Below are 115,343 nucleotides of genomic sequence, written 5' to 3'. Positions count from 1 at the left end.
GATCTCGATGTCCGCACCCTGCTCAAGGAGCGCGCGGAAGTAGTTACGACCGATACGGCCAAAGCCGTTGATGCCTACGCGGATCGTCACGAACCGATCTCCTCGTTGGTGTGCCGGTCTGCTCACCGGCGGCTGTATGGGATGTCCCCGACCACCACCGACCCTACCTCCAACCGGAGGGGGACGTGACATTGGCTGCTCTGGCCCGCTTTCTCTTGACGAGGGCACGGACCAGGGCGTATGCACCGGTGAGCGCGGGGCCAATCAGCTGTGCACGGCACGCAGCGCGGCGCGCAGGACATCCGCCCGCTGCCGCGGGTCCCGGATCTGCTCCAGGCCGAAGCCGAACAGCACGGTGTCGGCGGTGGTGATGGCGGCCAAGGAGTGACCCAGCGTCTGGGAACGGGCCCAGTCGCCGGTGTTCCCGGGGCTGCCGGCCGGCGGTCCGGGCACCGTCCAGGCGCCCAGCGAGCTCTCGAAACCCTCGGCCGGCTCGCTGTGGCCACCCGAGGTCACCGCGGCCTCGTCCACAAAGACACCAGGGCCGCCGGTGCCGGGGTCGGTGATGTAGGAGACGGCCACCTCCACCTTCTTCCCGGCATAGGCGCTCAGGTCGAAGGAGACCGGGTGCCAGCCGTTGGAGGTGCCGGTGAACCGGTTCCAGCCGCCCGAGGTTCCCTTGGCCAGACACTTGCCCTCGGTGACGGTGAGGTAGTGGGCCAGGAAGGGGTGCAGCTTGACCAGGGTGCCGTCGCCGCAGCCGGTGGGCGTCTCGGTGGCCGTACCGCCGTTGGCGTCGGGCAGCGTGGTCCAGTCGTCCTGGCCGACGGTGTGCGCCTCGACCACCACATTGTCATAGCCCGGCTCGGTGCCGTAGCTCAGCTTGAAGCCGAGGGCCGGCTTGTCCGCGGCCCGGGCCCCGCTCAGGTCGATGGTGCGGGACAGCCGCATCCAGGCGTTGTCCTGGTGTTTGGCGGCCGCCATCCAGTCGCCCTGGTAGGGCTCGAAGGCGGTGCGCAGCCCGGGGTAGTCGCCGGCGGCCGCGCTGCGGAACTGCGGGAAGTGCTGGGGGTCGAGCAGTTCGGAGGTGGGGGTGAAGGAGCCCGCCAGGTCCAGCGGATTGCCGGGCGCGTCGGCCAGATCGGCCCCGGTTCCGGCCAGTTTGCCGGTGCCCGCGAAGTGCTGGGGCCGCTCCAGCGCGCTGCGCCGGCCGGCGCCCAGATAGAACTGGCTGAAGTCATCGGTGTCGGCCGGCCCGATCTCGGTGCTGCCGCCGGCCTGCTTTCCCGCGGCGATCAGCTTGCCGCCCTCGTTGACGAAGTCCCTTACCGCCAGGAGGGTTTGGCCACCGGGCCGGTTGGCGGCACCGGAGTACCAGACCGCCGTCCGGAAGTGGCCGAGCACCCCGAGCGCGGAGGGCGCGCCCTGTCTGGCGACGTCCCAGACCACCGCCGTGCGGCCGGCCGCCGCCAGCGCCTCGGTGTAGGCGGTGAGTTGCCGGGCCGGGCCCGGGCCGCCCTCGTCCGCGATCACCAGGGTGTCGGCCGGCGGCCGGTGCCACACGGTGTAGGTGAAGGGCTCACTGCTGGTGGACCTGCCCTCGGCGGTACGGCCGGTGAACCACACCCGCACCTTGGACCCCTGGGGGGCACCCCTGACCGAGGCGCGGTACTGGTCGAAGCGGAGGTTGTCCTTTCCGCCGTAGCGCTTGCCGCCCTTCCAGGGCCTGAGCGGGGCGGTGTGCGTACGCCCGCCGTCGATGCGGTAGTTGAGGCGCTTATCGCGCAGGCTCTTGCGGGCGGTGACGGCCACCGGCTGGTCGCCGCCGCGGGCGAAGGAGTCCTTGAAGGTGTCCGGGCTGAAGTCCGGCGCGTCCAGGCCCACCGAGGAGGACGGACGGTCGGCATGCGGCGCGGTCTCGGCGACGGACAGGGCAAAGGGGATGTTCTTGGTGAACTCCGCCTGGATCAGCTTCTCGTCATCGGGGAAGTTGAACACCGAGGGGCAGTCGGCCGGCTTCCAGCGGCCGCTGGTGTCCGTGCCGGATGCCGTCTGGCAGGTCGACATCTCCGGGGTGAACATCAAGGTCCCATTGACATTGGCCGCGTGGCCGTCCGCCTCGCCATTGGTGGTGTAGAGCTCGGAGGACAGTTCCGGGTGGTAGCCGGGAATGGCGGACTTCTGCGGAGTGCCGGCCAGGGCCCGGTAGAGCACATCGTCCGGGGTGGTGGTGCCCACCTGCCAGCCGACGCCGTAGAGCAACAGCTCGGCGGCGGAGTGGTAGTTGACGGCATAGGTGAAGTGGACGCGTTTCTCGAAGGCGTCCATCGCCCGGGTCTCCGGCTCGGAGCCGGGGCTCTTGCCGCGGTAGGTCTCGGAGGACGGGTCCGGGGACGAACCCTCGTTGTCATAGCCCCACTTGTAGGGGAAGTTGCGGTTGAGGTCGACGCCGTCACCGGGGCCGATCTTCCCGTCGCCGTTGTTGTCGCGCAGGTTCTTGCGCCACAGCCGGGTGGCAGGGCTCTGGAAGGTGTAGTCGTAGCCGTCCGGGTTGGCGGAGAGGACGAACCACAGCTCGGTGGAGTCCACGATCCTGGTGATCCGCTGGTCCTTGCCGTACCGGTCCAGGTAGTAGTGCATCAGCCGGCGGGTCATCTCCGGCGTGATCCACTCCCGGGCGTGCTGGTTGGACAGGTAGAGCACCGAGGGCTTGGCGCCGTCATGGCTGTGGCGGGCGTTCTTGGTGAGCTTGAGGGCCAGGATGTCCTGGCCGTTGACGGTCTTGCCGATGCTGACCACCTTGGTCAGCGAGGGATGGGCCCGGCCCGTGTCAACGATCTCCCGCTCGAGCCCGCCGGATCCGCCGTACCTGCGGAAGACTCCGTCCCCCTGGGCCTTGATCCGGGCCAGGGTGCGCTGGGGCGTCTTCTTCTCGGTGAGCTGTACGCCCTCACCGCGCAGCGTCCGCGCTTGCGCCTGGGTGAGATAGAGCTCGACCTCAACGGCCCTTGTGCCCTCGGGTCGTTGGTTCAGCTCCTCGCCGTCCACGCCCGCCTTGAGCAGCAGCGGGATCTGGGCGCGGGTGATCTTCGCATGCCAGACGACGAGGGAACCGCCGTCCTCGGCCGGTTGTGCGTGGGTCGCGGGTGCGGCCGCCAGGCCGCCGACTAACAGCGAAGCGGCCGCCAGGACCGCTCGCGCTCTGCGTCTCATGAGCCCCCCTTGGGCTGGTCTGACACGTCAGGCTTACGACGCCCGCCAGGCTCGCGAGGGGCGTACGGGGTGTCAATAGCGCCATTGGAGCCAGGGCTCCCTCACCGGGCGCGCCCTCAGCGGCGCGGGGAACGGCGCGACCGGCCACGGACGGCCTGCGGCCGGAAACAAAACCGCGTGGAGGCCGGCGCCGGCGGCGTCAGCCCGCCATCCCCTTGACCATCCCGTCGACCATGTCATCCGGCAGATCCGCCAGCTCCGACAGATTGGACTCGGTCCCCGGGATTCCCAGGTCCTGTGCCCTCTTGTCGGCCATGGCCAGCAACCGCCGGATCCGGCCGGCGACCGCGTCCTTGGTCAGCGGCGGGTCGGCCAGCGCGCCCAGCTCCTCCAGCGAGGCCTGCTTGTGCTCCATCCGCAGCCGCCCCGCCGCCGCCAGGTGCTCGGGCACCTCCTCGCCGAGGATCTCCAGCGCGCGCTGCACGCGCGCCCCGGCCGCGACAGCCGCCCGCGCGGACCGGCGCAGATTGGCGTCATCGAAATTGGCGAGCCGGTTGGCCGTGGCCCGTACCTCGCGGCGCATCCGCCGCTCCTCCCAGGCCAGCACGGACTCATGGGCGCCCAGCCGGGTCAGCAGCGCGCCGATGGCATCGCCATCCCGCACCACCACCCGGTCCACGCCGCGCACCTCGCGCGCCTTGGCCGCGATCTGCAGCCGCCGGGCCGCGCCGACCAGGGCCAGCGCCGCCTCCGGGCCGGGGCAGGTGACCTCCAGTGAGGAGGAACGCCCCGGCTCGGTCAGCGAGCCATGGGCCAGGAACGCACCCCGCCAGGCGGCCTCGGCATCACAGGTGGCGCCGGAGACCACCTGCGGCGGCAGCCCGCGGATCGGCCGGCCGCGGCCGTCGACCAGGCCGGTCTGACGGGCCAGCTGGTCACCGCCCGCCACCACCCGCACCACATACCGGCTGCCGCGGCGCAGCCCGCCGGGGGCCATCACCACCAGGTCGGAGGCATGCCCGAAGATCTCCAGGATGTCCTTGCGCAGCCGTCGGGCCGCGATCCCGGTGTCCAGCTCCGCCTCGATCACAATGCGCCCGCTGACCAGGTGCAGCCCGCCCGCGAACCGCAGGATCGCCGAGACCTCCGCTTTCCGGCAGCAGGTCCGGGTGACGGGGAGCCGGGAGATTTCGTCCTTCACCGCTGCCGTCATCGCCATGGGCCGATCCTTCCATGCATCCGAAAAATACGGTCGTACGCGGCGGCCAACAGCTCCGGGTCGTGCGTCGCGGAACTCCCCTGCGCGGCGACCGGCGCCAGCTCGACCGTGCCGCCGAGCCGCTTGGCGGCATCGCACAGGCTTTCCCGGTCGGGCACGGCGGCCTCGTCGGCCAGCACCACGTCCAGGGCGAGTTTAGGGGCGTGTCGGGCCAAAACCTCCAAATGACGCTGCGGGGAGAACCCCTCGGTTTCGCCGGGCTGCGGCGCCAGATTGAGCGAGAGGACCCGGCGTGCCTTGGTGACCTGCAGGGCCTCCAGCAGCTCGGGCACCAGCAGGTGCGGGATTACGGAGGAGAACCAGGAGCCCGGGCCGAGCACCACCCAGTCCGCGTCCAGCACCGCCGCGACCGCCTCCGGGACGGCCGGCGGGTCCTCGGGCACCACATGCACCGACTGCACCTCGCCGGGGGTCAGCGCCACGGTGGCCTGGCCGCGGACCGTGCTCACCTCCTCCGGGCGGGCCGGGTCATGGCCCCGGACCAGGGCCTGGAGCTCCAGCGGCACCGCGGACATGGGCAGCACCCGGCCATGGGCGCCGAGCAGCTTGCCCACCAGGTCCAGGGCCTGGACCGGGTCGCCCAGCTGTTCCCAGAGCGCCACGATCAGCAGGTTGCCGACCGCGTGGCCGTGCATCTCGCCCTCGCTGGTGAAGCGGTGCTGGATGACCCGGGCCCAGGTCTGGCCCCAGTCGTCGTCCCCGCACAGCGCGGCCAGCGCCTTGCGCAGGTCGCCGGGCGGGAGCACGCCCAGCTCGTCGCGCAGCCGGCCGCTGGAGCCGCCGTCGTCGGCGACGGTCACCACGGCGGTGAGGTCGCCGGTGATCCGGCGCAGCGCGGCCAGCGAGGCGGACAGCCCACGGCCGCCGCCCAGGGCGACGACCTTGGGCTGGGCGCCGGTGCGTACCCGCCGCTCGGTACCCCGGGCGCGGCCGGGGACCAAGCGGCGGACGCGGCGCAGCCGGGGCGTGCGGGCGATCACTCGCGCCCCATGTCCCGGTGGACGACGACGGTCTCCACGCCCTCGGAGACCAGACGGTGGGCGAGCTTCTCCGACATGGCCACCGAGCGGTGCTTGCCGCCGGTGCAGCCGACCGCGATGGTCACATAGCGCTTGCCCTCCCGGCGGTATCCGGCGGCGATCAGCTGGAGCAGCTCGGTGTAGCGGTCCAGGAACTCCTTGGCACCGGGCTGGTTGAAGACATAGCCGGAGACCTCCTCGTTGAGGCCGGTGAAGGGCCGCAGCTCCGGGACCCAGTGCGGGTTGGGCAGGAAGCGGCAGTCCACCACCAGGTCGGCGTCCACCGGCAGGCCGTACTTGAAGCCGAAGGACATCACGGTGGCGCGCAGCTCCGGCTCCTCCTCGCCCGCGAACTGGGCGTCCATCTTGGCGCGCAGCTCATGAACATTGAGGCTGGAGGTGTCGATGACCAGGTCGGCGTCGCCGCGCAGCTCGCGCAGCAGGTCGCGTTCGGCGGCGATGCCGTCCACGATGCGGCCGGAGCCCTGGAGCGGGTGCGGGCGGCGCACCGACTCGAAGCGGCGCACCAGGGCGTCGTCGGACGCCTCCAGGAAGATCACCCGGCGCTTGACCTTCTTGGCGGCCAGGTCGGCCAGCGATTCGCGGAGGTTGTCGAAGAAGCGCCGGCCGCGGACGTCCACCACCACGGCGATCCGGGCCACATTGCCCTGGGAGCGGGCGCCCAGGTCGACCATGGTGGGGATCAGGGCGGGCGGCAGGTTGTCCACCACAAACCAGCCGAGGTCCTCCAGGCACTTGGCGGCGGTGCTGCGGCCCGCGCCCGACATCCCGGAGATGATCACCAGCTCGGGGATGCCCGCCGCCTCGCCGGTCGCGTCCGCCGTCGTGCCCGTACTCACCGCTGCTCCATCTCGGTCGTTCTCGTTCATACCGCTCATACCGCTGTGCATCCGTTGTCCCCCGTTTCACGGACCGCGCCGCGGGTGCGATGCGGTCTTTCTCTGGTCATGCCCATCATCCCTCGTCCATGATCTCGCCGGTGGCGGTGTTGACGGCCGGTGCCGGCGGGGCGGTCCGGGCGAGTGTCGCGATGATCGACTCAGCGGTCTTGCGGCCGATGCCGGGGACCTCGCAGATCTGCTCGACGGTGGCCGCCCGCAGCCGCTTGACCGAGCCGAAGTGCTTGATCAAGGTCTGTTTGCGGGCTTCGCCCAGGCCGGGCACCGCGTCCAGCGGGCCGGCCTTGATCGCTTTGGCGCGCTTGCTGCGCTGGTAGGTGATGGCGAAGCGGTGGGCCTCGTCCCGGACGCGCTGGAGCAGATAGAGGCCCTCGCTGGTGCGGGGCAGGACCACCGGGTCGTCCTCGTCCGGCAGCCAGACCTCCTCCAGCCGCTTGGCCAGCCCGCAGACCGCCACATCGGCCACGCCCAGCTCGTCCAGTGCCCGCCGGGCGGCGGCCACCTGCGGTTTGCCGCCGTCGACCACCACCAGCTGCGGCGGGTAGGCGAAGCGCTTGGGGCGGCCGTTGTCGTCGCGGGCCGACTCTTCGGCCGCGTCCGCGGCATCCGGAGCGTCCGCCACCTCCCACTCGCCGGTCTTCTGCTTCTCCTGCAGATAGCGGCGGAAGCGGCGGCCGACCACCTCATGCATGGAGCGGACGTCGTCCTGGCCCTCGAAGCTCTTGATCTGGAAGCGGCGGTACTCGCTCTTGCGGGGCAGGCCGTCCTCGAAGACCACCATCGAGGCGACCACGTCCTGCCCCTGGAGGTGGGAGATGTCGAAGCACTCGACACGCAGCGGTGCCGAGTCCAGGCCCAGGGCCTCGGCGATCTCCTCCAGGGCGCGGGAGCGGGTGGTCAGGTCGGAGGCCCGCTTGGTCTTGTGCAGCGCCAGCGCCTGCTGGGCGTTGCGCTGGACGGTGGCCATCAGGTCCTTCTTGTCGCCGCGCTGCGGGATGCGCAGATCGACCCGGGAGCCACGGCGGGCGGCCAGCCACTCGGCGACCGGGGCCGGCGGATCCGGCAGCGCGGGCACCAGGACCTCCTTGGGCACCGCGTCGCCGGTCTCCTCTCCGTAGAGCTGCTGCAGGGCGTGCTCGACCAGGCCGGCGGTGTCCACCGCCTCCACCCTGTCGGTGACCCAGCCGCGCTGGCCGCGCACCCGGCCGCCGCGCACATGGAAGATCTGCACGGCCGCTTCGAGTTCGTCCTCGGCGACCGCGATCAGGTCGGCGTCGGTGGCGTCCGCCAGCACGACCGCGTTCTTCTCCATGGCATGTCTGAGCGCCGCTATGTCGTCGCGCAGCCGGGCCGCCTTCTCGTACTCCATCTCCTCGGCGGCATCCTGCATGGCACGTTCCAAACGGCGGATGTACGCACCGGTGCGTCCGGCCATGAAGTCGCAGAATTCCTCGGCGAGTTCGCGGTGCTCCCCGGGGCTGACCCGGCCGACGCAGGGGGCGGAGCACTTGCCGATATAGCCCAGCAGGCAGGGGCGGCCGATCTGGTGGGAGCGCTTGAACACCCCGGCGGAGCAGGTGCGTACCGGGAAGACCCGCAGCATCAGATCGACGGTCTCGCGGATGGCCCAGGCATGGGCGTAGGGCCCGAAGTAGCGCACGCCCTTCTTCTTGGCGCCGCGCATCACCTGGACCCGGGGGAACTCCTCGTTCAGGGTGACCGCGAGGTAGGGATAGCTCTTGTCGTCGCGGTACTTGACGTTGAAGCGGGGGTCGAACTCCTTGATCCAGGAGTATTCGAGCTGGAGCGCCTCGACCTCGGTGGCTACCACGGTCCACTCCACGGAGGCGGCCGTGGTGACCATGGTGCGGGTGCGCGGGTGCAGCCCGGCGAGGTCCTGGAAGTACGAGGAGAGCCGCTGGCGCAGACTCTTCGCCTTCCCGACGTAGATCACCCGGCCATGTTCGTCCCGGAACTTGTAGACCCCCGGCGAGTCGGGGATCTGTCCCGGCTTGGGTCGGTAGCTGCTGGGGTCGGCCATGTCTCACACCCTACTTGCGGGCACTGACAACGCCATTGTCCTGCCGCCCCGCACAGCCGGGGGCCCCGGCGGCGGATGCCACCGGGGCCCCGGGTCCCCTCAGGGACGTGGGTGATCAGACGTGGTGATCAGCGGCGCCGGAGCCGGCGCACGCCCACCATGCCCAGGCCCAGGACGGCGATGCCGCCGGCCGTCGCGGCCGCCGGGGCCGTCAGGCTGCTGCCGGAGCCGCCGTTGTCCGAGGCGGTGGGCTCGGCGTAACCGCCGGCCTTGCCCTTCTTGGCGTAGTCGGAGCCGGGCAGCTTGTCGCCGTAGGCCTTGTTGACCCGGTTCTGGTAGGCCTTGACCGTCATGCCCTTGGCGCCGATCGCCTTCTCGGCGTCCTTGTTCAGCGGCTGCACATGGTCGCCACGCAGCACGTACCAGGCGTTGACCTGCGGCTCGTGGAAGACGGTGCCGCCGTTGCCCTCGGCCGCGTAGCGGGTCTCGTCGTCGCCGGAGGCGATGTTGACGACCTCCCACTTGCCGCCGGTGCTCGCGGTCCACACCGAGGCGGCCTGGCCGTCACCGGAGACCGCCTTGGTGGCCACGAAGTCCAGGCCGGCGACCGGGACGTTCTTCTTGCCGGCCACGAAGTCGGGCGACAGCGTGTAGACCGGCACCGAGGCACCCTCGATGTGCGGCTTGCCCGGGGCGGCCGCGCCGCCCTGGCCGTTCTGCTCGGCGGTGTGGGCGAAGAAGTCGGCCAGGTCGCTGATGGTCGACGGCGCGCTGGCCGCGTCATGGGCCGCGGACAGGCCGGTGGCCTTCGGCGGCGCCGGGACCGCGTCGGCGGCGTGCGCCATCGGGGCCACGCCCAGCAGGGCGGCGGTCAGCGCCGAGGCGGCGGCCGCGCGGGAGGCGTTCTTACGGAAGTTGGTCCGCTCGGTCATGACCTCACCTTCCGATCTGGTAGAGCGAGTGGGTCCAGGCGAACTGGCTGTTGTTCACATACCAGTCGTAGTTGGCCCGGTTGTAGCGCCTGCTGGACGGCCACGGGTCACCGAAGTACACCGCGCCCTTGGACCGGTCGTAGCCGTAGATGACGTGCATGTGACCGCCGCCGGACTTCCAGCCGATACGGGCCTCGACCGGGCGGTTGGCGTTGATCTCGTTAATGATCGTCTTGCCGTACAGGTACCCGTAGAACACCGAACCCGGCTTCAGGTGCATCCACTTGAAGGCGTTCTGGTCGTTCTCCAGGGACGCCGGGTTGTTGGGGCAGTTGGTGCCCTGCTTGCGGTGCCAGGCGGCGTTGCAGAACTGGTTCTGGCTGTACTTCTTGTGGAAGTAGGCGGCGATGGTGTTGCCGGAGGCCGCCCAGCACCACTGGTCCTTCTGCTGGGCCTGCATGCTGATCTTGAGCTGCTTGGCCTTGACGGTCCCCGCCTGCGGGGTGGCGGCATTGGCGGTGGCGGCGGGAATCGCCACCAGTGCCGCGGCCGCTACCGCGGCGGCCGACAGGGCTCTGCCACGTATTCGAGACTTCTGTTGCTGTGCCGAGGCACGGGACATTCGCGTCCCTCCCATAAAGGTGGGGGCTTGGATCGATGAGCGCGTCCGGACGCTGGAGAGGAGCATCGGGTGTTGTCGAGAACTGGTCAACTCGGTTCGATGCACAATGGGGCAGCGGTGTGAACGGAACGGACCGGATGTGAACGGCTGGTGCGCGTGCCAGGCGGAATGCCATGCAGCAGCCGGACTTGGTTCCCTCGCACCAAGCGTGAAAATTCACAAGGAGGGGCGAGGGGAATGGCGCAATCCAGCACTACGGGCGTCGAGGCGGAGCTGGCCCGGGCATTGCGCACCGGCCCGTTCCACCTGGCGCTGCGCACCGCGCTCAGCGCGCGCGGGCTGCCGCTGCACCGGGTGCAGCACCGGCTCGCCCAACGCGGCATCAATGTGGGAGTCACCAGCCTGAGTTACTGGCAGCAGGGCGCCCGGCGGCCGCGGCGGCCGGAGTCGCTGCGGGCGGTACGGGTGCTGGAGGAGATCCTCGGCCTGCCGGCGGAGGCCCTGATCCGGCTGCTGGAACCGTCCCTGGGCCCGGACCGGGAACGGCCCCCCGCCCGCCCGCTGCGCTCCCTGGTGGAGGAGTCGCACGCGGTGCACCGGCTGCTGGGCGAACTGGACTCCCCGCCGGACTGCGGGCTGCACACCGTCTGCCACCTGGAGCGGGTCTTCATCGGCCCGGACCAGCGGCTGCGGGAGCGCGACTCACGGCATGTGGTGCGCGCCCACCGGGACGGTGTCGACCGCTATATCGCGATTCATCATGGTGATCCGGGCTGCGATCCGGCGCGGGTGGCGGTCCGGGCCCTGGAGAACTGCCGGGTGGGCAGGGTGCGTTCACACGCCGACTCGGGCGTGGTGGTGGCCGAGCTGCTCTTCGACACCCGGCTGCGGGCCGGCGAGACCTATGTCCTGGGCTATGGCTTCACCGATGGGACCGGTGGCCAAAGCCGCGAGTATGTACGGGGGTTCAACTTCGCGGGCGGCCAGTACGTCCTGGAGATACGTTTCGACGCCGCCGCCCTGCCAGTGCGCTGCCGCCGCTTCACCCGCGCCTCGGCGAACGCGCCGCGCAGCGGGCAACAGGAGCTGACGCTGGCCGGGCGGCACCGCGGGGTGCACCTGGTGGAGCAGGTGGAGCGCCCGGGGATCCTGGGCATCGGCTGGGACTGGTCCTGAGGCGGACGGGCCCTGAGGCGGACGGGCCTGCGCCGGCTGGTGCCCCGCCACGGACGGGGTGAGGTCAGGACTCCGGGCCCGCGATCAGCTTGCCGCCCGTGACCCGGACCGGCACCGAGGGCAGCGGCTCCCCGGCCGGCCCCTGGAGCACCTTGCCGGTGGCGGCATCGAACCGGCTGCCATGGCAGGGGCAGCTGATCTGGCCGTTCTCCACCTTGTCCACCACACAGCCCGCGTGGGTGCACACCGCGCTGAACGCCCGGTACTCCCCCTTGGCGGCCTGGGAGACCACCAGCTTCTGCTCACGGAACAGCCGCGCCCCGCCGACCGGTACCTCGCCCGACGAGCCCAGGTCCACCGGCGCGGTGGGCACGGCGGAGCCCTTGCCCTTGCCGTCACAGGCCACCGCCCCCAGCCCCGCGACACCGGCCAGGGCGGCGCCGCGCAGCACGGTACGGCGGGAAGCGGGCTGCTGGCTGGTCATGAGGGGCTCCAACGGGTGCGATGTACGGTCCGCCCCGACCTTACCGGCATCGATTTCGCCGCCGGTCCCATGGGAGGCTGTCCGCCTGCCCAGCGGAAGGACGCCAGATGATCGTCGTAGCCGGTGAAGCCCTGATCGACCTTGTGCCCGCGCCCCCCTCCCCCATCGGCTCACCGGACGGCGGTCTGTCCCCACTGCTGCCCCGGCGCGGCGGCGGACCGTACAACACCGCCCTGGCGCTGGGCCGGCTGGGGACGCCGGCCGCCTTCTGCTCCCGGGTCTCCACCGACGGCTTCGGCGAGGCGCTGCTGGCCGGGCTGCGCTCCGCGGGCGTGGACCTCTCCCTGGTCGCCCGGGGCCCGGAGCCGACCACCCTGGCGGTGGCCGGCATCGGTGCCGACGGCGGCGCGGGCTACGGCTTCTACGCGGAGGGCACGGCGGACCGGCTCTTCGAACTCCCGCCCGCGCTGCCGGCCGGGACCGACGCCCTGTGCCTGGGCACCTGCTCCCTGGTCCTGGAACCGGGCGCCGATGCCTACGCGGCCCTGCTGCGCCGGGAGGCCGCCCGGGGCGTCTTCACCCTCCTCGACCCCAATATCCGCCCCGGCCTCATCCCCGACGCCGCCGCCTACCGGGCCCGGTTCCGCTCCTGGCTGCCCGATGTCTGCCTGCTCAAGCTCTCCGAGGAGGACGCCCGGTGGCTGGGCGGAACGCCGGAGGAGTGGCTGAAGGAGGGCCCCCAGGCGGTGGTGCTCACCCGGGGCGCGGACGGGCTGACGGTCTACGCACCGGGCGGCGCCACGCACTCCGTGCCCGCCGGGGAGGTGGAAGTGGCCGACACCATCGGGGCCGGGGACACGGTGAACGCGGCATTGCTGCACCGGCTGTCCCAGGCGGACGCGCTCTCCCGCCCCGGGCTGGCGGCCCTGGACGCCCACGACTGGCGCGCCATCCTCACCTTCGCGGCGCGCGCCGCGGCGATCACCTGCTCCCGCACGGGCGCGGAACCGCCACTCGCGACGGAGCTCTAGGCCCGCCCCACAAGGGCACGGGGTTCCGGGCGCCCCGTAAGGGGCGTGGGGAACTGCGCGAACAGCCACGAACGGCCCGCACCCGAAACCCCACGCCCGATACCGAGACGCTGCGGGGCGCCCAGGCTCAGCCCGGGCGCCCCACGCCGCTGGTTCCGCTCGTGCTCAGACCCGGCGGGTCCGCGACGTCGCCTTCTTCGTGGCCGTCTTCTTGGCGGCGGCAGTTGTCTTCTTCGCGGCGGCCCCCGCCTTCACAGCAGCACCCGCCTTCGCGGAGACGACCTTCTTCGCCGTGGCCCGCCCGGCCGCGACCGTCTTCTTCGCCGCCGCCTTCTTCGCCGGCTTCGCCGACTTCGCCGGCGCGGGATCCGCGTCACTCACCCGCTCGCCCAGCAGCTCCCGCAGGAACTTGCCGGTGTGGCTGGCGGGAATGGCCGCCACCTCCTCCGGCGTGCCCTCGGCGACCACCAGGCCACCGCCGCTGCCGCCCTCGGGGCCCATGTCGACAACCCAGTCCGCGGTCTTGATCACATCGAGGTTGTGCTCGATGACGATCACCGTGTTGCCCTTGTCCACCAGCCCGGAGAGCACCGAGATCAGCTTGTTGATGTCCTCGAAGTGCAGACCGGTGGTGGGCTCGTCCAGCACATAGACCGTCCGCCCCGTGGACCGCTTCTGCAGCTCGCTGGCCAGCTTCACCCGCTGTGCCTCACCGCCCGAGAGCGTGGGCGCGGACTGGCCCAGCCGTACGTACCCCAGCCCGACCTCGGTCAGGGTGCGCAGATGACGGGCGATGGTGGGCACCGCCTCGAAGAACTCCAGCGCCTCCTCGATCGGCATGTCCAGCACCTCGGCGATGGACTTGCCCTTGTAGTGCACCTCCAGCGTCTCCCGGTTGTACCGGGCGCCATGGCACACCTCGCACGGAACGTAGACGTCCGGCAGGAAGTTCATCTCGATCTTGATGGTGCCGTCACCGGAGCAGTTCTCGCAGCGACCGCCCTTGACGTTGAAGGAGAAGCGGCCCGGCAGATAGCCGCGCACCTTCGCCTCCATGGTCTCCGCGAACAGCTTGCGGATGTGGTCGAAGACGCCGGTGTAGGTGGCCGGGTTGGAGCGCGGCGTACGGCCGATAGGCGACTGGTCGACATGCACCACCTTGTCCACCAGGTCGTCGCCGTCCACCCGGGTGTGCCGGCCGGGCACCGCCCGGGCACCGTTGAGCTCGCGTGCCAGGTGGGTGTAGAGGATGTCGTTGACCAGCGTGGACTTGCCGGAGCCGGAGACTCCGGTGACCGCGGTGAGCACGCCCAGCGGGAAGGACACATCGATGTCCCGCAGGTTGTTCTCCCGGGCCCCGCGCACCGTCAGCCGCCGCGAGGAGTCCACCGGACGCCGCATCGGCGGGATGGCGATGACCTTCTTCCCGGACAGGTACTGCCCGGTCATGGAGCCCTCGGTGGCCAGCAGGTCGGCCAGCGGACCGCTGTGCACCACCTTGCCGCCGTGCTCTCCGGCGCCCGGGCCGATGTCCACCACCCAGTCGGCCACCTTGATGGTGTCCTCGTCGTGCTCCACCACGATCAGGGTGTTGCCCATATCCCGCAGCCGGACCAGGGTCTCGATCAGCCGGTGGTTGTCGCGCTGGTGCAGGCCGATGGAGGGCTCGTCCAGCACATAGAGCACGCCCACCAGGCCGGAGCCGATCTGGGTGGCCAGCCGGATGCGCTGGGCCTCGCCGCCGGAGAGCGTGCCGGCGGCGCGGTTGAGCGAGAGGTAGTCCAGGCCGACGTCGACCAGGAACTTCAGCCGCTCGTTGACCTCCTTGAGCACCCGCTCGGCGATCTTCTTCTCCCGGCCGGTCAGCGTCATCCCGCGCAGGAAGTCCGCGCACTCGCTGATCGACATCGCGGAGACCTCGGCGATGGACTTCTCCTGCACGGTGACCGCCAGCACGATCGGCTTCAGCCGCGTGCCCTCACAGGTGGGGCAGTGCACCTCGCGCATATAGCCCTCGAAGCGCTCCCGGCTGGAGTCGCTCTCGGCCTCCGAGTGCCGCCGCTTGACGAAGGGCACCGCGCCCTCGAAGGCCGTGGTGTACGCCCGCTCGCGCCCGTAGCGGTTGCGGTATCGCACCTCGATCTGGGTCTTGTGCCCGTTCAGCAAGGCCTTCTTGGCCCGCTGCGGCAGCCCGGCCCAGGGGATGTCGGTACGGAAGCCCAGGGCGTCGGCGAGCGCGCCCACCAGGCGGCCGAAGTAGTCCTTGGTGTGGCCGTGCGACCAGGGGCTGATGGCGCCCTCGTCCAGCGACTTGTCCTCGTCCGGAACGATCAGCTCCGGGTCGACCTCCATCCGGGTACCGATGCCGGTGCACTCCGGACAGGCGCCGAAGGGGGAGTTGAAGGAGAAGGAGCGCGGCTCCAGCTCCTCGAAGGACAGGTCGTCGTACGGGCAGTAGAGGTGCTCGGAGTACATCCGCTCACGCTCGGGGTCGTCCGCGTCCAGATCGACGAAGTCCAGGATCACCATGCCGCCGGACAGACCGAGCGCGGTCTCCACCGAGTCCGTCAGCCGGCGCTTGGCGGTGCTCTTGACGGTGAGGCGGTCCACGACCACCTCAATGGTGTGCTTCTCCTGCTTCTTGAGCTTGGGCGGCTCGGAGAGCTGGATGGTCTCGCCGTCCACCCGGGCCCGGCTGTAGCCCTTGGTCTGCAGGTCGGAGAAGAGGTCGACGAACTCGCCCTTGCGCTCACGCACCAGCGGGGAGAGCACCTGGAAGCGGCTGCCCTCCGGCAGCTCCAGCACCTTGTCCACGATGGCCTGCGGCGACTGGCGGGAGATCGGCCGGGCGCACTCGGGGCAGTGCGGCTTGCCGATGCGGGCGAACAGCAGCCGGAGGTAGTCGTAGACCTCGGTGATGGTGCCGACCGTCGAGCGCGGGTTGCGCGAGGTCGACTTCTGGTCGATGGACACGGCCGGGGACAGGCCCTCTATGAAGTCCACATCGGGCTTGTCCATCTGCCCCAGGAACTGCCGTGCGTAGGAGGAGAGCGACTCGACGTAGCGACGCTGCCCCTCGGCGAAGATCGTGTCGAAGGCGAGCGACGACTTGCCCGATCCCGACAGGCCCGTGAAGACGATGAGCGAGTCACGAGGGAGATCGAGCGAGACGTTCTTGAGATTGTGCTCGCGCGCGCCACGGACGATGAGACGGTCTGCCACGCCGGTCGGCACCTTTCTTGAGAGAGGTGGGGGTGCTGACTGTGCACCTTGCTCCGCTCGGCGGAGCGCTGCCCCCGAGCCGTCCAGGGTACGAGGGCACTGCGGACATCTCCCAAGGATGCCGCACACCGAGCCTATAGCACGCACATTCGATTTACGGCAGGAGTCAGCCTCCTTCACCCGATCGAGTGGCGCCGCTAGGGTCGGCCCATGATTGATCACGCGCATGACCTGGCCCTGCTGCGCCAGGCGGACGAGCGACTGCTGACCGCGCTGGAGAAGCTGGACGACGCCGCCGTCGCCGCCCCCTCGCGGCTGCCCGGCTGGACCCGCGGCCATGTCCTGGCCCACCTCGCCCGCAACGCGGACGCCCTGGTCAACGTCCTGGCCGGCCGCCCCATGTACCTCAGCGCCGAGGCCCGGGACGCCGACATCGACCGGGACTCCCCCCGGCCGCTCGCCGCCCAGCTGACCGACCTGCGCACCTCCGGCCGGCGCTTCACCGAGGCCACCGCGGCGCCCGCCGACTGGTCGCGCACCGTCACCCTGCGCAACGGCGTCACCGACAGCGCCTCCCGGGTGCCCTTCCGGCGGCTGATCGAGGTGGAGCTGCACCATGTCGACCTGGGCATCGGCTATGAGCTGGAGGACCTGTCCGCCGAGTTCACCGCCCGGGAGACCGAGTTCCTCACCGACCGCTTCACCGACCACCCGGATGTGCCCGCCACGCGGTTGACGGCACCGGACGGCCGCCAGTGGCACACCGGCCGCACCGAGGGCGACCCGGTCCGCGTCACCGGCACCCCGGCGGACCTGCTGGGCTGGCTGTCCGGCCGCCGCGACGGCTCGGCGCTGCGCACCGAGGGCGGACCGCTGCCCGCCCTGCCCCCGCTGTAGCCGAAGAACTAGGCTGAATCCATGGCATACACGGGAATGGTGAAGGTCGGCGGCCCTGCCGACGTGCATGAACTGCCCGACCTGATGATCTCCAAGCTCGCGGTCGGCCCGATGGACAACAACTCCTATCTGCTGCGTTGCCGCGCCACTGACGAACAGTTGCTGATCGACGCCGCCGCCGAGCCGCACACCCTGCTCTCCTTCATCGGCGACAGTGGCATCGCCTCCGTGGTCACCACCCACCGTCACGCCGACCACTGGGGCGCCCTGCGCGAGGTGGTGGACGCCACCGGCGCCCGTACCTACGCGGGCCGCTATGACGCCGAGGGCATCCCGGTACCGACCGATGTGCCGGTCGAGGACGGCGACACCATCCGGGTCGGCCGGGTCGAACTGACCGCCCGCCACCTGGTGGGCCACACCCCCGGCAGCATCGCCCTGGTCTACGACGACCCGCATGGGCACCCCCATCTGTTCACCGGCGACTGCCTGTTCCCGGGCGGCGTGGGCAACACCCACCAGGACCCGGCCGCCTTCGCCAGCCTCATCGACGATGTGGAGAGCAAGCTCTTCGCCCAACTCCCCGACGAGACCTGGGTCTACCCCGGTCACGGCAACGACACCACGCTCGGCACCGAGCGTCCGCACCTCACGGAGTGGCGCGAGCGCGGCTGGTGAACAAGCCGGGGCCGTCCGGCACTTGGGCGGCCCCGCGACCGCGGCGAGCAGGCGCATCCGGTTGTCGCACCGGGCCGCCCGGAACGTCACCGCGCGCCCCTCCGGTTACGCCCGTACGCCCCGTTTCCCGGACCCGCCCGGGAAGTTGGGCAGTACATGCACCGTGACCGTTCTCCGGCCATGTTCCGCCTGGCGGCCGCCTCGCTCACCGGGACCGCCATCGAGTTCTATGACTTCTTCGCCTATGGCACCGCCGCCGCGCTGGTCCTGGGCCGGCAGTTCTTCCCCGTCGTCTCCCCGATGGCCGCCACCATGGCCGCCTTCGGCACCTTCGGCATCGGCTTTATCGCCCGTCCCCTGGGCTCGGTGCTCTTCGGACACATCGGCGACCGCCACGGCAGGCGCCCGGTACTGATCGCCTCCCTGCTGCTCACCGGGCTGGCCACGGTCGGTGTGGGCCTCTCCCCCACCTACGCCCAGATCGGCCTGGCCGCACCGTTGCTCCTGCTGGTCCTGCGCTTTCTGCAGGGGCTCGGCCTGGGCGGCGAGTGGGGTGGTGCCGTACTGCTGACCGCCGAGCACGCACCGGCCGACCGGCGAGCGCTGTGGTCGAGCTTTCCGCAGATGGGCCCCTCACTGGGCTTCCTCCTCGCCAATGGCATCACCCTGGTCCTCTCCGCCACCCTCAGCAACGCCCAGTTCCTGTCCTGGGGCTGGCGAGTGCCCTTCTGGGTGGCCGGCGGACTGGCCGCCATCGGGCTGGTGCTGCGCACCCAACTCTCCGAGACCCCCGACTTCCGCGCACTGGCCCACAGCGAGCGCCGCGCCCGGCTGCCCATCGCCGAACTCACCCGCCGCGACTGGCGGTTGGTCCTGCTCACCGGCGGCGGCCTGTCCATCGGCTACGCCGTCTTCTACACCATCACCACCTGGTCCCTCTCCTATGGCACCGAACACCTGGGCATGGACCGCAACGTGCTGCTCGGCTGCATCATGCTGGCCGTCGCCGTCTCCGGCGCCGTCACCATCCCCATCGCCCTGCTCGGCGACCGCCTGGGCCGGCGCCCGTTGTGCCTGGCCGGCTGCGCGGCGGTGGCGTTGTGGATGTTTCCGCTGGTGGGCCTGCTGGGCACCGGCCGTCCGGTGGCCATGACGGCCGGCTTCCTGGGCGCCGTCCTGGCCTTCACGGTGGCCTTCGCCGTGACCGGTGCCTATCTGCCCGAGCTCTATGAGCCCCGGGTGCGCTGCACCGGTGCGGCGGTCGGCTACAACCTGGCCGGACTGCTGGGCGGGGCGCTCACCCCGCTGGTGGCCACCGCCCTGGCCCAGGGCGACGGGCCGCCCTGGGGCGTCGCCGTCTATCTGACTCTGGTGGCCCTGTTCAGCCTGGCCTGCTTCGCCCTGCTGCCGGAAACCCGGCCCGCCACACCCGCACCCGCCGCCCCGGCACCTGCGGCAGCGGAAACGGCCGCCCCGCCCGCCGGCCCCGGGTCACACCCGGGCGTCCTGCCGGCCCCCCGCCGCCTCGGCCCGCTCCTGTTTCCGCGCCGCCAGAAGGCTGGTGACTGTGGTGACCAGGAGCACTGCACAGATGACGCCCAGCGAGACGGGGGTGCTGATCTCCGGCACGGCCACTCCGCTCTCATGCAGGGCGTGCAGCACCAGCTTGACCCCGATGAAGCCGAGGATCACCGACAGACCGTAGGAGAGGTGGACCAGCTTCCGCAGCAGGCCGCCTATGAGGAAGTAGAGCTGCCGCAGCCCCATCAGCGCAAAGGCGTTGGCGGTGAAGACGATGTACGGATCCTGGGTGAGTCCGAAGATCGCCGGTATTGAGTCCAGCGCGAACAGCACATCGGTGGTGCCTATCGCCAGCATCACGATCAGCATCGGCGTCATCAGCCGCCTGCCGTGCTCCACCACGAACAGCCGGGTGCCGTGGTACCGGTCGGTGGTGGGGAAGCGCTGCTCGATCTTCTTCAGCAGGCGGTTCTCCTCATACCCCTCCTCCCCACCGCCGGAGCGCGCCTCCTGGATCAGCTTCCAGGCGGTCCAGATGAGAAAGGCACCGAAGAGGTAGAAGACCCAGGAGAAGTTGGCGATGATCGCCGCGCCCGCCGCGATAAAGGCGGCCCGCAGCGCCAGGGCTATCAGCACCCCCACCATCAGCACCCGCTGCTGGTAGATGGCAGGCACCGCGAACTTGCCCATGATCAGCACAAAGACAAAGAGATTGTCGACGCTCAGCGACTTCTCGGTGATGAAGCCGGCGAAGAACTCACCGGCCGGCTGCCCGCCGCCGAAGACCAGCAGTCCCAGCCCGAACAGTCCGGCCAGCACCATCCAGACCGCGGTCCAGATCCCGGCCTCCTTGGTGGAGACCTCATGGGGTTTGCGTCCGCCGATGAAGAAGTCGGCGGCGATCAGGGCGCACAGACCGAGGATGGTCAGCACCCACAGGGTCAGGGAGACATCCACGGCCCCTCCGGCACGTCGTACGGCATCTACCAGCGTCGCCGCTGCCGGAGGCGTCTTCCAGTCGAGCCCTTGCCTCCGCACCGGAAACAGTACAGGAAACCCCAAGAGAAAGTAAAGGACTTACCAAGTGGCCAGCTCAGTGGCCATTCTGCTGCCCGGCCCCGCCGATCTGCCGGAGCGTCCGGCGCAGCACCTCGCCCCCGCCCGGCGTCAGAGCGGGCTCATAGGTCCAGGCATGTCCCACCCAGGGGTCGGCGAGGTGGTCGTCGGGCACCGGGGTCACCCTCAGCAGCGTCCGCCACAGCGGATCGAGTACCGGTCCAAAAGCCCCCGCCTCCGCCCGGTCCGCGACCATCATCAGATGCACCCCCACCGAGGGCCCCTCGTCCGCGAGGTACCGCAGCCGGGTCACCGCACGGTCGTCGAAGCCATGGGGGAAGTCATGGACGACCAGCAGCTGTTCCCCGGTGTCCAGATCGGGCGGCAGGGCGTCCACCGCCCCGCCGCGCACCGCCATCTGCACCAGCTCCACCCGCCGGGTCAGCCGTTCCAGCACCTCGGCCACGCCCTGTGCTCCCGTCGCCGGCAGCACCCCGGACTCCCGCAGCGGGGCGAACGCGGCCTCGGCCGCCCCGGCCGGGTCGATCACCCACACCGCGAAGTCGCCCACCGGATGCACGGCCAGCAGCCGCACCGCATGGGCCAGGGCGCACTCCAGGGCCAGCCGGCGCAGCTCCACCGGGTCGGCGGCCGCCATGCGTCCGCAGTCCACCCACAGCCCGCGCTCCAGGGGCAGCCGGACCAGCATGGGAATGCGCAGCTCCGGGCGCTCGGGCAGGTGGAGTTCGCCCAGCCGCACCGCCAGTGGGGGCCGCTTCGGGGGCCGGTAGCCCTGCCAGACGGGGCTGTCCCAGCGGGCGTAGGCGGGCGGCAGGGCCCGCTCCACCACCTCCGCCTCCACCGACAGCTGGGCCAGATCCCGGTCGAGCACGGCCCGGGCCCGGCCGGTGAGGCCGGTATGCCTGGCCCGGGCCTCCGCCCGGGCCGCCTCGGCGGCCGGCCCGACCCGGGTCCGGGGGTCGCCCAGTACCCGGTCCAGCTCCTGCTCCAGGCGGGACTCGGCGAAGCCGACCGCGCTCCGGTAGGCGGCCGCGGTCCGGGCCAGGTCCTCGAACATGCCCCACACCTGGTTGTAGAGCCGCTCGTCCAGGGTCCAGCCGGTGGCATCGCCCGCCACCGGCATCGGCGGACGCTCCGGCGGGGCGGAAGTGCGGGGAGGTACGGGCGGGGTCGGCACCTCGGGCGCACCGGCCGGGCCGGAACCGAGGTCCGGACCGAAACCAGGGTCCGGACCGGAAGCGGGATCCGGGCCGGGATCCTGGCCGGGATCGGACCCGGCCACAGGTGACGGCCACGCCCCCTCCGCCATATCCCGCCCGCACCCGGCCAGCCGCTCGGCGGCCAGCGCGTCGGCCGCCGCCAGCCCATGGTCCCTCAGCAGTTCCGGCAGGCCGCCCGCGTATCCCTGGCCCACGGCCCGTACCCGCCATCCGCCCTGCCGGCGGTAGATCTCCAGGGCGGTCAGCGCCGTCTCGGCGCCCAGCCCGGTGATGGTGAAGTCCGCGACCGCCTCGCCGACCGTCCGCCCGTCCGCGAGACCCTCGTCCGTGAGGCCTCCGACCGCGAGATAGGGCGCGGCCGTGGCGCCGAAGCACGCCGGCCCGCCCGCCGGCAGCACCAGCAGCACGCTCACCCGGTGCACCCGCTCCGGCAACTCCCCCAGATCCAGGGCGAGTCGGTGGTTCACGGACGGCCGGACGGGCACCTCGGCGCCCGGCACCGAAGGAGACCCGGCGCACACCACCCCCCGCGGTCCGGCAATGGTGCCGTCCGCGCCGCCGAGCGTCACCGCCACGGCCACCGGATGGCCCGCCGTGATCCGGACCTCCAGCCGGGTCTCGGACAGCGGGTGGTTCTGCCCCCGCACCAGCTCGGCCGTCATCGTCGCGCGCCCCCTGTCTGTGTCCTGGCCCCCACGCCGGGGCCACCATGCCCACGGGCCCGGCGGAGACATCGCCCCGCCGGGCCCGCGCCATACCGTGCCCTGCCGTACCGTGCCCTGCCTTACCGGCCCGCCCGCGCTATCAGCGCACTACAGGCTCTGGGCGATCACCGGCATCAGGTCCTGGAAGGTACGGCCGTTGGCCGGGGCGCCGATGGCCGTCATCTGCCAGCCGTTGCCCACCCGGTGCACCTTGGCCATGATCTGCGCCGTGTACTGGCCACCGCCGTCCAGGGTGTAACGGGCCAGCTCCTGGCCAGTGTTCTCGTCCACCAGGCGGCAGAAGGCGTTCTGCACCTCCGCGAAGGTCTGCCCGGTGAAGGAGTTGACGGTGAAGACAATGGTGTCGACATGCACCGGCACCCGCTGCAGGTCCACCAGGATCGCCTCGTCGTCACCGCCCTGGCCCGCGCCGCCCACCAGGTTGTCGCCGGTGTGCCGCACCGAGCCGTCATCGCTGACCAGGTGTTGGAAGAAAACCACATCCACCGGCTGCCCGCCGGCGAAGAGCACCGCCGAGGCGTCGAGGTCGATCTCCTTGGTGCGCGACCTGAACAGCCCTCGCCGGGCGGCCGCCTGCCACCCCAGTCCCATCCGCACCGCGGTCAGTCCCGCCCCGTCGGACTTCCGCAGACTGACGCCCTGACCCTTGGACAAGTTGACTGTCACCGCACAGACCCTTCTGGTGTGTCGTTCGCTTCCCCCGTGGCCGTGCGTTCGCACGGCCAACCGAGAACGACCCTATGCACTGGCGTACGGCGACCGCCCATCCGAGAGGGTTTTGTGGCGATCTTGCAACATATCCTCTGGCAAGTTTCGGCAAAGATCCCGTCAGTATCCCGCCAGTTGGCGGACGGGATGTCAGGCCAGGCCGGCCTCCTTCATCTGCCGCAGTTCCTTCTTCAGTTCATGCACCTCGTCCCGCAGCCGGGCGGCGACCTCGAACTGCAGCTCCGCCGCGGCGGCCCGCATCCGGTCGGTCATCTCCTCGATCTGCTGGGCCAGTTCGGCGACCGGACGGTCAGTGGCGACCACCGGCTCCTTGCGCTTGCCCTTCTTGCCGGACGCGGGCGCGGACGGAACGGGCGCCTTGCCCTTGGTCTTGTCCTTGCCCTTGTCGGCAGCCTGGCGATAGCCGGTGCCCAGCAGCTCCTGGGTGTCCATCTCCTCGCGGGCCAGAGTGGCCACAATGTCGCCGATCTTCTTCCGCAGCGGCTGCGGGTCGATGCCCCGTTCCTTGTTGTAGGCGATCTGCTTCTCCCGGCGGCGGTTGGTCTCCTCGATGGCCTTCTCCATCGCCGGGGTGATCCTGTCCGCGTACATATGGACCTGGCCGGAGACATTGCGCGCCGCCCGCCCGATGGTCTGGATCAGCGAGGTGCCCGAACGCAGGAAGCCCTCCTTGTCCGCGTCCAGAATGGCCACCAGCGACACCTCGGGCAGGTCCAGGCCCTCACGCAGCAGGTTGATGCCCACCAGCACGTCGTACTCGCCCGCGCGCAGCTCGCGCAGCAGCTCCACCCGGCGCAGGGTGTCGACATCACTGTGCAAGTACCGCACCTGGATGCCCAGTTCCAGGAAGTAGTCGGTGAGATCCTCGGCCATCTTCTTGGTCAGCGTGGTGACCAGGACCCGCTCATCCTTCTCGGTGCGCTTGCGGATCTCGTGCACCAGGTCGTCGATCTGCCCCTCGGTCGGCTTGACCACCACCTCCGGGTCCACCAGGCCGGTGGGCCGGATGATCTGCTCCACAAAGCCGTCGGAACGGGACAGCTCATAGGGTCCGGGAGTGGCCGAGAGATAGACCGTCTGCCCAATGCGCTCGGTGAACTCCTCCCACTTCAGCGGCCGGTTGTCCAGCGCCGAGGGCAGCCGGAAGCCATGCTCCACCAGCGTCCGCTTGCGGGAGGCGTCCCCCTCGTACATGGCACCGATCTGCGGCACCGTGACATGCGACTCGTCGATGACCAGCAGGAAGTCCTCGGGGAAGAAGTCCAGCAGGGTGTTGGGCGGGGAACCCGGCTCCCGGTCGTCCATATGCAGCGAGTAGTTCTCGATGCCGGAGCAGGAACCGATCTGCCGCATCATCTCGATGTCATAGGTGGTGCGCATCCGCAGCCGCTGCGCCTCCAGCAGCTTGCCCTGCTTCTCCAGCTGGGCCAGCCGCTGTTCCAGCTCCGCCTCGATCCCGGCGATGGCCTTCTCCATCCGCTCCGGACCGGCCACATAGTGGCTGGCCGGGAAGACATGGAGCTCCTGGTCGTCGGAGATCACCTCACCGGTGAGCGGGTGCAGGGTGGACAGCGCCTCGATCTCGTCACCGAACATCTCGATACGGACGGCGAGTTCCTCATAGACCGGGAAGATCTCGATGGTGTCCCCGCGCACTCGGAAGGTGCCCCGGGTGAAGGCCAGGTCATTGCGGGTGTACTGGATCTCCACAAAGCGCCGCAGCAGCTGGTCCCGGTCGATCTCCTCGCCGACCTTCAGCGGAACCATGCGGTCCACGTACTCCTGCGGCGTACCCAGGCCGTAAATACAGGACACCGAGGCCACCACGACCACATCCCGCCGGGTGAGCAGGGAGTTGGTGGCGGAGTGGCGCAGCCGCTCCACCTCCTCGTTGATCGAGGAGTCCTTCTCGATATAGGTGTCCGACTGCGGGACATACGCCTCGGGCTGGTAGTAGTCGTAGTACGAGACGAAGTACTCGACGGCGTTGTTGGGCATCAGCTCGCGGAACTCATTGGCGAGCTGGGCCGCCAGCGTCTTGTTGGGCGCCATCACCAGGGTCGGCCGCTGCAGTTTCTCGATCATCCAGGCGGTGGTCGCCGACTTGCCGGTACCGGTCGCACCGAGCAGGACGACATCCTTCTCACCTGCGCGGATACGCCGCTCCAGGTCAGCGATGGCCGTCGGCTGGTCACCACTGGGCTGGTAGGGGCTGACGACCTCGAAGGGCGCCATCTTGCGTTCGATCTGGGATACGGGCCGCATGAGACCACCGTACGACCTGCCACTGACAAGCCGGGGGCGACAAGGATTGGCGGGTACCCAGGAGGCGAAGAATCAGCACAAGCCCACCCGCAGGAGACCCCATGCCCAGCCGTCCCGGCAGAACCCCTGGCACCCTCATCCGCCTACTGCTCGCCCTGTGCCTCGCCGCCACGGTCACCATGGGCCTGCACACCTGGCCCGCCCGGGCCGCCTCGCCCCGCCCGCCGGTCACCATCGGCCACCGGGGCGTGCCGGTACGGGCCCCCGAGAACACCCTGGCCTCCATCGACCAGGCCGCCCGGCTGGGCATCGGCTGGGTGGAGAACGATGTCCAGCGCACCAGGGACGGCGCACTGGTCGTGCTGCACGACACCACGCTCACCCGCACCACCGACGCCCGGCAGCGCTACCCCGGCCGCGCCCCCTGGAAGGTCGCCGACTTCACCCTCACCGAGATCGAGCGGCTGGACGCCGGCGGCTGGTTCGGCCGCCGCTACCGCGGCGAGCACGTCCCCACCCTGGACCGCTATCTGCACCGGGTCGACCACAACCGCCAGCGCCTGCTGCTGGAGATCAAGGCCCCCGAGCTCTACCCCGGCATCGAGCGCCAGATCGCCGCCGAGCTGGGCCGCTGCGGCTGGCTGGACCGCCGGCACATCGGTGGCCGCCTGGTCGTCCAGAGCTTCAGCGCCGCCTCCGTGCAGACCTTCCACCGGCTGCGACCCGAGATCACCACCGGCTTCCTGGGCGCGCCCGCCCCCGGTGAGCTGCGCTCCTACGCCCGCTTCGCCGACCAGGTCAATCCCGCCCAGGGCCAGGTCGGCGCGGCCTGGGTACGCGCCGTCCATGCCGTGCGGGGCCCGCACGGCCGCCGCCTGGAGATCTCCGCCTGGACGGTCGACGACCCCGACCGCGCGGTGGCCCTGGCGCACCTGGGCGTGGACCGGGTGATCAGCAATGCCCCGCATAGGGTCGCGGCCGCGCTGGCCGAGGATGCCCGGGACCGCTCCGGCTTCTTCGACTTCCCCGGCCTCTTCTAGCGGTGCTCGGCTTCCAAGCGGTCTTGTCGAAGTCCGGCGCGGTTCGGCCGTGCCCCGTAGGGGCGCGGGGAACCGCGCGACCAGCCACGACGCGTCCGCAGGCGAGGTGCCCGAATTCCCGCGGAGCGCCCAGCAGCGCCCGGCGCCGCTTTCCGCATCCCCGCCGCCGGGTGGATCCTGGAACCGGAGACACCGGAGGGCGTCCCGGCGGGAGGTGACCCGCGATGCGAAGCGGCAATGAACCGATGACCGCGCGCAGCCCGCTGCGGGCGCGGTGCGCGCTGGCCAGCTGGGGCCTGGCCTGCGCCATCGCCGGCACGGTGCTGTTCGCGCTCACCGGGCATCCGGGCTGGGCGATCGTCTTCGGAGTGCTGCTGGCGGTGACGATCGTCGATCTCTCGATGATCATCCGCCATATCCGGCAGGGCCCGCACTACCAGCCCGGCCGGGACATCCCGCCCTATGAACCGGTCCGCGGCCCCAAGCGGCGGGACGAACCCTGACGCTCACGACGGGGCTCGTCCCGCCCCCCTCGCACCGCACCTCATGACCTCATGCGCCGAACCGGGCCGCCGCCACAAAGTCCGGACGCGGCTCCAGGGCGGCCGCCAGCCGGAAGTGGCGCAGCGCCCCGCCGCCGCGCCCCGCCCGCTCCAGCGTGCGGGCCAGCGCGATGGGGGTACCTCCCACGCCGTTCAGGCAGTGGGGGAGGGCGTAGGCGTTGTCCGGCTCCCGCTCGATGACCACCTGGAACTCCTGCTCGGCGGCGCGCAGCCGGGCGGCCGCGAAGTAGGCACGGGCCCGCAGCAGCCGGGCCGCGGTGTTCTCCGGATGGGCCGCGATCACCGAGTCCAGCAGCTGGACGGCCCCTCGCGGATCCCGGGCCGCCAGCAGTTGTCCGGCCGTGCGGAAGTCGATGACATGGGTCTCGGGCGTGGGCTCGGGCACGTCCGCCGTCCTTCCTCGCTGTGCCGCGGCCTATGACGCGGCGGGTGACGCGGCACTATGACGTCTCGGGTACGGCCGCCTCGGCCGCCTCGGCCGCCGCGGCCGCCTCGGGTACGGCCGGAAAACGACCCCGCATCCCCGGCTATTCCCCGGCGCGCCCCCGCAACTCCCGCCAGACCTCGTCGACTCGGGCCTCCAGCGCCGCCAGCGGACCGTTGTTGTCGATCACCAGATCGGCCACTGCCAGCCGGTCCTCGCGGGTGGCCTGGGCGGCCATCCTGGCCCGCGCCTCGTCCTCGGTCATCCCCCGCAGCCGCACCAGCCGGTCCAGCCGGGTCTGTTCGCCGGCGTCCACGACCACCACCAGGTCGTAGAGCGGCGCCAGTCCGTTCTCGGCGAGCAGCGGGACATCGTGCACCACCACGGCGCCCGGTCCCGCCTCGCCCTCCAGTTCCAGGGAGCGGGCCCGTACCAGCGGATGCACGATGGCGTTGAGCGCCCCGAGCCGTTCCTCGTCGGCGAAGACGATGGCACCCAGCCGGGGCCGGTCCAGGGTGCCGTCCGCGGCCAGCACCTCGGGCCCGAACTCGGCAACCACCGCCGCCAGACCGGGAGTTCCGGGCTGGACCACCTCCCGCGCGATCCGGTCCGCGTCAACGATCACCGCGCCCCGGGCGGCCAGCAGCCGCGACACTTCGCTCTTGCCCGAACCGATGCCCCCTGTGAGGCCCACCTTCACCATGGGCCCCACGCTATCGGCAGGCCGTTCACTGCCCTCCGTCGCCCTCCCGGTCGGCCAGGAACCGCTCGAACTCCGCGCCCAGCTCGTCCGCCGACGGCAGATCGACCGGCTCGGCCACCAGGTTCCCCCGGGTCTCGGCCCCGGCCACCGCGTCGTACTGGTGCTCAAGTCCCCTGACCAGACCGACCAGTTCCTCGTCCCCCTCGGCGATCTGTCGCTCGATCTCCTCCTGGGTGCGCAGCGCCGCGGTGCGCAGGGCGTGCGCGGTGTGCGGCAGCACCAGCCCGGTGGCGGAGGTCAGCGCCTCCAGCACGGTCAACGCGGCGTCCGGATAGGGCGAACGGGCCACATAGTGCGGCACATGCGCGGCGATGCCCAGCACATCGTGCCCCGCCTCGGCCAGCCGGTACTCGACCAGCGACTCGGCGCTGCCGGGCACCTGGGCCTCGTCGAAGAGGGACTGGTGCCCGCGCACCAGCTCGGCCCGGTTGCCATGCGGGGTGATGCCCACCGGCCGGGTGTGCGGCACACCCATGGGGATGCCATGGAAGTTCACCGACAGGCGCACCTCCAGCCGCTCCACCAACTCCCTTACCGCCACGGCGAATCGTTCCCACTCCACGTCCGGTTCGGGACCGGAGAGCAGCAGGAAGGGCGCGCCGGTGGCGTCCTGCACCAGGTGCAGTTCGAGCTTCGGCACCTCATAGGCGGTCCAGCGGTCGCGCTGGAAGGTCAGCAGCGGGCGGCGCGCCCGGTAGTCGATCAGGCGGTCGTGGTCGAAGCGCGCCACGACCTGGTGCGGCAGCCCGTCCAGCAGCCGCCGGACGATCTGGTCACCGGTCTCACCGGCGTCGATGTAGCCGTCGAAGTGGTAGAGCATGACCAGGCCGGCGGTGTCCTGAGCCAGAGCCAGGTCGGCCACGGCGAGCCCCTTGGGCTCCCATTCGTACAAACCCTGCGGATCCAACACGGTCCCCGTTCCTCCTCATGTTCCGCCTGGGGGAACGCTCTTGACCGCCCGGACCATTCCCCGTTCCGGCCCTGGCCGGAAACGACGAGGAGGCCCGCCCCCCTTACGGGGAACGGGCCTCCTCTTGGCCTGCTGTCAGCTACAGCCGGTCAGAGCTTCAGCTCTGGCCGCCCGCCAGCTTCTCGCGGAGCGCGGCCAGCGCCTCGTCCGACGCCAGGGCGCCGGAGGTGTCGGCCGACTCCGAGGAGTACGAGCCACCGGCCGGAGCGGCCTGCGCAGCGGCCTGGTCGCCGGCGGCGGCAGCCTCGGCGTCCGCCTCGCGGGACTTGATGACCTGCGCCTGGTGCTGCTCGAAGCGCTGCTGCGCCTCGGCGTACTGGCGCTCCCACTCCTCGCGCTGCTTCTCGTAACCCGGCAGCCAGTCGTTGGCCTCGGGGTCGAAGCCCTCGGGGTAGATGTAGTTGCCCTGGTCGTCGTAGGACGCGGCCATGCCGTACAGGGTCGGGTCGAACTCGACCACGGACGGGTCGGCACCGAAGGACTCGTTGGCCTGCTTCAGCGAGAGGCTGATGCGACGACGCTCGAGGTCGATGTCGATGACCTTGACGAAGATCTCGTCGTTGACCTGGACGACCTGCTCCGGGATCTCCACGTGGCGCTCGGCCAGCTCGGAGATGTGGACCAGGCCCTCGATGCCCTCGTCGACGCGGACGAACGCACCGAACGGAACGAGCTTGGTGACCTTACCCGGGACGACCTGACCGATCTGGTGGGTCCGGGCGAACTGCTGCCACGGGTCTTCCTGGGTGGCCTTGAGCGACAGGGAGACGCGCTCGCGGTCCATGTCGACGTCCAGGACCTCGACCGTGACCTCCTGGCCGACCTCGACAACCTCGGACGGGTGGTCGATGTGCTTCCAGGACAGCTCGGAGACGTGGACGAGACCGTCGACGCCGCCCAGGTCCACGAAGGCACCGAAGTTGACGATGGAGGAGACGACGCCGGAGCGCACCTGGCCCTTCTGCAGGGTGGTGAGGAAGGTCTGGCGGACCTCGCTCTGGGTCTGCTCCAGCCAGGCACGGCGGGACAGGACCACGTTGTTGCGGTTCTTGTCCAGCTCGATGATCTTGGCCTCGAGCTCCTTGCCCACGTAGGGCTGCAGGTCGCGCACGCGGCGCATCTCGACCAGGGAGGCCGGCAGGAAGCCACGGAGGCCGATGTCGAGGATGAGACCACCCTTGACAACCTCGATGACGGTGCCGGTGACGATGCCGTCCTCTTCCTTGATCTTCTCGATCGTGCCCCAGGCACGCTCGTACTGAGCGCGCTTCTTGGACAGGATCAGGCGGCCTTCCTTGTCCTCCTTCTGGAGAACGAGGGCCTCGACCTGGTCACCGACGGAGACGACCTCGTTGGGGTCGACGTCGTGCTTGATCGAGAGCTCGCGGGAGGGGATGACACCCTCGGTCTTGTAACCGATGTCGAGCAGGACCTCGTCCCGGTCGACCTTCACGATGACGCCGTCGACGATGTCGCCGTCGTTGAAGTACTTGATCGTCTCGTCGATCGCGGCGAGGAAGGCTTCCTCGTTACCGATGTCGTTGACCGCAACCTGCGGGGTGGTGGCGGTGGTCTCGGTGCTGCTCGTCATGTGGGAAAGGGCTCCGGTACGGACATGAAGTCGTAGGTACTGCTACGCCGAGAGCCCGTATATCGCACCGCCGAAGCCGGACAGCCTTGGAGACGCGTATTTCCGAAGAGCCCTGGGACACTAGGGAAGCGCCTCGACAACCGAGGGGACATACAACAAGTGCGAAAGCGGCCTGCTCGGTCCGAGGCGCGCAGGCCCGCAGCGCAACTTGTAGCATACGGGGGCAGCCGGAGACGGTCAATGCGCGAAGGCGCACACCCGGGACAAAACCTCTCGAAACCGGCCCAACTCGCGTTCCGCGAGGCCATAAAGCCTACTGAACACTACTGCCGGGGGCACGAGCGCCGAGATGATCCACGACGACGAGCCCCAGGCGACACGGCGCCAGGCCGATGTGACGGAGAGCAGCCGGGCCAGCCGGGGCTGGTGGGACCGCAACGCGGACGAGTACCAGACCGAACACGGCGAGTTCCTGGGCGACGACCGGTTCATCTGGGGGCCGGAGGGCCTGGACGAGGCCGAGGCGCGGCTGCTGGGCCGCCCGCCGGCCGGGCTGGACGTACTGGAGATCGGCGCCGGCGCCGCCCAGTGCTCGCGCTGGCTGAAGGCCCAGGGCGCGCGTCCGGTGGCCCTGGACCTCTCGCACCGGCAGCTCCAGCACGCACTGCGGATCGGTGTGGACTTCCCGCTGGTGGAGGCGGACGCGGGCGCGCTGCCCTTCGCCGACGGCTCCTTCGACCTGGCGTGCTCGGCCTATGGCGCCATCCCCTTTGTGGCCGACCCGGTGCTGGTGATGCGCGAGGTGCACCGGGTGCTGCGGCCCGGCGGGCGCTGGGTCTTCTCGGTCACCCATCCCATCCGCTGGGCCTTCCCCGACGAGCCGGGCCCCGAGGGCCTGTCGGTGGCGGCCTCCTACTTCGACCGCACCCCTTATGTGGAGCAGGACGAGACGGGGCGTGCCGTCTATGTGGAGCACCACCGCACCCTGGGCGACCGGGTGCGGGAGGTGGCGGCGGCCGGATTCCGCCTGGTGGACCTGGTGGAGCCGGAGTGGCCGGAGTGGAACGCCCAGGAATGGGGCGGCTGGTCGCCGCTGCGCGGGCATCTGATCCCGGGGACCGCGATCTTCGTCTGCGACCGGGACTGACCTCACCGGCTTCCCGGAACCGGCCTCCGGAGTCCGGTTTTCCGCCGCGACCGGGGTTGCGGCGACACTGGGCGGCGTGATCCGTGCCGACGCCCTTGACTCGCTGCCCGTACGCACCGCCCTGCCCGCCCTGTCCACCGCCCTGGACGGGCACGGCGCCGCGGTGCTGTGCGCCCCGCCCGGAACCGGCAAGACCACGCTGGTGCCGCTGGCCCTCGCCGGGCTGACCGGCGAGGGCACGGCGCGCCGGGTGGTGGTGGCCGAGCCCCGGCGGATCGCGGCCCGGGCGGCCGCCCGGCGGATGGCCTGGCTGCTGGGCGAACAGGTCGGGCAGCGCGTCGGCTTCACGGTGCGCGGGGAGCGGCGGGCCGGCCCGTCCACCCGGGTCGAGGTGGTCACCACCGGTGTGCTGCTGCAACGGCTGCAACGGGATCCCGAGCTGGCCGGAGTGGACGCCGTGGTGCTGGACGAGTGCCACGAGCGGCACTTGGACGCCGACACCGCCGCCGCCTTCCTGCTGGATGTGCGCGCCGCGCTGCGGCCCGAGCTGCGGCTGCTGGCCGCCTCGGCGACCACGGACGCCGAAGGGTGGGCCGGGTTGCTGGGCGGGGCGCCGGTGGTGACGGCCGAGGGCGTGTCCCACCCGGTCGAGGTGGTGTGGGCGCCGCCGGAGAAGCCGGTGCGGCCCCCGCACGGGATGCGGGTGGACCCGGCGCTGCTGGACCATGTCGCCGCGGTGGTGCGGCGGGCGCTGCGCGAGCGGTCCGGCGATGTGCTGTGCTTCCTGCCCGGGGTCGGCGAGATCGCCCGGGTGGCCGGGCTGCTGGGCGGGCTCACGGATGTGGATGTGTTGCAGGTGCACGGCCGTGCGCCGGCCGCGGTGCAGGACGCGGTGCTGGCCGGCGGCTCGGGGGTGCGGCGGGTGGTGCTGGCCACCTCGGTGGCCGAGTCCAGCCTGACCGTGCCCGGGGTGCGGGTGGTGGTGGACGCCGGGCTGGCCCGGGAGCCGCGCATGGACCATGCGCGCGGGCTGAGCGCGCTGACCACGGTGCGGGCCTCGCGGGCCGCCGCCCGGCAGCGTGCGGGCCGGGCCGGCCGGGAGGCACCGGGGGCGGTCTACCGCTGCTGGGCCGAGGGGGAGGACGCCCGGCTGCCGCGCTTCCCCGCGCCGGAGATCACGGTCGCCGACCTGACCGCCTTCGCCCTGCAGGCCGCCTGCTGGGGCGATCCCGGCGCCGCCTCGCTGGCGCTGCTCGATCCTCCGCCCGCCGGGGCGCTGGCCGCGGCGCGCGCCGTACTGGCGGCGACCGGCGCGGTGGAGCCGGACGGGCGCCCCACGGAACGCGGCCGGCGCATGGCGCGGCTGGGGTTGCATCCGCGCCTGGCGCGCGCCCTGCTGGATGGGGCACCCGAGCTGGGCACCCGCCGGGCGGCCGAGGTGGTGGCCCTGCTGAGCGAGGAGCCGCCCCGGGAGTACGGCGACGACCTGGCCGGGGCCTGGCGCACCGCCCGGCGTGGCGGGGACGGCTATGCCGCACGCTGGCGGGCCGAGGCCCGGCGGCTGGCCGGGGCGGCGCCGGACGAGCCGGACCCCGGCATGCTCACCGATGACGCGGCGGCCGGTCTGGTAGCGGCCCTGGCCTTTCCCGAGCGGGTGGCCCGGGCCCGCGGCGAGAGCGCGTATCTGATGGTGGGCGGCACCGGTGCCGCCCTGGGCGAGGGTTCCCGGCTGCGGAGCGCGCCCTGGCTGGCGGTGGCCGTGGCGGACCGCCCGGTGTCGGCCGCCTCCGCCCGGGTGCGGCTGGGGGCGGTGATCGACGAGCGGACGGCCCGGGAGGCGGCCGGGGCGTTCTTCGCCGAGGGCGAGGAGGTGCACTGGTCCACGGAACGGTGTGATGTGGTGGCCCAGCGTGTGCGGCGGCTCGGGGCGGTGGAGCTGTCCGCCCGTGCGCTGCCCGCGCCGGACGCGCGCCTGGTGCGGGAGGCGCTGCTGACCGGTCTGCGCCAGGAGGGCCTGGAACTGCTGCGGTGGACGCCGGAGGCGGTCGCCCTGCGGCAGCGGCTGGCCTTCCTCCATCGTGAGCTGGGCGAGCCCTGGCCGGATGTAGCGGACTCGGTACTGCTGGAGCGGGCCGGGGACTGGCTCGGCTGGGAGCTGGAGCGGGCGGCCCGGAGGTCCGATCTGGAGCGGCTGGACGCCGGGCGGGCCCTGGAACGGCTGCTGCCCTGGGCGACCGGGGAGGCGGCCCGGCTGGCGGAGCTGGCCCCGGAGCGGATCGAGGTGCCCAGCGGCTCACGGATCCGGGTGGACTACTCCGGCGAACAGCCGGTGCTGGCGGTCAAGCTGCAGGAGCTCTTCGGCCTCGGGCAGACGCCGCGCATCGCGGATGGCCGGGTTCCGCTTCTGGTCCACCTGCTGTCCCCGGCGGGGCGGCCGGCCGCGGTCACAGCCGATCTCGCCTCCTTCTGGCGGGATGGGTACCGGGCGGTACGGGCCGAACTGCGCGGCCGCTATCCCCGGCACCCCTGGCCGGAGGATCCCGCGACGGCGGTACCGACGCGGCGTACGAACGCCCGGCGCTGAGGTTGGGCGTTCGCACACTGCTTTTCGGCTGCGGGTTTTCGGCTGCGGGCCGCTGTGGCTGGTCGCGCCCACGCGGCGGAGCCGCATGATGCAGCCATCCCGCGCCCCTGGCGGGGCCCGCTACGGCAGGTACCGCTCCAGTGCCGCCGCCCCCTTCTCCTCGATATGCCGCCTGGCGGCCTCGATCCGTTCGGGTGTGAGGTCATGGCCGGAGGCCAGTACCAGGTCCTCCGGGTCGAAGGGCCGCTCGGCACCGGTGTACAGCCGGGCCGGGCGGGAGGTGGTGGATCCGTCCTCGGGACTCTCCTTCACGGCGAGCCTCCTTCGCTCAGCGACTCCCGTGGCCGGGGGTCGCCCGTTCGAGTGTTCCCTCCATCGTGGTGCACGTCCCGGCCGAACGCACAACGATCTCGGCGGGCCCGGCCCTCCAGCACCAGGGCCGTCAGCAGCAGGGCCGCTCCCAGCCCGGCCGACCCCCAGGGCAGATAGTCGGTGAGCAGCAACAACAGCTGCCGCTGCGACTTCACCAGCCGGACCAGGGAGTCCACATAGTCGGGGCGCATCTTCACATGCCCGGCGAAGGCGGTGATCGGTTTCTTCTCGGGGTGGCCGGTCCAGCGCATCTCCTCGCGGTGGAGTTCCTCGCCATTGACCGGGCTGCCGGTGGTGGGGTCGACCCAGAACATCCGTTTGGTGGTGTACCAGCGCTCCAGACCCAGCTGCCGGACCGTCTCGGGGGTGACGCCAAGGGGGAGCGTCCGGGGCACCGGCACCCTGGTCCAGGGCACGGTCTGCTCGAAGTAGTAGACGCGCAGGCCGTGGAAGGTGCGGGTGCCCGCGTAGTGGATGGGCGCCGCGGTCCGGGTCATCAGGTCGAAGTAGCGGTAGTCGCGCTTCTGCACCCGGAACGGCCACTTGTACTCGATGCCCTCGTGGCGCACCGGGGTGCCGTCGATCTGTTCCCCGCCGGTGTGCACCGGCTGCTGGCTGTGGGCGTCGAAGACATAGCGCTCGGGGATGCGGGAGACCATCGCCCCGTCCGGCCCGGCGATATAGGTGAGGGTGTCCCAGACCGCCACATCGCGCCCGGTGGCGTCCTTGATCTCGCGAGCCCGCCGGGCATCGCCCTTGACCGTCTGGACCATGGTCAGCTTGGCGACCTGCCGGGGCTGGAGGGTGGCGTAGTCGATGAGGGTGGCGTCCTTGGCCTCCAGCACCGTCGCCATGTACTGGCCGCTGGGGACCTTGGCCAGGCGGGGGTAGGCGTAGAAGCGCAGCAGCGGTGCCAGGGCGGCACAGAAGACGGCGAGGGCGAGCAGCACCAGGCTCGCTCGGCGGCGCACCGCGGGGCCCGCCCTAGGGATGTGCGGGGATCGAGGACAGCAGCGGCTTGGGTGAAGTGCCGCTGTGCGGCGGGCCGATGGCGGTGATGGTGAGGACGAGGGCGAGGGCGGCGGCCAGTCCGATGGCCGCGGCGGCCAGTGCGCGCACGCTCAACCTCCCGTTGCCTGACGGGACTTCAGGTAAGGGGGGGCACGGTAACAACGCGCGGCGCGGAAGAGAACACACGCGGAAGAGGAACACGCTGTGCCGCCCCGCCCGGGCGGCCGGGCGGCACAGCGTGCGGCGGATCAGTGCGCGGCGGACTCCCAGTCCCCGCCGACGCCCACCGAAACATCCAGCGGGGCAAGCAGGTTGACGGCTCCGGCCATCTCGCGGCGCACCAGCTCCTCCACCTGGTCGCGCTCGCCCGGCGCGATCTCCAGCACCACTTCGTCATGCACCTGGAGCAGCATCCGGGAGGTGAGCCGCTCGGCGTCCAGCGCCTTGGCCACCCTCAGCATGGCCAGCTTGACGATGTCCGCCGCGGTGCCCTGGATGGGGGCGTTGAGCGCCATCCGCTCGGCCATCTCCCGGCGCTGGCGGTTGTCGCTGTTGAGGTCGGGCAGATAGCGGCGGCGGCCGAGCATGGTCTCGGTGTAGCCGGTGGCCCGGGCCTCCTCCACCACCCGCCGCAGATAGTCCCGCACTCCGCCGAAGCGCTCGAAGTAGGTGTCCATCAGCCGGCGGGCCTCATCGGGCGCGATGCTCAGCTGCTGGGACAGGCCGAAGGCGGACAGGCCGTACGCCAGCCCATAGGACATCGCCTTGATCTTGCGGCGCATCTCGGCGTCCACCTCGGACTTGGCCACCGAGAACACCTGGGAGGCCACCGTGGTGTGCAGGTCCTCACCGGAGGCGAAGGCCTCGATCAGGCCCTGGTCCTCGGACAGGTGGGCCATCACCCGCAGCTCGATCTGGCTGTAGTCGGCCGTCATCAGCGATTCGAAGCCCTCGCCGACCACGAAGCAGCGCCGGATGCGGCTGCCGTCGGCGGTGCGCACCGGGATGTTCTGCAGATTGGGGTCGGTGGAGGACAGCCGGCCGGTGGCCGCCACCATCTGGTTGAAGGTGGTGTGGATCCGGCCGTCCGCGGCCAGGTTGTTGATCAGGCCCTCCACCGTGGTGCGCAGCTTGGCGCGGTCCCGGTGGCGCAGCAGGATCACCGGCAGCTCGTTCTCCGTCTGGGCGGCGAGCCAGGCCAGTGCGTCGGCGTCCGTGGTGTAACCGGTCTTGATCTTCTTGGTTCTGGGCAGCCCCAGCTCCTCGAAGAGCACCTCCTGCAGCTGCTTGGGCGAGGAGAGGTTGAACTCCCGGCCGGCCGCCGCGTGGGCCTCCTTGACCGCCTGCTCGATCTCGCCCAGGTACTCCTGGGAGAGCCGCTCCAGCCGCTCCCGGTCCACCGCGATGCCCTCGCGCTCCATGCCCACCAGCAGGTCGCCGACCGGGAACTCCAGGTCCCGCATCAGCTCCAGGGCGCCGGTGCCGGCCAGCCTCTGCTCATAGAAGGTGCCCAGGTCGAGCACGGCCCGGCCCTCGAGCATCAGCTTCCCGGCGGCCTCCTTGTCGGCGGTGCCCTCGAAGTCGAAGGACTGCTGGCCGGCCTCGGCCTGGTCCGGGTCGACCCGGGGCAGCACCCGGCCCAGCTTGTCCTCCACCAGCACTTCCAGCTCGGTGAGCTGGCGCTTGTTCTTGTTGAAGCGGACCTTGCCGGCGCGCTTTTGGCGGTGGCGGTTGAGCGGGTCGGTCTCGAAGGGGCGGGCGCCCGGCTCGTCCAGGTAGGCGGCCACGGCGGTGTCCATCACCACGCCCGCCACCTGCCAGCCGCGCTCGGCGAAGACCCGCACCACCCGCTTGGCCATATGCAGCACCTTGGGGCGGCCGGCGTCGGCCAGCCAGGCGGCGAACGCCCGGTCGTCGTCCTCGGACAGCTCCTGGGGGACGAACCAGCAGGCCCGCCCGTCCGGCAGGGCCAGGGCGACCTCATGGACGTCCCCGCTGCCCAGCTTCCAGTCGTAGCCGGCCACCACGGCCGTCTCCACACCGGCTGGGATCTCCGCCAGCCAGGGGGCGAGCTCGCCGGTGCCCAGCATCCGGCCGTCGAGCTCGATCTCCACCTCCTCGGCGGCCTCCTCCGCCTTCGCCACCGGGTCGGTGGCGAACAGCCGGTCCTTCAGACTCTTGTTGCGGATCTCCAGCCGCTCCAGCAGCTCGCTGATGCCCGGCAGGTCATAGGCCTCGCGGACCAGGCCCTCCGGGCCCACCGAGAGCTCCACATCGCGCACCATCTCGGTGAGCCGGCGGTTGAGCTTGACCGCCTCCAGGTGGTCGCGCAGGTTCTGCCCCGCCTTGCCCTTGACCTCGTCCACCCGCGCCACCAGCTCGGCGAACGAACCGAACTGGTTGATCCACTTCGTGGCGGTCTTCTCGCCCACCCCGGGAATGCCCGGCAGGTTGTCCGAGGGGTCGCCGCGCAGCGCGGCGAAGTCCGGGTACTGGGCCGGGGACAGCCCGTACTTCTCCTGGACCTTCTCCGGGGTGAACCGGGTCAGCTCGGAGACGCCCTTGGTCGGGTACAGCACCGTGACCGCGTCGCTGACCAGCTGGAAGGAGTCCCGGTCGCCGGTGACGATGGAGACCTCGAAGCCCTGCGCCTCGGCCTGGGTGGCCAGCGTGGCGATCACATCGTCGGCCTCGAAGCCGTCCACCGCGAAGCGCGGCACCCGCATCTGGTCCAGCAGCTCGCCGATCAGCGTCACCTGGCCCTTGAACTCATCCGGGGTCTGCGAGCGGGTCGCCTTGTACTCCGCGTACTCCTCGGAGCGCCAGGTCTTGCGGGAGACATCGAAGGCCACCGCGAAGTGGGTGGGCCGCTCGTCCCGCAGGGTGTTCGCCAGCATCGACGCGAAGCCGTACACCGCGTTGGTGGGCTGGCCGCCGGAGGTGGTGAAGTTCTCCGCGGGCAGCGCGAAGAACGCCCGGTACGCCATGGAGTGCCCGTCCATCAGGAGCAGGCGGGGGCGGCCTCCCTCCGCGGCCCCGGTGCCGGTCGTCTCGTTCGCTTCGTTCGCTTCGGATGCTGTCTGCGATGCCTTTGCTGCCACGCCCTCGATCCTGCCACGGCCCACTGACAATCCCGACCGCCCCCGATCCGGATCACCCTCCCACCGCCGTTGTCGGACCCCCGTGGCAGGATCGGCACCGTACGCACAGCCCGTACCACCGAGCCGCTCAAGGGGGAGCGAGATGGCAGGCAAGCCGCCCACCGGCGATCCGGTACAGGACGCACCCGAGGTCAGCGCGCCCCAGCACGCCGCCGCGGGGCTGCCGGCCATCGCCCACACCCTGCGCGCCGCCCAGGCTCAGATGGGGGTCAAGCGCACCGCGCTCACCCTGCTCCGGGTCAACCAGAAGGACGGCTTCGACTGCCCGGGCTGCGCCTGGCCGGAGCCCGACAAACGGCATGCCGCCGAGTTCTGCGAGAACGGCGCCAAGGCGGTGGCCGAGGAGGCCACCCTGCGCCGGGTCACCCCGGAGTTCTTCGCCGCCCACTCCGTCGCCTCGCTGGCCGGGCGCAGCGGCTACTGGCTGGGGCAGCAGGGCCGGCTCACCCAGCCCATGTACCTGGCCGAGGGTGCCACGCACTACCAGCCGGTCCCCTGGGAGCGGGCCTTCGACATCATCGCCGGGGAACTGCACGCCCTGGAAAGCCCGGACGAGGCCGTCTTCTACACCTCCGGCCGCACCAGCAACGAGGCCGCCTTCCTCTACCAGCTCTTCGCCCGCGAGTTCGGCACCAACAACCTGCCGGACTGCTCCAACATGTGCCATGAATCCTCGGGTTCGGCGCTCGCCGAGACCCTGGGGGTGGGCAAGGGCAGCGTGCTGCTGGAGGACCTCTACCAGGCCGACCTGATCATCGTCGCCGGGCAGAACCCCGGCACCAACCATCCCCGGATGCTCTCCGCCCTGGAGAAGGCCAAGGCCGGCGGCACCCGGATCATCACCGTCAACCCGCTGCCCGAAGCCGGCCTGGAGCGCTTCAAGAACCCGCAGAACGCCCGCGGTCTGGCCCTGGGCGGCACCGCGCTGACCGATCTCTTCCTGCAGATCCGCCTCGGCGGCGACCACGCCCTGTTCCGCCTGCTCAACAAGCTGGTGCTGGAGACCGAGGGCGCCACCGACACCGCCTTCATCGAGGAACACACCCATGGCTTCGCCGAGTTCGAGCGCGCCGCCCGCGCCGCCGACTGGGCGGAGACCCTGCGCGCCACCGGCCTGACCCGGGACGAGATCCACCGTGCCCTGCGCATGGTCCTGGACTCCAAGCGCATCATCGTCTGCTGGGCCATGGGACTCACCCAGCACAAGCACGCCGTGGACACCATCAAGGAAGTGGTCAACTTCCTGCTGCTGCGCGGCAACATCGGCCGCCCCGGTGCCGGGGTGTGCCCGGTCCGCGGCCACAGCAATGTCCAGGGCGACCGCACCATGGGCATCTTCGAGCGCCCCGCCCCCGCCTTCCTGAACGCCCTGGAGAAGGAGTTCGGCTTCGCCCCGCCACGCCACCACGGCCTGGATGTGGTCCGGGCCATCCGCGCCCTGCGCGACGGCGAGGCCAAGGTCTTCTTCGCCATGGGCGGCAACTTCGTTTCCGCCACCCCCGACACGGACGTCACCGAGGCCGCCATCCGCCGCGCCCGGCTCACCGTCCATGTCTCCACCAAGCTCAACCGCTCCCATGTGATCACCGGCGCCCGCGCCCTGATCCTGCCCACCCTCGGCCGCACCGAGCGCGACCGGCAGCGCTCGGGCGACCAGTTCGTCACCGTCGAGGACTCCATGGGCATGGTGCACGCCTCCCGTGGCCGCCTGAAGCCGGCCGGCGCACAGCTGCTCTCCGAGCCCGCCATCGTCTGCCGCCTGGCCCGCCGGGTGCTGGGCGACCGAAGCGCCACCCCCTGGGAGGAGTTCGAGGCCGACTACGCGGCCGTCCGCGACCGCATCGCCCGCGTCATCCCCGGCTTCGAGGACTTCAACGCCCGGGTCGCACGGCCCGGCGGCTTCACCCTGCCGCACGCCCCGCGCGACAGCCGCCGCTTCCCCACCGCCACCGGCAAGGCCAACTTCACCGCATCCGCGGTGACTTGGCCCCAGGCCCCGGAAGGCCGGCTGCTGCTGCAGACCCTGCGCTCCCACGACCAGTACAACACCACCATCTACGGCCTGGACGACCGCTACCGCGGCATCAAGAACGGCCGCCGGGTGGTGCTGGTCAACCCCGAGGACGCCCGCCGGCTGGAGCTGGCCGACGGCTCCTACGCCGACCTGGTCAGCGAGTGGACCGACGGCAGCGAGCGCCGCGCCCCCGGCTTCCGCGTGGTCCACTACCCCACCGCCCGCGGCTGCGCGGCCGCCTACTACCCCGAGACCAACGTCCTGGTCCCGCTGGACCACACCGCCGACACCAGCAACACCCCGGCCAGCAAGTCCCTGGTGGTCCGGCTCGAACCGGCGGCCCGCCCCGCCGACGAGGCCGCCCCGGCGACCTGATAGGACGTACGCCACCGACGATCATCGCCGAGTCCACCAGACAGGGGAGCGCGACCATGGGCGAACAGAGCACCACCATCTTCCCGCAGGAGGTCATCGACGTCTGGGCCGACAGCGGCCTTGACCTCCCCGCCCTCTTCTCCGCCGGGAACCTCGGTGAACGCCTGGGCCTGCGCATCCTCGAGGCCGCCCCCGAGCGCATCACCGGCACCATGCCGGTCGAGGGCAACACCCAGCCCTACGGCCTGCTGCACGGCGGCGCCTCGGCCGTGCTCGCCGAAACCCTGGGCTCCATCGGCGCCATGCTGCACGGCGGCCCCAGCCGGATCGCCGTCGGCGTCGACCTCAACTGCACCCACCACCGCGGCGTACGCTCCGGCCACATCACCGGCACCGCCACACCCGTCCACCGCGGCCGCACCACCGCCACCTACGAGATCGTCATCACCGACGACCAGGACAAGCGGGTCTGCACCGCCCGCCTCACCTGTCTGATCCGCGACAACCCGGAGCGGTGAGCCCGCCGAGCCAACCGCGTCGACCACCCCGCGCCCCTTTGGGGGCGCCCCCTTACGGAAGGGCGGCCACCGCCCTACCGTTCGGACATGAAAGCCCAACACCCCCTCGGCGCCGGGCTGTTGCTCACCGCACTGCTCACCCTCACCGGCTGCTCCCACTCCGCGGCCGGTGACCAGGAGGCGGCCACCCCCGAGCCTCCGGCACGAGCCTGCGCCAAGCTCGTCGGCTACTGGGCCGAACAGGCCCTGGTCCATGGCAAGTGGGCGGGACTGGACTGGGCCCAGAAGGGCATGTCCACCGCCCAGGCCCATATCCACGACGACATCGTCCAGGCCGCCCGCGCCGAGGAACAACGCCATGGCACCGACGCCGCACGGAAGTTGATCATCCGTCAGTCCGCAGAGCGCTGTGCCGCCGAGAACGGCGCCACCTGCTGCGCCGAACACGCACCCTCCCCCACCCCGCCGCCCGCGACCCGGCCACCCGGTACGTGATCCGCGTCATAACAAGAGAGTCACAGCCTGGCCGCCACCTCTGCCCCAGCTCCTCGGGGACCCCTTAGAGTCACGGCCAATCACCATCCCGCCGGGCGGTTCGCACGTCAGCACCGCCGTACTTTTCTCACCCTTGCCCGGCGAGCGACACGGCACCTGAACCATGGCCGCCGCGCCAGGGAAAGGACACATCGTGCGACACCGTCCGTCACTGCTGCTCATCACCACCTTCACCACCGGCGCCCTCGTACTGACCGCCTGCGGATCACGCGACGACAAGGGATCGGACAAGGGCGACTCCGGCTCCAGGACCACGGTGGCCATCGGCGTCGACTCCCCGTTCACCGGCTCCCTCTCCGCCCTGGGCCTGGGCATCAAAAACTCCGTCGACCTCGCCGTCCGCACCGCCAACAAGAACAACGAGGTCAAGGGCGTCACCTTCAAACTGGTCTCCACCGACGACCAGGCCGTCCCCGGCACCGGCCAGCAGAACGCCGCCAAACTCGTCGCCGACAAATCCGTGCTCGGCGTCGTCGGACCGCTCAACTCCGGCGTCTCCCAGTCCATGCAGGGCGTATTCGCCAAGGCCAACCTCGCCCAGGTCTCCCCCGCCAACACCAACCCCGCGCTCAGCCAGGGCGACAGCTGGGGCAGCGGACAGAAACAACGCCCGTTCAAGACCTACTTCCGCACCGCCACCACCGATGTCATCCAGGGCCGCTTCGCCGCGCAGTACCTCTACAACGAGGCCAAGAAGCGGAAGGTCTTCGTCGTCGACGACAAACAGACCTATGGCGCCGGCCTGGCCGCCATCTTCTCCCAGGAATTCAAACGCCTCGGCGGACAAGTGGCCGGCACCGACCATCTCACCGTCAAGGAAACCGACTTCTCCGGCATCGCCAACAAAATCAAGAACTCCGGCGCCGACTCCGTCTACTTCGGCGGCCAGTATCCCGAAGGCGGCCTGCTCTCCGGCCAGACCAAGAAAGCCGGCGCCCGCATTCCGGAAATGGGCGGCGACGGCATCTACGACCCCGCCTTCATCTCCGGCGCCGGCAAGGACGACGACGGCGACCTGGCCACCTCCGTCGGCTACCCCGTGGAACAGCTCGACTCCGCCAAGACCTTCGTCCAGAACTACAAGGACGCCGGATACAAGGACCCCTACGCGGCCTACGGCGGCTACTCCTATGACGCCGCCTGGTCCATCATCCAGGCCGTCAAGAAGATCGTCGAGGACAACAACGGCAAACTCCCCGGCGACGCCCGGCAGAAGGTCGTCGAAGCCATGAGCAAGGTCTCCTTCGACGGAGTCACCGGCCATGTCTCCTTCGACGAATACGGCGACACCACCAACAAGCAGCTGACCGTCTACCAGGTGGTCAACCACCAGTGGAAGGCCGTCAAGAGCTCCACCTTCAAGGACTGAGCCGCAGTGCACCAACTGCCTCAAACGCTGGTCAGCGGACTCGCCCTGGGCGCCCTCTACGGCCTGATCGCCATCGGCTACACCATGGTCTACGGCATCGTCCAGCTCATCAACTTCGCCCATGGCGAGATCGTCATGGTGGGCGCCTTCGGCGCCCTCACCATCCACCTCTGGCTCCCCGGCCTGCCCCTGGGCGCCGCCCTCCCCCTGATGATCCTCGGCGGCGTGCTGGTCTCCGTCGCCGTGGCCACCGCCGCCGAACGCTTCGCCTACCGGCCCCTGCGCGGCGCACCCCGCCTGGCCCCGCTGATCACCGCGATCGGCCTGTCCATCGCCCTCCAGCAAGTCGTCTGGGCCTTCTACCCCAATGCCAAGAAGAACCGCGACTTCCCCCAGTTCCACGGCCACGCCTTCCAGCTGGCCGACAACCTCCACCTCCAGCGCGACGACATCTTCGTCCTGGTCGCCGCCCCGCTGTGCATGCTGGCCCTCGGCCTGTTCACCACCAAAAGCCGCACCGGCCGCGCCATGCAGGCCACCGCCCAGGACCCCGACACCGCACGGCTGATGGGCATCAACACCGACCGCATCATCGTCCTGGCCTTCGCCATCGGCGGCGCCTTCGCGGCAGTGGCCGCCGTCGCCCAGGGCCTGCACATCGGACAGATCAGCTTCGACATGGGCTTCATCCTCGGCCTCAAGGCCTTCACCGCCGCCGTCCTCGGCGGCATCGGCAATATCTACGGCGCCATGCTCGGCGGAGTCGTCCTCGGCATCGCCGAGACCTCCTCCATCACCTACATCCAGGACATCCCGGGAATGCAGCAACTGGGCGGCGGCGGCTGGAAAGACGTCTGGGCCTTCGCCCTGCTGATCGTGGTTCTGCTGGTCAGGCCACAGGGCCTGCTCGGCGAACGTGTCGCGGATCGGGCGTGAGACCCATGACCCAACCCCACACCACCGGCCAACCCACCACCACCGAACCCGCCACCCTCGAAACCACCCCGGTCATCCCTCTCCCCCTCACCACCGCACGCGCCCTCACCACCGGCTGCGCCGCGCTCACCGCGCTCACCACCCTCGCCGCCTGGACCTGGACCACCGCCTTCCCCGGCGACCTCACCATCAACGGATACCCCGGCGGCCTCCAACTCCTCACCCTCACCGGCGCCTTGCTCACCCTGCTGCACACCCTGGCCGCCTGGGGAACCCCCGGACTGCGCTGGCTCAACCCCGCCGGCGGCCACCAGGCCACCGTCCTGCTCGCCGCCGGCACCCTCGCCACCACCTGGTACACCGTCATCGCCATCGCGGTCCAACTCGGCGGAATCGTCAACCTGGAGCCCGGCGGCTACCTGGCCGCCATCGCCTCCCTGCTCACCCTCCTCAGTGCCCTCGCCCTGCCCATCGACCGCCGCACCACCGCCTCCTACCCCGACCAGGGCCTGCTGGCCACCCCCGCCGGCCCCCTGCTGCGCGGCATCCTGCGCACGCTACGACCCGGCCGCACCCACCGCCCACTGCCACCCGCCCGCCCCCTGCCCACCTGGGCCGAAATCCTGGTCATCGCCGCCGCCTTCGGCCTCGCCCTGGGCGTGGTCACCTATGGCATCGGCACCTCCTACGGAGAGCTCTTCACCGGCTTCCTGCTGCTCACCGGCTTCTCCACCGCCGCACTGCACCGGGCCGGACTGGCCACCCGCCTCACCACCCTCACCGCCAAACACCGCACCACCACCCTCACCACCGCCTTCATCACCGCCGCCGTCTTCCCCCTCACCCAGGACACCGACGAATACACCCTGATCATCGTCAACATCCTGATCTTCGCCACCGTCGCCCTGGGCCTCAATGTGGTCGTCGGCCTCGCCGGACTCCTCGACCTCGGCTATGTCGCCTTCCTCGGCGTCGGCGCCTACACCGCCGCCCTGGTCTCCGGCTCCACCGCCTCCGTCTTCCACGTCCACTTCCCGTTCTGGGCCGCCGCCCTCACCGGAGCCGCCGCCTCCCTGGTCTTCGGCGTCATCATCGGCGCCCCCACCCTGCGACTGCGCGGCGACTATCTGGCCATCGTCACCCTGGGCTTCGGTGAGATCTTCCGCATCACCGTCAACAACCTCGACGGCAACTCCGGCCCCTCCCTCACCAACGGGCCCAATGGCGTCCCCAACATCCCCGACCTGGACCTCTTCGGCTACAACTTCGGCGACAGCCACTCCCTCGGCGGCCTCACCCTCAACGCCTACGCCAACTACTACCTGCTGATGCTGCTGTTCACCGTCATCGTCGTCCTGGTCTTCAGCCGCGCCAGCAACTCCCGCATCGGACGCGCCTGGATCGCCATCCGCGAAGACGAAACCGCGGCCACCGCCATGGGCATCAACGGCTTCCGCCTCAAACTCCTCGCCTTCGCCCTCGGCGCCTGCCTGGCCGGACTCGCCGGCACCGTACAGGCCCACGTCATCCACACCGCCGTCCCGGAAAGCTATGTCTTCGCCGGACCGGTACCCCCCAACTCCGCCTTCCTGCTGGCCGCCGTCATCCTCGGCGGCATGGGCACCATCACCGGCCCCCTCCTCGGAGCCGCCCTGCTCTACCTCATCCCCGCCAAACTCCAATTCCTCCAGGACTACCAACTCCTGGCCTTCGGCGCCGCCCTCATCATCCTGATGCGCCTGCGCCCCGAAGGAATCATCCCCAACCGCCGCCGCCAGCTGGAATTCCACGACACCACCCCCGCCCCGGCGGAAGGGGCCACCCCATGACAACCACCGCCACCCCCCTGCTCACCGCCACCGGCGTCACCATGCGCTTCGGCGGCCTCACCGCCGTACGCACCATGAACCTCACCGTCCACCCCGGCCAGATCGTCGGCCTCATCGGCCCCAACGGAGCCGGAAAAACCACCTTCTTCAACTGCCTCACCGGCCTCTATGTACCAACCGAAGGCACCGTCACCTACCAAGGCAAAACCCTGCCCCCCAAACCCCACCTGGTCACCCAGGCAGGCATCGCCCGCACCTTCCAGAACATCCGCCTCTTCGCCAATATGACCGTCCTGGAAAACGTCCTCGTCGGCCGCCACACCCGCACCCACGAAGGACTCTTCGCCGCCCTGCTGCACACCCCCGCCTACCACCGCGCCGAAACCGCCTCCACCCAACGCGCCCGAGAACTACTGGAGTTCACCGGCCTCGCCGCCAAAGCCGACCACCTCGCCCGCAACCTCCCCTACGGCGAACAACGCAAGCTGGAAATCGCCCGCGCCCTGGCCAGCGAACCCGGACTACTGCTCCTGGACGAACCCACCGCCGGAATGAACCCCCACGAGACCCGCGCCACCGAACAACTGGTCTTCGCCATCCGCGACCAGGGCATCGCCGTCCTGGTCATCGAGCACGACATGCGCTTTATCTTCAACCTCTGCGACCATGTCGCCGTCCTGGTCCAGGGCGAGAAACTCATCGAGGGCGACCCCGCCACCGTCCAGAACGACCCCCGCGTCATCGCCGCCTACCTGGGCACCCCCTTCGAAGGCGCCCCCGGCCAGGCGGAAGCCGCCGAGGTCGCGGCAGCGGAGGCAGCCGCAGGCGAGCAGCACCAGGAGGACGAGCACCGATGACCGCCCCGCTGCTCGAAGTCGACAACCTCCGCATCGCCTATGGCCAGATCGAGGCGGTCAAGGGCATCTCCTTCACCGTCCACCCCGGCCAGATCGTCACCCTCATCGGCACCAATGGCGCCGGAAAAACCACCACCCTGCGCACCCTCTCCGGCCTCCACCCCCCGCTCTCCGGCACCATCCGCTTCAACGGCACCGCACTACGCGGCATCCCCGCCCACCGCATCGTCGCCCTGGGCCTGGCCCACTCCCCCGAAGGCCGCCATATCTTCCCCCGCCTCACCATCGCCGAGAACCTCCAACTCGGCGCCTTCCTGCGCAAGGACGGCGAGGGCATCCGCCAGGACACCGAACGCGCCTATGAACTCTTCCCCATCCTCGGCGAACGCGCCCGCCAACCGGCCGGCACCCTCTCCGGCGGCGAACAGCAAATGCTCGCCATGGCACGGGCATTGATGTCCCGGCCCAAACTGCTGATGCTCGACGAACCCTCCATGGGCCTCTCACCGATCATGATGCAGAAGATCATGGCCACCATCGCCGAACTCAAGGCCGCCGGCACCACCATCCTGCTCGTCGAACAGAACGCCCAGGCCGCGCTCACCCTGGCCGACCACGGGCACGTCATGGAGACCGGACGCATCGTGCTCTCCGGCACGGGGGCCGAGCTGCTGCACGACGAGTCCGTGCGCAAGGCCTATCTGGGCGAGGACTGAGCACGCGAAAGGGCCCGGTGCACGGCGCACCGGGCCCTCCCTCAGCAGACGGCTACTGCTGCCCCTGCTCCTTCGACGCCTTCTTCTCCTGCGCGTCCTCGATGACCGCCTCCGCCACCTGCTGCATGGACAGGCGCCGGTCCATCGACGTCTTCTGGATCCAGCGGAACGCGGCCGGCTCGGTCAGCCCGTACTGCGTCTGCAGGATGCTCTTCGCCCGGTCCACCAGCTTGCGCGTCTCCAGCCGCTGGGAGAGGTCGGCGACCTCCCGCTCCAGCGCCTTCAGCTCGGTGAACCGGGAGACGGCCATCTCGATGGCCGGCACCACATCGCTCTTGCTGAACGGCTTGACCAGATACGCCATGGCCCCAGCGTCACGGGCCCGTTCGACCAGCTCGCGCTGCGAGAAGGCGGTGAGCATCAGGACTGGGGCGATGGAGTCGGCCGCGATCCGCTCGGCGGCGGAGATGCCGTCCAAGACGGGCATCTTCACATCCATGATCACCAGATCCGGCCGGTGCTCACGGGCCAGCGCCACCGCCGTCTCACCGTCGCCCGCCTCCCCGACCACGGAGTAGCCCTCCTCCTCGAGCATCTCCTTGAGGTCAAGGCGGATCAGCGCCTCATCCTCGGCGATCACGACACGGGTGGTGTACGGAGGGGTGTGCGGCTGCGCCTCGTCGTCGACGGGCTGCTGCGGCTCGGGCTCGGCGGCGGTCACGGTGCTCCTTGGTTGGGGCGAGGGTGCTGCTGCACGAGCCTACCTAGGTCATGTAGCTTTGATTCACGGCCTTACTGCGCTAGCCTTGGTTTCGTAGGCCAGCCCTGGTAGTCCAATGGCAGAGACGATACTCTCAAACAGTATTCAGTGTGGGTTCGAATCCCACCCAGGGCACTTACCTTCAATTCGAAGGAACCTAGAAAGCTGGCGATCTTCACTCATCGCGGTGAACATGCCTTCGGTTTCGCCCGCTGTGAGAGTCGTCCGCCAAAACTTGGCTCGTGTACGACCTCGCCACCCGCAAGCACACCCTCGCGCTCGTCACCCAAGGCAGAAGCCTGAACTCGGTCAGCAAACAGACCGGCATATCCCGAGCCGCGATCCGCGCATGGACCACCCGCGTCGAGCCACTGCCCCGCACATCGCCATGTTCGCTCTGCGATGACGCCCAGCCACCTCAAGACCAGGCCGCCTACGCCTACTTGCTCGGCCTGTACCTCGGGGACGGCTGTCTCAGCAGACAGCCGAGCGGCACCTACGCGCTGCGGGTCGCTTGCGCGGACGCCTGGCCCGGCCTCATCACGGCATGCCGCACCGCCATGCGGCGGGTCCGCCCCGAAAACCAGGTCTGCCTGGTCCAGAACCAGGGATGCGTCATGGTGACCAGCTACAGCCGCCACTGGCCGTGCCTGTTCCCCCAGCACGCCCCGGGCAAGAAGCACGACCGGCGTATCGCCCTCGCCCCCTGGCAGCAGCGAATCGTGGACGCTCACCCCTGGGACTTCCTCCGCGGGCTGATCCACTCCGACGGCTGTCGCATGACCAACTGGACGACCAGGACCATCGGCGGTCAACGCAAGCGCTATGAGTACCCGCGCTACTTCTTCACCAACAAGTCCGACGACATCCGCAAGCTCTGTACCGACACCCTCGACGAGGTGGGCGTCGAGTGGAAGCGGACCAATGCCGTCAACATCTCAGTCGCCCGCAAGCAATCCGTAGCCCTCATGGACACCCACATCGGCCCAAAGCACTGAGCAGAACCCCTACTTCGGCGAGTCATCCTCCCCAATATGGTGCACCCGCACCAGATTCGTGGACCCCGGCGTCCCGGGAGGCGACCCCGCCGTGATGATGACCATGTCGCCCTTCCGGCACCGCCCGATCCGCAGCAGATACTCATCCACCTGCTCGACCATCTCATCGGTCGTCTGCACCATCGGCCCCAGGAACGTCTCAACTCCCCAGGTCAGATTGAGCTGTGACCGGGTCGCCGATTCCGGTGTGAAGGCCAGCAGCGGGATCGGCGAGCGATAGCGCGACAACCTCCGTACCGTATCGCCGGATTGGGTGAAGGCGACCAGGAACTTGGCGCCCAGGAAGTCACCCATCTCGGCGGCGGCCCGGGCCACCGCGCCGCCCTGGGTGCGGGGCTTGCTGCGTTCGGTCAGCGGGGGGAGGCCCTTGGCCAGGACGTCCTCCTCCGCGGCCCGCACAATGCGGCTCATGGTCTTGACGGTCTCGATGGGGTACTTGCCCACGCTGGTCTCGCCGGAGAGCATCACCGCGTCCGTGCCGTCGATCACCGCGTTGGCCACGTCGGACACCTCGGCCCGGGTGGGGCGGGACGCGTCGATCATGGAGTCCAGCATCTGGGTGGCGACAATGACCGGCTTGGCGTTCCGCCTCGCCAGCTTGATCGCCCTCTTCTGCACGATCGGGACCGTTTCCAGCGGCATTTCGACGCCCAGGTCACCCCGGGCGACCATGATGCCGTCAAAGGCGGCCACGATGGCGTCCAGGTTCTCCACCGCCTGCGGCTTCTCGATCTTGGCGATCACCGGCAGCCGGCGGCCCTCCTGGTCCATCACCCGGTGGACGTCCTCGATGTCGTGGCCGGTGCGGACGAAGGACAGGGCCACGATGTCGGCGCCGATCCGGATCGCCCAGCGCAGGTCGTCCATGTCCTTCGCGGAGAGGGCGGGGACGGAGACGGCGACCCCGGGCAGGTTGAGGCCCTTGTGGTCGGAGACCATGCCGCCCTCGATGACCATGGTCCGTACCCGGGGGCCTTCGACGGCGGTGACTTCCAGGGTCACCCGGCCGTCGTCGACCAGGATGCGTTCGCCCTGGGTCACATCGGCGGCCAGGCCGCCATAGGTGGTGCCGCAGTGCTGCCGGTCGCCCAGTACGTCCTCGACGGTGATGGTGAAGGCGTCGCCGCGTTCAAGGAGTACTGGGCCTTCATGGAAGCGGCCCAGGCGAATCTTCGGGCCTTGAAGGTCGATGAGGATGCCCACGTTCCGGCCGGTCTCCTCGGCGGCCTTCCGCACTCGCTGGTAGCGCGCCTCGTGGTCGGCGTAGGTGCCGTGGCTGAGGTTGAATCGGGCGACGTCCATGCCGGCTTCGACGAGTGCCTTGATCTGCTCGTACGAGTCGGTGGCGGGCCCCAGCGTGCAGACGATTTTTGCTCGGCGCATGGCACGACCTTAGGGCCTACTCATGGGTAGAGGATTGGAGGCCCGCGACTGCCCAACGTCCTTTGCGTTAAGCCTTGTTGACAACTAGTGAAACGTGCACAGGGACGCTCCGATGAGCGGCCGGAGCGCCCCCGTACAGGTGTTCACAGCATGGGTCGGGTGATGCTCAGCCGCGCATTGACGTGGGCGTGGACCGTCTGGCGCTGGGGTTCCAGGTCCAGGGCGGGGGCGGTGGCCGCTCCGCCGTATCCGGCGGCGCGCATCATGCCGCCGCCCGGGGCCGGCATCGCGCCCCCGTAGCCGCTTTCGGCGTCGGAGTCGGCGAGTTCCAGCAGGGCGACCAGTTGGGCGCCGAGCGCCCCGGCGTACTCGCGGGCGCGCTGGACGGCGTCCTGGACGGCCTGGCGCCGGGCGTCGCGGTGGGCGGCGGAGTCGGGGCGCAGCCCCCACCAGGGGCCGTCGACCCGGGTGAGTTCCAGGTCGGCGAGGCGGGTGGTGAGTTCGCCGAGGACGGTGAAGTCGGCGACGGTGGCGGTGAGATGGACATGTCCGCGGTAGGAGCGGATGCGTTCGTGGCGGCCTTTCTCATTGAGTTGGGGGGTGATGGTGAAGGCGCCGGTTTCCAGCTTCTCGACCGCTTCGCCATGGGACTTGATGAGGTCGAGGACCTGGTTGTTGCGGCGGGTGAGGTCGTCGAGGGCTTTGCGGCGGTCGGTGCCGCGGGCGCTTATGGTGACGCCGAGGCGGGCGATTTCCGGGTCGACTTCCAGGCGGGCCTCGCCGCGTACCGCGATATGCGGGGAGTCGGGGGTGCCGTAGGACAGGGGCTGCCCGGGTTGGGTTGTGGTCATGGAGCAAGCGTCTCAGTCGTGGTGGTGGTCCGGTGCACATGGCCTGAGCGGCCTTGCCGAAGTCCAGTGCGGTTCCGCGCCCCGCTGGGGGCGCGGGGAACTGCGCGGCCAGCCAGGGCCTGCCCGCAGCCGAAGTACCGCAATTCAAGCGGAGCGCTTAGTCACCGGATCGCAACCTTGTGAGGGTGTTGTTCCGGTGGTCGGTGGGGCCAGAATCTACGCGCGTCAGGCCGGAGTCATGGTGACTCCGGCCGAGTTGTTATGGGGATGGGAAAGACAAATGCCGCTCAACCGTAGGAAATTTCTGGGGCGTACGGCCGCGACGGGTGCCGGGGTCGCCCTGTCCGGCGCGGTGGGTGCCGCTCCGGCCGTGGCGGCGGACGACGGGGGGCGGGGCCGTCGCAAGCGCCGTTACGCCCTGACCGTGATGGGCACCACGGACCTGCATGGCAACGTCTTCAACTGGGACTACTTCACCGATGCCGCCTTCAAGGACAAGGACCACAACGATGTGGGCCTGGCGAAGATATCGACGCTGGTGAACCGGGTGCGCAAGGAGAAGGGCCGGCACAACACCCTGCTCATTGACGCGGGTGACACGATTCAGGGCACACAACTGGCGTACTACTACGCCCGGGTGGAGCCGATCACCGGGGCGCATGGCCCGGTGCATCCGATGGCCAAGGCGATGAACGCCATGGGCTATGTCGCGGCGGCGGTGGGCAACCATGAGTTCAATTACGGCATTCCGGTGCTGCGGAAGTTCGAGAAGCAGTGTGAGTTCCCGCTGCTGGCGGCCAACGCACTGGATGCCAGGACGCTGCGTCCGGCGTTCCCGCCCTATGTGATCAAGCGGGTGCATACTCCGCACGGCCGTGATGTACGGGTGGCGATCCTGGGTCTGACCAATCCGGGCATCGCGATCTGGGACAAGGCGAATGTGCATGGGAAGATGGTTTTCCCGGGTCTGGAGGAGCAGGCCGCGAAGTGGGTGCCCAAGCTGCGTTCGATGGGCGTGGATGTGGTGATCGTGGCGGCGCATTCGGGGGCCAGTGGCACGTCTTCGTACGGTGACGCGCTGCCGTATGTGGAGAACGCGGCGGCCCTGGTGGCGGAGAAGGTGCCGGGCATCGACGCGATTCTGGTGGGCCATGCCCATGTGGAGATTCCCGAGTACCGGGTGACCAACAAGAAGTCGGGCAAGCAGGTGGTGCTGTCCGAGCCGCTCAAGTTCGGCCAGCGGCTTACCGTGTTCGACTTCGAGCTGGTGTGGGGCCGGGGTGCCTGGCAGGTGGAGTCGGTGTCGGCGAAGGTGCTGAACTCCAACACGGTGCCGGAGGACGAGCGGATCGTCCGTCTGGTGCGTGACCAGCACCGGAAGGTGGTGGCCTATGTCAATGAGCGGATCGGTACCTCCACGGCGGCGATGAGCGCGGCCGAGGCGCCGTACAAGGACACCCCGATCATCGATTTCATCAACCGGGTGCAGACCGAGACGGTGAAGGCCGCGCTGGCCGGTACGCCGTATGCCTCGCTGCCGGTGCTCTCCCAGGCTTCGTGTTTCTCGCGTACCGCGGCGATTCCGGCGGGGAAGGTGTCGGTGCGCCAGGTGGCGGGCCTGTATCCGTTCGAGAACACCCTGGCGGCCCGGGTGTTGACCGGTAAGCAGCTGCGGGACTATCTGGAGTTCTCGGCGCACTACTACGTCCGTACGCCGGCCGGGGCGCCGGTGGATCCGGCGAAGCTGACGAATGCCGAGGGGATTCCGGACTTCAACTATGACGCGGTGAGCGGCCTCTCGTATGAGATCGACATCGCGAAGGCGCCTGGTTCGCGGATCGCGAAGCTGTCGTTCGACGGGAAGCCGCTGGATGACTCCGCTCGTTTTGTGCTGGCGGTGAACAACTACCGGGCCAGTGGCGGGGGTGGTTTCCCGCATGTGGCCCGGGCGCAGGAGGTGTGGGCGAATTCGGAGGAGATCCGGAACACCATCATTTCCTGGGTGAAGGCCAAGGGGACGATTGATGTGTCCCGGTTCTCTTCAGTGGACTGGAAGTTGACGCGGGATGGTGTGCCGGTGTTCTGAGCCGCCGGTGGTTGAGGTGTGGGGCCGTGGCATGGGCCGCGGCTCCAGGCCGAAGGTGGTGAAGGCGGTGCGCTGCGGCAGCTTGTAGTGGCTGTTGCCGGTGATGCTGTTGAGGATGGTGGCGCTGCGCCAGGCGGTGAGTCCGAGGTCGGGGCTGCCCACGCCATGGGTGTGTGTCTGGGCGTTCTGGATGTGGATGGCGCCCTTGACCAAGGGGTCGAGCACCAGCCGCTGTTCGGCGTCGATGCGCGGCCGGCCGCTGGAGTCGCGGCGGATATAGGGGTCGAGGGCGGCGAGCAGGGTGTCGACGCGGCGTTCGCGGTAGCCGGTGGCGAGGATCACGGCGTCGGTGGTGAGGCGGGAGCGGGTGCCCTGCTCGGCGTGTTCCAGGTGGAGTTCCACCCGGGTGGTGCCGACGCGTCCCGCGGTGCGGACGAAGACGCCCGGGGTGAGGGTGGTGTCCGGCCAGTCGCCATGCAGGGAGCGGCGGTAGAGCTCGTCATGGATGGCGGTGATGGTGGCGGGGTCCATGCCCTTGTGGAGCTGCCACTGCTGGGGCAGGAGTTGGTCGCGTACGCCCTCGGGGAGGGCGTGGAAGTAGTGGGTGTAGTCCGGGGTGAAGTGTTCGAGGCCGAGCCGGCTGCGTTCCATGGGGGCGAAGGCGGGGGTGCGGGCCACCCAGTGCAGCCGTTCCCGGCCGGCCGGGCGGTGGCGCAGCAGGTCGAGGAAGATCTCGGCGCCGGACTGTCCGGAGCCGACGACGGTGATGTGTTCGGCGGCAAGCAGCCGGTCGCGGTGGGCCAGGTAGTCGGCGGAGTGGATGACGGGTACGCCGGGTGCGTCGGCCAGCGGGCGCAGCGGGTCGGGGATGTGGGGGGTGGTGCCGACGCCGAGCACGATGTTGCGGGCGTAGGCGCGGCCGAGGGCTTCGGCTTCGCCGTCCGGGTCGAGCTGGGTGTAGTCGATCTCGAACAGGACGCGCTCGGGGTTCCAGCGGATGGCGTCGATGTGGTGGCCGAAGTGGAGGGCCGGGAGGTTCTGGCTGACCCAGCGGCAGTAGGCGTCGTATTCGGCGCGCTGAATGTGGAAGCGCTCGGCGAAGTAGAAGGGGTAGAGGCGTTCGCGGCTCTTGAGGTAGTTGAGGAAGGTCCAGGGGCTGGCCGGGTCGGCCAGGGTGACCAGGTCGGCGAGGAAGGGGACCTGGAGGGCGGTGCCTTCGATGAGGATGCCGGGGTGCCAGTGGAAGGTGTGGTTCTCGTCGTAGAAGGCGGAGTGGAGTTCGCCGATGGGCTGGGAGAGGGCGGCGAGGGAGAGGTTGCTGGGGCCGATTCCGATTCCGGCGAGGTCCAGGGGGCGTTCCTGGGCGTTGGGGTGGTTGGGATTGCCGGGGGCGGAGGGGGTGGTCATGCGGCGGTGTGACCTTCCACGAGGCGCTGATCGAGTGCGGGACGCGGCGCAAGCTACCCGGTGTACGCGATCGGTGACCGGGGGTGCGGGGTGGTTCGCCCGATGGAGGGATGTGCGGGTTATGCGGTTCCGGTTGGCGGTTGGGGGCGGGCCCTTGCGTGCGGGCACGGCGCGGGGGCCGCGCGGGAGGTAAGGGCGCCGGGCGCGGGGGTGGTGGGGGTGCGCTGCGCGAGGGCCGTAAAGGGTGCCGGGCGCGCTTGGGGTTTGGCGCGCCCTGTAGGGGGCGCGGGGCGTCTATGCGATGCGGCTCCGCCGCGTGGGCGTGACCGGCCAGGGGCCGCCCGCGCCTGGGAACGCGGCGGAGGCACCCTCGTCCCGGCAATGGCGCGCCCTGGTGATGACGCGGTCCGAGGCTCGTCGGACACGGCTTGGCGCGCTGCCCGGTGCGGGGCCGGAGGCGGCCGGCGGGTCGCGCCCGGAACCGGGTGCTGGGCCGGCATGCCCGGATGCGGGCCCCGGCGGGGTGCCACGGTACCCTGCACACCATGGCCATGATGAACCTTGCTCTCGACATCGGACCGCTCAAGCCGGACCTCGCTCCGCTGGTGCTGGGCCTCGTGCTGTTCTTCCTCGTCTTCGCCGTGATGGCGAAGGGCATCCTGCCCAAGATCAACAAGGTGCTCGACGAGCGTGAGCAGGCCACCGAGGGCCGGTTCGAGGAGGCGGAGGAGACTCGGGCGGAGGCCGCCCGGGTGCACACCGAGTACCAGGAGCTGCTGTCCGAGGCCCGTCATGAGGCGGCCCGGCTGCGCCAGGAGTCGGTGGAGCAGGGCAACGCGATCATCGCGGAGCTGCGTGCCGAGGGTCAGCGGCAGCGTGAGGAGATCATCTCCGCCGGCCATGCGGTGATCGACGCCGAGCGGGCCGTCGCCGAGGCGGAGCTGCGGGAGCAGGTCGGCCGGCTGGCCACCGACCTCGCCGGTCGTATCGTCGGTGAGTCGGTCGAGGAGTATGTGCAGCGCAGCGGGATCGTGGACCGCTTCATGGCCGAGCTGAAGGCCTCCGAGCCGCAGGACACGGTGCAGGACAAGCGCGGCTAACAGCGCGGCTGTTCCGGCCCGGTTTGACGAAGGGCGCCCGGCCCCCCGAGGGGTTGGGCGCCCTTTGTCATACCCGGGGCCTGCCCGGGACCAGGCGGGGCTAGCCCTGGGCGCCCTGTACCCGCAGGGCGCGCCGCAGGTCGTCCAGCCGCTCGGTGAGCTGGCGGCGCAGCGCCGGGGTGGGGTCGCTGTCGCGGAGGCAGTCCTCGGTCAGCCGTAGGGTGGCGTCCTCGACGAGCACCCGGGGGAAGCCTTCCTTGCCCGCGCCGGTGGCGAGGGCGGGGCCGCGGCGGGCGGCGAGGGCGACGGCGTCGGGGAAGTAGCGCTGGGCGAACGGCCGTACCAGGTCGAGCTGTTCGGCCTGCCAGAAGCCCTGGGCGGTGGCGGTGAAGAGGTAGTTGGAGAGTTGGTCGCCGCCGTACATGGCCTGCCAGGCCGCTTCCTTGGCCGCCGGGTCGGGCAGTGCGGCGCGGCAGCGGGCGGCGCCCTCGCGGCCGGTGGCGCTGGGGTCCCGCTGGAGTTCGGCGTCGATGTCGGCGGTGCCGATGGCGCCGAGGACGGCCAGCCGGGTCAGGGTGCGCCAGCGCAGTTCGGGGTCGAGGGCGGGTCCGCCGGGGATGGTGCCGGTGCGCAGCCAGTCGTGCAGGGTGCCGGGTTCGGTGGTGCTGTCGATCAGGGTGCGTACGGCGGTCAGGCGCAGGCCGGCGTCGGGGGCGGTGTGGTCCAGGAGTGCGCGGCTGATGGCGGTCAGCGCGGCCAGGGCCGCGGGCCGGCCGGCGGCGGGTACGTACTGGTCGGCGAGGTGGCCGCGGGCGAAGGTGAGGACGCCGCCGACGATGGCGTTGTCGGTTTCCCGGGGCAGATGGGCGCGGGCGGCGTCCAGGTAGGCGGCGGGGGCGAGTTGGCCGTCGCGCACCATGTCGCGGGCGGCGTTCCAGGCGACGGCCCGGTTGAGGGGGTCGGGGAGGGCGGACAGGGCCTTCAGTGCGGTGTGCCAGGAGTGGTCGTCCAGGCGGACCTTGGCGTAGGTGAGGTCCTGGTCGTTGAGCAGCAGCAGGTCGGGGCGGGTGCCGGTGAGGTGGAGGGTGTGGGTGCCGCCGTCGGCGGTGAGCTGGGTGGTGAGGGGTTGGCGGGCGGTGAGCCGGCCGTCCTGGTGGTGGTCGTAGAGGGCGATGCCGAGCTGGTGGGGGCGGTTGCCGTGGTGGTGGATGTCCAGCCGCCAGCCGCCGTTCTCCTCGCTCACCTCGGGGGTGAGGGTGTCGACGCCGCTGGTGCGCAGCCAGTGCCGGGCCCAGGCGTGGACGTCCCGGTCGCTGGCGCGGTCCAGAGAGTCGATGAAGTCGGCGAGGGTGGCGTTGCCGAAGCGGTGCCGGGCGAAGTGGTCGTTGATGCCGGCCAGGAAGTCCTTCTCGCCCAGCCAGGCGACGAGTTGGCGCAGGGCGCTGGCGCCCTTGGCGTAGGAGATGCCGTCGAAGTTGAGCAGGGCGGTGGCGGTGTCGTGGACGGCCTCGGCGTCGGGGGCGACCGGGTGGGTGGTGGGGCGCTGGTCGGCGTCATAGCCCCAGGATTTGCGGCTGGTGCCGAACTCGGTCCAGATTTCGGTGAATTCGCTGACCTCGTTGAGTACGTAGTAGGCCATGTACTCGGCGAAGGACTCGTTCAGCCAGATGTCGTCCCACCACTTGAGGGTGACCAGGTCGCCGAACCACATATGGGCCATTTCATGGGCGATGACGATGCCGCGGGTCTGGCGTTCGGTGGCGGTGACGGCGGAGCGGTAGAGGAACTCGTCGCGGAAGGTGACCAGTCCGGGGTTCTCCATGGCCCCGGCGTTGAACTCGGGGACGAATGCCTGGTCGTAGGAGTCAAAGGGGTAGGGCTCGTCGAAGATCTGGTGGTAGCGGTCGAAGCAGGCGCGGGTGATGCCGAGCATTTCCTCCGCGTCGCTGTCCAGGTGGGGGGCGAGCGAGCGGCGGCAGTGCAGCCCGAAGGGCAGTCCGGCGTGTTCGGTGTGCACCGAGTGCCAGGGTCCGGCGGCGAAGGCGACGAAGTAGGTGCTCAGCGGCGGGGTGGTGGCGAGTGTCCAGCGGTTGCCCTCGCGGGTGGCGGTGCCGTTGCCGAGGACGGTCCAGTCGTCGGGCGCGGTGACCGAGGCGTTGAAGACGGCCTTGAGGTCGGGCTGGTCGAAGGCGGGGAAGACACGCTGGACGTCGTCCAGGAAGAGCTGGGTGTAGACATAGGTTTCGCCGTCGGCGGGGTCGGTGAACCGGTGCATGCCCTCGCCGGTGCGGGAGTAGCGCATCTCGGTTTCGAGGTGCAGCCGGTGGCGGCCGGGGGTGAGTCCGGGGAGCGGCAGCCGGTTGTCCGCCAGGGTGGCCGGGTCGAGGGCCTGCCCGTCCAGCTCGGCCCGGTACAGGGCGGCGGGCTTCAGCTCGACAAAGGTGTCGCCCGCGGTGCGGGCGGTGAAGTCGATGGTGGTGGTGGAGCGGAAGGTTTCCTCGCCACCGGTGAGGTCGAGGTGGATGTCATAGCCGTGGACGTCCAGGAGTTGGGCGCGGCCGACGGCTTCGCTGCGTGTGAGTGCGGGCATGCCCCTCATCCTGCCGGGGTGTTGCCGCTGGGCCTAGGGGTTTGTGGGCGGCCCGCTCCTGCCTTGCCAGGTGGTCCGGGCCTGGCCGTGAGCCTGGTGGGTGGTGGGCGTCTGGTTTGCCCAGTGGCCGCCGCGGGGTTGCCGGGTCCGCCGGTCAGGCCGTGCGCGGTGCCGCCGAAAGGGCAGGCTCCGGCCCGCGAGGCATACGGAACCCTGGAGCCCGACTCCCTTATGGACGGCCGGCCTTGGGCGAATCGCAGTGGCCGCTACGACCGTGCGATCGTCTCATGGTGCCGGATGACCTCCGCGATGATGAAGTTCAGGAGCTTCTCCGCGAATGCCGGGTCCAGCTTGGCGTTCTCCGCCAGGGCTCGCAGGCGGGCGATCTGCCGGGCCTCCCGGGCCGGGTCGGCCGGGGGCATTTTGTGGGCGGCCTTGAGGTGGCCGACCTGCTGGGTGCATTTGAAGCGTTCGGCGAGCATATGGATGACGGCCGCGTCGATGTTGTCGATGCTCTCGCGCAGCCGGGTCAGCTCGGCCTGCACCGCGGCGGAGTCATCGCCGGTGGGGCTGGTGGGGGTGTCCATGCTGCCCCAGCTTAAGCGGAGGAACAGGGGCCGATGACCGGCGGGTGATCGGGGTCCGGGACGTGGTCGCTGAATCCGCCCGGCACGGTCCGCCCCTGCCGCTCCCGGAACCGTACCGGCGCGGTGCCCACGCGCCGTGCGAACAGGCGGCTGAAGTAGGCCGGGTCGTCGTACCCCACCCGGCGGGCCACCGCGGCCACCGGCAGCTCGGTGGCGGCCAGCAGTTCCTTGGCCCGGCCCAGCCGGATGCCCAGCAGGTAGTCCTTGGGGCTGCAGCCCGCGCCCTGGCGGACGGCGGTGCGCAGCGCGGCGGGGGTCATGCCGTGCCGGGCCGCGTGCTGGGCGACGGACAGCGGCAGAAAGGCGTCCCGGGCCAGTGCCTGGAGCACCGGGTCGGTGTCGGGGCCGGTGCCGGCCCGGGCCCGCCGCAGGGCGACCAGCAGTTCATGGACGGCGGCGGAGGTCTCGACCTCCAGCAGCGGGTTGCCGCAGCGGGCGGCCCGGGCGATGCGGGCGATGATGCCGCGCGGCCCGGTGGTGTCGGTGAGCGGGACCACCGGCCGTTCGGGCTCGATATAGCCGAGTTCGGTGTAGGCGGCGACCGCGGAGCCGGTGAAGTCGACAAAGCTCTCGTCCCAGCCGTTGCCCGGGGCGGCCCCGTAGTGGTGCGGGATGCCGGGGATCAGCCACAGCAGGGCGGGGGCGGTGACCCGCAGGACGCGTCCGTCGCGGGTGCGGTACCAGCCGCCGCCCGCGCTGATCACCACGGCGACATGGTGGTCCAGGGTGCGCGGGCCGACGGTGGGCAGCGCGCCGTGCTGCAGTCCGACGCCGAGGCAGACCAGGCCCAGCCGGTGGTGCACCGGGCCGGGGGTGAAGTACCGCATCCAGGTGTGATACACGCCGTCTCCCGCCGCGCGGCTTCCGTCGTTCGTCGTTTGTCTTTCCTCGTTCGCCGTTTGTCTTTCCTCGTTCGTCCAAGCAGCGCTGATCTTTGTCCATGGTCCGCTGCCCCGCCAGAGGGCGAGGATGCAATCACCGCGCACGCGCACAGAGCACTCACCACGCCCGCACAGGGCGTTCACGGGCAGGGGTGGCATGCCGGACTTCACGGCGGATCAGGACGGCTTCGCGCTGGACGGGCGGCCGGTGCGGCTGCTGTCCGGGGCGCTGCACTACTTCCGGGTGCATGAGGGCCTGTGGCCGCACCGGCTGGGCATGCTGCGCGCCATGGGCCTCAACTGCGTGGAGAGCTATGTGCCGTGGAACCGGCACGAGTCGCGCCGGGGCCGGTGCGAGGTGTCGGAGCTGGGCCGTTTCCTGGACGCGGCGCGGGACGCCGGGCTGTATGCCATCGTCCGCCCCGGCCCGTATATCTGCGCGGAGTGGGAGAACGGCGGCCTGCCGCACTGGCTGCCGGGCCGTCCGCGCACCTCCGGCAAGGAGTATCTGGCGGCGGTGGACGGCTGGCTGGCCGCGGTGGCCGGGCAGGTGGTGGAACGGCAGGTGGACCGGGGCGGTCCGGTGGTGCTGCTCCAGGTGGAGAACGAGTACGGCTCCTATGGCAGCGACCGCCGCTATCTGTCCCATCTGGTGGGTCGCTGGCGGGAGTTGGGGGTGACGGTGCCTCTGGTGACCTCGGACGGCCCGGAGGACCATATGCTCTCCGGCGGTACGGTCCCCGGGGCGGTGGCGACCGTCAACTTCGGCCGGGGTGCCCGGCAGGCGTTCGAGGTGCTGCGCCGGCACCGGCCGCAAGGGCCGTTGATGTGTATGGAGTTCTGGTGCGGCTGGTTCACCCACTGGGGTGGGGAGCCCGCCGCCCGCCCGGTGGACGAGGCCGCCGCGGTGCTGCGGGAGATCCTGGAGCCGGGCGCCTCGGTGAACATCTATATGGCCCATGGCGGCACCAGTTTCGGCGGCTGGTCGGGTGCCAACCGGTCCGGTGAGGATCACCGGGGTGCGCTGCGCCCCACGCTCACCTCCTACGACTATGACGCCCCCATTGATGAACTCGGCCGTCCGACGGCCAAGTTCCATGCCTTCCGCGAGGTCCTCACGGAATTCGGTGCCGGCGCCCCGCCGCCCGAACCGCCCGCCCCTCCCCCGGCGCTGTCCGCGCCGCTGACCGTCCGCCCCGCCCACTGGTGCCCGTTGTCCGAGGTCATGGACGTCCTCGGCGGCCCGGAGAGCGACACCCCGCTTCCGCCCTCCTTCGAGGATCTGGACATCGACCGCGGTCTGGTCCGCTACCGCTTCCGGATCCCCGGCCCGCGCCCCGCGTTGCCCCTGCACGCCGCCGGAGTGCGGGACCTGGCGACGGCCTGGGTGAACGGCGTGCGCGCGGCCGTACTGGACGAGGAGTCCTCGCTGATCGGCGAAGTGCCGGGCCCGGCCGAGGTGGAGCTGTGGGTGGAGTCGCTGGGCCGGGTCAACTACGGTCCACGGCTGGGCGAGGCCAAGGGCCTGACCGGTGGTCTGCTGCACGCGCTGCAGTATGTGCACGGGGTGCGGGCGCGCGGTCTGCGGCTGGATGCCCTGGAAGCACCGGGGACCTCACTCCCCTGGCGCGCGCCGGACGAGCGCGCCCCCGGCGCCTACCGCGCGAGCTTCGTCCTCCCCGTCCGCCCCGGGGACGCATATCTGGAACTCCCCGGCTGGCGACGTGGGTTCGCCTGGCTCAACGGCTTCTGCCTGGGCCGCTACTGGGACCGGGGCCCCCAGCGCTCGCTGTATGTCCCCGGCCCGGTACTGCGCGAGGGCGAGAACACCCTGCTCGTCCTGGAACTGGACCGGCCCGGCGAGCTCCCGCCGGGCCTGGTTCCCCCCACGTCCCGCTGATCACCGGCCGATGACGGTGACCAGCGGGACGAGCCCTGTGGGGGGTGTTTTCCCGAGATCGTGCGCCGCGAAGCCGTCCATGGCCAACTTGGGACCTTTCCCGGTCCCGGGCCTGCCCCTCCCGTCCCCCGCGCCACGGAACCGGCGCCGTACCCCCGCGACGGCGCCGGATCCTCGCGGTGTGTGCGCCACTCTGCGGGGTGAATCCATCAAGTGACCATGGACAAACGGAAGTCAGCCATTGGACTATCGTCCGCCGTTCCCCTCCGCCTCGGTCTCCGCGGCGTCGTACACCGCCCGGGCGGCCAGCACCTCCCCGATGTGCTCCTCCGCCCATCCCTTGATCGCCCGCATCAGCGGCAGCAGTAGTTCGCCGAGCGGGGTGAGGGCGTAGTCGACCCGTACCGGAACGGAAGGCGTCACCGTCCGGGTGACAAAGCCATCGCGTTCCAGGTTGCGCAGGGTCTGGGTGAGCATCTTCTGACTGACGCCGACCAGCCTCCGGGACAGGTCGCTATAGCGCTGCGGCCCGTCGGCAAGGGCGTTGACGGTGAGGCTGACCCATTTGTCGCTGATCCGGTCGAGCAGCCGGCGGGCCGGGCACTCGGCCAGATACGCGTCATAGGCGGCCTGCTCCACGGTACGCGGTGAGCGGCTCATGGCTCTCCCCCTCCCTATGGTACGCACTTCCAAGTGCGTACTTCCCAATGGAGAGTAGCTCCCCATACGGTCGTCCGAAAGGTCGTCCGGCAGTGCTCAACATCGGGAGGAAGCAGCCATGCGCGCAATAACGGTTCGGTCGTTCGGCGGTCCGGAGGTCCTGGAGAACCTGGAGGTACCCGTTCCGGCGGCCGGTGCCGGGCAGGTACGCATCCGGGTGACGGCCGCCGCGGTCAACCCCGTTGATCTGGCCACCCGTTCCGGAGCGCTGGCCGAGGCCGGCCTGATGCCCGTCCGTGAAGTGACCGGCATCGGCTGGGATGTGGCCGGCACCATCGATGAAGTGGGCCCCGGTGTCACCCACTTCGCGCCCGGCGATCCGGTGATCGGCCTGCGGGACCGTCTGGATGTCCCCCTGGGTACCTATGCCGAGTACATCATCCTGGATGTCACCGCCGTGGCCCTGGCCCCGTCCGGCGTCTCCGCCGTCGAGGCCGCCACCATCCCGCTCAACGGCCTGACCGCGCTCCAGGCGCTGGACGCGCTGGACCTCAAGCCGGGGGCGACCTTGCTGGTCACCGGCGCGGCCGGGGCGGTGGGCGGCTTCGCGGTGGAACTGGCCGCACGGCGCGGCATCCGGGTGGTGGCCTCCGCCGGGGCGGCGGACGAGCCCTTTGTCCGGGCCGTCGGTGCGCAGTGGTTCATCCCGCGTGGCGACGATCTGGCGGACCGGGTACGGGAGTTGGTGCCCGGCGGTGTGGACGCCGTCCTGGATGCCGCCGTCCTCGGTGTGGCGGTGCTGGGCGCCCTTCGCAACCGGGGCGCCTTTGCCTCCGTCGTCGCCGGCGGCGCCCCGCTGCCGCTCCGGGGCACCACGGTGACCGAGGTATGGGTCGCCGCCGACCCCGCCGGCCTGGCCTATCTGTCCTCGCTGGCCGCCCAGGGCCAGTTGGCCCTGCGGGTGGCCGGCACCCTCCCCCTGGACCGGGCCGCCGAGGCCCACACCCGCCTGGCCACGGGCGGCATCCGGGGCCGCCTGGTCCTGACGCCCTGACACCCCCTGCTCCTACCCTCGCTCCCGTGATCGCCACCCTCCAGTGCACCGTCATCGACTGCCCCGACCCCGCCGCCCTGGCGGCCTTCTACGCGGCCGTCCTCGGCTGGGAGGTGGATGACACCGACCCGTCCTGGGTATGGCTGACCGGCCCCGCCCGTCAGCGCCTGGCCTTCCAGCGCGCCGAGGACTACCAGCCGCCCCGCTGGCCCGACCCGTCCCATCCGCAGCACTTCCACCTCGACTTCGAGGTACCGGCCCGCCAGGACGTGGAACGCGCGCATCGCGAAGTGCTGGCTCTGGGAGCGCGGTTCCTGCATGACAGCGGGGGCGCGGAGCGGGGGTTCCGGGTCTTCGAGGACCCGAACGCTCTCGACTTACCGTTCTACGGTACCGGGCTGTCGACGGCAGCGAGAAGCTCCGCCCATGCGCCTCGGGGGAGAAACGCACGAGCGGGGCGGCCAGGGGCCTAGGCTTCGGTGCCATGGCTGAGGCTTACGTCACCAGCGATGAGCACCCGGCATGCGGGATCTGTCCGTCACGCCGCTTCCCTCTCGGAGCCTTCGACGTGTTCCAACGGCCCTCGCGCGACTGCCCGTTCAACCCCGTCGATGGGCACCGGTACACCGCTGACGGTGTGCCCGTGTGCGTGCATCCGGAGAAGCTGGGCATCCCTGCGGGGAGATACAAGACCGACAGCTTGCCCGTGGCCACGAAGCTTGCGTTGCCTGACGACGTAGCCGAACTGGACTCGTACCTACGCGACATGATGCACAGCGCAGCGCCGGGAGTGCTCGAATTGCTGATCGAGCAAGCCACCACCGAGATTCCCCGTACCTTCCCCGAAGTGGACGTCATCACGACGCTGCGCCGCGCTCTCAGCTAGCGCGCCGTGGCGAAGCCGGGGGCGAACCTGCGTCCGCCTTCGAAGATGCCCAGCGGCTGATACTTCTTGATGGCGGCGGCGCGCCGTTTCTCGGTCTCGTCCTTGCCGATCCAGAACCGCTCGTTCACCGGCCCCCATGCGGCCCGGTAGACCTGGTGCGTGTAGTCGCCGTGGTCCCAGCCGCCGATTTCCTCGCGGTCCGTGGCGTGAACGAACTTGATCCCAGTCCGCTCCTGAACACGGCTCAGCACGGTGAACTGAGCGGCAAGGGCGTGGATCATCTCATCCACGGGAACGGAGACGGGAACCTCTGCCGCGTACTCGTCACCATCCGTCATCTCGTAGACGGCCGACTTGATCGCCATTGCCCAGAGGGCTTCCGGGAACAGCGGAACGGTGTCCTTCTCGACGTCGAAGCCGTCGACGAGCGCGTAGCCCGTGAAGCTCTGCCAGTCCTTGTCGTACTTGGCGCACCCGGTGCGCAGGCGCTCGAACTCCGGGTCTGCCTCAATTGCCGAAAGGATCTCTCGTGCACGCTCGGACGCCCTCTCGGGAGCCGGACGAACAAGGGTTGTGTTCACCACTGCACTCTCCTTTTCGGTTGCGTGTATTTGCCGCCTCAGCCATAGAGGCCGGGCTCACCGGTGGTACGGGTTGCTGATGATCACAAGCGGGATCACCAGGACGACGGAAACGACGACCGTCGTGGCCCAGATCGCACCGGCCCATCGGAGGACCGCGCGTCGGATCACGGCTGCCTCATCCACGCGTGGAACGGGCGCTTGACGATCTGCGTGTAGGAGTGGTGCGACGGGTTGGCCCTGACGTGCTCCAAGATCCAGACCGAACCAACCTCCTGGTCGGTGCTCCGGGGGGAGCCTTCCCCACACACGTCGCACTCCTGGGCGTAGGTGTGGGGCTTCGCGTCCGGCTCACGGTCGGGCCGAACGGTCCAATCAGCGTGTGCGATCACGGCACGTGTGCTCATGCAGGCCAATCCCTTTGGGCGTTGCCCCCGTCAGTGCCACAGATGTACAGCCGGTCGCAGGGGCAGCGCGGCGACCGTCAAGGCGTCATACCGGCGTCATTCATCGGTCAAAACCCGTGACCAACTGTCGCCCAGCGCCCTACTGTCGAAGACGTGGCCGAACCCAACACGATCCTTCGCGCCGTCAGAATCAGCCTGCGCATGTCGCAAGATGATCTAGCTCTCGCCATACGTCGGGCGGGGAAGGAATCAGGTGAACCGAACGACTGCGCCAAACGCAACGTTCAGCGATGGGAGTCAGGGAAGGTCCTCAACCCCCGCCCCGTCTACGCCAGGGCCCTGGAGCGCGTAACAGGTCTTCCGATCGAGGCTTTAGGGTTCGCCCCACCGGGGCCGAACGCACGAGCGGCAGAGTCAGCCGTGCTGAACGGTCGTGAACCAGAACAGCGAGAGGCGGCGAAGGCGCGAGCCGCAACAGCCCCAGGAGGTATCGCCCCCATGACCAAGCACAACGATCACGGAACCCTGTCCGGCATCTGGCTGTCCCGATACGAGTACCACTCGTCGGGGCGGGAATCCGACTTCATCGGAGAGCACTATGTAGTGGTACTCCAGCACGGCAACAAGCTGACGGCGCGCTCGCTGCCGGAAGGCTCTTCGAACCCGAATTCTCCGCTGACGCTCGACCTGACCGTTGAAGGAAACGTAGTCACGGGAACGTGGCGCGAGGAAACAGCACGGGATGGCTACTACGCCGGGGCCGTCTACCACGGGGCTATTCAGCTCCTTGTCGAACCTACGGGCCGGAAGATGAGCGGTAAGTGGGTCGGCTTCGGCAAGGATTTCGACGTGAACACTGGCCCATGGGAACTGACCTTCAAGGACGCCTCAACCTCTAAGCCCACAATGGCCGAGTACAACCGGTCGCCCGGGGAATGAGGTAACGCCTGCCGTCCCCAATCGGGGATAGGCCCGGGTTCGCGCCCAACGCAAAGAGCCCCCGACAGCCGCCCAGCACGGGCAGTCGTCGGGGGCAGTGGGTCAGAAGTGCTCTGGGCAACCACAGATGATGCCCAGGGCGGCCGGGTCGGGGTCGCACCGGGCCTCAGCACGGAACAGCTCTGAGAAGAGCGGCCACAACGGGTGCACACGGATCCTCCGAGCCTCTTCGTCTCCCAACAGGCATGCCAATTCCCGCAGTTCGTCACTCATGGGCGGCAAGTTGTCGACCCAACGACGTTGACGTTCGTACAAGGACTCAGGCACGGCGGGACTCCTCTACAGCAGCGCGGGCGGCTGCCCTCATGGCGGCGAGCGGGTCGATGACCCGGGTCCTCCAGAACGGTAGTTCCGGAGCGTTCGGAGATCCGGCGGGGCATCCGTTCTGCCTGTGTTACGGGCAGGGCGGCTGGCTTCGCGGCGCGCTTCCGAGGTGCGGAGTGCGCCGGTCCGTTGGTTAGGCCGTCTGGCAGCGTTCGAGTGGCCGTCCGGAGATCTCCATTTCAGGGTGATCTTCGAATTGACGTGGCGACAGCCACAGGTCCAGTGTCGCCGCCGGGCTGCCAAAGGAGACCGTTCGTGCGTCCATTCCGCAACCGTCCGCTCCTCCTCGCCGGGGCGCTGCTCTTCTCCAGCCTCGGCGCCCTGCCCACAGCGGCGAGCGCGCACACCCCCACGGCCAGTGATCCCAAGGAACCGCCCTTTGCCCGGGCCTGCTCACGCCAGGCCGGACCGGACCGCATGTCCTGCGGGGCACTGGTACGCACCGACCTCCCGGTGGTCAAGGACGCCCACCCGAAGTCCCCGCCGCGCGGCCTCACCCCGAGGGACATCCGTGGCGCGTACGGCCTCCAGGGGCACCATCGCGGCCGGACCGTGGCGATCGTCATCGCCTATCACCACCCCCGTCTGGCGGCCGACCTCGCCGTCTACCGCTCACAGTTCCATCTGCCGCCCTGCAGGCCGTCCAGTGGCTGTCTGCGGGTGATCGACCAGCGTGGCGGCACGACGCACCCGCGTTCCGATGCCGGCTGGGCCTCCGAGGAGGCCATGGATGTGGAGGCGGTGAGCGCGGCCTGCCCCGGCTGCCGGATCCTGGTCGTGGAGGCCGACTCGGACCGGACCGCCGACATGCTCGCCGGAGTGGACCGGGCCGTCCGGCAGGGAGCCAGGGTCGTCAGCGGCAGTTGGGCCACCCCCGAGAATCAGGAGGTTCTGCGGTACAACGGTCACTTCCGTGGTCATCGCGGAATCGCCTTCACCTTCTCCAGCGGCGATGAGGGATACGGCGTGGAATGGCCGGCGGCGTCGTCCTATGTCACGGCCGTCGGCGGCACCTCCCTGCGGAGGTCGCACGGCAAGTGGGCCGAGACGGCCTGGAGCAAGGCGGGCTCCGGCTGTTCCGCCTTCGAGTGGAAGCCGGCCTTCCAGCACGACCCCTTGTGTCCACGGCGCACGGTGGCCGATGTGTCCGCGGTCGCCGACCCCATGAACGGTCTGGCGGTGTACACCTCCTTCGCCCGCGGTGGACCGGGGTGGGTGGTCGCCGGGGGCACCAGCCTGTCGGCCCCGCTGATCGCCGCCATGTACGCGATGGCGCGCCCGCCCGGGCGCCATGACTACCCCAATGCCTACCCGTACGCCCACCAACGGGCATTCCACAAGATCACCGGTGGCGCCAACGGCTCCTGCCGCACCTATCTGTGCGCCGCCCTCCCCCGGCACCGGTACAACGGCCCCACCGGGCTCGGCACCCCGCGTGGCATCCGCGGATTCCAGCGGCGCGGGGACCGCTGACTCCGAGGGAGCTGCCATCATGCGGAAGCTTTATTTGGTGTGGATCGGCGTCGTTTCCCTGACGTATTCGGGCAAGCTCACCGGTGTCCTGATGGTCCTCGGCTCATCGCCGTGCTGCTGGGTGCGGTTGCCGCCGTGGCCCACTGGTTCCACAGCAGGGTCAATTACCCCGGGCTGGTCGCCCTGCTCGGTGCCGTCACGGCGGTAGTCGCCAACTCCCTGTTGCTCACCGCCGCTTTGGCGAATGGCGATTCCCTCCTCTACCGCGGACTGTGGTCGGTGCTCACGGCGAGTTCCCCATGGGCCGCCACGGTGATCCACCGGCGTCGGTGGTCATTCCGGCACCCAAGCGGATCGCGGTGGGGTGGCCTTCACCACCGCTCTCGCCGATGCCAACTTCGGCTGCACAGCGCTGTACAAGCCATATCAGCGCGAGCCCACCCCCATTATCCAACTGGACGTGGGAAAGCCCGATTCGACAACCGCAGCGATGTGGGCCTCTATGTGCTCGGGTCCGGGTTCTACGGCACCGGAGTCAGCGTGCCGCTGAGCCGGACGGGACCCAACTGTCACGCAGGGAGGCGTGCGCGAAGTGCCACATCGGCCGAAACATCCCGCGACCCGGCCAACTCCCGCAATTCTGCCATTGGTTCAGAGGCGAGATCCGTACCAGACTCAACGATCACAGAAATCTCAGGTTCCATGAACAGGATCACGAGAAACCAGACCTCAACCTCAAAGAAGCCGCGACAGTTGAGGTGACAGCTCCGGAATCTGCGCACCCTGCGCCTGGGCGGCCATGAGCTGCCGGACATACTCCTGAGCCACGGATTGCAGCTCACGCTGCCGCTGTCCAAACCGATGGCCGAGAACCCATACCCAAACGCCGAACGGCGCCAGCAGCAACGCCGCCCAAGCCACGGGTTTGTGAGCCGCTACGGCAAAGACAGCGCCAGCCCCCGCCACGATGACGAGAAACCACCCCGCCTCGTCGTGCCAGCCACCTTTCTCCGCGATGCGCTCGTACTCGCTCACGGCTTGAGGCTTCGGCGGGACGGGGAAAGCTGAGTACTGATGCACTTGACTCCCTCACGTTCAATTGGCTCAAGTCGGATTGCGTTGCCCTGCGCGCTCTGCATGCAGGGTGACATTACTTCCACCGTAATCCGCCGCTCGGCGCTCAATGCCACGTCCACACGGTGGGCTGCAGCATTGCTCTCCACAAGTGAGAGACACTCCACGGCCTTGTCGGTCAGCTGCCGCCACCCCTGAGCCTGAAGGCGCCGGCTCATGTCGGCCATGACTTCATCCAGTCCATGGAAGCCCGGGTGCACACCGAGCTGCGCCGTCCGCTGCGTGCCGTGCCCTTGCTGCGCGAGGTGCTCGCCCGCTATGACGCCACGCACGCGCGGGAACTCGCCCTCTGTCTCTCGTGGTTGGCGGTGGCGCCGGCCGACGCCAATGAGCCGGAGGAGGCGGCGGCGACGGCCGGGCGGGTCATCGCCCTGTCCGCCGGGGCGAGCAGTGAGCGGACGGCGGAGCGGGTGCGTGTGGTGCTCGGCCGGCTGACGGCGTTCCGGGGTGTGCCGGAGGTCCGGGCGGTGCTCGGCGACGCCGCCCAGGACCCCGCGAGCCGGCGAGGCTCACCGCAACTCCGCCGCCACCTCCCGCAGCCGCTCCCCCGCCCCGCCCACCAGCGGTTCGCCGTGGCCGAAGAGGGCGATGTCCACCTCCAGGCGGGCCTGCTTGCGGAAGGAGGCCATCGCCCGGGCGTGGTCGGTGTTGAAGACGCCGAGCATCACCTGCGGGTGGTTGGCGATGGTGTCACCGGTGAACAGGACGCGGGACTGCGGCAGATGGAGCGCCATGCTGCCGTCCGTGTGGCCGGGGACGTGCACCGCCTGAGCGGGCAGGCCCCAGTTCAGCGGGGAGCCGTCGGTGAGTTCGCGGTCCACCCGGGTGGGCGTGGGCGGCGGGACGTCGGCGAGCTGGGCGTGGACGGTGGTGAAGAGTTCCCTCTCCCAGTCGGCGCTGAACACCGGTGCGGGCCCGGGGGCCTCGCCCCGGATGACGGGGGCGTCGGCGGCACCGGCCAGCACCTCGGCGCCGGTGGCGGCGGCCAGTTCGGCCGCGTTGCCGATGTGGTCGATGTGGTGGTGGGTGAGGAAGATATGGCGGAGGTCGCCGGGGGCGGCGCCCAGTTCACCCAGGGCGGCGAGGATCTCGGTGGCATGGCCGGGCAGGCCGGTGTCGATCAGGGCCCAGCCGTCCGGCAGGCGCAGGGCGTACGCCTGCCCGGCGGTGAAGCGGAACATCCAGATGTCGGGGGTGACTTGGGTGGTTTCCATAGGGGGACGGTAATGACCGGGTGCCCAGCGTCCCAAGGATTTGTGCCCTGGGCGGATTGTGCCGCAGGCGAACGCGCCCTCGGCCGGAATCAGCCGGTCGCCGGGCCGGTTGGGCCGTTCCGTCGTTCCACCGGGAAGACCGCCCTGACCAGCCAGCCGCCCTCCGGGGCGGGGCCGGCGCGCAGCCGGCCGCCCATGGCCTTGGCCCGTTCGGCGAGGCCCACCAGTCCGAAGCCGCCGCCCTGTGCCTCGGGCGGCAGTGTTGCGGGGTGGCGTCCGTCGTCCGCGATGCGCAACTCGACACCCTCCTCGGTGCCACGGACGCCGATGCGGACGGCGGTGGCGTCGGCGGCGTGTTTGCGGATGTTGGTGAGGGATTCGCGGACCACCCGGTGCACGGCGGCGGCGACCTCGCCGGGCAGCCAGCCGTCCATGCCCTGCTCGATATAGAGGGCGACCGGCGGTCCGGTGCGGGTGAAGTCCTCGGCCAGGGCGCGGACTTGGGGCAGTCCGGCCAGGGGTTCGGTCTCCGGTTCGGCGCCCTGGCGCAGGATGCCGACCAGGCGGCGCATGGCGCCCAGCGCCTCGGTGGCGGAGGCTTCGATGCGCTGGAAGGCCTGGGCGGCGTCCTCGCCCCGGAGCTCGGTGAAGCGGGCGGCCTGGGCCTGGACGGCGATGCCGGTGACATGGTGGGCGACCAGATCGTGCAGTTCCCGGGCGAGTTCCAGGCGTTCGGCGGTGCGGACGGCCGCCATGTCCCGCATCCGCTGCGCGGCCTGGCCGCGCAGCAGCAGGGAGTAGGCGCCCACCACCACGGTCATGATGCCGAACAGGGCAGTGAACCGGCCTGGGTTGAGATCCCGCATGGGCGCGGCCAGCGCGGCCAGGGCCAGCAGGGGCCCCAGCACACCGGCGGCCCGGGGGCCGGAGTGCTGGATGACGGCGGTGAGCAGGACGAGCAGGGCGATGTCCTCGCCCATGCCCCAGACCGCTCCGGGGTGGTCCCCGGCCATCAGCACCAGGGAGGTGGTCCCGGAGACGGCCACGGCGGCGCTCGCCCGTACCTCCAGCGGGATCCAGCGGTGCGGGATGGCGCACAGACAGACGGCCACTCCGGAGGCCAGCACCATGGCGTGGGCGGGGCTGGGCCGCCGGGACAGCCCGGTGCCCTCGAAGGCCACCAGGGCGAGCAGCAGCAGGGCGAAGACGGTCCTGGCGGCGGTCGCCCGATGGGGGTGCCGGGCACTCCACCCGGCCCATCTGCTCATGTACCGCCCGTGGCCAGCCCGCTCTCCCAGGCCCAGGCGGCGATCTCCACCCGGTTACGGGCGTCCAGCTTGAGCTGCACATTGGCCAGGTGGGTCTTGACCGTGGACAGGGAGACATACAGTTCGGCGGCGATCTCGGCGTTGGTGGCGCCGCGGGCCAGGCAGCGCACCACGTCCGCCTCCCGTTCGGTCAGCGGTTCGGCGGGCTGCCGGGCGGTGCCGCCGGTGGCGCTCACCGGCGCCATGTCGCGCAGCAGCCGGACGGTGATGGCCGGGGAGATCAGCGAGTCGCCGACCGCGGCGGCGTGCACCGCCTCCACCAGCATGGCGGGGCTGGCGTCCTTGAGCAGAAAGCCGGAGGCGCCGTTGCGCAGCGCGGTGTGCACATATTCGTCGAGGTCGAAGGTGGTGACGATGACGATGCGTGGGCGGTCGGCCCGTTCCGGGTGGGCGGCGGACAGCCCGGACAGCCGGCGGGTGACCTCCAGGCCGTCCAGCTTGGGCATCCGGATGTCCAGCAGCAGGACGTCCGGCTGGTAGCGCTCCACGGCGGCCAGGGCGGCCTCGCCGTCCACCACGTCCGCGAGGACCTCGATGTCCGGCTGGCTCTCCAGGATCATCCGGAAGCCGGTGCGGACCATCTCCTGGTCGTCCGCGATGACCACGGTGACCGCCATGTTCTCTCCCCTTGTGCTCTCGGCCGTCCGGGGGTGGGCCCGGCGGTCAGCCGCCGGCCCGCCCGGCCGTACGGCGGCGCAGCAGCCGGTGCATGCCAAAGGCTCCGGCGCCCAGCCCCAGCAGGGCGCCGGCCACGGCGAGCGCGGATTTGCCGCGGTCGGGCCGGCCCTTGATGGTCTGCCCGGCCTGCACCATGCGCTGGACGGGGTTGCTGGCCGCCCGGTGGCGTTTGATCCGGGGCGCCGGGCGGGCGGCCGGATGGTGTGCGGTGCGCTGGTGGTGCCGGCGGGCCTTGTCCTGGTGGGCGGACCTGACCATCAGCGGCGCGCCCTGGCCGGCGCGCGCCGGGTGGGAGGGATGGGCCGGGTGGGCGTAGGGCCGCCGGTACGGCCCGTCCCCGTCCGCCGTCCCGGCCGCGGCGGTGCCGGTCACCGGCAGCAGCAGCGCGGCGATGACTGCGGCGAGCAGCGCCAGGGCGGCGGGGCGGGGCTTGGCGGACACGTGCGGGGCCTTTCGGGTCTGTGTGGCGGGGGCCGGGTGCGCCCACGGTCACCTGATTCACGTTACGTGGCTTTACGCGTCGCACACCTCGACTGTCCGACCATTGCGGGGTCCGCCGAAAGGATGACAACCGGTCCGCCGGGTCCTGCCACGGTCGCGGAACGGGCGGCCGGACGCGCCGCCACCGCTCGTAGAGTGGAGGCGAGGCGGCGGCAGACGGGGGTGGCGGCATGGGGACCGGCGTCGAGGTCCAGCACGGGTTTCCGCATCTTGAGACCGTTCAGGGCGCGCTCACCGCGCTGTACCGCCGGCTGTCCCCCGATACGGTGCGGACCTTCGCGCTGAGCGTGCTGCCGGTGGATGTCGCCTTCTCCGACGAGGAGGACCCCTATCTGGGGGTGCAGCGGGTGGCCGGGGCGATGGTGCGGCATCTGCGGCTGCCGGACGCCCGGATGATCGTCAGCTTCCGGGAGATGCGGCACGCCGGAAGTGTGGAACTCGCCGCCGGGCCCGAGTACTTCATCGAGCTCAATACCCGTTTCAAGGCGCACCGCAGGGACATCGGGGCCGCGCTGGCCCATGAGGTGATGCATGTCTATCTGCACCGGCTGGGGCTGGAGCTGCCGGGCACCCGGGACAACGAGATCCTCACCGACACCGCGGCGGCCTATCTGGGCGGCGGCTGGCTGCTGCTGGACGCCTATCGGGAGGACGCCGTCACCACCCAGAAGCTGGGCTATCTCACCCCCGAGGAGTTCGGCTATGTCCTGGCCAAGCGGGCGGCCGTCTTCGGCGAGGACCCCTCGCCCTGGTTCACCAGCCCACGGGCCTATGACGCCTATGCCCAGGGCCTGGCCCGGGCCCGGCGCGATGAGCGCAGGCCGCCGCTGGCCGGGGCCGGGCGGCTGGGGCGGCACCGTTACGCCCGTGACCGCCGGGCCGCCGGGCACTCGGCGGTTTCGGTCCCGGCGGCGGAGGGCTATGCGTTCGAGGGCGATCCGCTGCGGGTGAGCTTTCCGTGCCCCACCTGTTTCCAGCGCATCCGGGTGCCGGTGCGGGGGCGGCTCCGGGCGCGGTGCGGGTTGTGCGGGAGCGTCCACGACTGCGAGACCTGACTCCCTTGAGCGCTCCTACCGGGGTGCCCACCAGTTCCGTAGCACCTGTTCGGCCGGCTTGCCATGCGGGGTGTAGGCCAGCTTCCTGGGTGTCTCACCGGCGTCCGGCCAGTCGTCCCACATCCACCAGCACACCCCGGCCCACCAGGGCTTGCCGTCGAAGGTGGCCAGCAACGCCTCATAGGCCGCGGCCTGTTCGGCGTCACCGTTGCGTTTGCTGACCGTCCAGGAGTACGGCTCGGTGGTGGCGCCGCGCTGGCTGACATAGCCGGCCTCGGTGAACAGGATCTTCCGCTGCTGCCGGGCGGAGAAGGCGGCCAGTTCCCCGGCGATCGGCTGCCAGGCTTCGCGTAGTTGGCCCACATCGGTGGTGGCCTTGTCGCCCAGCGGCCAGTAGGCGTCGACCCCGATCAGGTCCAGCTCCGGCCAGAAGGGCACCTTGCGGTACTCGTCGTAGTTGGCGGCATAGGTGAGCGTCCCCCGGTAGTGCGCGCGCACGGCGGTGATGACGCTCCGCCAGTGGTCCAAGTCCTTTGACACTCCGGCAAGTTCGGTGCCCACCGCGAACTGCTCCACCCCGTTCTCGCCGGCCAGCTGGGCGTAGTGGGTGATGAAGCCGGTGTAGGCGGTGAACCAGGCGTCCGGGTCGTCCGGCCGGATCTCCGCCCGGTCCTGGCCCTTCACCAGGTCCACATGCGGCTTGATCATCACCTTCAGCCCGGCGGAGTGTGCCAGCGAGACGATATGCCGCAGGCTGTCGTCGCCGGCCGTCTCCTCGGTGGTGTGCATGCCGGAGTCGGTGAGCTTGTCCTGGTACCAGGTGGGGGTGAAGGTCACCCAGCGGGCGCCGGTGGCGGCGATCTGCCGTAGATAGGTACCGGCCTGCGGGCTCTGGTAGTCGTCCCGGTTCCACGCGGGGAGTGTGAACCCTCTCATTCCGCTCACCTTCTTTTCCTCGGGTCGCGCGGTGCCCGTCCGGCCCGGTGAGCCCTGGGGCGTGGCGTCGTGCTGCGGGGACTTGCCGGCGGAGCATCCGGCGAGGAAGAGGGCGGCCGCGGCCGCCAGCACGGCGACCGCCCTCTTCATCGCGTTCACTGCGTCAGGTCCGCTGGGGCGACGAAGGTGTAACCGAGGGCGCGGATGCCGTCGATCGTCTGTTGCAGCGGGGCCAGGTCGTAGTACGGGTGGTAGAAGAAGCTGGCCACCCCGTCCCGGACCGCCAGGTTGGCCTTGGCGGCGGCGATCAGGTCGGCGGGCAGCCGGGCCGGATGGTTGTTGTACGGCTGGGGCTCATAGTTCCCCAGGTCCTCCGGGAGGACGGTGGTGCCATAGACGTCCTTGACCGCGTACGGGAAGAACTGGCCGATATAGCGGCTGTTGTCGACGGTCCCACCGCTGAGCGTGCCGGCGAAGTACAACGAACGCTCCAGTCTCGCAGCGAAGTTCTGGCCGAAGACACGATAGTCCGCGGCGGACGCGGCGTAGTGCGGAGTCGTCCAGAACGCCGGCTTGGGCAGCCCGGCGGCGGTGAAACCGGCCAGTGCGGAGGTGATCCGGCTCTGTGCCCAGAGCGTGGAGTCCTCGGCGGGCGGCCCGTCGAGGGCCACATTGTTGGCCGAGTCGATGTGGGCCCGGAAGAACTCGAAGTCATCGCCGGTGACCCCGCTGTAGGGGTTGTTCACCTTGCTGTACTGGTGGGTGAACCCATGGTTGATCAGGGTGGCACCGTGCGCCAGCATGTACTTGATCGCGGCGACCACATTCGGGGCCTGGGCCAGGGTGACGGTCTCCGGAGTCCCGTTGTTGTAGACGCCGTTGGGGTCGGTGTAGACCGGGATGACCAGGATCCCGTAGGGGATCTTCTGCGAGTACAGATAGTCGGCCATCGTCCGCAGCTGGGTGGGATCCGACTTGGGGCTGATGTCCTCCAGCCGCACAAAGGCCCGGTGCCGTTGGGCGGTTGCCGGGGCCAGCCCGTCGAACAGCAGGTCCTCGAAGCAGATCACCCGGTCCTGCTCGGAGACATACTCGAAGGGGATCTCCCCGACATAGGTGAGGTTGCCCGAGCGGATGGCCCAGGGGCTGGTGGCCCCGGTGCCGGCGTCCGTGGCCTGCGCCAGCGTGGTCACCTGTGGAAGGCCGGTCCCGGTGACGATCGCCGGGTGCAGTACGCCGCCGTCCGCACCGGCCGGGATGGTGCGGGTCAACTGCTGTCCCTTGTAGGCGACTTGGGTGATGTTCCCGACGCTGCCCGAGGAGTCGGCGAAGTACGAGTTGGTGGGGTCCCAGCCGTACCGCTGCTCGAACTTGGTGACGCCGACCGCGTTGGCCATCCCCCAGATGTTGTCCCCGACCCAGGTGACGGGATGCTGGGTGGCCAGGGCGTCCTGGTAGAACGCGGCCGGGATGGCATCGGGGAGGGAGCCGCCGTAGTAGGTGGAGCCCACATAGACGGTGGCGGTGTACTGCTCCGTCATTCCGGCGGTGTACTGGGAGACGGGCTTGGCGGTGACGCTGCCGAAGTGCCCCGCGAGGTTGGCGGTGGCCATGGCGTAGAGCTCGCCCAGGTACCCGTAGGGGCCGGTGTTGTCATAGAGCACCAGCGCCGAGGTCCCGGCGGTGGCCGCCGCGGGCTGGACCGCAACGGCCTTGGCGGCCAGGGCGGTTGCGGTCCTGGCCACGGCGGGCTTGACCGTGCCGCCGGGCTTCACCGTGCCGCCGCCGGGCGCGGGGCGCCCCGTCGCGGGCCGGATGACCAGCTGGTGCGACTTGCGCAGCCGGTCATTGCGCAGCGTGGACGACGCCAGCGCCTTCAGGTCCTTGGCCCGGGGCGCGGAGGCGGACAGAGCCGCCGGCCCCGCGCCGGTGTGAGTTTTGGCGGCCGGATGCCCGCCCGGTGCCACCGGCCCCTCGGCGCCGTACCCCGCGGACAGCGCGACGCCGCCCAGCAGGGCGGCGACAATCGCGAGGACAAGCGGAATACGGGAACCCCGGAAAATATGTGGTCGTCTCCTCCTGGAATTTTTCAATTTCATTCCCCCCTGCTTGAGATCTCTTTGCCGTCCCCCCGGACGAACGTCGGGGACAGGCCCGACAGTTGGCCGATTCTTATGGTCCGCCGGATCACTGTCAAGGGAATTCGAGCTTTCAACTCCGTACCGCCATGGGCAATTTCTGACATGAATTCTGGTGCAGACCAAACGCCACATCAGTCACACCATCCCGCCCCAACAGGATGCTTTCCCGCTCCGTCATAAAGAATTGACGCTTCCGATTCAACAACTTCCTTCATCGCCTGAGCCACTGGTCAGTGCGGGTGGTACGGTCCCCCCGCACACCTCGAGTGAGGCGAAAAAATGGGGGGGAACCCATGTACGGAAAACCCGCTCTGGGCACCGTTGTGCCCTTGGCCGGGCTGACGGCGGCGCCCCGGGTACTGCCCGGCATACCCTTTGCCAAGGGGCTTCAGGAGACCGCGGGGGCCGGCTTCCTGCTCTACTGCGCGGTGGCCGTCGCACTGATTTCGGCAAAGTTCTGGTACCGGCTTCGGAATTCCGGTGGCCGCCGTTGAACACCGAGCTCCTGCTCTGGTCCAGCATCGCCATCATCGTGCTGGCCGGGTGCTACAACGTCTCCCTGTTCATGCTCTCCCGGCGCAGATTCCGCCGTGGCCGCGGCCCGCGCGAACCCCGCCTCTATGTCTTCCTCCTCGCCTGTCTGAACGAGGAGAAGGTACTGGCCGAGAGCCTGGCCCGGATCACCGCGCTGCCCGCCGGGAACTTCCTGGCCCTGGTCATCGACGACGCCTCCGATGACCGCACCGCGGAGATCGCCCGCGCCGCCGACCCGGAGCGGGTACGGCTGTTGCAGCGCAAACTGCCCAACGCCCGCAAGGGCAAGGGCGCCGCCCTCAATGCCGGCATCCGCTATCTGCGCGAGGCCGGGCTGCTGGACGGGCGTGACCCCAACGACGTCATCATCTGTGTGGTGGACGCGGACGGCCGGCTCGACCAGCACGTGGTGCAGGCGGTCGACCCGTACTTCGACAACCCGCGCACCGGCGGCACCCAGATCGGGGTGCGGATGTACAACCGCCACCAGGGCCTGCTGGCCCGGCTCCAGGACATGGAGTTCGTCATCTACGGCGATATCTTCCAGAGCGCCCGCCGCTATATCGGCAGCGTCGGCATGGGCGGCAATGGCCAGTTCATGCGGCTGGCCGCGCTGGAGTCGCTGATGGGCGAGGACGGCAGCGGCCCCTGGAGCGACTCCCTCACCGAGGACCTGGACCTGGGCGTACGGCTGATCGCCCGTGGCTGGACCAACCAGCACTGCACCTCGGCCGCCGTCTCCCAGCAGGCGGTGCTGGATGTGAAGCGTCTGGTGCGGCAGCGATCCCGTTGGTTCCAGGGCCACTTGCAGTCGGCGAGCCTGGTGCCGCTGATCGTCCGCGAGGTGCCGGTACGGGCCGCGATCGACCTGCTCTACCACCTCTCCAGCCCGGTGCTGATCCTGCTCACCTCACTGCTGCCGGTGTCCTTCCTGGTCGCCGTGGCGGGCACGGTGGCCGGCTCCATCGAGGCGGGACACCCGCTGATCACCCCGATGTGGATCGTCGGGCCGTATGTGCTCTCCTTCACCGCGGCCTACGCCTACGGCTGGGTGTACTCCCGCCGGGAACAGGGCCTCGGCCTGCTGCGCGCGGTCGCCCTGTCGCACCTGTTCATCATCTACGGCTACATCTGGTTCGCGGCCGGCTGGTACGGGCTGTGGCGGATGGTGACCGGCCAGCAGGGCTGGCTGAAGACCGCCCGCACCTAGCACTCATGCCGCGCGGCTCACGGAAGTCGCACTGCGTCCGTGCCGCGCGGCTTCTCGACAAAACCTCAGGGGGAACTGTGTCCAACGACGTCATCAACGCGCCCGTGCGGGCGATGCTGGTGCTCGGCACCCGCCCGGAGGCCATCAAGCTGGCGCCCGTCGCCCGCGCCATGGCCGACTCCCCGCTCTTCGAACCGCTGGTGGTGACCACCGGCCAGCACCGCGAGATGCTGCACCAGATGCTGGACCTGCTCCAGGTGCCCGCCCGCACCGAGCTGGATGTGATGCGCGAGCGCCAGCAACTCTCCACGCTCACCGCCCGGTTGGTGGACGGGCTCGGCGAAGTGCTGCGCGACCAGCGGCCCGACGTGGTCATAGTCCAGGGCGACACCACCACCGCCCTCACCGGCGCGCTGGCCGCGTTCTACGAGCACATCCCGGTCGCCCATGTGGAAGCCGGCCTGCGCACCGGAGTGGCCGACAACCCCTTCCCCGAGGAGCTCAACCGCCGGCTCATCGGCCGCATCGCACGCTGGCACTTCGCCCCCACCCCACGCGCCGCCGGCCATCTCACGGCCGAAGGCGTCCCGGAATCCGAGGTGTTCACCACCGGCAACACGGTGATCGACAACCTGCTCTGGGTGCTGGCCAAGGGCGTCGGCCGCAACCACTTCACCACCGGGCTGCGCCGGGTGCTGCTCACCCTGCACCGCCGGGAGAACCAGGGCGAGGTGATGCGCGGCATGGGCCGGGCCCTGCGGCGGCTGGCCGACCGGGGTGATGTGGAGCTGCTGCTGCCGCTGCACAAGAGCCCCGCGGTACGGGAGGCCCTGCTGCCGGAGCTCACCGGGCATCCGGGCATCCGGGTGGTGGAGCCGCTGGGCTATCTGGACTTCTCCGCCACCCTGGCCGCCTGCGACCTGGTGCTCACCGACTCCGGCGGCGTCCAGGAGGAGGCCCCCAGCCTGGGCAAGCCGGCCCTGGTGCTGCGCACCACCACCGAGCGGCCGGAGGCGGTGGAGGGTGGCGCGGCCCGGCTGGTGGGCACCACCCCGGAGGCCATCCTGCACGCGGCCGAGCGGCTGCTGGACGACCCGCGGGAGTACACGCGGATGGCCACGGCGGGCAACCCCTTCGGGGACGGCCGGGCCACCGAGCGGATCATCACCCAGCTCGCCGGGGACTTCGGGGTGGACGCCCCGGACGCCCTCGGTGCCCCTGCGGCTGATGATTCGCTGATCGCCCGCCTGCCGGAGGGACCGGAGTCATACTCGACGGCATGACGAGAGTGCGTCGGCGACTCGGGCTGGGGCTGTTGATCGTCGCGGCGCTGGTGGGGATCGGTTTCGCGGTGAGCGCGCTCTGGGAACGGGGGCCGGAACGGCCGTGGGCCGAGGGATCGGTCCACGGCCCATGGCGCTCGGTGTTCAACGGCCATGGCACCAATATCGGTGACGACGACGGGCTGGCGCTGTCCCCCAAGCCGGCCCGTAAGCCGGGTGAGACCCATGCCGGGCTGATCGTCTCCACCGAGACCTACTCCGGCGTCGACTTCCGGGCCCGGATGCGCACGGTCGCCCAACTGCGCACGCCCCGGCCGAATCCCTGGGAGGTGGGGTGGCTGGTGTGGGGTTACTCGGATCCCGGGCACTTCTACTACCTCACGCTCAAGCCGAATGGGTGGGAGCTGGGGAAGCGGGACCCGGCCTATCAGGGCGGGCAGCGGTTCCTCGCCACGGGCGAGGGCGGCTTCCCGGTGGGGCAGTGGTTCGATGTGCGGGTCGCACAGCGGGGGGCGCGGATGGAAGTGAGTGTGGATGGGCGGGGGTTGGTGGCTTTCGAGGACCGTGAGCGGCCGTACGAGTCCGGGCAGGTGGGCGTCTATACCGAGGACGCCAGGGTGGTCTTCGATCAGTTGACGGCTCGCCCCGGTGGGGGCTGAGGGCCGGGGGGTCTGCCCCGGCCCTCCCGCAGAAGCGGGTGCGGGTCCGTTGTGGCCGGTCGCGCCCACGCGGCGGAGCCGCATGACGCAGCCGCCCCGCGCCCCTTACCGGGCGCACCCGGCGACGAAGCCCTAGACCGCCAGCGCCCGGTCCGTCGGCCGGATGGGTGCCGGGAGCGCACTCGCGCCGGTCAGGTAGCGGTCCACCGCCCGCGCCGCCGACCGTCCCTCGGCGATCGCCCAGACGATCAGGGACTGACCACGGCCCGCGTCGCCCGCGACAAAGACACCCGGCACATTGGTGGCGAACTCCCCGTCCCGCGCGACATTTCCGCGCGCGTCCAGCTCCAGACCGAACTGGTCGACAAGACCGTTCGTACGGTCCGTACCCGTGAACCCCATCGCGAGGGTCACCAGTTGTGCCGGAATCCGCCGCTCGGTCCCCGGCTTCTGCTCCGGCTTCCCGTCCCGGAACTCCACCTCCACCAGGTGCAGCCACTGGACGTTGCCGTCCTCGTCGCCCTCGAACCGGGTGGTGGACACCGAGTACACCCGCTCCCCGCCCTCCTCATGGGCGGAGGTGACCTTGTACAGCATGGCAAAGGTCGGCCATGGCTGCGAAGCCGGCCGCTCCTCCCCCGGCCGGGGCATGATCTCCAGCTGGGTCACGGACGCGGCGCCCTGCCGGTGGGCCGTGCCCACACAGTCCGCACCGGTGTCACCGCCACCGATCACCACCACATGCTTGCCCTCCGCGGTGATCGGAGGCGCCACGAAGTCGCCCTCCTGCACCTTGTTGGCCAGCGGCAGGTACTCCATGGCGAAGTGGATGCCCTTGAGCTCCCGTCCGGGGACGGGCAGGTCCCGGGACATGGTGGCCCCGGCCGCGATCACCACCGCGTCATAGCGTCCGCGCAGCTTCGCCGCGTCGATGTCCCGCCCGATCTCCACCTCGGTACGGAACTTGACGCCCTCGGCCCGCATCTGCTCGATGCGCCGGTTGATATGGCGCTTCTCCATCTTGAACTCGGGGATGCCATAGCGCAGCAGACCGCCGATGCGGTCGGCCCGTTCATAGACGGCCACCGTGTGCCCGGCCCGGGTGAGCTGCTGGGCCGCGGCCAGCCCGGCCGGGCCGGAGCCGATGACGGCCACCGTCTTGCCGGACAGCCGCTCCGGCGGCTGGGGGGTGACGTCGCCGGCCTCCCAGGCCTTGTCGATGATGGTGACCTCGACGTTCTTGATGGTGACCGGCTGCTGGTTGATGCCCAGCACACAGGCCGCCTCACAGGGCGCGGGGCACAACCGCCCGGTGAATTCGGGGAAGTTGTTGGTGGCGTGCAGCCGCTCGCTGGCGGCGCGCCAGTCGTCGCGGTAGGCGTAGTCGTTCCACTCGGGGATCAGGTTTCCCAGCGGGCAGCCGTTGTGGCAGAAGGGGATGCCACAGTCCATGCAGCGGCCGGCCTGCTTGCTGATGACCGGCAGCAGGGAGCCGGGGACATAGACCTCGTTCCAGTCCCGGACGCGCTCGGCGACCGGACGGGTGCGGGCGACTTCGCGCCCGGTGGTCAGAAAACCCTTGGGGTCAGCCATGGCTCGCCGCCTCCATCATCTTCTCGTGGGTCTCGGCCTCGGAGAGACCGGCTCGCTCGGCGGCGTCCTTGGCGGCGAGCACTGCCTTGTAGGTGGGGGGCACGACCTTGCTGAAGCGGGCGGCGGCCGTGTCCCAGTCGGCGAGGAGGGCGGCCGCGACGGTGGAGGCGGTCTCCTCGTGGTGGCGGCGCACGACACCGTGCAGCCACCGCCGGTCGGCCTCGTCGAGTTCCTCGACGGCTCCGGCCAGTTCCTTGTTGACATTGCGCGGGTCGAGGCCGGCGACATAGGCGATGCCGCCGGACATGCCGGCCGCGAAGTTGCGGCCGGTGGGGCCGAGGACAACGGCCCGGCCGCCGGTCATGTACTCGCAGCCGTGGTCGCCCACGCCCTCGCAGACCACGGTGGCACCGGAGTTGCGGACGCCGAACCGTTCGCCGACGCTGCCGCGCAGGAACAGTTCGCCGCCGGTGGCGCCATAGGCCAGGGTGTTGCCGGCGATGGTGGAGTACTCGGCCAGGTGGTCGGCGCCCCGGTCGGGGCGGACCACCACCCGTCCGCCGGAAAGGCCCTTGCCGACATAGTCATTGGCGTCGCCCTCCAGGCGCAGGGTGACCCCGGGCGGCAGGAAGGCGCCGAAGGACTGGCCGGCGGAGCCGGTGAAGGTGATGTCGATGGTGTCCTCGGGCAGTCCGGCGCCACCGAACCGCTTGGTCACCTCATGGCCGAGCATGGTGCCCACGGTGCGGTTGATGTTGCGGATGGCCAGCTGGGCGCGGACCGGACGGGCCTGTTCGGCGCCCACCGCGTTGAGGGCGTCGGCGGCCAGCTTGATCAGCTGGTTGTCCAGGGCCTTCTCCAGACCGTGGTCCTGGGCGGTGGTGCGGTGCCGGACGGCGCCGGCGGGCAGAGCGGGGACGTGCAGCAGCGGGGCCAGGTCCAGGCCCTGGGCCTTCCAGTGGTCAACGGCCCGGGAGACATCCAGGAGTTCGGCGTGTCCCACGGCCTCCTCCAGGGTGCGGAAGCCCAGTTGGGCGAGGAGCTCGCGGACCTCCTCGGCGATGAACTCAAAGAAGTTGACCACGAACTCGGCCTTGCCGCTGAAGCGTTGGCGCAGCACCGGGTTCTGGGTGGCGATGCCCACCGGGCAGGTGTCCAGGTGGCAGACGCGCATCATCACACAGCCGGAGACCACCAGCGGCGCGGTCGCGAAGCCGAACTCCTCGGCGCCCAGCAGGGCGGCGATGAGCACATCGCGGCCGGTCTTGAGCTGGCCGTCGGTCTGCACGGTGATGCGGTCGCGCAGTCCGTTGAGCAGCAGGGTCTGCTGGGTCTCGGCGAGTCCCAGCTCCCAGGGGCCGCCGGCGTGCTTGAGGGAGGTGAGCGGGGAGGCGCCGGTGCCTCCGTCGTGTCCGGAGATCAGCACCACATCGGCGTGTGCCTTGGAGACGCCGGCCGCGACGGTGCCCACGCCGACCTCGGAGACCAGCTTCACATGGATGCGGGCGGCGGGGTTGGCGTTCTTGAGGTCGTGGATGAGCTGGGCGAGGTCCTCGATGGAGTAGATGTCGTGGTGCGGCGGCGGGGAGATCAGGCCGACGCCCGGGGTGGAGTGGCGGGTCCTGGCGACCCAGGGGTAGACCTTGTGGCCGGGCAGCTGGCCGCCCTCGCCGGGCTTGGCGCCCTGGGCCATCTTGATCTGGATGTCATCGGAGTTGACCAGGTATTCGCTGGTGACGCCGAACCGTCCGGAGGCCACCTGCTTGATGCTGGAGCGGCGGGCCGGGTCGTAGAGGCGCTCGGGGTCCTCGCCGCCCTCACCGGTGTTGGACTTGGCGCCCAGCCGGTTCATGGCGATGGCCAGGGTCTCGTGGGCCTCCTGGCTGATGGAGCCATAGGACATGGCGCCGGTGGAGAACCGCTTGACGATCTCGCTGACCGGCTCGACCTCGTCCAGCGGGACGGGGGTGCGGTCGCCGGTGAAGGAGAACAGGCCGCGCAGCGTCATCAGCCGCTCGGACTGCTCGTTCACCCGCCGGGTGTACTGCTGGAAGATGTCGTAGCGGCGCTCGCGGGTGGAGTGCTGGAGGCGGAAGACGGTCTCCGGGTCGAACAGATGCGGTTCGCCCTCGCGGCGCCACTGGTACTCGCCGCCGATCTCCAGCCGGCGGTGGCTGGCGGGGATGCCGGTGGCCGGGTATGCCTTGGCGTGCCGGGCGGCGACCTCCCGGGCGATGACCTCCAGGCCCACTCCGCCGATCTTGGTGGGGGTGCCATGGAAGTAGGTGTCGGTGAACTCGGCGTCCAGGCCCACGGCTTCGAAGACCTGGGCGCCCCGGTAGGAGGCCACGGTGGAGATGCCCATCTTGGACATCACCTTGAGCACGCCCTTGCCCAGCGCCTTGATCAGGTTGCGGATGGCGGTCTCGGGGGCGATGTCCGGCAGGTGGGTTCCGGCGCGGACCAGGTCCTCCACCGACTCCATGGCCAGGTAGGGGTTGACGGCCGCGGCCCCATAGCCGATCAGCAGCGCCACATGGTGCACCTCACGGACATCGCCGGCTTCCACCAGCAGGCCCACCCGGGTGCGCTGCTTGGTGCGGATGAGGTGGTGGTGGATGGCGGAGGTGAGCAACAGCGAGGGGATGGGGGCGTGTTCGGCGTCGGAGTGCCGGTCGGAGAGGACGATCAGGCGGGCGCCGCTCTCGATGGCCGCGTCGGTCTCCGCGCACATCTCCGTCAGCCGCTCGGCCAGTGCCCGGCCGCCGCCGCTCACCCGGTAGAGGCCGGAGAGGGTGGTGGCCTTGAGCCCCGGCAGGTCACCGTCGGCGTTGATGTGGATCAGCCTGGCCAGTTCATCGTTGTCGATGACCGGGAAGGGCAGGGTGACGCTGCGGCAGGAGGCGGCGGTGGGCTCCAGCAGATTGCCCTGCGGGCCCAGCGAGGAGACCAGGGAGGTGACCAGCTCCTCCCGGATGGCGTCCAGCGGGGGGTTGGTGACCTGGGCGAACAGCTGGGTGAAGTAGTCGAAGAGCAGCCGGGGGCGCTCGGAGAGCGCGGCGATGGGCGAGTCGGTGCCCATGGAACCTATGGGCTCCGCACCGGAGTTGGCCATGGGTGCCAGGATGACCCGCAGCTCTTCCTCGGTGTAGCCGAAGGTCTGCTGGCGGCGGGTGACCGAGGCGTGGGTGTGCACAATGTGCTCGCGCTCGGGCAGGTCGGCCAGGTCGATCAGCCCGGCCTCCAGCCATTCCGCATAGGGCTGTTCGGCGGCCAGGGACGCCTTGATCTCATCGTCCTCGATGATCCGGTGCCCGGCGGTGTCGACCAGGAACATCCGCCCGGGCTGGAGGCGGCCCTTGCGGACCACCCTGGCCGGGTCGATGTCCAGCACGCCGACCTCGGAGGAGAGCACCACCAGTCCGTCGTCGGTGACCCAGTAGCGGCCCGGGCGCAGGCCGTTGCGGTCGAGAACGGCGCCGACCAGGGTGCCATCGGTGAAGGTGACACAGGCCGGTCCGTCCCAGGGCTCCATCAGGGTGGAGTGGTACTGGTAGAAGGCGCGGCGGGCCGGGTCCATGGAGGCGTGGTTCTCCCAGGCCTCGGGGATCATCATCAGGATGCTGTGCGGCAGCGAACGCCCGCCCAGATGCAGGAGTTCCAGCACCTCGTCGAAGGAAGCGGAGTCGGAGGCGTCCGGGGTGCAGACCGGGAAGAGCCGCTCCAGTTTCTCGGCCGGGCCGAACAGCTCGGAGGCCAGCTGGGATTCGCGGGCCCGCATCCAATTGCGGTTGCCGCCAACGGTGTTGATCTCGCCGTTGTGGGCGACAAAGCGGTAGGGGTGGGCCAGCGGCCAGCTGGGGAAGGTGTTGGTGGAGAAGCGGGAGTGCACCAGCGCGATGGCGGTGGCGAACCGGCGGTCGGAGAGGTCCGGGAAGAAGGGCTCCAACTGCCCGGTGGTGAGCATGCCCTTGTAGACCAGGGTGCGGGCGGACAGCGAGGGGAAGTAGACGCCCGCCTCCCGCTCGGCCCGCTTGCGCAGCGCGAAGGCCTTGCGGTCCAGGTCGATCCCCCGGCTGCGCCCGTCACTGACGAACAGCTGCCGGAAGTCCGGCATGGTGGCCCGGGCGGAGCTGCCCAGCAGGCCGGGGGCGACCGGGACGTCCCGCCAGCCGAGGACGGTCAGTCCCTCCTCGGCGGCGATCGTCTCGATCTGCGAGACGGCGGCGTCCGTGCCGGTGACCGGGAGGAAGGCGATGCCGACCGCGTACGCCCCGGCCTCCGGCAGGGTGAAGCCGGTGCTCTCGCGCAGGAAGGCGTCCGGGACCTGGAGCAGGATGCCCGCGCCGTCGCCCGAGTCGGGCTCGGAGCCGGTGGCGCCGCGGTGTTCCAGGTTGCGCAGCACGCTGAGCGCCTGCTCCACCAGGGTGTGGCTGGCCTGCCCGGTGAGGGTCGCGACAAAGCCCACGCCACAGGCGTCGTGCTCATTGCGCGGGTCGTACATTCCCTGCTGGGCGGGGTGGGATGCAGAACGCATCGGCGCTCCCGTCGTCGTCTTGGCAGTCATGTCTGGTGCATGTGCCGAGGGACGACGTTGGCCCTCCGCGAAAAATTTTGTGCAGGTTACATGATGGGGTCATTCTCGCAAAGCGGGATAGTGCGTTCCATCATGTGGACCGGCCCCGGGGGCGGCGCCTCGATACCGTGGGATCGCCCGGTTCGAAGTAAGTGCCCAGCCGTCAAAGGCTTGAAACCGCGAGGAAACCTGCACGTTATGCGGCGGTCCGCATAGAGCATCACCCGACGGCGGTACCGAAGGCAATACCGAGGAGGTAAGTCACACCCGCCGCCAGGCCGCCGAGCAGCAGCTGGCGCAGTCCGCTGAACCACCAGGAACGGGCGGTGACCCGGGCGACGACGGCACCACAGGCGAACAGCCCGAACAGGGCGAGCAGCACGGCGGGCCACAGGACGGTCATCCCGACCAGGTAGGGCAGCAGCGGCAGCAGGGCGCCCAGGGCGAAGGAGCCGAAGGAGGCGACGGCCGCGGTCATCGGGGACGGCAGGTCGGAGGGGTCGATGCCCAGCTCCTCGCGGGCATGGATCTCCAGCGCCTGGTCCGGGTCGCTGGACAGCTGCCGGGCGACCTCCCGGGCCAGCTCGGGCTCCACCCCGCGCGACTCATAGAGCGCGGCCAGCTCCTCCAGCTCGTCGGCCGGGTGCTTGCGCAGCTCGCGCCGCTCCACATCCAGCTCGGCCAGGACCAGCTCGCGCTGGGAGGCGACCGAGGTGTACTCGCCGACCGCCATGGAGAAGGCGCCGGCGGCCAGACCGGCCAGGCCGGTGATCACTATGGTCTGCGAGCCGGCCGAGCCGCCGGCCACGCCGGTCATCAGGGCCAGGTTGGAGACCAGCCCGTCCATGGCGCCGAAGACGGCCGGGCGCAGCCAGCCGCCGTTGACATCACGGTGGGTGTGGTTGTCACGGTGCGCGATGTGCGTGGCGGCGGCCGCATCGAGGACGGACATGGCTGTGGGGTGCTCCCTTCCAGAGGGCACGGCCCGGTACGCCGGTGCCCCGTCGAGATCGAAGGTACGCACGTTCGGGTCCTGCCCGCCAGCAAGGAAGGCCGAACTTACCCCGCTGACCTGCGGGTTTGTGGAAGCGCCGGGAAAATTCCCGTTCGCTGGACGCCGTTTCCGGGTGCGCCCGGCAGGGGCGCGGGGAACTGCGCGACCAGCCCCGGACGGCCCGCAGCCGACGATCAGGCGTTCTTGCTCGGCTCCGAGCCCGCCGTATCGTCCTTGCGCGGCGCGTCCTCGCCGTCGGCCGCCTCGGCCGCGGACTCGTGGGAGGCGCCCGCCCGGGGCGCATCCGCCTCAGCCGTGGAGTCGCCGGCCGCACCCGCCTCAGCCGCGGAGTCGCCGGCCGCACCCGCGGACTCGGCAAGTGCCGCCGGTTCCACCACGGTCTCCCGCCCGGGCACCCGCTTCTGGGAGATCACAAAGTAGGCGACGGCCGCCAGGAAGACCACGATGGACGTCCAGTCGTTGAGCCGCATGCCCAGGATGTGGTGCGCGGTGTCCACCCGCAGATACTCGGTCCAGAACCGGCCCACCGTGTACGCGGCCACATAGAGCGCGAAGGCCCGGCCGTGGCCCAGCTTGAACCTGCGGTCCGCCCAGATCACCAGGGCCGCGACGCCCAGGCACCACAGCGACTCATAGAGGAAGGTCGGGTGGTAGGTGCCGGCGACCCGGCCGATCGCCGGATCGGCGTCGATCTTCAGCGCCCAGGGCAGCGTGGTGGGCTTGCCGTAGAGCTCCTGGTTGAACCAGTTGCCCCAGCGGCCGCAGGCCTGGGCGATGGCCACACCGGGGGCCACCGCGTCCGCCCAGGCCGGCAGCGGGATGCCCCGGCGGCGGCAGCCGATCCAGGCGCCCACCGCGCCCAGCGCCACCGCGCCCCAGATGCCCAGGCCGCCTTCCCAGATCTTGAAGGCGTCGACCCAGTTGCGCCCCTCACCGAAGTACAGCTCATAGTCGGTGATCACGTGGTAGAGGCGGCCGCCGACCAGGCCGAAGGGCACCGCCCACACCGCGATGTCGGCGACCGTGCCCACCCGGCCGCCTCGCGCCACCCAGCGCCGGTTGCCGAGCCAGACGGCGACAAAGACGCCGATGATGATGCAGAAGGCATAGCCGCGCAGCGGAATCGGCCCGAGGTGGACCACACCGGTCGACGGGCTGGGAATGTAAGCGAGATTCATGGCACCACCGACGCTACCTTGCCGGACCGCGCGAACGGCAACCCACCCGGGACAACAGCTGCGTAACGGGCCGCCCTGGGTTCCCGGAAATGCCTCAGTGTTTCGCGGCCGCCGCCATCTGACGCAGCTTGGCCGGGGTCAGCGGGTTGGCCGGGTCGGCGTAGATGCTCTTTCCGTTCAGCAGCACGGTGGGCGTCGCCCGGTAGCCGGACTTGGAGAAGGCCTCCTGGTTCTGCCGCACCCAGGAGTTGTGGGTGCCCTCGTCCACGCACTTCTGGAACACCGGGGTGTTCAACCCCTCGACCTTGTCGGCCAGTTGAAGCAGCCGGGACTTGGCGGCGAAGGCGTCGTCGGTCTCCACCGGCTGGCTCTTGTAGAGCAGGTCGTGGTAGGCGGGGAACCGGCCCGCGTCCTGGGCACAGGCCGCCGCGTTGGCCGCGTTGACCGAGCCCTTGCCGCCCAGGTTCTTGTCGATCAGCATGACGATGTGGTACTCGGCCTTGAGCTTGCCCTGGTCCTCCAGCGAGTGGATGGTGTCCCGGAAGGCGTTCTCGAACTGGCCGCAGGCCGGGCACCGGAAGTCCTCGTAGACCACCAGGGTGGCGGCGGCCGCGGCCTTGCCCACCGGGATGGCGGCGTGGTCCTTGCCCTGGGTGCCCTGCGGGGGGACCGGCGGGCCGGCCTTCTCGGCGGGGGCCTGGTGCTTGCCGGAGCCGGCCACCAGGGCGGCCACCCCGGTGCCGGCGCCCAGCACCGCGACCACCGCGCCGGCCGCGATCAGGGTCCGCTTGCGCCGGTCGCGGGACTCGTCCCGCTGCCGCTGTTCCTGCAGCCGCTCACGGGCGCTGCGCTTGCCATCGGTGTTCTGCTTACTCACGTCCCCGTACAACGAACCGGGGGTGCGCCCCAGCGCACCCCCGGCATCAGGTTCCTTCCAACGAGTTAAACGGGTTATCCGCGCTTGCGTACGCCTTCGGCGAGCTCACCGGCGAGCGTGCGCACCTCGGCCAGCCCGGTCTCCAGGTCCGGGGCGTCCAGCAGGCGCTTGACGAAGGCCGAGCCGACGATCACGCCGTCCGCGAAGCGGGCCACCTCGGCGGCCTGCACGGGATTGGAGACGCCCAGGCCGACACAGACCGGCAGGTCGGTCACCGCCCTGGTGCGCTCCACCAGCCGCTGGGCCTCGGTGCCCACCGACTCCCGGGTGCCGGTGACGCCCATCAGCGAGGCGGCGTAGACAAAGCCGCTGCCCGCCGCGGTGATCTTCGCCAGCCGCTCGTCCCGGCTGCTGGGCGCGACCACGAACACCGTGGCCAGGCCGTGTTCCTGGGCCGCCTTGCGCCACTCGTCGGACTCCTCCACCGGCAGATCCGGCAGGATGCAGCCCGCTCCCCCGGCCTCGGCCAGGTCGGCGGCGAACCGGGCCACACCGTAGCGGTCCACCGGGTTCCAGTAGGTCATGCACAGGATGGGCGCCCCGCTGATCCGGTGCGCCTCGCGGACCGTCTCGATCACATCGGTGATCTTCACTCCGCCGCGCAGCGCGATGTCGTCGGCGGTCTGGATCACCGGCCCGTCCAGCACCGGGTCGCTGTGCGGCAGTCCGACCTCGACGATGTCGCAGCCGCCGTCCAGCATGGTGGTGATGGCGCGCACTCCGTCGGCCACCGTGGGGAAGCCGGCCGGCAGATAGCCGACCAGCGCGGCGCGGTCCTCGGCCTTGGCCGCGGCCAGCACGGAGGAGAGCAACTCCAGGTTCCCTGCCATTACTTGTCCCCCTGGTCATACAGCCCGAAGTAGCGGGCGGCGGTGTCCATGTCCTTGTCGCCGCGGCCGGAGAGATTGACCAACAGCAGGGCGTCCGGGCCCAGTTCGCGGCCGACCTCCAGCGCGCCGGCCAGGGCGTGGGCGCTCTCGATGGCCGGGATGATGCCCTCGGTGCGGGAGAGCAGGCGCAGCGCCCGCATGGCCGCGTCATCGGTGACGGCCCGGTATTCGGCCCGGCCGATGTCCTTGAGGTAGGAGTGCTCGGGGCCGATGCCGGGGTAGTCCAGTCCGGCGGAGATCGAGTACGGCTCGGTGATCTGGCCGTCCTCGTCCTGGAGGACATAGCTGCGGGAGCCGTGCAGGATGCCCGGGGTGCCCTGGGTGAGGGTGGCGGCGTGCTCGCCGGTCTCCACCCCGTGCCCGCCGGGTTCGCAGCCGATCAGCCGGACACCGGCGTCCGGCAGGAAGGCGTGGAACAGTCCGATGGCGTTGGAGCCGCCGCCCACACAGGCCAGTGCGGCGTCCGGCAACCGGCCGGTGCGCTCCAGTAGTTGGCGGCGGGCCTCCACCCCGATGACCCGGTGGAAGTCACGCACCAGGGCCGGGAAGGGATGCGGGCCGGCGACCGTGCCGAAGAGGTAGTGGGTGCGGTCGACATTGGCCACCCAGTCGCGGAACGCCTCGTTGATGGCGTCCTTGAGGGTGCGGCTGCCGGACTTCACGGCGATGACCTCGGCGCCGAGCATCCGCATCCGGGCGACATTGAGCGCCTGGCGCTGGGTGTCCACCTCGCCCATATAGATGGTGCATTCCAGGCCGAACAGGGCGCAGGCGGTGGCGGTGGCCACCCCGTGCTGGCCGGCGCCGGTCTCGGCGATGACCCGGGTCTTGCCCATCCGCTTGGTGAGCAGGGCCTGGCCCAGCACATTGTTGATCTTGTGGGAGCCGGTGTGGTTGAGGTCCTCGCGCTTGAGGAACACCCGGGCGCCGCCGGCGTGTTCGGCGAACCGCGGTACCTCGGTCAGGGCGCTGGGCCGGCCGGTGTAGTTGACCAGCAGCTCGTCCAGCTCGGCCGCGAACGAGGGGTCCGCCTTGGCCTTCTCGTACTCCGCGGCCACCTCGTCGACGGCGGCGACCAGCGCCTCGGGGATGAACTTGCCGCCGAAGGAACCGAAGTAGCCTGTTTCGGTGGGTACTTGACCCTCGGGGTCAGGGAAAAAGAAGTGTTCTTGGGACACTTGTGTGCCTCCGGGTAACGAGCGGGTGGGTGGGCGGGCGTGGAGACGTCCAGCGGCTTCGCCGCGGGCCGCCGAAGGCGGCAACGAACCCGCAGCCGCGCAACGGCGATCGCTTAGAACGCACCCCGACGCCATCGGCGCCCGTTGACCTGCCCCGGCTCACACCCGATGTGGTAGCGGACCCTACGGCCCCGCACCCGCCGCGCGGGCGCACGGCAACCCCGGGGGCGGCACCCCCGGGCCAGCCGTGCGTACGCGGCCACGCGAATCAGCCCCGCCCGTGCCGCAGCGCCGGATGCGCACCCGCGGCCACCAGGTCGGACACGGCCGCCCTGGGGTCCCGTCCGGTCACCAGGGACTCGCCCACCAGCACCGCGTCGGCACCCTCATTGGCGTAGGCGATCAGGTCGTGCGGCCCGCGCACCCCGGACTCGGCGATCCGGACGATCCCGTCCGGGATCTCCGGCGCCACCCGGGCGAAGGTTCCCCGGTCCACCTCAAGGGTCTTGAGGTTACGGGCGTTGACCCCGATGATCCGCGCACCGGCGTCCACCGCGCGCTGGACCTCTTCCTCGTCATGCACCTCGACCAGCGGGGTGAGCCCGATGGACTGGGCCCGCTCGATCAGCGAGACCAGCGCCGGCTGCTCCAGCGCCGCGACGATCAGCAGGGCCAGGTCGGCCCCATGGGCGCGGGCCTCCCACAGCTGGTAGGCGGTGACGATGAAGTCCTTGCGCAGCACCGGGATGTCGACCCGGGCGCGTACCGCCTCCAGGTCGGCCAGCGAGCCGCCGAAGCGGCGCTGTTCGGTCAGCACGCTGATGACGGCCGCGCCGCCCGCCTCATAGTCGGCGGCCAGCGCCGCGGGGTCGGCGATGGCGGCCAGCGCGCCCTTGGACGGGCTGGAGCGCTTGACCTCGCAGATCACGCTGACGTTCTCGCCACGGAGCGCTGCGACGCCGTCCTTGGCCTGTGGCGCCCGCGCCGCCCGCTCCTTGAGCTCGTCGAGGCTGACGCGCGCCTGCCGTTCCGCGAGATCGGCACGGACTCCGTCGATGATCTCGTCGAGCACACTCACGCGAGCGGCCCCCTTCCGGACTCGGATGATCTGGGCTGACCGGGTGGATACCCACCTCACCAGCACACTGCGATGGTACTTGGCGCGGAGCCGAGCTCTTACATCCGGTTGACATCGGCCCGGCGGGCCGGGGGTGACCGCCGACGCCTCAGGGCCCCGGCACGACGCCCCAGGGCAGGTTGCGCAGCACGGTGAAGAGCGCCACCACCGAGCCCAGCGCCCACCGGTGACCGGGCCGCAGGGCCAGGGCCAGACCCTCGCCGCCGCGCAGGGTGCGGACCGTCCACACGGTCCACAGCACGGCGAAGGCGGCGTACCCGGCCACCGCCAGGGCGTTGGCGGCCAGCGCGCCCGGCAGGTCGCCATGGACCAGGGCGTACAGGCCGCGCAGCCCGCCGCAGCCGGGGCAGTACAGGCCGGTGTGGGCCAGCAGCGGACAGGCGGGGTAGCGGCCGGGCCGGTGCGGGTCCACCACCCCGACAAAGCCGGCCGCGCTGCCCAGCAGGGCGGCCACGCCCAGCGGGGCGGCGAGCCGGCGGACGACCGGCCTGGGGCCGGCCGCCCGCCCGGGCGCCCTCCCGGACGCGCGTCCGGTCATCTGCCTGGTCACCCCGCCAGTCTTGGCCGGAATGCGCCAAGGCGCAGCCCGGGGCGTGCGTACGGTGCGTCCGTACGGCCCGGGCCACGCCTTGGCGGGAGCGTCACTCAGCCCTGGGCCTGGGCCTTTGCCGGGGCCTTGGCGCCCCTGGGCTCCGCGCCCAGGCCCATCAGGCGCATGATGCCGCCGACGATGGCACCCAGGAAGATGATCACGATGCCGGCCCAGAAGCCGACCGGCTTGGCCATCACGATGAACGCACTGGCCACGCAGAAGCCGATGAAGGCGATGATGACACCGGTCCAGGCGGCCGGGGTGTGTCCGTGTCCGTGGCCGTTAGCCATGAGTTTGACTCCTCGTTACTGGGTCCGCGCCTTCACGGGCGCGGAAAAGCTCGCCGTCATTGTTCCCGACGGCCGGGGGCCGCCGGGACGTGGGGTGCCCGTCTCAGCGCCCGGTGTCACCGGTGGGGTCCTCGCCGCGGTCCAGGGCCTTCCACAGCTCCTCCGGACGCTCGGGGTCGGGGGCGGTGCGGGCCCGGCGCGGGCGGGGGGTGCCGTCGCGCTCGTAGCGGCCGGACATGGCGGGCCAGTGCCGGCCGTAGCGCAGGGCCAGCAGCCCGGCGAGCAGCAGCAGAACGCCGCCGGCCAGCGCGATCCAGGGCCAGCCGGTGTGGCTGACCTGGCTCACGGCGGTGCCGGTGATGCCGCTGGACCGGGAGGCCTTCTCGGAGAGGGTGGCGGTGTCACCGGCCCCGCTGACCGCGCCGGCCACCACGCCGGCGCCGCTCAGGGCCAGCAGGGCGGCCACCGCGATCCGGCCGGCGCCGCGTACCGCGAACACCGCGACCAGGGCGGCCAGGCCGACCAGGGCCAGGGCGCCGGGCAGGCCGGTGATCTCCTGGCCGCTGGCGTGCTCATGGAGGGCGCCGCCGGTGCCGGCCGCCGTGCCCCGGGCCCAGGTGCGGCCGCCCGCCAGCAGGACCAGGGCGGCGCCCAGCACGGTCAGCAGCAGGGCCAGGGCCACACTGCGGCGTTGGCCGCCGGTGCGCACCGGCTCGGCCTGGGTACGGGGGTGGGGTACTGCTGCACTCACCCCTCCACTATCCCCCGGCGCCCCGGGCGCCGCGCAGCCGGGGTCACACGGGTGCCCCCGGGCGGGTGAGCCGGGCGGCGCCGTGCACCGCGCGCAGCACCGCGGCGGCCTTGTTGCGGCACTCGGCGTCCTCGGCGGCCGGGTCGGAGTCGGCCACCACGCCCGCCCCGGCCTGGACATAGGCGGTGCCGTCGCGGAGCACCGCGGTGCGGATGGCGATGGCGGTGTCCGAGTCGCCGGCGAAGTCCAGATAGCCGACGGCTCCGCCGTACAGGCCGCGGCGGACCGGCTCCAGCTCCTCGATGATCTGCATGGCGCGGGGTTTGGGGGCGCCGGACAGGGTGCCGGCCGGGAAGCAGGCGGTGAGCACATCGAAGGCGCTGCGGCCGGGGGCCAGCCGGCCGGTGACGGTGGAGACGATGTGCATCACATGGCTGTAGCGCTCGATGGACATGAAGTCGACCACCTCCACGCTGCCCGGCTCGCAGACCCGGCCGAGGTCGTTGCGGCCCAGGTCGACCAGCATCAGGTGCTCGGCGCGCTCCTTGGGGTCGGCCAGCAGTTCCTCGGCGAGCGCGGCGTCGGCCTGCGGGGTGGCGCCGCGCGGGCGGGTGCCGGCGATGGGGTGCACCATGGCCCGGCCGTCCTCGACCTTGACCAGGGCCTCCGGGCTGGAGCCCACCACATCGAAGCCGTCGAACCGCAGGAGGTACATATACGGGCTGGGGTTGGTGGCCCGCAGGACCCGGTAGACGTCCAGCGCGGATGCCTCGCAGGGGGCCTCGAAGCGCTGGGAGGGCACCACCTGGAAGGCCTCGCCGGCCCGGATGCGCTCCTTGATGTCGTCCACCGCGGCCCGGTAGTCCGGGCCGCCCCAGCGGGCGGTGAACTCGGGCAGTTCGGCGGGCGGCAGCACGGCCGGGCTGCTGGGGACGGGCCGGGCCAGGTCGGCGGCCATGGCGTCCAGGCGGGCCAGCGCGTCGGCGTAGGCCTCGTCGACACCGGTCTCCAGGTCGTTGTGGTTGATCGCGTTGGCGATCAGCAGCACGGTGCCGTTCCAGTGGTCGAGCACCGCCAGGTCCGAGGTGAGCAGCATGGTCAGCTCGGGCAGGCCCAGGGGGTCCCGGGCGCCGCCCGGGTGTTCGCCGATCTTCTCCAGCCGCCGGACGATGTCATAGCCGAGGTAGCCGACCATGCCGCCGGTGAAGGGCGGCAGCCCGCTGCCCTCGATGAGGTCGCGCGGGGTGTGCAGGGTCTCCACGGTGGCCCGCAGCGCCGCCAGCGGGTCGCCGTCGACGGGCACTCCGACCGGCGGGGTGCCCAGCCAGTGGGCCTGTCCGTCGCGCACGGTCAGCGTGGCGGAGGAGCGGACGCCGATGAAGGAGTAGCGCGACCAGGTGCGGCCGTTCTCGGCGGACTCCAGCAGAAAGGTGCCGGGCCGTTCGCCGGCGAGCTTGCGGTAGAGGCCGACGGGGGTGTCCCCGTCGGCGAGGAAGCGCCGGGTCACCGGGATGACCCGGCGGTCCTTGGCGAGCGCGCGGAAGGTGTCCGCGGTGGGGGTGACGTCCGAGATGGCGGCCATGGCAGCGGAGCCTAGCCCAGGGGAAGATCACCGGAGTCGAAGCAGGTGCGGGTGCCGGTGTGGCAGGCGGGACCCACCTGGTCGACCTTGACCAGCAGGGTGTCCGCGTCACAGTCCAGGGCCACCGACTTCACATGCTGGACATGGCCGGAGGTGTCGCCCTTGACCCAGTACTCCTGGCGGCTGCGGCTGTAGTAGGTGCAGCGGCCGGTGGTCAGGGTGCGGTGCAGTGCCTCGTCGTCCATCCATCCGACCATCAGCACCTCACCGGTGTCGTACTGCTGGGCGACGGCGGGGATCAGGCCGTCGGCGTCGCGCTTGAGGCGGGCGGCGATGGCGGGGTCGAGGGACGAGGAGCTGGCGGGAATGCGGCCGGTCATGGGTTCATTCTGCCGCGCCGGTCCCAGGTGCCTCTCCGGTACGGCCCCCTCGCACGCCTGTCGGAGGGATACGGCATGCTTCGGTCATGACCTCTCCGCCTCCGCCGCCGCCGTCGAATCCGCCCCAACCACCGGGCGGCGGTGGCGGTTTCGGCCCGCCGCAGGGCTTCGGCCCGCTGCCTCCCGAGCAGCCGCCGTTCGGCGCGCAGCCGCCCGCCGGTCCGCCCTACGGCCCGCCCGGTTACGGGCCGTACGGGCCCCCGCCGGTACCGCCCGCGCCCTCCGGCGGCAATGGGGCGAAGATCGCGGCGATCGTGGTCGCGGTGGTGCTGGTGGTGGGTCTGGCGGTGGGCTGGCTGATCCTGGCCAACAGCGGCGGCAAGGACGACAAGCCGGTGGCGCACTCCTCCTCCTCGCCCAGCCCGGTGGAGAGCGCCTCGCCGAACCTGGACAACCGGCCGCCGGCCACGCCGACGCCGCGCGACACCCCCTCCACGGCCCCGGCCTCGCCACCGCCGCTGATCACCCTCAAGCCCGGCGACTGCTTCGACGCACCCCAGCTCTCCCCGTCCCTGACCCAGGCGGAGAAGCGCTCCTGCACCGGCAGCCATGACGGCCAGGTGATATCCAACGAGCAGCTGGAAGGCGCGCTGGACAACGAGACGCAGATCAAGGACAAGGCGCTGGCGCTGTGCAAGGACGTGGCCGAGCAGCGGCTGAAGTCCATCGGCGACGGCCGGAGGTACTACTACTACGCGCTGTACCCGACCCGGATGGCGGTGCTGCTGCGCGGTGAGCGCCAGGTCGCCTGCGCCATCACCCTCAGCGACAAGCCCGGTGGTGCCAAGCTGGACGCGCCGCTGCCCGGTCAGTCGTAGGGTGGCCGTCATGTCGACACACGCACAGCGCGAACGCCTGCTTCTCGCCGACCTGTTGGAGACGGCCGGGCCGCACGCCCCCACGCTCTGCGAGGGGTGGAGCACCCGGGACCTCGCGGCTCATATCGTGGTACGCGAGCGTCGCTCCGACGCGGCCGCCGGGGTGCTGATCAAGCCGCTGGCCGCCCGGCTGGAGCGGGTGCAGGCCGAGTTCGCCGCCAGGCCGTACGAGGAACTGATCCAGCTGATCCGCACCGGGCCGCCGCGGACCTCGCCGTTCGCCCTCAAGCAGATCGACGAGGCGGCCAACACGGTGGAGTTCTATGTGCACACCGAGGATGTGCGCCGCGCCCAGCCGGACTGGACGCCGCGCGAGCTCGACCCGGTGTTCGCGGACGCGCTGTGGAGCCGGCTGGAGAAGGTCGCCCGGATCGTGGGGCGCAAGGCGCCGGCCGGCCTGGTGCTGCGCCGCCCCGACGGCCGTACCGTGGTGGCCCGCCGGGGCGCGCCGGTGGTGACGGTCACCGGCGAGCCCGGCGAGCTGGTGCTGTTCGCCCTGGGGCGGCAGGACGCGGCCCGGGTGGAGCTGGACGGCGCGCCGGAGGTGCAGGCCAAGCTGCGGGCGGCCCGGCTGGGCATCTGAGCTGCCGGGCCCGCCCCGGGGGCGCACACTGGGCTGAGTTAGCGCCCGGCCTCGAAGGAGGCGCCCATCATGGCTTACCAGCGCAGCACCGTCCCCATGGCCGCCGTGGACGGGGTCTCCGCCGGACTGCTGCTGTTCCGGATGATGCTCGGTCTGATCATGGCCGCGCACGGCGCGCAGAAGCTGTTCGGCTGGTTCGGCGGGGACGGCCTCGACAGAACCGCGAAGGGGTTCCTCCTTCTGGGGTACCCCTGGCCCAAGGCGATGGCCGTCATGAGCGGCCTCTGCGAGGGGCTCGGCGGGGTGGGGATCTTCCTCGGCCTGCTGACGCCGCTCGCGGCGGCCGCGTTGCTGGGCAACATGATCAACGCGCTCTGGGTGACCTGGGGCGGAGGGTTCTTCGCCCCCAAGGGTGTGGAGTACACGCTGCTGATCACGGTCGGGGCGGCCGCCCTGGCCCTGACCGGGCCGGGGCGGTACGCGGTCGATCCCTACCTGCCGGTGCCGATGCTGCGTGAGCATCGGGCGGTGTACGGAGTGGCCGCGATTGTGCTGGCGGGCGTCGCGGCACTGGTGGTGCTGCTGATCCGGGGCTAGGTTCCGCCGCCGGGCACAAGCGCGCTTACCGCACCGGGTGCCCGGCCTCGCGCAGTGCGCCCTTGACCTCGCCGATGCGCAGATCTCCGAAGTGGAAGACGGATGCCGCCAGCACCGCGTCCGCGCCCGCCGCCACCGCCGGGGCGAAGTGCTCCAGGCGGCCCGCGCCGCCTGAGGCGATCACCGGCACGGAGACATGCTTGCGCACGGCGCGGATCATCTCCACGTCGTAGCCGTCCTTGGTGCCGTCCGCGTCCATGGAGTTCAGCAGGATCTCGCCGGCGCCCAGCTCCGCCGCCCGGTGCGCCCACTCAATGGCGTCCAGTCCGGTGCCCCGGCGGCCGCCGTGCGTGGTGACCTCGAAGGTGCCGGCGGCGGTACGGCGGGCGTCCACCGACAGCACCAGCACCTGGCGGCCGAACCGCTCGGCGATCTCCCGGATCAGCTCCGGCCGCTCGATCGCCGCCGTGTTGACGCCGACCTTGTCCGCGCCGGCGCGCAGCAGCTTGTCCACGTCCTCGGCGGTGCGCACCCCGCCGCCCACGGTGAGCGGGATGAAGACCTGCTCCGCGGTGCGGCGCACCACGTCATAGGTGGTCTCGCGGTTGCCGGAGGAGGCGGTGATGTCCAGGAAGGTGAGCTCGTCGGCGCCCTCCCGGCCGTAGATCCGGGCCATCTCCACCGGGTCGCCGGCGTCCCGCAGGTTCTGGAAGTTGACGCCCTTGACGACCCGGCCGTTGTCCACGTCCAGGCAGGGGATGACTCGTACCGCGAGGGTCACGCGGATTCTCCTCGGAAAGCTTCTACTTCTACTTCGACCAGCACCCGGGAGTCGACGAACCCGGAGACCACGACCAGGGTCGCGGCCGGCCGGACGGTGTCGAACAGTTCCTTGTGGGCGCGGCCCACGGCGTCCACGTCCCGGGCGTGGGTGAGGTACATCCGGGTACGGATCACCGACTCGGGCCCCAAACCGAAGCGCTTGAGCGCCTCCAGCGCGTTGCCGAAGGCCACCTTGGCCTGTTCATAGGGGTCGCCCTCGCCGTGCAGCACACCGTGCACCAGGGGCATGGTCCCGGAGACCAGCACCCGGTCCCCGGCTGCCACGGCACGTGCGAAGCCGATCGTCTCCTCCCAGGGACTGTCTGTCTGCACTCGCCGTACGACCGGGCCCGACTGGGGTCCGGGGGTCGCCCCCCGGGAATCTGCCGCGCTCATCCGGACACTGCCTCCAGAGCCTCTTCCAAGGTGAACGCCTTGGCGTAGAGGGCCTTGCCGACGATGGCGCCTTCCACACCCTCCGGTACCAGAGTGGCGATTGCCCGCAGATCGTCAAGGGAGGAGACCCCGCCGGAGGCGACCACCGGCTTGTCGGTGGCCGCGCAGACGTTCTTCAGCAGCTCCAGGTTGGGACCCTGCAGGGTGCCGTCCTTGGCGATGTCGGTGACCACGTAGCGGGCACAGCCCTCGGCGTCCAGGCGGGCCAGGGTCTCGTAGAGGTCGCCGCCGTCGCGGGTCCAGCCGCGGCCGCGCAGGGTGGTGCCGCGGACGTCCAGGCCGACCGCGATCTTCTCACCGTGCTCGGCGATCACCTTGGCCACCCATTCGGGGGACTCCAGGGCGGCGGTGCCCAGGTTCACCCGGGTACAGCCGGTGGCCAGGGCGGCGGCCAGCGAGTCATCGTCGCGGATGCCGCCGGAGAGCTCGACCTTGATGTCCATGGCGCGGACCACCTCGGCGATCCGCTCCCGGTTGTCGCCGGTGCCGAAGGCGGCGTCCAGGTCGACCAGGTGCAGCCACTCGGCGCCGGCCCGCTGCCACGCCTGGGCGGCGGCCAGCGGGTCCCCGTAGGAGGTCTCGCTGCCGGATTCGCCATGGACCAGCCGTACCGCCTGACCGTCACGGACATCCACGGCGGGGAGGAGTTCAAGGCGGTGAGTCATGCGGGCGACCTTACGGTAGGGGGCGGTACGGGTCACAGCGTGTCCAGCCAGTTGCGGAGCAGCACCGCTCCGGCGTCGCCGGACTTCTCGGGGTGGAACTGGGTGGCCCACAGCGGGCCGTTCTCCACGGCGGCGACAAAGGGCTCGCCATGGGTGGCCCAGGTGACCTTGGGGGCGCGGATGGCGTCGTTGGTGATCTCCAGCTGCCACTCGCGCACCGCATAGGAGTGGACGAAGTAGTAGCGGGTGTCCGCGTCGAGCCCGGCGAAGAGCCGGGATCCCTCGGCGGGGGTGACGGAGTTCCAGCCCATGTGCGGCACCACGGGCGCCCGGAGCGGCTCGACCAGGCCGGGCCACTCGTCCAGGCCCTCGGTCTCGGTGCCGTGCTCGATGCCCCGTTCGAAGAGGATCTGCATGCCGACGCAGATGCCCATCACCGGCCGTCCGCCGGCCAGCCGCCGGCCGACGATCCAGTCGCCGCGGGCGGCGCGCAGCCCTTCCATACAGGCGGCGAAGGCGCCCACGCCGGGCACCAGCAGCCCATCGGCCGTCATGGCCCGGTCGTAGTCGCCGGTGATCTCCACCTCGGCGCCGGCGTGGGCCAGCGCCCGCTCGGCGGACCGGACATTGCCGAAGCCGTAGTCGAAGACGACCACTTTCTTCTTGTCGCTCATGCCCACAGCCCCTTGATGCGCAGCGCTCCGGCGGCCAGGCACAGCACGGCGCTGATGCCCAGCAGCACGATCACGCTCTTGGGCATGCCCTGCTTGAGGAAGGAGATGATGCCGCCGACCAGGAACAGCCCGACCAGGATCAGCGCGGTAGACGTGCCGTTCACAGTGCCCCCTTCGTGGACGGAATGATCCCGGCGGCCCGCGGGTCGGGCTCGCAGGCGTAGCGCAGGGCCCGGGCCAGCGCCTTGAACTGGCATTCCACGATGTGGTGCGCGTTGCGCCCGTAGGGGACGTGGACGTGCAGGGCGATCTGCGCCTGGGCGACAAAGGACTCGAGTATGTGCCGGGTCATGGTGGTGTCATAGCTGCCGATCATCGGCGCGATGTTCGCCGGCTCGGTGTGCACCAGGTAGGGGCGGCCGGAGAGGTCCACGGTGACCTGGGCCAGTGCCTCGTCCAGCGGCACGGTGCAGTTGCCGAACCGGTAGATGCCCACCTTGTCGCCGAGCGCCTGCCGGAAGGCGGCGCCCAGCGCGAGGGCGGTGTCCTCGATGGTGTGGTGGGTGTCGATGTGCAGGTCGCCGTCGGTCTTGACGGTGAGGTCGAACAGCCCGTGCCGGCCGAGCTGGTCGAGCATGTGGTCGTAGAAGCCGACGCCGGTCGAGACGTCGACCTGTCCGGTGCCGTCGAGATCTATCTCGACCAGTACCGAGGTCTCTTTGGTGGTGCGCTCCACGCGGCCCACGCGGCTCATTGGTTCTCCTTCATCACTGCACGGACCGCGTCCAGGAACGCGTCGTTCTCCTCGGGCGTGCCGGCGGTCACCCGCAGCCAGCCCGGCACCTCGTTGTCCCGTACCAGCACACCCCGGTCGAGGATGGCCCGCCAGGTGGCGTGGCTGTCCGCGAAGCGGCCGAACTGGACGAAGTTGGCGTCCGATTCGGTCACCTCGCAGCCGATGGCGCGCAGTTCGGTGACCAGACGGTCGCGTTCCGCCTTGAGCTGTTCGACGTAGCCCAGCAGGGTGTCGGTGTGCTCCAGCGCGGCCAGCGCGGTGGCCTGGGTGACGGACGAGAGGTGGTACGGCAGCCGTACCAGCTGTACCGCGTCCACCACCGCCGGGTCCGCGGCCAGGTAGCCCAGCCGCAGGCCGGCCGCGCCGAAGGCCTTGGACATGGTGCGGGAGACCACCAGGTTGGGCCGGCCCTCGAGCAGCGGGAGCAGCGAGGGGCGGTGGCTGAACTCGCCGTATGCCTCGTCCACCACCACCAGCGAGGGGCGGGCGGCCTGGGCGGCCTCGTAGAGCCGCAGCACGGTCTCGGCCTCCACCGCGGTGCCGGTGGGGTTGTTGGGCGAGCAGATGAAGACCACCTCGGGCCGGTGCCCGGCGATGGCGGCCTCGGCCGCGGCCACATCGATGGTGAAGTCCTCGTTGCGCGGCCCGGAGATCCAGCCGGTGCCGGTGCCCCGGGAGATCAGGGCGTGCATGGAGTACGAGGGCTCGAAGCCGATGGCGGTGCGGCCGGGGCCGCCGAAGGTCTGCAGCAGCTGCTGGATGATTTCGTTGGAGCCGTTGGCCGCCCAGACGCCGTCCTTGGTGACCTCATGGCCGGTGGTGCGGGTGAGGTACCTGGCCAGCTCGGTGCGCAGCTCCACCGCGTCCCGGTCGGGGTAGCGGTTGAGGTGGCGGGCGGCCTCGGCCACCCGCTCGGCGATCCGGGCCACCAGCGGCTCGGGCAGCGGGTAGGGGTTCTCGTTGGTGTTCAGCCGTACCGGGACGTCCAACTGGGGTGCCCCATAAGGGGACTTGCCACGCAGCTCGTCCCGGATGGGCAGCTCGTCGATGCGGGTCACTTGTTTCCGGGCACCTTCCAGTCGAACCTCGCCTTGAGGGCCGCCCCGTGCGCCGGCAGGTCCTCGGCCTCGGCCAGGGTGACCACATGGCGGGCCACCTCGGCCAGCGCCTCGCGGCTGTAGTCCACCACGTGGATGCCGCGCAGGAAGCTCTGCACCGACAGCCCGGAGGAGTGGCAGGCGCAGCCGCCGGTGGGCAGGACGTGGTTGGAGCCGGCGCAGTAGTCGCCGAGGGAGACGGGCGAGTAGGGGCCGATGAAGATGGCGCCGGCGTTGCGCACCCGGGCGGCCACCGCCGCCGCGTCGGCGGTCTGGACCTCCAGGTGTTCGGCGCCGTAGGCGTTCACCACGGCCAGGCCCTGCTCGATGCCGTCGACCAGCACAATGCCGGACTGGCGGCCGCCCAGGGCGGGCACGATCCGGTCGTCGATGTGCTTGCTGGCGGCGACCTGGGTCTCCAGCTCCCGCTCGACGGCGCCGGCCAGTTCCTCGGAGTCGGTGACCAGCACCGCGGCGGCCAGCGGGTCGTGCTCGGCCTGGCTGATCAGGTCGGCGGCGAGGTGCACCGGGTCGGCGGTGTGGTCGGCCAGGATGGCGATCTCGGTGGGGCCGGCCTCGGCGTCGATGCCAATGCGGCCCTTGAGCAGCCGCTTGGCGGCGGCCACCCAGATGTTGCCGGGGCCGGTGACCATGTTGACCGGGCGGCATTCCTCGGTGCCATAGGCGAACATGGCGACCGCCTGGGCGCCGCCCGCCGCGTACACCTCGTCAATGCCCAGCAGGGCGCAGGCGGCCAGGATGGTGGGGTGCGGCAGCCCGTCGTGCTCTTTCTGCGGGGGCGAGGCGATGGCCATGGAGCCGACCCCGGCCTCCTGGGCCGGGATCACATTCATCACCACGGAGGAGGGGTAGACCGAGCGGCCGCCCGGGACGTACAGGCCGACGCGCTCCACCGGCACCCAGCGTTCGGTGACGGTGCCGCCGGGCACCACGATCACGGTCTTGTCGGTGCGGCGCTGTTCTCGGTGGACCTTGCGGGCCCGCCGGATGGACTCCTCCAGGGCGGCCCGGACGGCCGGATCCAGCTCGGCCAGGGCGCGGTCGATGGCCTCGGGGGCCACCCGGACCCGGTCGATCTTCACGCCGTCGAACCGCTCGGCGTAGTCGATCAGCGCCGCGGTGCCGCGATGATGCACGTCCTCGCAGATGGGCCGCACCTTCTCCAGGGCGGCCTCGACGTCGAGTTCGGCTCGGGGCAGCAGGTCGCGGTCGATGCGGCCCTCGGCGAAGGCGGCACCGCGCAGATCGATTCGGGAGATCACATGGCCAATTGTCTCAGACCCGCCCTGGCTCACGGCTCTCCGTACCACTCAGTGATACGCCGCCGGTCGCCCGGGAACCGTTCTCACCGCACGTGTTCAACCCCTCACCCAAGGGGAATCGTACGCACAGACGTACGGCCGAGGGGAGGGACCCGTGATCGATCCGCAGAGCGACCGGCTCCCCGCCGGACTCGATCTCACCGGCCCGGAACTGGGCATGTGGCAGGCCTTCCGCACCGGCAGCACCCATGATCTGCGCACCCCCTTCGCCGAGCAGAACGATCCAGGCGGCCCGCACACCTGGGGCCCGGAGCGCAGTGTGCGGGCCGAGGTGGTGGCCCTGCTGCTGCTGGCCGGGCCGCCCGCGCTGCCCGGCCGGGTCAGCGCGCTCAAGCTCAACGGGGCGCACATCACCGGCACCCTGGACCTGTCCGGCGGCACCGTGGCGCCCTATGTGGAGCTGCAGAACTGCCGTTTCGACCAGCAGGTCCTGCTGCCGGAATGCCACTTCACCACCCTGCGCCTGGTCGGCTGCGCCCTGCCCCGGCTGGAGGCGGCCCGGCTGCGCACCGAGGGCGACCTGCATCTGACCCGGTGCGTGGTGCGCCGGGGCATCCGGCTGACCGATGCCCATATCGGCACGGATCTGCTGCTCAACCAGCTGGTGGTGCGCCGGGACCGGCGCGGCCAGTCGCTGGCCGCCGACGGCCTCTCGGTGGGCCAGGACCTCCAGGCCGAACTGGCCAGGTCCTACGGCGAGTTGAGCATGCGCGGCGCCCGGATAGGGGTCTCGCTCAGCCTGCGCGGCACCACCCTGAGCAACCCCTACGGGCAGCGGGCGCTCAATGCCCCCCAGCTGACCGTGGAGCGCACCTTCTATCTCACCCCGGCCGGGATCAGCGCCTCGCCCACCCCCAGCGGGGCCACTCCCCCGTACGGGATCGCCATGACCGCCCCGGAGCAGGGCACCCGGCTGCAGCGCTTCACCTGTGAGGGCGGCATACGGCTGGACGACGGCCGGTTCGGTGACGCCATCGACTTCAGTATGGCCCGGCTGACCCTGGGCTCCGGCCAGGAGCTGTCACTGCGCCGGGTGCAGACGCCCGAGCTGCGCTTCCTCGGGGAGAGACCGGTGGAGGGCCGGGTGGTGCTCTCCGGCGCCCGGGTGGTCAACCTGGTGGACCGCTGGGAGAGCTGGCCCGGCCCCGGCTCCCTGGTCATGGCCGGCTTCTCCTATGAAACCCTGATCCCGCTCGGCCCGTTCCCGCTGGCCAAACGGCTGGAGTGGGTGGCGGCGGCCACCCCCGAGTACGCCCCGGAGCCCTATGAGCGGCTGGCCGGGGCGCTGCGCGGCGGTGGCGAGGACGCCGACGCCCGGGCGGTGCTGCTGGCCAAACAGCGCCGCAGACGCGAGACCCTGCCACTGGCCGGCAAGGCCTGGGGCCTGCTGCAGGACTGGACGGTGGCCTATGGCTACCGCCCCGGCCGGGCGGCGCTCTGGATGGCGGTGCTCTGGGCGCTGGGCACCCTCTATTTCGCCGGGCACCCCATGCCGCCGATCCGCCATGACGAGGCGCCGACCTGGAATCCCGAGCTGTACACCCTGGACCTGCTGCTGCCCATCGTCGACCTGGGGCAGGGCAAGGCGTGGCGGACCGAGGGGCTGGGGCAGTGGCTGGCCGCGGCCCTGGTACTGGTCGGCTGGGTGCTGGCCACCACGGTCACCGCGGGCGCCTCCCGGCTGCTGCAGCGCCGGTGACGGTTCGGCCACCGAGGACCGATCGCCCGGCCGGACCATTAGGCTTACCGGCTGTGACCACCGCGCGCCTGCCCATCTTCCCGCTGAACTCGGTGCTGTTCCCGGGCCTCGTCCTCCCGCTGAACGTCTTCGAGCAGCGGTATCGCGCGATGATGCGCCATCTGGACCAGCTGCCCGAGGAGTTGCCGCGCCGGTTCGGCGTGGTGGCCATCCGGGACGGCTTCGAGGTGGCGCACAGCGCCCCGGGCCTGCCGGAGGAGTCCCGTCCGGAGCCCGGCCCGGCCACCGGCTTCGGGCCGGACCCGATCCGCTCCTTCCACTCGGTGGGCTGTGTGGCCGAGGCGGCCACCATCAAGGAGCACCCCAATGGCACCTTCGAGGTGCTGTCCACCGGCACCACCCGCTTCCGGCTGCTGTCGGTGGACGCCACCGGCCCTTTCCTCACCGGCGAGGTCGAGCACCTGGAGGAGCGGCAGGGCGACGAGGCCGGGGCCCTGGCCTCGGGAGTGCTACGGGCCTTCCGCACCTACCAGAAGCGGCTGGCCGGGGCGGTGGAGCGGTCACTGGCCGGGCAGAGCGAACTGCCCACCGAGCCCTCGGTGCTGTCCTATCTGGTCGCGGCCGCGGCCATGCTGGACGTACCGGCCAAGCAGCGGCTGCTCCAGGCGCCGGACACCGCCTCCCGGCTGGCGGACGAGCTGAAACTGCTGCGCGCCGAGACCGCGTTGATCGGTAAGCTCCCCTCGCTGCCGGCCATCGAGCTGACCCGGCAGCCGACCAGTCCCAACTGAGGCCGGTCCACCCGAGGCCGGTGCAACCGAGGCGAGGAGCGAGCGTTTTGGGCAAGCGGTCCGGCACCGGCGGCACCCCCGCCATAGTCGCCCTGGAACGGGCCGGGGTGCCCTTCTCCCTTCACTCCTACGAGTCCCAGCCCAGTGCGGCCTCCTATGGCGAGGAGGCGGCCGAGGCGCTGGGTGTCCCCCCGGAGCGGGTGTTCAAGACGCTGGTCGCCGAGGTGGACGGGGCGCTGACGGTGGCCGTGGTGCCGGTGTCCCATTCCCTGGACCTCAAGGGGCTGGCCCTGGCGGCCGGCGGCAAACGGGCCGCGATGGCCGACCCGGCCGCCGCCGAGCGGGCCACCGGCTATGTACGCGGCGGCATCTCCCCCCTGGGCCAGCGCCGCCGCCTGCCCACCGTCCTGGACGACTCCGCCCTCCCCCACGCCACCATCTACATTTCCGCGGGCCGCCGCGGCCTCGAAGTCGAGCTGGCTCCCGGCGAGTTGGCCTCGCTGACCTCGGCGGCCATCGCCCCGGTGCGGCGCGAGCGGTGAGTTGCGGCCGGGTTTCCGCCGGCAACCCGCGGTAATTCCGACGGAAACCCGTCCCCTACTGCCCGGCCTCCCCGAGGAGTGCGACATAGTCGCGGGCCCAGCCCTCGATGGTTGCCCGGTCCCAGAGGTCGGTGGAGAACTCCACAAAACCGCTGAGCACTTCCCCGGCGGGGACCAGCCCGAAGGTGAGGTCGGTGCGGGCGGCGGCCGGGACCAGATCCTCAACCCCCACGGCGAGCCCGGTCAGTTGTACCTCCGTCCGCAGGGAGTTCTGGTAGGCGAAGCCGACCGTCAGCCGGTCGGGCACCGCCGTGCCGGTGCGCTCCGCCAGCACCGGGGCCACCCGGGTCAGCGGCAACTGCCGGTCGATGCCCTCAGCCGTGCTCCGGGCGACCTGCCGGACCAGGGCGGCGAAGGAGCCGGCGTCCGCGTCCCGCACCCGTAGCGGGATCCCGGCGACCGCGCAGGCCAGCAGCGACTCCAGTTCGCGGTGCTCGCGGTTGGCGTAGGAGATGTTGAACAGCGCCTCCGGCCGGCCGGAGGTGCGGGCCAGCAGCCGGCCCAGAGCAGCCGCGGTGACCGCGAAGGGCGTGGTGCCCAGCCGCGCGGCCAGCCGCTCCACCGCCGTGCGCACCCCGGCGGGCACGGTGAAGGCCACCACATCCCCCCGCCCGCTGGACTTGGCCGACCTCGGCCGGTCCAGCGGCAGCACGGTCTCGAAGGGCGCCCCATCCAGCTCCCGCAGCCAGTGCTCCAGCCGGCGCCGCTCATCGGCCGGACCGGCCGGCCGGCGCTGCCGCTCGGCGTAGTCGGTGGGCTGGTACGGGGCCGCCGGCAGCCGGTGGGGCACCCCGGTGACGGCGGCGTCATAGAGCGCGGCCAGTTCGGTCAGCAGCAGGCTGACCGCCCAGCCATCGCAGATGGCGTGGTGCAGGACCAGCAGCAGCACCCACGTGTGCTCCCCGGTGCGCAGCAGCCGGAGCGCCGGCCCGGCCGAGGCGGTGAGGGTGAAGGGGGTGTCGGCGGCCCGGGCGCTGATCCACTCCTCCTCCGCCGGCCGCGCCCGCAGGTCCTCCACCGGCAGTTCCACCGGCCGGGGCCGCAGGATCTCCTGCCACCACTGCCCGTCCGCCTCGGTGAAGCGGGTGCGCAACGACCGGTGCCGCTCGGTCAGTTGGGTCCAGGCGGTGCGCAGTGCCGCCGGGTCCGGCTCCCCGGTGAGGGTGAGCCGCATGGCCACATTGAACACCTGGGGCAGTGGGTGCTCCTGGTGCAGGGCGATAAAGCGGGCCTGCTGGCCGGTGACCGGCGCCCGGCACTCCACCTCGCCGTCCGCTGCCCCCGCTGCCCCCTCTTCCCCTTCTTCCAGCTGGGCCGCTTCTTCCAACTGGGCCGCCATCGCCCCCAGGGTGGGCCGCCGGTAGAAGTCCAGCATCGGGTACTCGGTGCCGAACTCCTGCCGTACCCGGTTGACCAGCCGCATCGCGGAGATGGAGTCGCCGCCCAGGTCGAAGAAGGAGGCATCGGGCGCCAGTTGGGCGGGGCCGGTGCCCAGCTCCTCGGCCCAGAGCTCCCGCAGCCGCCGGTAGGTCCCGGGCTCGGGTCCGGCGGCGGGCCCGGTACGGTCCGGGGTGCGCCGGCCCCGTGCGGTGGCGACCAGGTCCGGGGCGGGCAGCCGGGCCCGGTCCAGTTTGCCGGTGGTGGTCAGCGGCAGGGCGGGCAGCACGGCCCAGGCGCGCGGCAGCAGATGGTCCGGCAGCCGGGCGGCGAGTTCCTCGGCCATCAGGTCGGCGAAGGCCTGCCGGTCCTCGGCGCCCTCCCCCACCGGGTCGGCGGGCACCGCGTAGGCGGCGAGGTAGGCCTCCTCTCGGCCGTTGCGCCGGGCCAGCACCACCGCCTGGGCGATGCCGTCCAGGCCGTTGAGGGCGAGTGAGACCTCCTCCGGCTCGACCCGGAAGCCGCGGATCTTCACTTGGTCGTCGGTGCGGCCCTGGAACTCCAGCCTGCCCTCCGCCGTCCAGCGCACCAGGTCGCCGGTGCGGTACAGCCGGCCGTCCGGGCCGCCCTCGGGGTCCGGCCGGAAGCGCTCCTCGGTCAGCGCGGGCTGGTGCAGATAGCCCAGGGCCACCCCCGGGCCGCCGACCCACAGCTCGCCCACCGTGCCCACCGGCACCGGCCGGCCGGCCGTGTCGGTCACCCGCAGCCGTACGTTGTCCACCGGGCGCCCGATGGCGATCCGCCCGGCTCCGGCCTCCCCGGCGGGCACGGTCTCCGTGGTGCACAGCACGGTGACCTCGGTCGGCCCGTACACATTGACGGTCTCATAGGCCGCCTCGGGGCGCGGCCGGGTGCGCAGTACGTCGCCGCCCAGCAGCAGTTGGCGCAGCGGTGGCTGGTCGGCGGGCGGCAGCCGGAGCACCGCCTCGCCCAGGGCGGTGGGCAGGATGGTGAAGGTGACCCGCTGGGCGGTGTACCAACGGGCCAGCGCCAGGGGGTCCTTGGCCAGCCGCTCGTCGGCGATGGTGAGCGAGGCGCCCGCGGCCAGGGCGGGCCAGATCTCCAGTACCGAGGCGTCGAAGCTCTGGCTGCACACCATGGCGGCGCGGTCGGCCTCGGTGAAGCCGAAGCGCCGGTGCTGCCAGTGGCACAGGTCCACCACGGCGCGGTGCGGGACGGCGACGCCCTTGGGCACGCCGGTGCTGCCGGAGGTGTAGATCACATAGCAGGGGGATGCGGGAGTCGTGGGTGCGGCGGGGTGCCGGGCGGTGCCCCGGGGGCGGGTGCCGGGGGTGATGACGGCCACTGTGTCCGGCACCGCCTCTGCCACGTCCGGCGCGCACACCACCACCCCGGCCCGGCACTCGGCCAGTACCGTCCGCAGTCGGGCCCGGCCCTGGGCCGGGTCCAACGGCACATAGGGGCGGCCGGACTTGAGCGTGGCGAGCATGGCCACCACCAGGTCGGCGGAGCGCGGCAGCCACAGCAGCACCGGGGCGCCGCCGGGGTCCCGCTCCGTCAGCGCGGCGGCCAGCCACTCGGCGCGTTCGTCCAGTTCGCGGTAGGTCAGCATGGTGTGGGCGTCGGTCACCGCGGTGCGGTCCGGCCCCGCCGCCACCTGCCGGGCGACCAGCTCGGGGACGGTCACCGCCGGCGGCGGCCGGTGCGGTCCGTGCTGCCAGGCCGGGGGTACCGGCGAAGGTGCGGGCGCGGATATGGCGCCCGTATCCGTGGCCAGCCGGGACAGCGGCTCGCCGGGAGCCGCCACGGCCGCCGCCAGCAGATCGCGGAAGACGCCGAAGAACCGCTCCACGGTCCGTGGGTCGAACAGGTCGGTGTTGTACTCCAGGTGGCAGCGGATGCCCTGTGGCTGGTCGGTGAAGTAGACGGTGAGGTCGGCCAGCGCCTTGTCCGGGCCGGCCTCCAGCGGGGTGGCCCGGATGCCGGGCAGGTCGAAGCGGAAGGGTTCCTCGCGCTGGAACTCGGCGAGCACCTGGAACACCGGGGTGCGGTCGGTCGTCCGGGGCCGGGCGAGCGCCTGCACCACCGTCTCGAAGGGCACCCGTGCGTGGTCATAGGCGTCCAGCGCCACCCCGCGCACCCGTTCCAGCAGTGTGCCGAAGGAGGGGTCTCCCGACAGGTCCACCCGCAGCGCCAGGGTGTTGACAAAGAACCCGATCACTTCCCGGGCCCGTTCGGGCCGGTTGTCGACCGGGGCGCCGATGACCAGGTCCTCCTGTCCGGTGACCCGGTGCAGCATGGCCGCGTACCCGGCGAGCAGCGCCATAAAGAGCGTGGCCCGCTTCTCCCGCGCCATGTCACGTACCTTCCGCGACAGTTCGCCGTCCAGGGTGCGGAACTCCGCCCTCCCGTTGGAGGTCATGGCCGCCGGCCGGGGCCGGTCGGCGGGCAGCTCCAGGGCGGATGGCGCACCTTCCAGCGTCCGTACCCAGTAGCCGAGTTCCTCCTTGTCGTCCTCCTTCTCCTGTGCCGCCTCCCGGGCGTAGTCGGCATAGCTCCACTCCACCGGCGGCAGGCCGGGCTCGCCGCCGTCCCGCTCGGCGCGGTAGCAGGCCGACAGATCGCGGGCCAGGAGGGTCGCGGAGGCCGCGTCCACCACGATGTGGTGCAGGGACAGCACCAGGACATGCCGCTCCTCGGCCTCCCGGACCAGCCGGGTGACAAACAGCGGCCCCCGCGCCAGGTCGAAGCGGCGGGCGCTCTCGGCCGCGAGCACCTGGTCCACCGGTGTGCCGTCCAGCACCTCGAAGTCCGCCTCCCCGGGCGGCAGCACCAGTTGGCGGGGCTCGCCCGCGCGCTCCCGGAACACGGTGCGCAGCCCCGGGTGCCGGGCCACCAGGCGGCGCAGCGCGGCCCGCAGGGCGGGGATGTCCAGCGGGCCGTCCAGACGGATGGCCTTGGTCTCGTTGTAGGCGGTACGGCCCGGCAGCAGGTTCTCTAGGAACCAGATCCGCTGCTGCCCCGGCGAGAGCGGCGCCTCGTCCAGCGGCCGTGGGCGCCGGCGGCGCAGCGTGCCCAGCTGCCCCAGCCCCGAGCGCAGTTGGTCGGGGGTGACCCCGAAGTCCACCAACGCCACGATCTCGTCCGCGCCCGCCCGGGTCACCGCGTCCACCACCGGGGCCACGGTGTCCACGGTGCCGATCAGGGCCCGCTGGTCGCAGTAGCGGTCATAGGCGCGGCGGAACACCACGTCCAGGTCGTCCTCGCCCAGGGTGGACAGGTCCACGGAGTGCCCCAGGCTGTTGGCGACGCCGCCGAACAGCGAGAGCGAGGCCCGCATATAGCGGGCGAGCGGCTCATATGCCTCGGCCCGCGCGGTGGCCTCGTCGGCCGCCAGGTAGGTGTGCAGCAGTACGGCCACACGTCCGGCCGCCGGGTCCAGCCCGTGCTCGGTCCGGGTGCGGCGGTAGCGGGCGATGTTCTCCCCGAGCTGCTCCACGGTCTGCGTCATCAGGTTGGTGACAATGCCCAGGTCGTGCCGGGCGGCCAGCTCATAGGAGGCCGGGTTGCCGACCACCGCCGTGTACATCGGCGGTAGTTGCTGTACCGGCCGTGGGAACAGCCGCACCTCGGTCTCGCCGTCCCCGCCGGTGCGCCGCTGCGGCTCCCCGCGCCAGAGCGCGCGCACCTGCGCCAGTTGCTCGTACATCAGCTCCTTGTGCCGCCCGAACCGCTCGGGGAAGAACACAAAGTCCCTGGCGTGCCACCCGCCGGCGACCCCGATGCCGACCCGGCCGCCGGAGAGGTTGTCGACCATCGACCACTCCTCCGCGACCCGCACCGGATCGTGCAGCGGCAGCACCACGGAGCCGGCGTTGAGCCGGATCCGCTCCGTCTCCCGGGAGAGGGCGGCCGCCAGCACGGCGGGGTTGGGGAAGAGCCCGCCGAAGGAGTGGAAGTGCCGTTCCGGCATCCAGAGCGCATGGAACCCGTTCCGGTCGGCGAACCGGGCGGTCTCCAGGAGAAGTTCATAGGCGCCGTGCCGGGGCGTGGTGTCGTCCTGCGGGTAGTCCCCGAAGAAGTAGACGCTGAAGTCGGGGGTACGGGGCTCCGCTTGCTCCGCCGCGACGGCGACGGCGTTGAGCGCCAGGCTGCGTACGGCGCGCCGGGGCGGCTCGGTGCGGCCCGTCTCCACCGGCGCGGGCGGGTACGGCGCCGGGGCCGCCGAGGTTCCGTCCACGGTCATGGCCCCGGGCTCGTCCCCCGCCGGCCTCGGCGAGGTCTGCGGCGCCGCGTCGGACGCGGCCGCTGTGAACGGCCCAGCCGCCCCGGGACCATTCGCCGGCAGGAATCCCGCCGATCTCAGTTCGCGCAGCGACCCCTTGACCGCCTCGGCGATGAACTCCAGGTCGCCGTCGGAGTGGGCGGTGGAGAGGAAGAAGTTGCGCCACTCCCAGACATGCACCCCGCGCAGCATCAGGTGGTGGTAGAGGAGTTCCAGGTCCGCGCGGTGTTCAAAGCGGAACTGGGAGCCGAAGTGGGTCATCCGCAGCGGGAACTCCTCCGTTTCAAAGAAGGAGTTGAGGTCGCCGGCCAGCCGGGCGGTGCGGTCGTTGAGCCGGTTCTGGAGGGCGGGGCTGTGCTCCTTGAGGTGGGTCAGCACGGCGCGGGCCGCCACCATGGACACCGGGTGCTGGATATAGGTGCCGCCGAAGAAGGTCGTATCGGTGGGCGGGTAGCTGTCGTCGCCATAGCTCCAGTGGCCGCCGTCGACGCCGTCCATGATGTCCGCCCGGCCGGCGATGGCCCCGATCGGGAAGCCGCCGCCGAGCAGCTTGCCGTAGGTGGCCAGGTCGGGGGTGACGCCATAGAGCTCCTGGGCCCCGCGCGGGGCGGGCCGGAAGCCGGTCAGCATTTCGTCGAAGAGCAGCACCATGCCATGGCGGGCGGTCAGTTGGCGCAGCCGGCGGACGAACTCCACCGGCCGCAGGGCCGGGTTCCGGCTCTGTACGGGCTCCACCACCACCGCCGCGATCCGCGCCGCATGCCGTTCGATCGCCGCCAGGGCGGACTCGCTGCCGTAGTCGAGCACCAGCAGCTCGCCGACCGCGCCGGCCGGGATGCCGCTGGAGACGGGCACGGTGCGGCCGCCCGAGGTGCGGCCGAGCACTCCGTCGGCATGGCCGTGGTACGCGCCATGGAAGGTGACGATCAGG

General features: G+C 70.8%; 97 protein-coding genes, 1 tRNA gene and 1 pseudogene (2 of these 99 only partly in view). 38 read left to right on the top strand and 61 right to left on the bottom strand.

Features of this window, described 5'->3' with window-relative positions:
* The 8 genes from gap to ACIHFE_RS04280 all read right to left on the bottom strand — a co-directional run.
* Positions 1-90, bottom strand: the beginning of a protein-coding gene (gene gap, locus ACIHFE_RS04315; protein ID WP_400104236.1) for a type I glyceraldehyde-3-phosphate dehydrogenase. It extends 915 nt beyond the left edge of the window; only the first 90 of its 1,005 coding nucleotides appear in the window; the start codon lies at positions 88-90; its stop codon lies beyond the left edge, outside the window.
* A gap of 174 nt (positions 91-264) precedes the next feature.
* Positions 265-3,213: a M14 family zinc carboxypeptidase gene (locus ACIHFE_RS04310; RefSeq protein WP_400104235.1), complete on the bottom strand. Its 2,949-nt coding sequence runs from the start codon at positions 3,211-3,213 to the stop codon at positions 265-267.
* Positions 3,214-3,412: 199 nt separating this feature from the next.
* Positions 3,413-4,432, bottom strand: a complete 1,020-nt coding sequence (whiA, locus tag ACIHFE_RS04305; RefSeq protein WP_400104234.1) for a DNA-binding protein WhiA — start codon at positions 4,430-4,432, stop codon at positions 3,413-3,415.
* Positions 4,423-5,472, bottom strand: coding sequence for a uridine diphosphate-N-acetylglucosamine-binding protein YvcK (yvcK, locus tag ACIHFE_RS04300; RefSeq protein ID WP_400104233.1), 1,050 nt, complete (start codon positions 5,470-5,472; stop codon positions 4,423-4,425). Before yvcK ends, whiA begins: the two co-directional genes overlap by 10 nt.
* Entirely contained in the window at positions 5,469-6,401 is a 933-nt protein-coding gene (gene rapZ / locus ACIHFE_RS04295; protein WP_400104410.1) for an RNase adapter RapZ, read from the bottom strand. Before rapZ ends, yvcK begins: the two co-directional genes overlap by 4 nt.
* 85 nt (positions 6,402-6,486) lie before the next feature.
* Positions 6,487-8,472, bottom strand: coding sequence for an excinuclease ABC subunit UvrC (gene uvrC / locus ACIHFE_RS04290; RefSeq protein ID WP_400104232.1), 1,986 nt, complete (start codon positions 8,470-8,472; stop codon positions 6,487-6,489).
* A 128-nt stretch (positions 8,473-8,600) separates the two neighbouring features.
* Positions 8,601-9,404: a hypothetical protein gene (locus ACIHFE_RS04285; protein WP_400104231.1), complete on the bottom strand. Its 804-nt coding sequence runs from the start codon at positions 9,402-9,404 to the stop codon at positions 8,601-8,603.
* 4 nt (positions 9,405-9,408) lie between these two features.
* Positions 9,409-10,026, bottom strand: a complete 618-nt coding sequence (locus tag ACIHFE_RS04280; RefSeq protein WP_400104230.1) for a papain-like cysteine protease family protein — start codon at positions 10,024-10,026, stop codon at positions 9,409-9,411.
* 237 nt (positions 10,027-10,263) lie between these two features.
* Here ACIHFE_RS04280 and ACIHFE_RS04275 point away from each other — a divergent pair, with 237 nt between their 5' ends.
* Positions 10,264-11,202 (top strand): hypothetical protein, encoded by a 939-nt coding sequence (locus tag ACIHFE_RS04275; protein WP_400104229.1) that lies wholly within the window; start codon positions 10,264-10,266, stop codon positions 11,200-11,202.
* Between the two features lie 64 nt (positions 11,203-11,266).
* On the opposite strand, the gene ACIHFE_RS04270 is transcribed toward ACIHFE_RS04275, so the two are convergent.
* The gene (locus ACIHFE_RS04270; protein ID WP_400104228.1) at positions 11,267-11,686 is read right to left on the bottom strand and encodes a ubiquinol-cytochrome c reductase iron-sulfur subunit; all 420 of its coding nucleotides are present in this window, start codon (positions 11,684-11,686) and stop codon (positions 11,267-11,269) included.
* 107 nt (positions 11,687-11,793) lie between these two features.
* On the opposite strand from ACIHFE_RS04270, the gene ACIHFE_RS04265 reads away from it, so the two are divergent.
* Entirely contained in the window at positions 11,794-12,717 is a 924-nt protein-coding gene (locus ACIHFE_RS04265; RefSeq protein WP_400104227.1) for a carbohydrate kinase, read from the top strand.
* A gap of 165 nt (positions 12,718-12,882) precedes the next feature.
* On the opposite strand, the gene uvrA is transcribed toward ACIHFE_RS04265, so the two are convergent.
* Positions 12,883-15,939: an excinuclease ABC subunit UvrA gene (gene uvrA / locus ACIHFE_RS04260; RefSeq protein WP_400104226.1), complete on the bottom strand. Its 3,057-nt coding sequence runs from the start codon at positions 15,937-15,939 to the stop codon at positions 12,883-12,885.
* A gap of 210 nt (positions 15,940-16,149) precedes the next feature.
* Between uvrA and ACIHFE_RS04255 the strand changes: the two genes are divergently transcribed.
* The 3 genes and pseudogenes from ACIHFE_RS04255 to ACIHFE_RS04245 form a co-directional block, all read left to right on the top strand.
* A complete protein-coding gene (locus ACIHFE_RS04255) occupies positions 16,150-16,836 on the top strand; it encodes a maleylpyruvate isomerase family mycothiol-dependent enzyme (protein WP_400104225.1) in 687 nt (228 codons plus the stop codon).
* A 21-nt stretch (positions 16,837-16,857) separates the two neighbouring features.
* Entirely contained in the window at positions 16,858-17,514 is a 657-nt protein-coding gene (locus tag ACIHFE_RS04250; RefSeq protein ID WP_400104224.1) for an MBL fold metallo-hydrolase, read from the top strand.
* A 180-nt stretch (positions 17,515-17,694) separates the two neighbouring features.
* Positions 17,695-18,972, top strand: a pseudogene (locus ACIHFE_RS04245) (MFS transporter); the annotation flags it as partial.
* Between the two features lie 33 nt (positions 18,973-19,005).
* Here ACIHFE_RS04245 and ACIHFE_RS04240 read toward each other — a convergent pair.
* The 4 genes from ACIHFE_RS04240 to uvrB form a co-directional block, all read right to left on the bottom strand.
* Complete coding sequence (locus ACIHFE_RS04240; protein ID WP_400104223.1) at positions 19,006-19,992, bottom strand: TerC family protein; 987 nt, start codon at positions 19,990-19,992, stop codon at positions 19,006-19,008.
* Between the two features lie 136 nt (positions 19,993-20,128).
* Positions 20,129-21,994, bottom strand: a complete 1,866-nt coding sequence (locus ACIHFE_RS04235) for a TerD family protein (protein ID WP_400104222.1) — start codon at positions 21,992-21,994, stop codon at positions 20,129-20,131.
* 150 nt (positions 21,995-22,144) lie between these two features.
* Entirely contained in the window at positions 22,145-22,723 is a 579-nt protein-coding gene (locus ACIHFE_RS04230) for a TerD family protein (protein WP_400104221.1), read from the bottom strand.
* A gap of 192 nt (positions 22,724-22,915) precedes the next feature.
* A complete protein-coding gene (uvrB, locus tag ACIHFE_RS04225; protein WP_400104220.1) occupies positions 22,916-25,051 on the bottom strand; it encodes an excinuclease ABC subunit UvrB in 2,136 nt (711 codons plus the stop codon).
* A 101-nt stretch (positions 25,052-25,152) separates the two neighbouring features.
* Here uvrB and ACIHFE_RS04220 point away from each other — a divergent pair, with 101 nt between their 5' ends.
* Positions 25,153-26,091, top strand: coding sequence for a glycerophosphodiester phosphodiesterase (locus ACIHFE_RS04220; protein WP_400104219.1), 939 nt, complete (start codon positions 25,153-25,155; stop codon positions 26,089-26,091).
* Between the two features lie 224 nt (positions 26,092-26,315).
* Entirely contained in the window at positions 26,316-26,594 is a 279-nt protein-coding gene (locus tag ACIHFE_RS04215) for a DUF6343 family protein (RefSeq protein WP_400104218.1), read from the top strand.
* Positions 26,595-26,643: 49 nt separating this feature from the next.
* On the opposite strand, the gene ACIHFE_RS04210 is transcribed toward ACIHFE_RS04215, so the two are convergent.
* From ACIHFE_RS04210 to rpsA, 4 genes are all read right to left on the bottom strand, one after another.
* A complete protein-coding gene (locus ACIHFE_RS04210) occupies positions 26,644-27,039 on the bottom strand; it encodes a tetratricopeptide repeat protein (RefSeq protein ID WP_400104217.1) in 396 nt (131 codons plus the stop codon).
* Between the two features lie 142 nt (positions 27,040-27,181).
* Positions 27,182-27,781, bottom strand: a complete 600-nt coding sequence (gene coaE / locus ACIHFE_RS04205; RefSeq protein WP_400104216.1) for a dephospho-CoA kinase — start codon at positions 27,779-27,781, stop codon at positions 27,182-27,184.
* A gap of 25 nt (positions 27,782-27,806) precedes the next feature.
* On the bottom strand, positions 27,807-28,751 hold the full coding sequence (locus ACIHFE_RS04200; protein ID WP_400104215.1) for a PAC2 family protein: 945 nt from the start codon (positions 28,749-28,751) through the stop codon (positions 27,807-27,809).
* 157 nt (positions 28,752-28,908) lie between these two features.
* Entirely contained in the window at positions 28,909-30,402 is a 1,494-nt protein-coding gene (rpsA, locus tag ACIHFE_RS04195; protein ID WP_344024676.1) for a 30S ribosomal protein S1, read from the bottom strand.
* 349 nt (positions 30,403-30,751) lie between these two features.
* Here rpsA and ACIHFE_RS04190 point away from each other — a divergent pair, with 349 nt between their 5' ends.
* Together ACIHFE_RS04190 and hrpB are read left to right on the top strand one after the other, a co-directional pair.
* Positions 30,752-31,549 carry a class I SAM-dependent methyltransferase gene (locus tag ACIHFE_RS04190; RefSeq protein ID WP_400104214.1) on the top strand — a complete coding sequence of 266 codons (798 nt, stop codon included), beginning with the start codon at positions 30,752-30,754 and terminating at the stop codon, positions 31,547-31,549.
* 76 nt (positions 31,550-31,625) lie between these two features.
* Positions 31,626-34,133, top strand: coding sequence for an ATP-dependent helicase HrpB (gene hrpB / locus ACIHFE_RS04185; RefSeq protein WP_400104213.1), 2,508 nt, complete (start codon positions 31,626-31,628; stop codon positions 34,131-34,133).
* Positions 34,134-34,253: 120 nt separating this feature from the next.
* On the opposite strand, the gene ACIHFE_RS04180 is transcribed toward hrpB, so the two are convergent.
* The 4 genes from ACIHFE_RS04180 to polA all read right to left on the bottom strand — a co-directional run bounded on the left by ACIHFE_RS04180 (position 34,254) and on the right by polA (position 38,518).
* Complete coding sequence (locus ACIHFE_RS04180; RefSeq protein ID WP_400104212.1) at positions 34,254-34,445, bottom strand: hypothetical protein; 192 nt, start codon at positions 34,443-34,445, stop codon at positions 34,254-34,256.
* Positions 34,442-35,476, bottom strand: coding sequence for a DUF3068 domain-containing protein (locus ACIHFE_RS04175; protein ID WP_400104211.1), 1,035 nt, complete (start codon positions 35,474-35,476; stop codon positions 34,442-34,444). Before ACIHFE_RS04175 ends, ACIHFE_RS04180 begins: the two co-directional genes overlap by 4 nt.
* Before the next feature lie 13 nt (positions 35,477-35,489).
* Positions 35,490-35,624 (bottom strand): SPW_0924 family protein, encoded by a 135-nt coding sequence (locus ACIHFE_RS04170; protein ID WP_400104210.1) that lies wholly within the window; start codon positions 35,622-35,624, stop codon positions 35,490-35,492.
* A gap of 140 nt (positions 35,625-35,764) precedes the next feature.
* Positions 35,765-38,518: a DNA polymerase I gene (polA, locus tag ACIHFE_RS04165; protein WP_400104409.1), complete on the bottom strand. Its 2,754-nt coding sequence runs from the start codon at positions 38,516-38,518 to the stop codon at positions 35,765-35,767.
* 241 nt (positions 38,519-38,759) lie between these two features.
* Between polA and ACIHFE_RS04160 the strand changes: the two genes are divergently transcribed.
* From ACIHFE_RS04160 to ACIHFE_RS04125, 8 genes are all read left to right on the top strand, one after another.
* A complete protein-coding gene (locus ACIHFE_RS04160) occupies positions 38,760-41,066 on the top strand; it encodes an FdhF/YdeP family oxidoreductase (RefSeq protein WP_400104209.1) in 2,307 nt (768 codons plus the stop codon).
* Between the two features lie 56 nt (positions 41,067-41,122).
* Entirely contained in the window at positions 41,123-41,584 is a 462-nt protein-coding gene (locus tag ACIHFE_RS04155; RefSeq protein WP_400104208.1) for a PaaI family thioesterase, read from the top strand.
* Between the two features lie 87 nt (positions 41,585-41,671).
* Complete coding sequence (locus ACIHFE_RS04150) at positions 41,672-42,079, top strand: hypothetical protein (RefSeq protein ID WP_400104207.1); 408 nt, start codon at positions 41,672-41,674, stop codon at positions 42,077-42,079.
* A 193-nt stretch (positions 42,080-42,272) separates the two neighbouring features.
* Complete coding sequence (locus tag ACIHFE_RS04145; RefSeq protein ID WP_400104206.1) at positions 42,273-43,508, top strand: branched-chain amino acid ABC transporter substrate-binding protein; 1,236 nt, start codon at positions 42,273-42,275, stop codon at positions 43,506-43,508.
* Positions 43,509-43,514: 6 nt separating this feature from the next.
* Positions 43,515-44,444 carry a branched-chain amino acid ABC transporter permease gene (locus ACIHFE_RS04140; RefSeq protein ID WP_400104205.1) on the top strand — a complete coding sequence of 310 codons (930 nt, stop codon included), beginning with the start codon at positions 43,515-43,517 and terminating at the stop codon, positions 44,442-44,444.
* Between the two features lie 5 nt (positions 44,445-44,449).
* On the top strand, positions 44,450-46,273 hold the full coding sequence (locus ACIHFE_RS04135) for a branched-chain amino acid ABC transporter permease (RefSeq protein ID WP_400104204.1): 1,824 nt from the start codon (positions 44,450-44,452) through the stop codon (positions 46,271-46,273).
* A complete protein-coding gene (locus ACIHFE_RS04130; protein WP_400104203.1) occupies positions 46,270-47,130 on the top strand; it encodes an ABC transporter ATP-binding protein in 861 nt (286 codons plus the stop codon). The genes ACIHFE_RS04135 and ACIHFE_RS04130 overlap by 4 nt, the downstream gene beginning before the upstream one ends.
* Positions 47,127-47,846 carry an ABC transporter ATP-binding protein gene (locus ACIHFE_RS04125; protein WP_400104202.1) on the top strand — a complete coding sequence of 240 codons (720 nt, stop codon included), beginning with the start codon at positions 47,127-47,129 and terminating at the stop codon, positions 47,844-47,846. Before ACIHFE_RS04130 ends, ACIHFE_RS04125 begins: the two co-directional genes overlap by 4 nt.
* Positions 47,847-47,898: 52 nt before the next feature.
* Here ACIHFE_RS04125 and ACIHFE_RS04120 read toward each other — a convergent pair whose 3' ends face one another.
* Positions 47,899-48,567: an ANTAR domain-containing response regulator gene (locus tag ACIHFE_RS04120; RefSeq protein WP_400104201.1), complete on the bottom strand. Its 669-nt coding sequence runs from the start codon at positions 48,565-48,567 to the stop codon at positions 47,899-47,901.
* A 101-nt stretch (positions 48,568-48,668) separates the two neighbouring features.
* Between ACIHFE_RS04120 and ACIHFE_RS04115 the strand changes: the two genes are divergently transcribed.
* Together ACIHFE_RS04115 and ACIHFE_RS04110 are read left to right on the top strand one after the other, a co-directional pair.
* A tRNA-Leu gene (locus tag ACIHFE_RS04115) sits at positions 48,669-48,741 on the top strand.
* Between the two features lie 107 nt (positions 48,742-48,848).
* Positions 48,849-49,604 (top strand): transcriptional regulator, encoded by a 756-nt coding sequence (locus tag ACIHFE_RS04110; RefSeq protein WP_400104200.1) that lies wholly within the window; start codon positions 48,849-48,851, stop codon positions 49,602-49,604.
* A 9-nt stretch (positions 49,605-49,613) separates the two neighbouring features.
* Here ACIHFE_RS04110 and pyk read toward each other — a convergent pair whose 3' ends face one another.
* Both pyk and ACIHFE_RS04100 read right to left on the bottom strand, forming a co-directional pair.
* Positions 49,614-51,047, bottom strand: a complete 1,434-nt coding sequence (gene pyk / locus ACIHFE_RS04105) for a pyruvate kinase (RefSeq protein ID WP_400104199.1) — start codon at positions 51,045-51,047, stop codon at positions 49,614-49,616.
* A gap of 143 nt (positions 51,048-51,190) precedes the next feature.
* Entirely contained in the window at positions 51,191-51,898 is a 708-nt protein-coding gene (locus ACIHFE_RS04100; protein ID WP_400104198.1) for an SIMPL domain-containing protein, read from the bottom strand.
* A 280-nt stretch (positions 51,899-52,178) separates the two neighbouring features.
* Between ACIHFE_RS04100 and ACIHFE_RS04095 the strand changes: the two genes are divergently transcribed.
* Entirely contained in the window at positions 52,179-53,984 is a 1,806-nt protein-coding gene (locus tag ACIHFE_RS04095; RefSeq protein ID WP_400104197.1) for a bifunctional metallophosphatase/5'-nucleotidase, read from the top strand.
* Here the strand turns inward: ACIHFE_RS04095 and ACIHFE_RS04090 are convergent.
* Positions 53,940-55,391, bottom strand: coding sequence for a lysine N(6)-hydroxylase/L-ornithine N(5)-oxygenase family protein (locus ACIHFE_RS04090; protein WP_400104196.1), 1,452 nt, complete (start codon positions 55,389-55,391; stop codon positions 53,940-53,942). The genes ACIHFE_RS04095 and ACIHFE_RS04090 overlap by 45 nt on opposite strands.
* A 545-nt stretch (positions 55,392-55,936) precedes the next feature.
* Here ACIHFE_RS04090 and ACIHFE_RS04085 point away from each other — a divergent pair.
* Complete coding sequence (locus ACIHFE_RS04085; protein WP_400104195.1) at positions 55,937-56,491, top strand: F0F1 ATP synthase subunit B; 555 nt, start codon at positions 55,937-55,939, stop codon at positions 56,489-56,491.
* A gap of 100 nt (positions 56,492-56,591) precedes the next feature.
* Here the strand turns inward: ACIHFE_RS04085 and pepN are convergent, their stop codons facing one another.
* From pepN to ACIHFE_RS04070, 3 genes are all read right to left on the bottom strand, one after another.
* Positions 56,592-59,081 carry an aminopeptidase N gene (pepN, locus tag ACIHFE_RS04080; RefSeq protein WP_400104194.1) on the bottom strand — a complete coding sequence of 830 codons (2,490 nt, stop codon included), beginning with the start codon at positions 59,079-59,081 and terminating at the stop codon, positions 56,592-56,594.
* A gap of 266 nt (positions 59,082-59,347) precedes the next feature.
* On the bottom strand, positions 59,348-59,668 hold the full coding sequence (locus ACIHFE_RS04075) for a chorismate mutase (protein ID WP_400104193.1): 321 nt from the start codon (positions 59,666-59,668) through the stop codon (positions 59,348-59,350).
* 11 nt (positions 59,669-59,679) lie between these two features.
* On the bottom strand, positions 59,680-60,570 hold the full coding sequence (locus tag ACIHFE_RS04070; protein ID WP_400104192.1) for a helix-turn-helix domain-containing protein: 891 nt from the start codon (positions 60,568-60,570) through the stop codon (positions 59,680-59,682).
* Between the two features lie 196 nt (positions 60,571-60,766).
* Here ACIHFE_RS04070 and ACIHFE_RS04065 point away from each other — a divergent pair, with 196 nt between their 5' ends.
* Complete coding sequence (locus ACIHFE_RS04065; protein WP_400104191.1) at positions 60,767-62,509, top strand: beta-galactosidase family protein; 1,743 nt, start codon at positions 60,767-60,769, stop codon at positions 62,507-62,509.
* A 246-nt stretch (positions 62,510-62,755) separates the two neighbouring features.
* Here the strand turns inward: ACIHFE_RS04065 and ACIHFE_RS04060 are convergent, their stop codons facing one another.
* Positions 62,756-63,169: a winged helix-turn-helix transcriptional regulator gene (locus tag ACIHFE_RS04060; RefSeq protein ID WP_400104190.1), complete on the bottom strand. Its 414-nt coding sequence runs from the start codon at positions 63,167-63,169 to the stop codon at positions 62,756-62,758.
* A 118-nt stretch (positions 63,170-63,287) separates the two neighbouring features.
* Between ACIHFE_RS04060 and ACIHFE_RS04055 the strand changes: the two genes are divergently transcribed.
* The 3 genes from ACIHFE_RS04055 to ACIHFE_RS04045 are packed head-to-tail and all read left to right on the top strand — an operon-like array spanning position 63,288 to position 65,109.
* A complete protein-coding gene (locus ACIHFE_RS04055; protein ID WP_400104189.1) occupies positions 63,288-64,223 on the top strand; it encodes an NADP-dependent oxidoreductase in 936 nt (311 codons plus the stop codon).
* A gap of 26 nt (positions 64,224-64,249) precedes the next feature.
* Entirely contained in the window at positions 64,250-64,696 is a 447-nt protein-coding gene (locus ACIHFE_RS04050) for a VOC family protein (RefSeq protein ID WP_400104188.1), read from the top strand.
* An 11-nt stretch (positions 64,697-64,707) separates the two neighbouring features.
* Positions 64,708-65,109, top strand: a complete 402-nt coding sequence (locus ACIHFE_RS04045) for a hypothetical protein (RefSeq protein ID WP_400104187.1) — start codon at positions 64,708-64,710, stop codon at positions 65,107-65,109.
* Here the strand turns inward: ACIHFE_RS04045 and ACIHFE_RS04040 are convergent.
* Positions 65,106-65,693, bottom strand: coding sequence for a hypothetical protein (locus ACIHFE_RS04040; protein WP_400104186.1), 588 nt, complete (start codon positions 65,691-65,693; stop codon positions 65,106-65,108). The genes ACIHFE_RS04045 and ACIHFE_RS04040 overlap by 4 nt on opposite strands.
* 605 nt (positions 65,694-66,298) lie before the next feature.
* On the opposite strand from ACIHFE_RS04040, the gene ACIHFE_RS04035 reads away from it, so the two are divergent.
* Both ACIHFE_RS04035 and ACIHFE_RS04030 read left to right on the top strand, forming a co-directional pair.
* Positions 66,299-67,036 (top strand): XRE family transcriptional regulator, encoded by a 738-nt coding sequence (locus ACIHFE_RS04035; protein ID WP_400104408.1) that lies wholly within the window; start codon positions 66,299-66,301, stop codon positions 67,034-67,036.
* A 639-nt stretch (positions 67,037-67,675) separates the two neighbouring features.
* Positions 67,676-68,893: a S8 family serine peptidase gene (locus ACIHFE_RS04030; protein WP_400104185.1), complete on the top strand. Its 1,218-nt coding sequence runs from the start codon at positions 67,676-67,678 to the stop codon at positions 68,891-68,893.
* Positions 68,894-69,628: 735 nt separating this feature from the next.
* Here ACIHFE_RS04030 and ACIHFE_RS04025 read toward each other — a convergent pair.
* The 5 genes from ACIHFE_RS04025 to ACIHFE_RS04005 form a co-directional block, all read right to left on the bottom strand.
* Entirely contained in the window at positions 69,629-69,928 is a 300-nt protein-coding gene (locus ACIHFE_RS04025; protein ID WP_400104184.1) for a hypothetical protein, read from the bottom strand.
* Between the two features lie 608 nt (positions 69,929-70,536).
* A complete protein-coding gene (locus tag ACIHFE_RS04020; RefSeq protein WP_400104183.1) occupies positions 70,537-71,241 on the bottom strand; it encodes an MBL fold metallo-hydrolase in 705 nt (234 codons plus the stop codon).
* Between the two features lie 89 nt (positions 71,242-71,330).
* Entirely contained in the window at positions 71,331-72,509 is a 1,179-nt protein-coding gene (locus ACIHFE_RS04015; RefSeq protein WP_400104182.1) for a sensor histidine kinase, read from the bottom strand.
* Positions 72,506-73,186: a response regulator gene (locus ACIHFE_RS04010; RefSeq protein ID WP_400104181.1), complete on the bottom strand. Its 681-nt coding sequence runs from the start codon at positions 73,184-73,186 to the stop codon at positions 72,506-72,508. Before ACIHFE_RS04010 ends, ACIHFE_RS04015 begins: the two co-directional genes overlap by 4 nt.
* A 46-nt stretch (positions 73,187-73,232) precedes the next feature.
* On the bottom strand, positions 73,233-73,688 hold the full coding sequence (locus tag ACIHFE_RS04005; protein ID WP_400104180.1) for a hypothetical protein: 456 nt from the start codon (positions 73,686-73,688) through the stop codon (positions 73,233-73,235).
* A gap of 230 nt (positions 73,689-73,918) precedes the next feature.
* Between ACIHFE_RS04005 and ACIHFE_RS04000 the strand changes: the two genes are divergently transcribed.
* Positions 73,919-74,803, top strand: coding sequence for a hypothetical protein (locus tag ACIHFE_RS04000; protein WP_400104179.1), 885 nt, complete (start codon positions 73,919-73,921; stop codon positions 74,801-74,803).
* 15 nt (positions 74,804-74,818) lie between these two features.
* On the opposite strand, the gene ACIHFE_RS03995 is transcribed toward ACIHFE_RS04000, so the two are convergent.
* On the bottom strand, positions 74,819-75,889 hold the full coding sequence (locus tag ACIHFE_RS03995) for a glycoside hydrolase family 113 (protein WP_400104178.1): 1,071 nt from the start codon (positions 75,887-75,889) through the stop codon (positions 74,819-74,821).
* 5 nt (positions 75,890-75,894) lie between these two features.
* Positions 75,895-77,838 (bottom strand): DUF2334 domain-containing protein, encoded by a 1,944-nt coding sequence (locus ACIHFE_RS03990; RefSeq protein ID WP_400104177.1) that lies wholly within the window; start codon positions 77,836-77,838, stop codon positions 75,895-75,897.
* Between the two features lie 371 nt (positions 77,839-78,209).
* Here ACIHFE_RS03990 and ACIHFE_RS03985 point away from each other — a divergent pair, with 371 nt between their 5' ends.
* From ACIHFE_RS03985 to ACIHFE_RS03970, 4 genes are all read left to right on the top strand, one after another.
* The gene (locus ACIHFE_RS03985) at positions 78,210-78,374 is read left to right on the top strand and encodes a hypothetical protein (protein ID WP_400104176.1); all 165 of its coding nucleotides are present in this window, start codon (positions 78,210-78,212) and stop codon (positions 78,372-78,374) included.
* Positions 78,371-79,624, top strand: a complete 1,254-nt coding sequence (locus ACIHFE_RS03980) for a glycosyltransferase (protein ID WP_400104175.1) — start codon at positions 78,371-78,373, stop codon at positions 79,622-79,624. The genes ACIHFE_RS03985 and ACIHFE_RS03980 overlap by 4 nt, the downstream gene beginning before the upstream one ends.
* Before the next feature lie 77 nt (positions 79,625-79,701).
* The gene (gene wecB, locus ACIHFE_RS03975; protein WP_400104174.1) at positions 79,702-80,907 is read left to right on the top strand and encodes a non-hydrolyzing UDP-N-acetylglucosamine 2-epimerase; all 1,206 of its coding nucleotides are present in this window, start codon (positions 79,702-79,704) and stop codon (positions 80,905-80,907) included.
* Positions 80,904-81,566: a calcium-binding protein gene (locus ACIHFE_RS03970; protein ID WP_400104173.1), complete on the top strand. Its 663-nt coding sequence runs from the start codon at positions 80,904-80,906 to the stop codon at positions 81,564-81,566. Before wecB ends, ACIHFE_RS03970 begins: the two co-directional genes overlap by 4 nt.
* 132 nt (positions 81,567-81,698) lie before the next feature.
* On the opposite strand, the gene ACIHFE_RS03965 is transcribed toward ACIHFE_RS03970, so the two are convergent.
* The 14 genes from ACIHFE_RS03965 to hisI form a co-directional block, all read right to left on the bottom strand.
* Positions 81,699-83,159: a glutamate synthase subunit beta gene (locus ACIHFE_RS03965; RefSeq protein ID WP_400104172.1), complete on the bottom strand. Its 1,461-nt coding sequence runs from the start codon at positions 83,157-83,159 to the stop codon at positions 81,699-81,701.
* Positions 83,152-87,663, bottom strand: coding sequence for a glutamate synthase large subunit (gene gltB, locus ACIHFE_RS03960; RefSeq protein WP_400104407.1), 4,512 nt, complete (start codon positions 87,661-87,663; stop codon positions 83,152-83,154). The genes ACIHFE_RS03965 and gltB overlap by 8 nt, the downstream gene beginning before the upstream one ends.
* Positions 87,664-87,955: 292 nt before the next feature.
* The gene (locus tag ACIHFE_RS03955) at positions 87,956-88,687 is read right to left on the bottom strand and encodes a VIT1/CCC1 transporter family protein (protein WP_400104171.1); all 732 of its coding nucleotides are present in this window, start codon (positions 88,685-88,687) and stop codon (positions 87,956-87,958) included.
* Positions 88,688-88,923: 236 nt separating this feature from the next.
* On the bottom strand, positions 88,924-89,928 hold the full coding sequence (gene lgt, locus ACIHFE_RS03950; protein ID WP_400104170.1) for a prolipoprotein diacylglyceryl transferase: 1,005 nt from the start codon (positions 89,926-89,928) through the stop codon (positions 88,924-88,926).
* 94 nt (positions 89,929-90,022) lie between these two features.
* Positions 90,023-90,805, bottom strand: coding sequence for a thioredoxin domain-containing protein (locus tag ACIHFE_RS03945; protein WP_400104169.1), 783 nt, complete (start codon positions 90,803-90,805; stop codon positions 90,023-90,025).
* Between the two features lie 74 nt (positions 90,806-90,879).
* Positions 90,880-91,695: a tryptophan synthase subunit alpha gene (gene trpA, locus ACIHFE_RS03940; RefSeq protein WP_400104168.1), complete on the bottom strand. Its 816-nt coding sequence runs from the start codon at positions 91,693-91,695 to the stop codon at positions 90,880-90,882.
* Entirely contained in the window at positions 91,695-92,933 is a 1,239-nt protein-coding gene (gene trpB, locus ACIHFE_RS03935) for a tryptophan synthase subunit beta (protein WP_400104167.1), read from the bottom strand. The genes trpA and trpB overlap by 1 nt, the downstream gene beginning before the upstream one ends.
* Before the next feature lie 113 nt (positions 92,934-93,046).
* On the bottom strand, positions 93,047-93,205 hold the full coding sequence (gene trpM, locus ACIHFE_RS03930; RefSeq protein WP_400104406.1) for a tryptophan biosynthesis modulator TrpM: 159 nt from the start codon (positions 93,203-93,205) through the stop codon (positions 93,047-93,049).
* Positions 93,202-94,011, bottom strand: a complete 810-nt coding sequence (trpC, locus tag ACIHFE_RS03925; RefSeq protein WP_400104166.1) for an indole-3-glycerol phosphate synthase TrpC — start codon at positions 94,009-94,011, stop codon at positions 93,202-93,204. The genes trpM and trpC overlap by 4 nt, the downstream gene beginning before the upstream one ends.
* A 148-nt stretch (positions 94,012-94,159) precedes the next feature.
* Positions 94,160-94,609 carry a DUF2752 domain-containing protein gene (locus tag ACIHFE_RS03920; RefSeq protein ID WP_400104165.1) on the bottom strand — a complete coding sequence of 150 codons (450 nt, stop codon included), beginning with the start codon at positions 94,607-94,609 and terminating at the stop codon, positions 94,160-94,162.
* Positions 94,610-94,716: 107 nt separating this feature from the next.
* Positions 94,717-94,953, bottom strand: a complete 237-nt coding sequence (locus tag ACIHFE_RS03915; protein ID WP_400104164.1) for an HGxxPAAW family protein — start codon at positions 94,951-94,953, stop codon at positions 94,717-94,719.
* 103 nt (positions 94,954-95,056) lie between these two features.
* A complete protein-coding gene (locus tag ACIHFE_RS03910; protein WP_400104163.1) occupies positions 95,057-95,704 on the bottom strand; it encodes a TIGR02234 family membrane protein in 648 nt (215 codons plus the stop codon).
* Positions 95,705-95,747: 43 nt separating this feature from the next.
* Positions 95,748-97,286, bottom strand: a complete 1,539-nt coding sequence (locus ACIHFE_RS03905; protein WP_400104162.1) for an anthranilate synthase component I — start codon at positions 97,284-97,286, stop codon at positions 95,748-95,750.
* A gap of 11 nt (positions 97,287-97,297) precedes the next feature.
* Positions 97,298-97,666 carry a phosphoribosyl-AMP cyclohydrolase gene (gene hisI, locus ACIHFE_RS03900; RefSeq protein WP_400104161.1) on the bottom strand — a complete coding sequence of 123 codons (369 nt, stop codon included), beginning with the start codon at positions 97,664-97,666 and terminating at the stop codon, positions 97,298-97,300.
* A gap of 86 nt (positions 97,667-97,752) precedes the next feature.
* On the opposite strand from hisI, the gene ACIHFE_RS03895 reads away from it, so the two are divergent.
* From ACIHFE_RS03895 to ACIHFE_RS03885, 3 genes are all read left to right on the top strand, one after another.
* On the top strand, positions 97,753-98,544 hold the full coding sequence (locus ACIHFE_RS03895) for a hypothetical protein (RefSeq protein WP_400104160.1): 792 nt from the start codon (positions 97,753-97,755) through the stop codon (positions 98,542-98,544).
* A gap of 10 nt (positions 98,545-98,554) precedes the next feature.
* A complete protein-coding gene (locus ACIHFE_RS03890; protein ID WP_400104159.1) occupies positions 98,555-99,187 on the top strand; it encodes a TIGR03085 family metal-binding protein in 633 nt (210 codons plus the stop codon).
* 69 nt (positions 99,188-99,256) lie between these two features.
* Positions 99,257-99,784: a DoxX family protein gene (locus ACIHFE_RS03885; RefSeq protein WP_400104158.1), complete on the top strand. Its 528-nt coding sequence runs from the start codon at positions 99,257-99,259 to the stop codon at positions 99,782-99,784.
* Between the two features lie 25 nt (positions 99,785-99,809).
* Here the strand turns inward: ACIHFE_RS03885 and hisF are convergent, their stop codons facing one another.
* The 8 genes from hisF to hisD are packed head-to-tail and all read right to left on the bottom strand — an operon-like array spanning position 99,810 to position 105,577.
* Entirely contained in the window at positions 99,810-100,565 is a 756-nt protein-coding gene (gene hisF, locus ACIHFE_RS03880) for an imidazole glycerol phosphate synthase subunit HisF (protein ID WP_400104157.1), read from the bottom strand.
* The gene (locus ACIHFE_RS03875; RefSeq protein WP_400104156.1) at positions 100,562-101,002 is read right to left on the bottom strand and encodes a RidA family protein; all 441 of its coding nucleotides are present in this window, start codon (positions 101,000-101,002) and stop codon (positions 100,562-100,564) included. Before ACIHFE_RS03875 ends, hisF begins: the two co-directional genes overlap by 4 nt.
* The gene (gene priA, locus ACIHFE_RS03870) at positions 100,999-101,727 is read right to left on the bottom strand and encodes a bifunctional 1-(5-phosphoribosyl)-5-((5-phosphoribosylamino)methylideneamino)imidazole-4-carboxamide isomerase/phosphoribosylanthranilate isomerase PriA (RefSeq protein WP_400104155.1); all 729 of its coding nucleotides are present in this window, start codon (positions 101,725-101,727) and stop codon (positions 100,999-101,001) included. Before priA ends, ACIHFE_RS03875 begins: the two co-directional genes overlap by 4 nt.
* A 32-nt stretch (positions 101,728-101,759) precedes the next feature.
* Positions 101,760-102,401, bottom strand: coding sequence for an imidazole glycerol phosphate synthase subunit HisH (gene hisH, locus ACIHFE_RS03865; protein ID WP_400104154.1), 642 nt, complete (start codon positions 102,399-102,401; stop codon positions 101,760-101,762).
* Positions 102,398-102,565, bottom strand: coding sequence for a hypothetical protein (locus ACIHFE_RS03860; RefSeq protein WP_400104153.1), 168 nt, complete (start codon positions 102,563-102,565; stop codon positions 102,398-102,400). Before ACIHFE_RS03860 ends, hisH begins: the two co-directional genes overlap by 4 nt.
* Positions 102,562-103,155, bottom strand: a complete 594-nt coding sequence (hisB, locus tag ACIHFE_RS03855) for an imidazoleglycerol-phosphate dehydratase HisB (RefSeq protein ID WP_400104152.1) — start codon at positions 103,153-103,155, stop codon at positions 102,562-102,564. Before hisB ends, ACIHFE_RS03860 begins: the two co-directional genes overlap by 4 nt.
* Positions 103,152-104,255: a histidinol-phosphate transaminase gene (locus tag ACIHFE_RS03850; RefSeq protein WP_400104151.1), complete on the bottom strand. Its 1,104-nt coding sequence runs from the start codon at positions 104,253-104,255 to the stop codon at positions 103,152-103,154. Before ACIHFE_RS03850 ends, hisB begins: the two co-directional genes overlap by 4 nt.
* The gene (hisD, locus tag ACIHFE_RS03845; RefSeq protein ID WP_400104150.1) at positions 104,252-105,577 is read right to left on the bottom strand and encodes a histidinol dehydrogenase; all 1,326 of its coding nucleotides are present in this window, start codon (positions 105,575-105,577) and stop codon (positions 104,252-104,254) included. The genes ACIHFE_RS03850 and hisD overlap by 4 nt, the downstream gene beginning before the upstream one ends.
* A gap of 217 nt (positions 105,578-105,794) precedes the next feature.
* Here hisD and ACIHFE_RS03840 point away from each other — a divergent pair, with 217 nt between their 5' ends.
* From ACIHFE_RS03840 to ybaK, 3 genes are read left to right on the top strand one after another with little or no spacing between them, the layout of a single operon-like run.
* Positions 105,795-107,336 (top strand): oxidoreductase, encoded by a 1,542-nt coding sequence (locus ACIHFE_RS03840; protein WP_400104405.1) that lies wholly within the window; start codon positions 105,795-105,797, stop codon positions 107,334-107,336.
* Positions 107,337-107,389: 53 nt separating this feature from the next.
* The gene (locus ACIHFE_RS03835) at positions 107,390-108,127 is read left to right on the top strand and encodes an LON peptidase substrate-binding domain-containing protein (RefSeq protein ID WP_400104149.1); all 738 of its coding nucleotides are present in this window, start codon (positions 107,390-107,392) and stop codon (positions 108,125-108,127) included.
* A gap of 47 nt (positions 108,128-108,174) precedes the next feature.
* Positions 108,175-108,669 (top strand): Cys-tRNA(Pro) deacylase, encoded by a 495-nt coding sequence (gene ybaK, locus ACIHFE_RS03830; RefSeq protein ID WP_400104148.1) that lies wholly within the window; start codon positions 108,175-108,177, stop codon positions 108,667-108,669.
* Between the two features lie 55 nt (positions 108,670-108,724).
* Here ybaK and ACIHFE_RS03825 read toward each other — a convergent pair whose 3' ends face one another.
* Positions 108,725-115,343 carry the 3' portion of a MupA/Atu3671 family FMN-dependent luciferase-like monooxygenase gene (locus ACIHFE_RS03825; protein WP_400104404.1) on the bottom strand. It continues 587 nt past the right edge of the window, so only the last 6,619 of its 7,206 coding nucleotides appear in the window; the start codon falls outside the window, past its right edge — the gene reads right to left on this strand; it ends in the stop codon at positions 108,725-108,727.

This window comes from Streptomyces sp. NPDC052396, from assembly GCF_044593195.1.
Lineage (GTDB): Bacteria > Actinomycetota > Actinomycetes > Streptomycetales > Streptomycetaceae > Streptomyces.
The sequence above is the reverse complement of the archived record's forward strand: the minus strand, read 5'-3'. Positions and strand labels throughout refer to the sequence as shown.

Excerpts from the sequence above, each read along its gene's own strand:
- ACIHFE_RS04310 (WP_400104235.1), bottom strand. The coding sequence starts at position 3,213 with ATGAGACGCAGAGCGCGAGCGGTCCTGGCGGCCGCTTCGCTGTTAGTC.
- whiA (WP_400104234.1), bottom strand. The coding sequence starts at position 4,432 with ATGGCGATGACGGCAGCGGTGAAGGACGAAATCTCCCGGCTCCCCGTC.
- rapZ (WP_400104410.1), bottom strand. The coding sequence starts at position 6,401 with ATGAACGAGAACGACCGAGATGGAGCAGCGGTGAGTACGGGCACGACG.
- uvrC (WP_400104232.1), bottom strand. The coding sequence starts at position 8,472 with ATGGCCGACCCCAGCAGCTACCGACCCAAGCCGGGACAGATCCCCGAC.
- ACIHFE_RS04285 (WP_400104231.1), bottom strand. The coding sequence starts at position 9,404 with ATGACCGAGCGGACCAACTTCCGTAAGAACGCCTCCCGCGCGGCCGCC.
- ACIHFE_RS04280 (WP_400104230.1), bottom strand. The coding sequence starts at position 10,026 with ATGTCCCGTGCCTCGGCACAGCAACAGAAGTCTCGAATACGTGGCAGA.
- ACIHFE_RS04275 (WP_400104229.1), top strand. The coding sequence starts at position 10,264 with ATGGCGCAATCCAGCACTACGGGCGTCGAGGCGGAGCTGGCCCGGGCA.
- ACIHFE_RS04270 (WP_400104228.1), bottom strand. The coding sequence starts at position 11,686 with ATGACCAGCCAGCAGCCCGCTTCCCGCCGTACCGTGCTGCGCGGCGCC.
- ACIHFE_RS04265 (WP_400104227.1), top strand. The coding sequence starts at position 11,794 with ATGATCGTCGTAGCCGGTGAAGCCCTGATCGACCTTGTGCCCGCGCCC.
- ACIHFE_RS04255 (WP_400104225.1), top strand. The coding sequence starts at position 16,150 with ATGATTGATCACGCGCATGACCTGGCCCTGCTGCGCCAGGCGGACGAG.
- ACIHFE_RS04250 (WP_400104224.1), top strand. The coding sequence starts at position 16,858 with ATGGCATACACGGGAATGGTGAAGGTCGGCGGCCCTGCCGACGTGCAT.
- ACIHFE_RS04235 (WP_400104222.1), bottom strand. The coding sequence starts at position 21,994 with ATGACGGCCGAGCTGGTGCGGGGGCAGAACCACCCGCTGTCCGAGACC.
- uvrB (WP_400104220.1), bottom strand. The coding sequence starts at position 25,051 with ATGCGGCCCGTATCCCAGATCGAACGCAAGATGGCGCCCTTCGAGGTC.
- ACIHFE_RS04220 (WP_400104219.1), top strand. The coding sequence starts at position 25,153 with ATGCCCAGCCGTCCCGGCAGAACCCCTGGCACCCTCATCCGCCTACTG.
- ACIHFE_RS04215 (WP_400104218.1), top strand. The coding sequence starts at position 26,316 with ATGCGAAGCGGCAATGAACCGATGACCGCGCGCAGCCCGCTGCGGGCG.
- coaE (WP_400104216.1), bottom strand. The coding sequence starts at position 27,781 with ATGGTGAAGGTGGGCCTCACAGGGGGCATCGGTTCGGGCAAGAGCGAA.
- rpsA (WP_344024676.1), bottom strand. The coding sequence starts at position 30,402 with ATGACGAGCAGCACCGAGACCACCGCCACCACCCCGCAGGTTGCGGTC.
- ACIHFE_RS04190 (WP_400104214.1), top strand. The coding sequence starts at position 30,752 with ATGATCCACGACGACGAGCCCCAGGCGACACGGCGCCAGGCCGATGTG.
- polA (WP_400104409.1), bottom strand. The coding sequence starts at position 38,518 with ATGGACGGGCACTCCATGGCGTACCGGGCGTTCTTCGCGCTGCCCGCG.
- ACIHFE_RS04160 (WP_400104209.1), top strand. The coding sequence starts at position 38,760 with ATGGCAGGCAAGCCGCCCACCGGCGATCCGGTACAGGACGCACCCGAG.
- ACIHFE_RS04155 (WP_400104208.1), top strand. The coding sequence starts at position 41,123 with ATGGGCGAACAGAGCACCACCATCTTCCCGCAGGAGGTCATCGACGTC.
- ACIHFE_RS04150 (WP_400104207.1), top strand. The coding sequence starts at position 41,672 with ATGAAAGCCCAACACCCCCTCGGCGCCGGGCTGTTGCTCACCGCACTG.
- ACIHFE_RS04135 (WP_400104204.1), top strand. The coding sequence starts at position 44,450 with ATGACCCAACCCCACACCACCGGCCAACCCACCACCACCGAACCCGCC.
- ACIHFE_RS04130 (WP_400104203.1), top strand. The coding sequence starts at position 46,270 with ATGACAACCACCGCCACCCCCCTGCTCACCGCCACCGGCGTCACCATG.
- ACIHFE_RS04125 (WP_400104202.1), top strand. The coding sequence starts at position 47,127 with ATGACCGCCCCGCTGCTCGAAGTCGACAACCTCCGCATCGCCTATGGC.
- pyk (WP_400104199.1), bottom strand. The coding sequence starts at position 51,047 with ATGCGCCGAGCAAAAATCGTCTGCACGCTGGGGCCCGCCACCGACTCG.
- ACIHFE_RS04100 (WP_400104198.1), bottom strand. The coding sequence starts at position 51,898 with ATGACCACAACCCAACCCGGGCAGCCCCTGTCCTACGGCACCCCCGAC.
- ACIHFE_RS04095 (WP_400104197.1), top strand. The coding sequence starts at position 52,179 with ATGCCGCTCAACCGTAGGAAATTTCTGGGGCGTACGGCCGCGACGGGT.
- ACIHFE_RS04090 (WP_400104196.1), bottom strand. The coding sequence starts at position 55,391 with ATGACCACCCCCTCCGCCCCCGGCAATCCCAACCACCCCAACGCCCAG.
- ACIHFE_RS04085 (WP_400104195.1), top strand. The coding sequence starts at position 55,937 with ATGGCCATGATGAACCTTGCTCTCGACATCGGACCGCTCAAGCCGGAC.
- pepN (WP_400104194.1), bottom strand. The coding sequence starts at position 59,081 with ATGCCCGCACTCACACGCAGCGAAGCCGTCGGCCGCGCCCAACTCCTG.
- ACIHFE_RS04075 (WP_400104193.1), bottom strand. The coding sequence starts at position 59,668 with ATGGACACCCCCACCAGCCCCACCGGCGATGACTCCGCCGCGGTGCAG.
- ACIHFE_RS04065 (WP_400104191.1), top strand. The coding sequence starts at position 60,767 with ATGCCGGACTTCACGGCGGATCAGGACGGCTTCGCGCTGGACGGGCGG.
- ACIHFE_RS04060 (WP_400104190.1), bottom strand. The coding sequence starts at position 63,169 with ATGAGCCGCTCACCGCGTACCGTGGAGCAGGCCGCCTATGACGCGTAT.
- ACIHFE_RS04055 (WP_400104189.1), top strand. The coding sequence starts at position 63,288 with ATGCGCGCAATAACGGTTCGGTCGTTCGGCGGTCCGGAGGTCCTGGAG.
- ACIHFE_RS04045 (WP_400104187.1), top strand. The coding sequence starts at position 64,708 with ATGGCTGAGGCTTACGTCACCAGCGATGAGCACCCGGCATGCGGGATC.
- ACIHFE_RS04035 (WP_400104408.1), top strand. The coding sequence starts at position 66,299 with ATGTCGCAAGATGATCTAGCTCTCGCCATACGTCGGGCGGGGAAGGAA.
- ACIHFE_RS04020 (WP_400104183.1), bottom strand. The coding sequence starts at position 71,241 with ATGGAAACCACCCAAGTCACCCCCGACATCTGGATGTTCCGCTTCACC.
- ACIHFE_RS04015 (WP_400104182.1), bottom strand. The coding sequence starts at position 72,509 with ATGAGCAGATGGGCCGGGTGGAGTGCCCGGCACCCCCATCGGGCGACC.
- ACIHFE_RS04010 (WP_400104181.1), bottom strand. The coding sequence starts at position 73,186 with ATGGCGGTCACCGTGGTCATCGCGGACGACCAGGAGATGGTCCGCACC.
- ACIHFE_RS04000 (WP_400104179.1), top strand. The coding sequence starts at position 73,919 with ATGGGGACCGGCGTCGAGGTCCAGCACGGGTTTCCGCATCTTGAGACC.
- ACIHFE_RS03995 (WP_400104178.1), bottom strand. The coding sequence starts at position 75,889 with ATGAAGAGGGCGGTCGCCGTGCTGGCGGCCGCGGCCGCCCTCTTCCTC.
- ACIHFE_RS03990 (WP_400104177.1), bottom strand. The coding sequence starts at position 77,838 with ATGAAATTGAAAAATTCCAGGAGGAGACGACCACATATTTTCCGGGGT.
- ACIHFE_RS03970 (WP_400104173.1), top strand. The coding sequence starts at position 80,904 with ATGACGAGAGTGCGTCGGCGACTCGGGCTGGGGCTGTTGATCGTCGCG.
- ACIHFE_RS03965 (WP_400104172.1), bottom strand. The coding sequence starts at position 83,159 with ATGGCTGACCCCAAGGGTTTTCTGACCACCGGGCGCGAAGTCGCCCGC.
- gltB (WP_400104407.1), bottom strand. The coding sequence starts at position 87,663 with ATGTACGACCCGCGCAATGAGCACGACGCCTGTGGCGTGGGCTTTGTC.
- ACIHFE_RS03955 (WP_400104171.1), bottom strand. The coding sequence starts at position 88,687 with ATGTCCGTCCTCGATGCGGCCGCCGCCACGCACATCGCGCACCGTGAC.
- lgt (WP_400104170.1), bottom strand. The coding sequence starts at position 89,928 with ATGAATCTCGCTTACATTCCCAGCCCGTCGACCGGTGTGGTCCACCTC.
- trpA (WP_400104168.1), bottom strand. The coding sequence starts at position 91,695 with ATGGCAGGGAACCTGGAGTTGCTCTCCTCCGTGCTGGCCGCGGCCAAG.
- ACIHFE_RS03920 (WP_400104165.1), bottom strand. The coding sequence starts at position 94,609 with ATGACCGGACGCGCGTCCGGGAGGGCGCCCGGGCGGGCGGCCGGCCCC.
- ACIHFE_RS03915 (WP_400104164.1), bottom strand. The coding sequence starts at position 94,953 with ATGGCTAACGGCCACGGACACGGACACACCCCGGCCGCCTGGACCGGT.
- ACIHFE_RS03905 (WP_400104162.1), bottom strand. The coding sequence starts at position 97,286 with ATGGCCGCCATCTCGGACGTCACCCCCACCGCGGACACCTTCCGCGCG.
- hisI (WP_400104161.1), bottom strand. The coding sequence starts at position 97,666 with ATGACCGGCCGCATTCCCGCCAGCTCCTCGTCCCTCGACCCCGCCATC.
- ACIHFE_RS03895 (WP_400104160.1), top strand. The coding sequence starts at position 97,753 with ATGACCTCTCCGCCTCCGCCGCCGCCGTCGAATCCGCCCCAACCACCG.
- ACIHFE_RS03890 (WP_400104159.1), top strand. The coding sequence starts at position 98,555 with ATGTCGACACACGCACAGCGCGAACGCCTGCTTCTCGCCGACCTGTTG.
- ACIHFE_RS03885 (WP_400104158.1), top strand. The coding sequence starts at position 99,257 with ATGGCTTACCAGCGCAGCACCGTCCCCATGGCCGCCGTGGACGGGGTC.
- ACIHFE_RS03875 (WP_400104156.1), bottom strand. The coding sequence starts at position 101,002 with ATGAGCGCGGCAGATTCCCGGGGGGCGACCCCCGGACCCCAGTCGGGC.
- priA (WP_400104155.1), bottom strand. The coding sequence starts at position 101,727 with ATGACTCACCGCCTTGAACTCCTCCCCGCCGTGGATGTCCGTGACGGT.
- hisH (WP_400104154.1), bottom strand. The coding sequence starts at position 102,401 with ATGAGCGACAAGAAGAAAGTGGTCGTCTTCGACTACGGCTTCGGCAAT.
- hisB (WP_400104152.1), bottom strand. The coding sequence starts at position 103,155 with ATGAGCCGCGTGGGCCGCGTGGAGCGCACCACCAAAGAGACCTCGGTA.
- ACIHFE_RS03840 (WP_400104405.1), top strand. The coding sequence starts at position 105,795 with ATGTGGCAGGCCTTCCGCACCGGCAGCACCCATGATCTGCGCACCCCC.